This window comes from Paucidesulfovibrio gracilis DSM 16080, assembly GCF_900167125.1.
Lineage (GTDB): Bacteria > Desulfobacterota > Desulfovibrionia > Desulfovibrionales > Desulfovibrionaceae > Paucidesulfovibrio > Paucidesulfovibrio gracilis.
This window is the reverse complement of record NZ_FUYC01000010.1, coordinates 1-83,898: the sequence shown is the minus strand read 5'-3', so window position 1 is coordinate 83,898 and position 83,898 is coordinate 1. Positions and strand designations below refer to the sequence as shown.

75 protein-coding genes are annotated in these 83,898 nt (G+C 60.8%); 47 read left to right on the top strand and 28 right to left on the bottom strand.

Translation table 11 applies throughout. From position 1 onward, the window contains the following. Window positions 1-259: 259 nt before the first annotated feature. Both B5D49_RS10585 and B5D49_RS10580 read right to left on the bottom strand, forming a co-directional pair. Window positions 260-1,192 carry a PP-loop family protein gene (locus tag B5D49_RS10585; protein WP_078717668.1) on the bottom strand — a complete coding sequence of 311 codons (933 nt, stop codon included), beginning with the start codon at window positions 1,190-1,192 and terminating at the stop codon, window positions 260-262. 25 nt (window positions 1,193-1,217) lie between these two features. Beyond that, window positions 1,218-1,415, bottom strand: coding sequence for a hypothetical protein (locus B5D49_RS10580; protein WP_078717667.1), 198 nt, complete (start codon window positions 1,413-1,415; stop codon window positions 1,218-1,220). A 249-nt stretch (window positions 1,416-1,664) separates the two neighbouring features. Here B5D49_RS10580 and B5D49_RS10575 point away from each other — a divergent pair, with 249 nt between their 5' ends. The 5 genes from B5D49_RS10575 (at window position 1,665) to B5D49_RS10555 (ending at window position 5,819) form a co-directional block, all read left to right on the top strand. After that, window positions 1,665-2,039, top strand: a complete 375-nt coding sequence (locus B5D49_RS10575) for a response regulator (RefSeq protein ID WP_078717666.1) — start codon at window positions 1,665-1,667, stop codon at window positions 2,037-2,039. Window positions 2,040-2,276: 237 nt separating this feature from the next. After that, entirely contained in the window at window positions 2,277-2,948 is a 672-nt protein-coding gene (locus tag B5D49_RS10570) for a site-2 protease family protein (protein ID WP_078717665.1), read from the top strand. 26 nt (window positions 2,949-2,974) lie between these two features. Further along, window positions 2,975-3,973 carry a tryptophan--tRNA ligase gene (trpS, locus tag B5D49_RS10565; RefSeq protein ID WP_078717664.1) on the top strand — a complete coding sequence of 333 codons (999 nt, stop codon included), beginning with the start codon at window positions 2,975-2,977 and terminating at the stop codon, window positions 3,971-3,973. Window positions 3,974-4,083: 110 nt separating this feature from the next. Next, a complete protein-coding gene (locus B5D49_RS10560; RefSeq protein WP_078717663.1) occupies window positions 4,084-4,509 on the top strand; it encodes an FKBP-type peptidyl-prolyl cis-trans isomerase in 426 nt (141 codons plus the stop codon). Between the two features lie 131 nt (window positions 4,510-4,640). Next, window positions 4,641-5,819 carry a pyridoxal phosphate-dependent aminotransferase gene (locus B5D49_RS10555; RefSeq protein ID WP_078717662.1) on the top strand — a complete coding sequence of 393 codons (1,179 nt, stop codon included), beginning with the start codon at window positions 4,641-4,643 and terminating at the stop codon, window positions 5,817-5,819. A 107-nt stretch (window positions 5,820-5,926) separates the two neighbouring features. On the opposite strand, the gene B5D49_RS10550 is transcribed toward B5D49_RS10555, so the two are convergent. The 3 genes from B5D49_RS10550 to B5D49_RS10540 form a co-directional block, all read right to left on the bottom strand. Beyond that, entirely contained in the window at window positions 5,927-6,214 is a 288-nt protein-coding gene (locus B5D49_RS10550; protein WP_078717661.1) for a late competence development ComFB family protein, read from the bottom strand. A gap of 395 nt (window positions 6,215-6,609) precedes the next feature. Next, window positions 6,610-7,200: a hypothetical protein gene (locus B5D49_RS10545; RefSeq protein WP_078717660.1), complete on the bottom strand. Its 591-nt coding sequence runs from the start codon at window positions 7,198-7,200 to the stop codon at window positions 6,610-6,612. A gap of 193 nt (window positions 7,201-7,393) precedes the next feature. Then, window positions 7,394-7,720, bottom strand: coding sequence for a FeoA family protein (locus B5D49_RS10540; protein WP_234990697.1), 327 nt, complete (start codon window positions 7,718-7,720; stop codon window positions 7,394-7,396). A 196-nt stretch (window positions 7,721-7,916) separates the two neighbouring features. On the opposite strand from B5D49_RS10540, the gene B5D49_RS10535 reads away from it, so the two are divergent. The 3 genes from B5D49_RS10535 to B5D49_RS10525 all read left to right on the top strand — a co-directional run bounded on the left by B5D49_RS10535 (window position 7,917) and on the right by B5D49_RS10525 (window position 13,594). Beyond that, the gene (locus tag B5D49_RS10535; RefSeq protein WP_078717659.1) at window positions 7,917-8,162 is read left to right on the top strand and encodes a FeoA family protein; all 246 of its coding nucleotides are present in this window, start codon (window positions 7,917-7,919) and stop codon (window positions 8,160-8,162) included. Next, on the top strand, window positions 8,155-10,329 hold the full coding sequence (gene feoB / locus B5D49_RS10530; RefSeq protein WP_078717658.1) for a ferrous iron transport protein B: 2,175 nt from the start codon (window positions 8,155-8,157) through the stop codon (window positions 10,327-10,329). Before B5D49_RS10535 ends, feoB begins: the two co-directional genes overlap by 8 nt. 130 nt (window positions 10,330-10,459) lie before the next feature. After that, window positions 10,460-13,594, top strand: coding sequence for a UvrD-helicase domain-containing protein (locus B5D49_RS10525; RefSeq protein WP_078717657.1), 3,135 nt, complete (start codon window positions 10,460-10,462; stop codon window positions 13,592-13,594). Between the two features lie 121 nt (window positions 13,595-13,715). Here B5D49_RS10525 and B5D49_RS14965 read toward each other — a convergent pair whose 3' ends face one another. Continuing rightward, window positions 13,716-13,865 carry a hypothetical protein gene (locus B5D49_RS14965; protein WP_200806795.1) on the bottom strand — a complete coding sequence of 50 codons (150 nt, stop codon included), beginning with the start codon at window positions 13,863-13,865 and terminating at the stop codon, window positions 13,716-13,718. Window positions 13,866-13,921: 56 nt separating this feature from the next. Between B5D49_RS14965 and cbiR the strand changes: the two genes are divergently transcribed. The 4 genes from cbiR to polA all read left to right on the top strand — a co-directional run bounded on the left by cbiR (window position 13,922) and on the right by polA (window position 19,112). Beyond that, the gene (gene cbiR / locus B5D49_RS10520; protein ID WP_078717656.1) at window positions 13,922-14,830 is read left to right on the top strand and encodes a cobamide remodeling phosphodiesterase CbiR; all 909 of its coding nucleotides are present in this window, start codon (window positions 13,922-13,924) and stop codon (window positions 14,828-14,830) included. Next, on the top strand, window positions 14,827-15,336 hold the full coding sequence (locus B5D49_RS10515) for a bifunctional adenosylcobinamide kinase/adenosylcobinamide-phosphate guanylyltransferase (protein ID WP_078717655.1): 510 nt from the start codon (window positions 14,827-14,829) through the stop codon (window positions 15,334-15,336). The genes cbiR and B5D49_RS10515 overlap by 4 nt, the downstream gene beginning before the upstream one ends. A 1-nt stretch (window position 15,337) precedes the next feature. Then, window positions 15,338-16,336, top strand: coding sequence for a DHH family phosphoesterase (locus tag B5D49_RS10510; RefSeq protein WP_078717654.1), 999 nt, complete (start codon window positions 15,338-15,340; stop codon window positions 16,334-16,336). A 121-nt stretch (window positions 16,337-16,457) separates the two neighbouring features. Beyond that, window positions 16,458-19,112 carry a DNA polymerase I gene (gene polA / locus B5D49_RS10505; protein WP_078717653.1) on the top strand — a complete coding sequence of 885 codons (2,655 nt, stop codon included), beginning with the start codon at window positions 16,458-16,460 and terminating at the stop codon, window positions 19,110-19,112. Between the two features lie 108 nt (window positions 19,113-19,220). Here polA and B5D49_RS10500 read toward each other — a convergent pair whose 3' ends face one another. Next, window positions 19,221-19,865 (bottom strand): LysE family translocator, encoded by a 645-nt coding sequence (locus B5D49_RS10500; RefSeq protein ID WP_078717652.1) that lies wholly within the window; start codon window positions 19,863-19,865, stop codon window positions 19,221-19,223. A 306-nt stretch (window positions 19,866-20,171) separates the two neighbouring features. Here B5D49_RS10500 and cbiM point away from each other — a divergent pair, with 306 nt between their 5' ends. The 3 genes from cbiM (at window position 20,172) to B5D49_RS10485 (ending at window position 21,519) form a co-directional block, all read left to right on the top strand. Then, the gene (gene cbiM / locus B5D49_RS10495) at window positions 20,172-20,792 is read left to right on the top strand and encodes a cobalt transporter CbiM (protein ID WP_078717651.1); all 621 of its coding nucleotides are present in this window, start codon (window positions 20,172-20,174) and stop codon (window positions 20,790-20,792) included. Window positions 20,793-20,812: 20 nt separating this feature from the next. Next, on the top strand, window positions 20,813-21,151 hold the full coding sequence (locus tag B5D49_RS10490) for a hypothetical protein (RefSeq protein ID WP_078717650.1): 339 nt from the start codon (window positions 20,813-20,815) through the stop codon (window positions 21,149-21,151). A 92-nt stretch (window positions 21,152-21,243) separates the two neighbouring features. Beyond that, complete coding sequence (locus tag B5D49_RS10485; protein WP_078717649.1) at window positions 21,244-21,519, top strand: hypothetical protein; 276 nt, start codon at window positions 21,244-21,246, stop codon at window positions 21,517-21,519. A gap of 190 nt (window positions 21,520-21,709) precedes the next feature. Here the strand turns inward: B5D49_RS10485 and B5D49_RS10480 are convergent, their stop codons facing one another. Then, window positions 21,710-22,147 (bottom strand): hypothetical protein, encoded by a 438-nt coding sequence (locus tag B5D49_RS10480; RefSeq protein ID WP_078717648.1) that lies wholly within the window; start codon window positions 22,145-22,147, stop codon window positions 21,710-21,712. A gap of 305 nt (window positions 22,148-22,452) precedes the next feature. Here B5D49_RS10480 and B5D49_RS10475 point away from each other — a divergent pair, with 305 nt between their 5' ends. From B5D49_RS10475 to B5D49_RS10460, 4 genes are all read left to right on the top strand, one after another. Beyond that, window positions 22,453-22,812 (top strand): ArsR/SmtB family transcription factor, encoded by a 360-nt coding sequence (locus tag B5D49_RS10475; protein WP_078717647.1) that lies wholly within the window; start codon window positions 22,453-22,455, stop codon window positions 22,810-22,812. 206 nt (window positions 22,813-23,018) lie between these two features. Next, the gene (locus B5D49_RS10470; protein ID WP_078717646.1) at window positions 23,019-24,089 is read left to right on the top strand and encodes an SO_0444 family Cu/Zn efflux transporter; all 1,071 of its coding nucleotides are present in this window, start codon (window positions 23,019-23,021) and stop codon (window positions 24,087-24,089) included. Then, window positions 24,086-24,313, top strand: coding sequence for a FeoB-associated Cys-rich membrane protein (locus B5D49_RS10465; RefSeq protein WP_078717645.1), 228 nt, complete (start codon window positions 24,086-24,088; stop codon window positions 24,311-24,313). The genes B5D49_RS10470 and B5D49_RS10465 overlap by 4 nt, the downstream gene beginning before the upstream one ends. Before the next feature lie 130 nt (window positions 24,314-24,443). Then, window positions 24,444-24,683 (top strand): hypothetical protein, encoded by a 240-nt coding sequence (locus tag B5D49_RS10460; RefSeq protein ID WP_078717644.1) that lies wholly within the window; start codon window positions 24,444-24,446, stop codon window positions 24,681-24,683. 180 nt (window positions 24,684-24,863) lie between these two features. Here the strand turns inward: B5D49_RS10460 and B5D49_RS10455 are convergent, their stop codons facing one another. Continuing rightward, a complete protein-coding gene (locus B5D49_RS10455) occupies window positions 24,864-25,136 on the bottom strand; it encodes a DUF2325 domain-containing protein (protein ID WP_078717643.1) in 273 nt (90 codons plus the stop codon). Window positions 25,137-25,332: 196 nt separating this feature from the next. Here B5D49_RS10455 and B5D49_RS10450 point away from each other — a divergent pair, with 196 nt between their 5' ends. The 6 genes from B5D49_RS10450 (at window position 25,333) to B5D49_RS10425 (ending at window position 31,422) form a co-directional block, all read left to right on the top strand. Then, entirely contained in the window at window positions 25,333-25,722 is a 390-nt protein-coding gene (locus B5D49_RS10450; RefSeq protein ID WP_078717642.1) for a secondary thiamine-phosphate synthase enzyme YjbQ, read from the top strand. A 14-nt stretch (window positions 25,723-25,736) separates the two neighbouring features. Further along, window positions 25,737-27,560, top strand: coding sequence for a biotin/lipoyl-containing protein (locus B5D49_RS10445; RefSeq protein WP_200806794.1), 1,824 nt, complete (start codon window positions 25,737-25,739; stop codon window positions 27,558-27,560). Further along, window positions 27,557-27,910 carry an OadG family transporter subunit gene (locus B5D49_RS10440; protein WP_078717640.1) on the top strand — a complete coding sequence of 118 codons (354 nt, stop codon included), beginning with the start codon at window positions 27,557-27,559 and terminating at the stop codon, window positions 27,908-27,910. The genes B5D49_RS10445 and B5D49_RS10440 overlap by 4 nt, the downstream gene beginning before the upstream one ends. Before the next feature lies 1 nt (window position 27,911). After that, a complete protein-coding gene (locus B5D49_RS10435; RefSeq protein ID WP_078717639.1) occupies window positions 27,912-29,039 on the top strand; it encodes a sodium ion-translocating decarboxylase subunit beta in 1,128 nt (375 codons plus the stop codon). A 67-nt stretch (window positions 29,040-29,106) separates the two neighbouring features. Then, window positions 29,107-30,837 (top strand): phosphoenolpyruvate carboxykinase (ATP), encoded by a 1,731-nt coding sequence (locus B5D49_RS10430; RefSeq protein ID WP_078717638.1) that lies wholly within the window; start codon window positions 29,107-29,109, stop codon window positions 30,835-30,837. 210 nt (window positions 30,838-31,047) lie between these two features. Next, complete coding sequence (locus tag B5D49_RS10425; protein ID WP_078717637.1) at window positions 31,048-31,422, top strand: response regulator; 375 nt, start codon at window positions 31,048-31,050, stop codon at window positions 31,420-31,422. 189 nt (window positions 31,423-31,611) lie between these two features. Here B5D49_RS10425 and B5D49_RS10420 read toward each other — a convergent pair whose 3' ends face one another. After that, window positions 31,612-32,478: a transporter substrate-binding domain-containing protein gene (locus tag B5D49_RS10420; protein WP_078717636.1), complete on the bottom strand. Its 867-nt coding sequence runs from the start codon at window positions 32,476-32,478 to the stop codon at window positions 31,612-31,614. Between the two features lie 179 nt (window positions 32,479-32,657). Here B5D49_RS10420 and B5D49_RS10415 point away from each other — a divergent pair, with 179 nt between their 5' ends. Continuing rightward, a complete protein-coding gene (locus B5D49_RS10415) occupies window positions 32,658-34,286 on the top strand; it encodes a DEAD/DEAH box helicase (RefSeq protein WP_078717635.1) in 1,629 nt (542 codons plus the stop codon). Window positions 34,287-34,374: 88 nt separating this feature from the next. Here B5D49_RS10415 and B5D49_RS10410 read toward each other — a convergent pair whose 3' ends face one another. The 6 genes from B5D49_RS10410 to B5D49_RS10385 all read right to left on the bottom strand — a co-directional run bounded on the left by B5D49_RS10410 (window position 34,375) and on the right by B5D49_RS10385 (window position 43,629). Then, window positions 34,375-36,780 (bottom strand): tetratricopeptide repeat protein, encoded by a 2,406-nt coding sequence (locus tag B5D49_RS10410; RefSeq protein WP_144019421.1) that lies wholly within the window; start codon window positions 36,778-36,780, stop codon window positions 34,375-34,377. Between the two features lie 41 nt (window positions 36,781-36,821). Beyond that, a complete protein-coding gene (locus B5D49_RS10405) occupies window positions 36,822-38,240 on the bottom strand; it encodes a sugar transferase (protein WP_078717633.1) in 1,419 nt (472 codons plus the stop codon). A 14-nt stretch (window positions 38,241-38,254) separates the two neighbouring features. Then, window positions 38,255-39,787 (bottom strand): VPLPA-CTERM-specific exosortase XrtD, encoded by a 1,533-nt coding sequence (gene xrtD, locus B5D49_RS10400; RefSeq protein WP_078717632.1) that lies wholly within the window; start codon window positions 39,785-39,787, stop codon window positions 38,255-38,257. A gap of 122 nt (window positions 39,788-39,909) precedes the next feature. Then, window positions 39,910-41,592 carry an adenylyl-sulfate kinase gene (cysC, locus tag B5D49_RS10395; protein WP_078717631.1) on the bottom strand — a complete coding sequence of 561 codons (1,683 nt, stop codon included), beginning with the start codon at window positions 41,590-41,592 and terminating at the stop codon, window positions 39,910-39,912. 251 nt (window positions 41,593-41,843) lie between these two features. Next, window positions 41,844-43,007, bottom strand: a complete 1,164-nt coding sequence (locus B5D49_RS10390) for a hypothetical protein (RefSeq protein ID WP_078717630.1) — start codon at window positions 43,005-43,007, stop codon at window positions 41,844-41,846. A gap of 19 nt (window positions 43,008-43,026) precedes the next feature. Then, window positions 43,027-43,629, bottom strand: coding sequence for a polysaccharide biosynthesis/export family protein (locus B5D49_RS10385; protein WP_078717629.1), 603 nt, complete (start codon window positions 43,627-43,629; stop codon window positions 43,027-43,029). A gap of 584 nt (window positions 43,630-44,213) precedes the next feature. Between B5D49_RS10385 and B5D49_RS10375 the strand changes: the two genes are divergently transcribed. From B5D49_RS10375 to B5D49_RS10330, 10 genes are all read left to right on the top strand, one after another. Next, entirely contained in the window at window positions 44,214-45,956 is a 1,743-nt protein-coding gene (locus B5D49_RS10375; RefSeq protein ID WP_078717627.1) for a GumC family protein, read from the top strand. Between the two features lie 72 nt (window positions 45,957-46,028). Further along, entirely contained in the window at window positions 46,029-46,784 is a 756-nt protein-coding gene (locus tag B5D49_RS10370) for a polysaccharide biosynthesis tyrosine autokinase (RefSeq protein ID WP_078717626.1), read from the top strand. Between the two features lie 18 nt (window positions 46,785-46,802). Further along, window positions 46,803-47,780, top strand: coding sequence for an ExeA family protein (locus B5D49_RS10365; protein ID WP_078717625.1), 978 nt, complete (start codon window positions 46,803-46,805; stop codon window positions 47,778-47,780). Between the two features lie 4 nt (window positions 47,781-47,784). Continuing rightward, window positions 47,785-49,287: an O-antigen ligase family protein gene (locus B5D49_RS10360; RefSeq protein ID WP_078717624.1), complete on the top strand. Its 1,503-nt coding sequence runs from the start codon at window positions 47,785-47,787 to the stop codon at window positions 49,285-49,287. A gap of 63 nt (window positions 49,288-49,350) precedes the next feature. Then, window positions 49,351-50,634 (top strand): glycosyltransferase family 4 protein, encoded by a 1,284-nt coding sequence (locus tag B5D49_RS10355; RefSeq protein WP_078717623.1) that lies wholly within the window; start codon window positions 49,351-49,353, stop codon window positions 50,632-50,634. Continuing rightward, window positions 50,631-51,785: a glycosyltransferase family 4 protein gene (locus B5D49_RS10350; protein ID WP_159447200.1), complete on the top strand. Its 1,155-nt coding sequence runs from the start codon at window positions 50,631-50,633 to the stop codon at window positions 51,783-51,785. Before B5D49_RS10355 ends, B5D49_RS10350 begins: the two co-directional genes overlap by 4 nt. Next, window positions 51,782-52,705 (top strand): sulfotransferase family protein, encoded by a 924-nt coding sequence (locus tag B5D49_RS10345; RefSeq protein ID WP_078717621.1) that lies wholly within the window; start codon window positions 51,782-51,784, stop codon window positions 52,703-52,705. Before B5D49_RS10350 ends, B5D49_RS10345 begins: the two co-directional genes overlap by 4 nt. Continuing rightward, window positions 52,702-54,204 (top strand): lipopolysaccharide biosynthesis protein, encoded by a 1,503-nt coding sequence (locus tag B5D49_RS10340; RefSeq protein WP_078717620.1) that lies wholly within the window; start codon window positions 52,702-52,704, stop codon window positions 54,202-54,204. The genes B5D49_RS10345 and B5D49_RS10340 overlap by 4 nt, the downstream gene beginning before the upstream one ends. Continuing rightward, a complete protein-coding gene (locus B5D49_RS10335) occupies window positions 54,201-55,136 on the top strand; it encodes a sulfotransferase (protein ID WP_078717619.1) in 936 nt (311 codons plus the stop codon). Before B5D49_RS10340 ends, B5D49_RS10335 begins: the two co-directional genes overlap by 4 nt. Continuing rightward, on the top strand, window positions 55,136-57,604 hold the full coding sequence (locus B5D49_RS10330) for a glycosyl hydrolase family 28-related protein (RefSeq protein ID WP_078717618.1): 2,469 nt from the start codon (window positions 55,136-55,138) through the stop codon (window positions 57,602-57,604). Before B5D49_RS10335 ends, B5D49_RS10330 begins: the two co-directional genes overlap by 1 nt. Before the next feature lie 7 nt (window positions 57,605-57,611). Here B5D49_RS10330 and B5D49_RS10325 read toward each other — a convergent pair whose 3' ends face one another. From B5D49_RS10325 to B5D49_RS10310, 4 genes are all read right to left on the bottom strand, one after another. Continuing rightward, entirely contained in the window at window positions 57,612-58,649 is a 1,038-nt protein-coding gene (locus tag B5D49_RS10325) for a GHMP family kinase ATP-binding protein (protein ID WP_078717617.1), read from the bottom strand. A gap of 61 nt (window positions 58,650-58,710) precedes the next feature. Further along, a complete protein-coding gene (gene gmhB / locus B5D49_RS10320; RefSeq protein ID WP_078717616.1) occupies window positions 58,711-59,910 on the bottom strand; it encodes a D-glycero-beta-D-manno-heptose 1,7-bisphosphate 7-phosphatase in 1,200 nt (399 codons plus the stop codon). A gap of 16 nt (window positions 59,911-59,926) precedes the next feature. After that, a complete protein-coding gene (locus B5D49_RS10315; RefSeq protein ID WP_078717615.1) occupies window positions 59,927-60,751 on the bottom strand; it encodes a WecB/TagA/CpsF family glycosyltransferase in 825 nt (274 codons plus the stop codon). Then, complete coding sequence (locus tag B5D49_RS10310; RefSeq protein ID WP_200806793.1) at window positions 60,735-61,835, bottom strand: glycosyltransferase; 1,101 nt, start codon at window positions 61,833-61,835, stop codon at window positions 60,735-60,737. The genes B5D49_RS10315 and B5D49_RS10310 overlap by 17 nt, the downstream gene beginning before the upstream one ends. A 149-nt stretch (window positions 61,836-61,984) precedes the next feature. Between B5D49_RS10310 and B5D49_RS10305 the strand changes: the two genes are divergently transcribed. The 3 genes from B5D49_RS10305 to B5D49_RS10295 all read left to right on the top strand — a co-directional run bounded on the left by B5D49_RS10305 (window position 61,985) and on the right by B5D49_RS10295 (window position 64,629). Beyond that, complete coding sequence (locus B5D49_RS10305; RefSeq protein ID WP_234990684.1) at window positions 61,985-62,443, top strand: DnaJ family domain-containing protein; 459 nt, start codon at window positions 61,985-61,987, stop codon at window positions 62,441-62,443. A gap of 197 nt (window positions 62,444-62,640) precedes the next feature. Continuing rightward, window positions 62,641-63,675, top strand: coding sequence for an exopolyphosphatase (locus B5D49_RS10300; RefSeq protein ID WP_200806792.1), 1,035 nt, complete (start codon window positions 62,641-62,643; stop codon window positions 63,673-63,675). 75 nt (window positions 63,676-63,750) lie between these two features. Next, on the top strand, window positions 63,751-64,629 hold the full coding sequence (locus B5D49_RS10295) for a DMT family transporter (RefSeq protein ID WP_078717614.1): 879 nt from the start codon (window positions 63,751-63,753) through the stop codon (window positions 64,627-64,629). Window positions 64,630-64,721: 92 nt separating this feature from the next. Here B5D49_RS10295 and nhaB read toward each other — a convergent pair whose 3' ends face one another. From nhaB to B5D49_RS10280, 3 genes are all read right to left on the bottom strand, one after another. Further along, the gene (nhaB, locus tag B5D49_RS10290; RefSeq protein ID WP_078717613.1) at window positions 64,722-66,344 is read right to left on the bottom strand and encodes a sodium/proton antiporter NhaB; all 1,623 of its coding nucleotides are present in this window, start codon (window positions 66,342-66,344) and stop codon (window positions 64,722-64,724) included. Between the two features lie 164 nt (window positions 66,345-66,508). Beyond that, entirely contained in the window at window positions 66,509-68,308 is a 1,800-nt protein-coding gene (locus B5D49_RS10285) for an SLC13 family permease (RefSeq protein ID WP_078717612.1), read from the bottom strand. Window positions 68,309-68,350: 42 nt separating this feature from the next. Beyond that, window positions 68,351-68,944, bottom strand: coding sequence for a universal stress protein (locus B5D49_RS10280; protein ID WP_234990683.1), 594 nt, complete (start codon window positions 68,942-68,944; stop codon window positions 68,351-68,353). A gap of 539 nt (window positions 68,945-69,483) precedes the next feature. On the opposite strand from B5D49_RS10280, the gene B5D49_RS10275 reads away from it, so the two are divergent. Continuing rightward, window positions 69,484-71,565, top strand: coding sequence for a S16 family serine protease (locus tag B5D49_RS10275; protein ID WP_078717611.1), 2,082 nt, complete (start codon window positions 69,484-69,486; stop codon window positions 71,563-71,565). Here B5D49_RS10275 and B5D49_RS10270 read toward each other — a convergent pair. Continuing rightward, entirely contained in the window at window positions 71,543-72,874 is a 1,332-nt protein-coding gene (locus B5D49_RS10270) for a sigma-54-dependent transcriptional regulator (protein ID WP_078717610.1), read from the bottom strand. The genes B5D49_RS10275 and B5D49_RS10270 overlap by 23 nt on opposite strands. Next, window positions 72,871-74,283, bottom strand: coding sequence for a sensor histidine kinase (locus B5D49_RS10265; protein WP_078717609.1), 1,413 nt, complete (start codon window positions 74,281-74,283; stop codon window positions 72,871-72,873). Before B5D49_RS10265 ends, B5D49_RS10270 begins: the two co-directional genes overlap by 4 nt. A 418-nt stretch (window positions 74,284-74,701) precedes the next feature. On the opposite strand from B5D49_RS10265, the gene B5D49_RS10260 reads away from it, so the two are divergent. The 5 genes from B5D49_RS10260 (at window position 74,702) to B5D49_RS10240 (ending at window position 78,528) form a co-directional block, all read left to right on the top strand. Next, complete coding sequence (locus tag B5D49_RS10260) at window positions 74,702-75,538, top strand: basic amino acid ABC transporter substrate-binding protein (protein ID WP_234990682.1); 837 nt, start codon at window positions 74,702-74,704, stop codon at window positions 75,536-75,538. An 89-nt stretch (window positions 75,539-75,627) separates the two neighbouring features. Further along, a complete protein-coding gene (locus B5D49_RS10255) occupies window positions 75,628-76,458 on the top strand; it encodes an amino acid ABC transporter permease (RefSeq protein WP_078717608.1) in 831 nt (276 codons plus the stop codon). Continuing rightward, a complete protein-coding gene (locus B5D49_RS10250; protein ID WP_078717607.1) occupies window positions 76,445-77,185 on the top strand; it encodes an amino acid ABC transporter ATP-binding protein in 741 nt (246 codons plus the stop codon). Before B5D49_RS10255 ends, B5D49_RS10250 begins: the two co-directional genes overlap by 14 nt. Window positions 77,186-77,325: 140 nt before the next feature. Beyond that, window positions 77,326-77,751 (top strand): amphi-Trp domain-containing protein, encoded by a 426-nt coding sequence (locus B5D49_RS10245; RefSeq protein ID WP_078717606.1) that lies wholly within the window; start codon window positions 77,326-77,328, stop codon window positions 77,749-77,751. 30 nt (window positions 77,752-77,781) lie between these two features. Beyond that, the gene (locus tag B5D49_RS10240) at window positions 77,782-78,528 is read left to right on the top strand and encodes a glycosyltransferase family 2 protein (RefSeq protein ID WP_078717605.1); all 747 of its coding nucleotides are present in this window, start codon (window positions 77,782-77,784) and stop codon (window positions 78,526-78,528) included. A 189-nt stretch (window positions 78,529-78,717) separates the two neighbouring features. Here the strand turns inward: B5D49_RS10240 and B5D49_RS10235 are convergent, their stop codons facing one another. Then, window positions 78,718-79,419 carry a Bax inhibitor-1/YccA family protein gene (locus tag B5D49_RS10235; RefSeq protein WP_144019418.1) on the bottom strand — a complete coding sequence of 234 codons (702 nt, stop codon included), beginning with the start codon at window positions 79,417-79,419 and terminating at the stop codon, window positions 78,718-78,720. A gap of 484 nt (window positions 79,420-79,903) precedes the next feature. Between B5D49_RS10235 and B5D49_RS10230 the strand changes: the two genes are divergently transcribed. Together B5D49_RS10230 and B5D49_RS10225 are read left to right on the top strand one after the other, a co-directional pair. Then, on the top strand, window positions 79,904-80,398 hold the full coding sequence (locus B5D49_RS10230) for a rubrerythrin family protein (protein ID WP_078717604.1): 495 nt from the start codon (window positions 79,904-79,906) through the stop codon (window positions 80,396-80,398). A 333-nt stretch (window positions 80,399-80,731) separates the two neighbouring features. Beyond that, window positions 80,732-81,178 (top strand): YccF domain-containing protein, encoded by a 447-nt coding sequence (locus B5D49_RS10225; protein WP_078717603.1) that lies wholly within the window; start codon window positions 80,732-80,734, stop codon window positions 81,176-81,178. 80 nt (window positions 81,179-81,258) lie between these two features. On the opposite strand, the gene B5D49_RS10220 is transcribed toward B5D49_RS10225, so the two are convergent. Together B5D49_RS10220 and B5D49_RS10215 are read right to left on the bottom strand one after the other, a co-directional pair. Beyond that, on the bottom strand, window positions 81,259-82,182 hold the full coding sequence (locus B5D49_RS10220) for a calcium/sodium antiporter (protein WP_078717602.1): 924 nt from the start codon (window positions 82,180-82,182) through the stop codon (window positions 81,259-81,261). Between the two features lie 99 nt (window positions 82,183-82,281). Next, window positions 82,282-83,364: a tRNA(5-methylaminomethyl-2-thiouridylate) methyltransferase gene (locus B5D49_RS10215; protein ID WP_078717601.1), complete on the bottom strand. Its 1,083-nt coding sequence runs from the start codon at window positions 83,362-83,364 to the stop codon at window positions 82,282-82,284. Between the last annotated feature and the right edge of the window lie 534 nt (window positions 83,365-83,898).

Genomic DNA, 83,898 nt, shown 5'->3' with positions numbered 1-83,898 from the left:
GATCTCATGTTGCCGCGATTTCCGGGATGGCTCCGCCCTCCCGAAACTCGCGGCAACGGTGCGCCCCCAAAAGCAAAGGAACGGCCGGAGCCGTTCCTTTGCTTTTGGGGAGGGGAAAATGGGGGGATAAAACAAAACAAAAAAACGATACCCGCGACAGGCCGCAGGCCTGGAGCAAGGGAAAGTCTTTGGAAAGGGGGTCCAGGGGGAAGAACCTTTCTTCAGAAAGGTTTTCCCCCTGGTCGCCGAAGGCCAGCAGCTACGCTTCGTCTTTCCCCTGTTCCTGGCAGACCTTGTCAGCGAGCATATCCCGCACCCGGCAGACTCCGCAGCGTTCCGAGGAGGTGGGGGATCCGCAGCATTCACAGGGGCGCAGCGTTGCGCCGAATTCCTTATCTATGGAAGCGAACGCGGGCTTGGCGTTTTTGAGAAACTTGTCATAAAAACCGAATTTTTGTCCGGGGCTTCGGTGCTCCAGGTCAGCCCAGAGCAATTTATGCCCGGTGAAGCTGGCACCGGAGGAAAAGGGGCAGGGGTCGGAATGGATTTCAATCCCTTTGAGAAAGGCATAGTTGGCGGTTTCAAACTCACTGAGCCGGAATAACGGCTTGACTTTTCGGGCGAACCCTTCGGTTTCCGGGAGCATGGGACCCTGATCCGAAAGATAGGCCGTATCCCACCGCAGGGTATTGGCAAAAAGGCGGGCCACCTCGTCATCGAGGTTATGCCCGGTAGCCAGGACGTTGAATCCTTCGTCACGGGCAACTTTATTGAAGTAATGCCGCTTGACCTTACCGCAAACAGAGCAGACCGGACGTTTGATATATTTTTTTACCAGGGGCATGGGCAACCCCTCGGCCTCCATTTCCACCACGCGCAAGGGGAACCCGTGTTTTTCGCAAAAGGCCTCCACCTTGGCCCGGGCCGCACGGGACGATTCCCCGATGCCCAGATCAATATGCAGCCCCGTAACGTCGTATTCCATACGTCCTAATTCCAGCATCAGGGCGAGGGAGTCCTTTCCGCCGGAAAGGGCCACCAGGATGCGATCCTGCCGCGTAAAGAGTTTTTGCCGCCGGATGGCGGTTTCCACTTGTCGGCGGAAAAAAAGCAAAAAACAGGGTTCGCAGAAGGCGGCGTTGTGGCTGGGCAGCCCTACCACGGCTTGTTCGCGGCAGCGTTTGCACTTCATATGACGACTCCTTGCGGGATGTGGCTCAGCCCGCGGAAATGACTTTTTTTACAATGATGCGGTCACCGTGATGGAGCCTGCGGTCCGCAGTGAGCAGTTGCCCCTCGCGGATGATCAAAGCCTGGGTGGACCGCAATTGCAAGCGGTTGAGCAGCTGCAACACGGTGTTGAGTTTTCCGAACTCAAGGATTTCGTTTTCGGGCTGGACTTCCACGGTGATCATGTCCACTCCTTGCCGTCCCGGTGAGCCGTGGGCGGCGTGCCGGGTTATAATATTGATATGCCGTCAGACCGGGTTTGGGGCAACTCTCAACAGAATTCCCCTGTGGGACGGGGGGATGTGGCACGGCGGTCTGCCGGCGTCAAGCCGAGAATTTCGTGAAACGAAACGCGAAATCGAGTCTCACCGTATTGCCCCCTCATTCGTATTCCGGTAGTAGCCAAAGTAGGGAGTTAATCGCACGGAGGTCCCATGGCAAGGCCCAAAATTCTCGTCGTGGACGACGAAACGCATATCCGCATGCTTTACCAAGAAGAATTGGAGACCGAGGGGTACGCGGTCGCCACTTCGGACGGCAGCGAGGATATTTTGGAAGTCCTCGGGCGCACGTCGCCGGATATCGTGGTCCTGGACATCAAACTCGGTCAGCAGCGTTCCGGCCTGGATCTGCTGCAGGAAATCCGAAGCAAGGAGCAAACCCTGCCCGTTATCCTCAGTACGGCGTACGACAGCTTTCAGCACGACCTCAAGTCCATTGCCGCGGATTATTATGTAGTCAAATCCGTGGATCTGACCGAGCTGAAGGACAAGGTCCGTTCCGCGCTGGAAAAGGCCGACGCGGTCTGACCGGATCCTTGCGAAAAAAATGTGCGAGGGAGTCGCAAGCCGGCTCACGGCAAAAGCCGTGATCGTCATGCTGTTGCGTCATGTTTCGGGCGCCTGACAACCACGTAACAGCGGGCGGTACGGGCTGATCTGCGGCTTAAGGCCCATGAACGCCTTTTCTGTTTCCGAAAACCGCCCGTGCAGGCTCCTCCTTTTTCCTTGCCCCGGGGGGAGGTTCATGCTAGCGCCAAAGCGCATATGATGGATTCTTCCCTGACGCAATACGCCCTACAGATCGTCATCATCGCCCTGCCGCTGCTGCTGGCCCTCACGTTCCACGAAGTGGCGCACGGCATGGTGGCCTACCGCCTGGGCGACCCCACGGCAAAACTGCACGGACGCCTGACGCTCAACCCGCTCAAGCATCTGGACCCCCTCGGAACCCTGATCTTTTTCATCGCCAGGGTGGGATGGGCCAAGCCCGTCCCCGTGAATCCGGGCTATTTTAAAAATCCACGCAAAGGCATGCTCCTGGTGGCCCTGGCCGGACCGCTCGCCAACTTCGCCCTGGCCCTGGGTTTTGCCGCCCTGTTCCATATCTTCGCATCCATCGACGTACCCGGCCGGGAAAGCCTGCTTTTCAAAGTGCTGTATCCCACAGTGCTGATCTGCCAGGCCGGGGTATTCGTGAATCTGATCCTCGGCATTTTCAACCTGCTGCCCATTCCACCCCTGGATGGCAGCAACATTCTGGCAGGCATCCTGCCCCGTGCCGTGGCCGCCAAATATATGTCGCTCGCACGCTACGGCGTGTTTCTGATACTCGGCCTGGTGGTTCTCGGCCACCTGTTCAATGTTTCCATTCTTGGCAGTGTGCTGCTGCCCCCCGTGACCGCCGCAGGCAAGCTCCTGGGCGTCCCGCTGTACTGAGTTTCACCTCCAACCCCGCAAAAGCCATGACCAACACAAGAAAACGCATTGTTTCGGGAATGCGGCCCACCGGACCGCTGCATTTGGGCCATTACTTCGGCGTGCTCGTCAACTGGGTCAAGCTCCAGGAGGAGTTCGACTGCTTTTTCTTCGTGGCGGACTGGCATGCCCTCACCAGCGAATACGCAGACCCGTCCCGCATCAAGGACTTTGTGCCCGGACTCGTCATGGACTGGGTTGCCGCCGGTCTGGACGAAAACAAGTGTGTGATTTATCAGCAGTCCGCCGTAAAGGAAATCGCGGAGCTGCACCTGCTACTCTCCATGAGCACGCCCCTGGGCTGGCTGGAACGCTGCCCCACCTACAAGGAGCAAAAGCAGCAAATTTCCCAAAAAGATTTGAACACTTACGGATTCCTGGGCTATCCCGTGCTCATGAGTTCGGACATCCTCATGTACCGCCCCGAGGCTGTACCCGTCGGGCAGGACCAATTGCCGCACCTGGAGCTGTGCCGCGAGATCGCCCGCCGCTTCAACCACATCGCGGGCCAGGACTTCCTGACCGAACCCAAGGATCTGCTCACCCCGGACGCCAAGCTCCCGGGCCTGGACGGACGCAAGATGAGCAAAAGCTACGGCAACTCCATCGGCCTGGGCGAATCCATGGAAACCATCCGCCCCAAGGTCATGGGCATGCTCACGGATGAAAACCGCAAGCGCAAGGCTGATCCCGGCGACCCGGCCATCTGCAATCTCTTCCCTTACCACAAGCTCATGACCGACGCGGAGACCTGCGCGGAAATCGAAGCGGGCTGTCGCGACGCCTCTTGGGGTTGTGTGGATTGTAAGAAAAAGCTCGTGGAATCCATGGACGGCTTTCTCACGCCCCTGCACGACCGCCGCCGCCAAATTGAAAATGATCCGGAACGGCTGCGGGCCATCATTGAAAGCGGCAACGCCAAAGCGCGTGAAGCCGCGGTCAAGACCATGGAACAAGTGCGCGAGCTGATCCATTTCAATTTCTAGAAACGAATGATTCCGGGGGGTTCTTTGCGTAAAGAGACCCCCTTTTTTTCATCCACAGGCCGTGTTAGGCTCGTTTCTTTCAAACAACGCCAAAAAACCAAGGAGCCAGCATGGCCAAGGCAAAGCAAGGCGACAAAGTCAAAGTCCACTACACCGGCACGCTTGAGGACGGATCGCAGTTCGATTCCTCCGAGGGCCGCGAACCTCTGGAGTTCGTGCTCGGGCAAGGCATGGTCATCGAGGGCTTTGAAAAGGCCGTGACCGGCATGGAGCCGGGCGAATCCACCTCCGTGGCCATCCCCCCGGCAGAAGCTTACGGCGACCGCAACGAAGACCTCATCTTCCGCGTGGACCGCTCCCAGATGCCGCCGGACCTCAGCCCCGAAGAGGGCATGGTTCTGGAAGTGCAGACCGAACACGGCCCGGCCCAACTGACTGTCGTGGAACTCGAGGAAGAAGTGGTCACCCTGGACGGTAACCCGCCCCTGGCTGGCAAGACCCTGAACTTCGAGCTGAGCCTCGTGGAAATCGGCTGACACGCCGTGCCGGCATGACCCGAAAAACACAACAGCTGCCTCAGCGCAGCCAGTGAAAAACCGCCCCGCCTGCCCCATACCGGCAGTCGGGGCGGTTGTGCGTTTGTCCATTCAGATACGGAGACTCCCCCATGCAAGACACCGACTGCCCCCATGTTTCCTCCCGCTGCAACGAAATGACTTCCTTCCTGGTCATGGACATCCTGGAAGCCGCCCAACGCCTGGAGCGCCAGGGGAAAAACATTATTCACATGGAGATCGGCGAACCCGATTTCGATACGCCCGAATGCGTCAAGGAAGCGGCTTGCCGCGCCCTGGCGGACAACAAGACCCACTACACCCATTCGCTGGGCATCCCGGAATTGCGCGAGGCCGTCTGCGAACACTACCTGGACCAGTATGGCGTGGAGGTGCATCCCGACCAGATCATCGTGACCCAGGGAACCTCCCCGGCCATGTTCGTGCTTTTTTCCAGCCTGCTGGAACGCGGCGACAAGGTCGTGGTCTCGGACCCCTGTTACGCCTGCTATTCCAACTTTATCCGCTTCCCCGGCGGAGAGCCGCTCCCGGTGCGCGTGCGTGAGGACGACGCTTTCCAATACCGGCCCGAGGCCATTGCCCATTGCCTGGAGCAACACCCCAAGGCCATCATGCTCAATTCCCCGTCCAACCCAACAGGAACACTGCTTTCCGCCGAACGCATGCGCGCCATCGCGGAAATGGGCCGCGGGGACGGTCCCTGGTTGGTATCCGATGAGATCTATCACGGACTGGTCTATGAAGGCCGCGAACACTCCATCCTGGAATTCACGGACAAGGCCTTTGTGTTCAACGGCTTTTCCAAGCTCTACGCCATGACCGGCTGGCGGCTGGGATATCTCATTGCGCCCAAGGCGTTTATCCGGCCCATGCAGAAGCTGTGTCAAAATTTCTTCATCTCGGCCAATGCCCCGGCCCAATGGGGCGGGGTGGCGGCCCTGCGCGAAGCCGGGCAGGACGTGCAGGAAATGAAGGCCCGCTATGACCGGCGCCGAAAATACATGCTCCAGCGACTGCGCGGCATGGGCCTGCGCATTGACAACGAACCCACCGGCGCTTTCTATATCCTGGTGGACTTCAACCACTTGTCCGGCGATTCACTGGCACTGGCCTACGATATGCTCGAAAAGGCGCACATCGGCGTAACCCCAGGCATCGACTTCGGACCTGGTGCCGAAGGCTACCTGCGGTTCTCCTACGCCACCAGCCTGGAAAACATCACCGAAGGCATGGACCGCCTGGAACGCTATCTGGCAGAGCATCAAAAATAACACGCCCAAAAAAAAGGGAAGATTCGCGGTCAGGCCGTGAATCTTCCCTTTTCCACCGGATGAAGTCTCTTTGTTGTCCAACAGAAAAAACCCCGGCCACCATTCCGTCAAGGTCGGGTGGGATTATCCCGCACGGTCTGAATGGCGTTACCCAGCTCCCAAAGAACGTCCTCGTCTGCCAGACGGTTGGAAATCTGGATCGTTTCCCGCTGCCGGTACTGAGGCGGCAGTCGATTCAAGGTCAACGCAAAGATATCCTGAATATCCAGGGAAGTGGGTACATAACCGGGGTACTCGGCAAGCGCATGGGGAAGCAACTCCACCACCCGCGCTTCGTTGGAATTCCTGATGTCATCCAACCTGGCCTTTTGCAACAACGTCTTCAAATCCGACACACTCGGCTCCTTTGGCCGTTGAAGTCATCCGCCACGGCCCCTTTCTGGAGAACATGCCTATATCCCGGCGGATTGGCGGTCCTTGGCCCGGTACACCCTGAGAACAACGGACTCCCGGTACTCAGCGGATCCGGGTACCGGCTCCAAACCAAAACACGCCCACCCGGTCAGCATACCCCAATGCGTGACCAAGGAAAAGCGTGACCCGTGGCTGGTGCCTGCACTACGCAACGCCGAGAGGGATACGCGGCCGTTGAAAACGTGAAGACCGCAGACCGTTCAAAAAGGGGGCGAGTGCCGGGCGCGAAACCACAGCAAGGCGACGCCTACGCCCTGTACGCGACGATTCGAGACCTTTGGCACACCGCAGCAATCACGCGTTGTTCAACAGCCTGCTAAACCTGCATGTTCACGCCGCCGAACAACTGCAGCCCGGCTTCGGCGTTCATCATGCCGCCCCCGGAAAACCAGCCCATGTTGCCGTTTTCCTCGGCCCACCAGGACATGGCCTGAGCCTGCATCTGCTGACGAAACTGCGTAGGGGAGAGTGTTTTCTCCGCAGCACCGCTCAACTTGGAAAGACTCACGATCTTGGCGAAGGCCTCGCGCATTTCCGGCGTTTCTTCAAAATAACGGTCAATAATTTCCTTGTCCGGGTGCTCCGGGTCCACCGTGACCTTGTCCGTGGCCGCGTCATAGCTGAGGGTGAAATCCCGCTCCGTATCCACCCCCAGAGCGCCCAGCTCCTCTTTGGCGATGGACTCGAACTCCTCGCGCAGCTTGTCGCGGTAGTCCATCACATCCTGAAAGGACAGCTTGGAACCGCTTTTCGGCACGCCTTCCAGGATCTTGTCGATCTGCTCGCGAAGTTCCCGGGTGTTCAGACTCGCCACATCGCGGCCGGAACCACTTTTCGTCCCGTTCAGGCCGAAGCCGGTGTTGTAAACCCCGTAGCCGGTATTGGAATTGATGGTCAATGCGCACATAGTTTCACTCCTGATTGGTGCCGAAGCACAACGATCAGGAAAACTTATGCACCCACCGTGCCAACAATGTCGTGAAAAGACGGCGACGTCGGCAAGCCACGAACGCCGGAGATTCATGCGCGGGAAAAACTACAGGTCAATGTCCCCACAGCATGAAAAACCGCCACAGAGACGGCCTCGCGTCAAAAAACCATCACGCATCGTCGTCCTCAATGCGCACCTCCACACCTGGGCAGGCACCGCCGCACCCATCGGGACAATCCCTGGCCGGGCAGCCATCCACCGGGCAGACCAGAATCTTGGTGGCAAGTCCATGCCCGATGGTCAGGTTGGCTCCGCGCACACGCAGACGGCAAGGGCCGCCCGGGGCGGACATCACTTCCAGCTCGGTTCCGGGCGTCAGCCCCAGGGCGTACAGCCGGGAACGCGCCCCCCGGCACTGGGCCAGATCCTTGACACGCACCTTCGTACCCTGCGGGAACCGGCACAACGGTTGACTTTTCATGTTGACTTCAGACATAGGTTGCCCCCTTCCTCATTGAGAACGAAAGTCAATACCCCCTTGTTCCCCCACCGTCAAGGAAGACAATGCCCCTGGACAAGATCGCACTTCCCGGGCAAAACCAGCCCACACCAAGTCCACTTTTTGGTTGACAATGATTTTCAATGTCAATATCAAAACGCTGCAACGACACGTTACCTTTGAGGAGAAGATAATGTCCCAAACCATTGGATTGCGAAAACTCAACGTCGACCAGTCCGCCGTCATCCATAGCGTCCGCGCCCAGGGGGATCTGGGCAGGCGCATCCGTGAGATGGGCCTGATTCCCGGCACCCAGGTCGTGGTCACGGGCCGCGCCCCCCTGCGTGACCCCGTGGCACTGCGGCTCAACGGCTTTACCCTGACCCTGCGCAACAACGAGGCCGACCACATCATCGTGGAGGTGCCGGACCATGGCTGATACCTTTACCATGGCCCTCACGGGCAACCCCAACTCCGGCAAGACCACCAGCTTCAACGCCCTGACAGGCTCCCGACAGCATGTGGGCAACTATCCCGGCGTGACCGTGGACTGCAAAGAGGGCTTTTTCCGGCACGAGGGCCGCTCCATCCGCGTGGTGGACCTGCCCGGCACCTACTCGCTCACCGCGTACACGGCCGAAGAAATTTCCGCCCGCGACTTTTTGCTCGGCCAGCGTCCCGACGCCGTGGTGGACGTGCTCGACGCCAACACCCTGGAGCGCAGCCTGTACCTGGCCGTACAACTGCTGGAAATGGGCGCGCCCCTGGTGCTCTCCCTGAACATGATGGACGAGGTGCGCAAAAAGGACATGCAGATCAACACGGCGCTGCTGTCCGAACTCATCGGCTGCCCGGTCATCGAAACCGTGGCCCGCACCGGCGAGGGCCGCGACGCCATGATCAACGCGGCGCTATCCCAGGCAGACGACCAGCGCGAATGGAAGCCCCTGCGGATTTCCTACAGCGCGGACATGGACGAAGCCTTGCTGGAAATGGAGGATTTGATCAATGCGGCCGGATTCCTCACGGACCGTTTCCCGGCACGCTGGTTGGCGCTGAAATATCTGGAAGGCGACGAGCAAATCCGCGTGGAGGGACGCAAGGCCGGAGAGCTTTCCAACTCCCTCGAAGCCATTGCGGATCGAGTGGAACAGCATTGCCGCAAGACGCTGAATACCGACCCCGAGGCCGTGATCGCGGACTACCGCTACGGGTTCATCGCCTCGCTGATGAAAAAAGGCGTTGTGCGACGCGGAACGTCCCAGACCCGCATCGAAATTTCCGACAAGGTGGACCGCGTGGTCACCAGCGCCCTGTTCGGCCCGGCCCTGATGCTTTTCGTGCTCTATGCCATGTTCCAGATCACCTTCACCCTGGGCGAGGTTCCCATGGGCTGGGTGGAGACCATGTTCGGCTGGCTCAGCTCAACCGCCTCGACCCTGCTGCCCGACGGACTGCTCAAATCCCTGGTGGTTTCCGGCATCATTGACGGGGTGGGCGGGGTGCTCGGCTTTGTACCGCTCATCGTGATCATGTTCCTGATGCTCTCCTTCCTGGAGGATCTGGGATACATGGCACGCATGGCCTACATGCTGGACCGCGTCTTCAAGGCCTTTGGTCTGCACGGCTGCTCAGTCATGCCCTTCATCATCTCCGGCGGCATCCCCGGCGGCTGCGCGGTTCCCGGCGTTATGGCCGCGCGCACCCTGCGCAGTCCCAAAGAACGGTTGGCCACCATTCTCACGGCCCCGTTCATGGTCTGCGGGGCCAAGGTTCCCGTTTTCATCCTGCTGGTGGCGGCCTTCTTCCCCCAATCCGCAGGAAACGCCATGTTCTGGATCACCCTGGTGGGCTGGGCCGCAGCCCTGCTCGTGGCGAAACTCCTTCGCTCCACCGTGCTCCAGGGCGAACCGACACCTTTCCTCATGGAACTGCCGCCTTACCGCATGCCCACCCTGCGCGGCGTGCTGCTGCACACCTGGGAACGCGCCTGGCAATACATCAAAAAGGCCGGTACCGTCATCCTGGGCATTTCCGTCCTGTTCTGGGCGGCCATGACCTTCCCGGCCCTTCCCGAGCATGACGCGGCCCAATTCGACGCCCAGCGGACCGAAATCCAGGGGCAACTGGACCAGGCCACAACGCCCGAACGGATTGCAGCCCTGGAAGCCCAGCTCGCAGAAGTGGACAACGTCCAAGGCGAGGCGGCCCTGAAATATTCGGTGGCCGGACGCGTCGGCTCGGCCCTGGAAGGGCTGACCAGGCTTGCGGGATTTGACTGGCGCGTGAACATCGCCCTCATCGGCGGCATCGCGGCCAAGGAGGTCATCGTCTCCACCATGGGCACGGCCTATTCCCTCGGAGAGGTGGACCCCGATGACGCGGCTCCGCTCTCGGAGCGCTTGGCCAGGGATCCGGCCTTTACCACGGCCACGGCGGTTTCGTTGATCATCTTCATTCTGCTCTACGCCCCCTGCTTCGTGACCGTGGTGGCCATGGCCAAAGAGGCTTCCTGGGGCTGGGCCGCCTTTGCCGTCACCTTCAACACGGTTCTGGCCTTTATCCTGGCCAGCGCCGCGTACCAGATCCTCTCCGGATTGAGCTGACCATCCCACACCTGAGACAACAGCCTCTCCACCCCGGTTTTCCCGGCGGTGGGGGGGCTTTTTTTTCCTGGAATCTCCATTTTTTCAGGACGTGCTTGCATTCTCGCAGACGAGGGAATATCTTGCGCGGATGGATCGCTTTACCGCTGATTTGCACATCCATTCCCGGTTTTCGCGCGCCACAAGCAAGAACCTGAATATCCGAGGTCTTGCGGCCTGGGCGCGGGTCAAGGGGCTGGATGTTCTCGGTACCGGGGACTTCACCCATCCCGAATGGGTCGCCGAAATGCAGGAACAGCTCCGGGAAGACGGACGCGGCCTGTATGTACTCAAACATCCCGAGGGCATCGGCGAACAAGTGCCCGGCCTGGAACAGGATCCCGGCGGCGTAACCCGGTTCATGCTTCAGACGGAAATCAGCTCCATCTACAAGCGCGGCGGCCAGGTACGCAAAATCCACAACCTGGTCTACATGCCCAGTCTGGAAGCGGTGCTGCGCTTTAACGAACGACTCGCCCAGGTGGGCAACCTCGCTTCGGACGGCCGTCCCATCCTGGGGCTGGACTCCCGCGACCTGTTGGAAATGGTGCTGGAAGCCGATCCCATGGCCTTTCTCGTACCCGCCCACATCTGGACGCCCTGGTTCGCCCTGTTCGGCTCCAAGTCCGGCTTCAACACCGTGGAAGAGTGCTACGGCGACCTGAGCCGACACATCTTTGCCATGGAGACCGGCCTCTCCTCGGACCCGGAAATGAACTGGACCTGGAGCGCGCTGGACCGCTACCGCATGATCTCCAATTCCGACGCCCACTCCGGCGAAAAGCTGGGCCGCGAGTGCAACGTCTTTCAAGGCGAAATCTCCTATGAAGGCATTTACCGCGCCCTGCGCGGAGAAGGCCTGGGACACAAATTTCTCGGCACCGTGGAGTTCTTCCCGGAAGAGGGCAAATACCACATGGACGGCCACCGCAAGTGCGGCGTGGTCATGGACCCGCAGGAAACCGCCATGCGCGGCGGAATCTGCCCCGTGTGCGGCAAGCCCGTGACCCGCGGGGTGCTGGCACGCATCGCGGATCTGGCCGACCGGAACGAACCGCAACGCCCCAAGGGGCAGCCCGGTTTCGTTTCCCTGGTGCCGCTCAAGGAGCTGCTCAGCGAAGTCGTGGGCGTGGGACCGAACTCCAAAAAGGTCCACAAGCGCTACCTGGAACTCATGCGCGCCTTTGGCTCGGAATTGTCCGTGCTGCGCCGGACCCCGCTGGAAGATCTACGCCGCATGGACCCGCTCCTGGCCGAAGGTGTCGGCCGCATGCGTGAGGGCCAGGTCATGCGCAAACCCGGCTTTGACGGTGAATACGGCGTGATCTCCGTATTCACCCCCCAGGAACGGGACCGCATTAAAAACGGCCTGTTCCTTCCGGCCTCGCCCGATGCCGACCAGGAGCACCCGGCTCCCGCCGAGCCGGCACCGGTGGACACGACCCAGGCCACGCCCATGGCCGTGCGCGTTGCGGACGAAGCCAAACGCATTCATTATAACACGGCCCAGCGCAAAGCCATCAACGCCGGTCCCGGTCCTGTGCTCGTGGTGGCCGGACCCGGTACAGGCAAAACGCAAACCCTTATGGGACGCATCACCCGCCTGCTCGAAGCCGGGCAGCCGCCCCGACGCATTCTGGTGCTCACCTTCACCCGCCGGGCCGCCGTGGAACTGCGTGAACGCCTCCAGCACACCCTGGGCCTGGACGAAGACGCCCCCCTGCCCCAGGCCGGAACCCTGCATGCCATGGCCTTTGAATACTGGCGGCATGCCTATGGTGAAGAACCCGTTGTCATTGACGAAAATGCGGCCAAAAGCATCTTTGCGGAAGTGAACCCGGAACTGACGGGCCGCGACCTGGATCAGGCCTGGAAGCGGTACAACCTGGCCAGGGAAACCCTGGACGCTCCGGATCCCGACCTTGCCGACCCCGTGGCCCGCTACACCCAGCAAAAAGCCTCCTGGAATTTGGCCGACTACACGGACCTGCTCGATTTTTTGCTGGAACAAACTCAGGGCGAAGCCTTTGAACGCATCCACCACCATGTACTGGTGGATGAGGTTCAGGATCTCTCCCCCCTGCAGATTAAACTGGTGACCTCGCTCTGCCACAAGGACGGCACCGGCTTTTTCGCCATCGGCGACCCCTGCCAGTCCATCTACGGCTTTCGCGGTGCCGCCGGCAACGCCGAGGAACTGCTCCGCCAACGCTGGTCCAAAATCAAAACCATCACCCTCAAGGACAACTACCGCTCCGGCCAACGCATCCTGGATGCGGCCCACAGCCTGTTTCCGGATCAGCCACGTCTGCGGGCACACCAGGACGTGGACACGGCCCTGCACATTTTTCATGCGCCGGACGGCCGCCGCGAGGCCGCCTGGATCAGCGACCGCGTCAAACGGCTCATGGGCGCCACAAGCCACAGCCTCACCGACTCCGGCGCACAAGGGCGCTACGCCCCGGGCGACATCGCCGTGCTGGTGCGCTTCCGCGGGCTGATCCCGGTCATCGAAAACGCGCTCAAGCGGTACGGCATTCCCTGCGCCACCCCGGAGACCTCGGCCTTCTGGCATGAACCACGCGTGGCCGACATCCTCTGTGCGGCAGGCCGCATTCTCGGCCTGTCCTGCAACAATGGCGCGGAAGCGGACAATTGCCTGGAATTTCCTGAACGCGCCCTGGCCGGCGGACCCGACGCCTTACGCGCCCACCTGGAGCAAACCAACGGATATGATGAGTTTTTCTGGAAAAGCAAACCCTACCGCCAGTTGCAGCAGGCCTATGAACGACGTGGCGGCTGGGCCGGGCTGATCAACTGGGTCCATCTGCAAAGCGACCTGGAAACCGTGCGGCTTTCCGCGGAAAAGGTGCAGGTCATGACGCTGCACGCCTCCAAAGGACTTGAATTCGAAGTGGTTTTCCTACCCGCCCTGGAGGAGGGAATTCTCCCCTTTGCCGGAACCGACATGCTCACGGGCAAGGCCGAGGCCAAAAGCTCCTTTGTCTCGGACACGGCCGAAGAAAAACGACTGCTCTACGTAGGCATGACCCGCGCCCGGCGGGAATTGTATCTTAGCCACGCCAAACAACGACAGCTTTTCGGACGGTCCCTCAAACCAAGCATGTCCCGCTTTCTCAAGCCCATTCCCGAAGACTTGCTGACCCACTCGGTCCTCACGGCGCGAAAGGTGCGCAAGGAACGCCAAATCAGTCTGCTTGACTGACCGGCCCTCCCTATGCAACCCCACGCGTTCCAACGGTTCGCCGTCAAAATAGACTCCGGTCGCCGAGCAACATAGCAATGCCCCATGTTCCCATGCAGCAAGACCACATTTCTTTCCGCCACTACCGGGAAAGCAAAAAACGATACACATGCCGCTCCCATGCGGAACAAAGTCGCCGGGCCGGGCCACATCGGATCCCGAAACGGCGCAACCTGCAAAACAGATGCAGGGGATTGAGCGCATGTTGCAGACGGTCGCGCAGACTGTTCATGCCGTGCCTCCTCGGATCCCTCGTTCAGGAACCTTCAACCACAAAATGCATACGCCATGCCCAAGAATCATAATCACGAAAATCAAGCCGCCTGCACCAACGGCGGGAAACCTTTTCCCTTCCGAATCGCCGCGCCGAGCTGGCTGCATCCCGGCCCGGTGTCGGAAAACTGCGCCTGGATCGCGGACAACCTGGCCCATACCGTGGACGAGGTGGCACTCATGTTTCTGGAAACCGAATCCTGCCTAGCCTACAGCCGGGAAGAGCTGCTGCCGCCCTGGCTCCAGGCGCCGTCCCTGCCTGCGGACGAGCTGCCGGAAACCGGTTCAGCCTTTACGGACGATGAACTGGCGGCGCTCACAGCCGCCGAAGCTGACGAGGACTCCGTCCCCAAGCCGGACCTTTCCTTTCACGTGCACCTTCCCCTGGACCTGCCCTGGGACCAGGGATTCAATACGGCGTGGCGCAAAATCGAAGCCTTGATCCAAAAAGCCGAACCCATGCATCCGCGTCGCTATGTGCTGCATCCGCCGCCGCAAGGCGTCTCCCTGCGCATGCTCGCGGGCCAGTTTGCGGCCGCCGGAGTCAAACCCCGGCGCGTGCTCCTGGAAAACATCCAGGGCTGCGACCTTTCGGAAATCTGGCCCGAAGTTTTGGACAGCGGGTTCGGTGCCTGCGTGGATCTGGGACACATCCTGCTCTACAGCCAGTTCCCCATGCTTGCTCTGCCCGGCCTGGGCGAACGCGTGGACATGCTGCATCTGAGCGCGCCGGACCCGTTCCGACCCGGTCGGCACCTGCCCCTCTCCCACCTGGACGACAACGGCCGCCTGCTGTTGCGCTCCATGCTCGACGCCCTGACCCCGGGGGCCACCGTTGTCCTGGAGGTCTTTGACGCGGACGGATTCCAGGAGTCCCTGGAAACCCTGTGGGAGCTGGTTCCGCCGAAGGATTCCCGGTCATGATCAGCCTGGTGCTGGGCGGCAATAAATCCGGCAAATCCGCCTTTGCTCTGGACCTGCTGGAGAACTCCCCGGCACCGGCGCTTTTCATGCCCACGGGCAAAGCCATGGACCTGGCTTTTCGCCAGCAAATCCTGAAACACAAGCGGGAACGCGGAGTCGCGCTCCCCGTGGCGGAATCCGGCCCCGACTTGCCACATGCCCTGCGAACCTTTACACAGGGGTATGGCTCGGTGCTGGTGGACAGCCTTGACTTCTGGCTCTTTTCCTGTAACCCGGATGATTCGGAGGATTGGGAAACCGATCCCTTCGTGGAACTGCTGCGGGACTGGGACGGACCCGATCTTATCCTGGTGTCCTGCGAAATCGGTCTCGGCCCCCTACCCGCCGGCAGGGAGGCCCGCTTTTTTGTCCGGCGGCTGGGCGCTCTGAACCAGGCGATCGCCCGCATCGCAACCCAGGTCTACCTGGTCAGCGCGGGGTTGCCCCTGACGCTGAAAAAAGGATGATATGGCCCTCTTTCGACAGCTCGACGAACAAATGGAACGGATGCTCTCCCTGTTCAACAAGGACGAGCGCTGGCTCATCGTCATCAATGCGGACCCGGATGCCCTGGGGTCGGCCATGGCCCTGCGACGGATCATGACCCGCAAGGTGCAGGACGTGGCCATCGGCCAGATCAACGAGGTCAAACGGCCCGACAACCTGGCCATGATCCGCTACCTCCGCATCCCCACACGCAAGATCATTCCCAACCTGGCCGCCCAGTACGACCGCTTCGCCCTGGTGGATTCCCAGCCCCACCACCATCCCACATTCGAGGAATACGAATTCAGCCTGGTCATCGACCACCACCCCATCGTCAAGGAAAATCCCACCGAGGCACCCTACGTGGACATCCGGCCCAAATACGGAGCCACCTGCACCATGCTCACGGAGTACCTCTACAACCTCAAGATCCGGCCCGCCAAGCTCCTGGCCAGCGCCCTGATGTACGGCATCAAAACCGACACCAGCGACTGGGAACGGGATTTCATCGACGCGGACGTGGCCGCCTTCAAATATCTCTCCAAATTTTCGGACCGCTCGCTCATCAACCGCATTGCGCGCAGTGAATTCCACCTGGACTGGCTGCGGTTCTTTTCCCGCGCCTTCTACAACCTGCGGCGCGTGGGCACGGGCGGCCTCTTCGCCCACATGGGCAAGGTGGAAAACGCCGACATCCTGGTCATCGTGGCCGACTTCTTCACCCGTGTGCATGGCGCGGCCTGGGTGGTCATCTCCGGCGTGGCCGACGACCACCTCGTGGGTATTTTCCGTGGGGACGGCATCCGCCGCGACATGGGAAAATTCGCCAACCAGCTCATGGGAGACCGAGGCTCCGCCGGAGGACACAAAGGCGCGGCCCGGGGAGAAGTTCCCCTGGAAGCCCTGAACAACGAAGATCCCGAACTCTACATGCTCAAGAAACTGGGCCAGGGAAAACGCAAGATGTTCAAGCGGCTCTGATCCGCCGCTGTTCAAGCCCTATTTCCCGCCCTGTTCGAACGCATGGCCGCCCGGACCGGGTTTCGGCGCGCCCGGACGCCTTGCCCCTTGCCACCCCGCCCGCCTCGGGCTAGGTTGCCGCATGAGCATCAAAGAACGATTCCCCGACGGCCCGGAACCCCTGTACCTCGTGGACGGAACCAGCTTCCTGTACCGCGGCTTCTACGCCTACCCGGACCTGCAACGCTCCGACGGCATGCCCACCAACGCCATCTTCATCGTGCTGCGCATCCTGCTGCGCATCCTGCGGGAAGAGCGCCCCAAATATCTCGGCTTCATCATGGATGGAAAAGGTCCGACCTTCCGGCACGAACTGTTCGAGCCGTACAAGGCGCAACGCCCCCGCATGCCCGAAGACATGGCCGTGCAGATCGACCCGCTGCGCGAGGCCGTGCAGCTCATGGGCCTGCACCTGCTGGTTTCCGAAGGCGTGGAGGCCGACGACTGCATCGCGTCCCTGGCCGCCCGCCACAAAGAGGAACGGCCCGTGGTCATCGTGGGATCGGACAAAGACCTCAAGCAATGCCTGGACGAACAGGTCGTGCTGTGGGATCCGGCCGGAAAACGGGAAAAAGTCACCACGCTGGACATTTTTTGTGAAGAAACCGGCCTGACTCCGGCCCAATGGCCGGACTTCCAGGCGCTCACCGGAGACAGCTCCGACAACATCCCAGGCATCCCGGGCGTGGGACCGAAAACCGCGGAAAAAATCATGGCCCAGGCCGCCACTCTGGAGGATCTGCGCGACGGCGGAGCGGAACGACTGCCCGACAAACTGCGCGCCAAGGTCACGGAACACATGGAAAAGGTCTTCCTTTACCGCGAACTGACCCGCATGCGCACGGACTGCTGCGAGGAACACGGGCTGGAACAGCTCAGGGTCCAGCCGCTGCACACGGATGACCTGTTCGACTTCCTCACCACCTTTGAATTCCGCTCCCTGGCTCGGGATTTGCGGAGCATGGTCCCGGAAGCCCCCACAGCGGCGGAACCTGTTGCCGCGGCCACGGGCCAGGCCAGTCTGTTCGGCACGGCTGCCCCGGTCCCGTCGGTGCCGCCTTTGACGCTGCACAAGGCTGAACAGCCGGACCAGCTCCCGAATCCGGACGACGCCCTGGTGGGACTGGTCAGCATGGACAATGGCTTGCGAATTGCCGTGCAAAGCCGGGAGGAAATCGGATCCGAACAGCAATACACCGGTTCCCTGCCGGAACTCATCGACTACCTGGCCAGGGCGCGGACCGTGGTTTGCCCGGACGTCCATGACCTGCTGCGTTCCGATGCCGCGTGGGACGCGCTGCCCCTGGAGCGCTGGTTCGACCTCTCCCTGGCCGCCTACCTGCTGAACCCGGAAGAACGGAACTATTCCTGGGACCGACTGCACCAAAGCCTGTTCCAAAGCGATCCCGACGACCCCGAAGGGCATGAACCCGCAGACCTGCACCCCGATGCCCAGGCCGGAGCCGCCCTGCTCTATCTGGAACGGGTCCGGCCCAAGCTGCACGCCGCCAACCTGGAAACCCTGCTGCGCGACGTGGAGCTGCCGCTCCTGCCTGTGCTGGCCGCCATGGAACGCCAGGGCATCCACCTGGATAAGCAGGCATTCCGCGCCTTTTTGGACGAAGTACAAGAACGCATCGACGAACTGACCAAGGAAATTCACGAGTTGGCCGGAGAAAACTTCAATATCCGCTCCAGCCAGCAAATGGCGGTGGTGCTCTTCGACAAGCTGGGACTCAAACCCGCAGGCAAGACGCCGGGCGGCGCACTGTCCACGGCCAACCAGGTGCTGGAAAAAATCCGGTCCGCCCACCCCATCGTGGAGGCGATCCTGCAATTTCGCATGCTGGAAAAGCTGCGTTCCACCTACCTCGCTCCGCTGCCCCGACTCATGGACGACAACGGCCGCCTGCACACCCATTTCAACCTCACGGCCACGGCCACGGGGCGGCTCTCCAGTTCCGGTCCCAACCTGCAAAACATCCCCATTCGCGGACCACAGGGCAAACGCATGCGCGCCTGCTTCACCGCAACACCGGGAAATCTGCTGGCCGCGGCCGACTATTCGCAGATCGAACTCCGGGTGCTGGCGCATTTTTCCCAGGATCCAGCCCTGCTGGACGCCTTTGCCCAGGACGAGGACATCCATTCCCGCACCGCGGCACTGCTCTTTGATAAAGACTCCCCCCAGGCCGTCAGCGGTGAGGAACGCCGATCCGCCAAGACCATCAACTTCGGGCTGATCTACGGCATGGGACCGCAACGGCTGGCCCGCGAACTCCAGGTGCCGCTGTCCGAGGCCAAGTCCTTCATTGAACGGTATTTCGAACGGCTGGCCACGCTGAAGGCCTTTTACGACACCATTGTGGAAGATGCCGCCACCCACGGCTACGTGACCACCCTGGCTGGTCGCCGCCGCCTGCTGCCCGGGCTGCATTCCCGCAATCAGCAAATGGTTTCCCAGGCCAAACGGCAGGCCGTGAACACCGTGATTCAAGGATCGGCCGCGGACGTGATCAAGCTGGCCATGCTTGCGGCGCACCAGGACACGGTGCTCCAGGAGTTGAACGCGCCCCTGATCCTTCAGGTGCATGACGAACTGCTGCTGGAGGCGTCGGAATCCGTGGCCTTGCAGGCCGGGGAACGTTTGGTGGAGATCATGCAGAACGTGACCGAACTGCGCGTTCCCCTGCGGGTGGATATGGGTGTGGGACACAACTGGGCCGAGGCGCACTAACACCACACCGGTCAGCTCCGCTCAACGCGCCCCTACGCAATGCCCCCGGAACACGGCAATTCGCCATGCTCCGGGGGCATTCGCCGGGCAGCGGGAGTCCACGGTCCGTTATTCGGAATCCATGGCCAGCCGGACCCCGAGTCCCACCAATGCGAACCCGCACACCGCGTCCAACCCGCGACGCACCGCAGGCCGCGCCAATTGCGCCCGGGCCAGATCCACGCCCCAGGAAATGAACATCAACCAGACCAACCCCATGAGCCAGTGAATACCCGCCAAAAGGATGGATTTGGTCACCACCGGATCCTGCGGCCCGATGAACTGGGGCAGGAACGCCAGATAAAATACCACCACCTTGGGATTGAGCACGTTGCACAAAAAACCCTCGAACAGGCGACGGCGGGTGGAAACGCCCGGTTCCGGCCCGGCTGCGCCCCCGGCCACTTGAATCTTGCCCGCACCGCGAAACGCATCACGCAATGCCTGGAAGCCCAGCCAGACGATATAGGCGGCCCCGGCCCATTTCACGGCGTGGTACAGTTCCGCCGAGTGCATCAAAATCAAGGAAAGCCCGAGCGCGGACAACAGCGCGTGCACAAACAGGCCGGTGCAGATGCCCAGCCCGGTGATCATCCCTTCCCGACTGCCGCCGCGGATGGCGTTGCGCAACACAAGGATGGTGTCGTTGCCGGGCGTCACCGTAAGCACCAGGGCCACGGAGGCGAAAGCCACGGTATTGGCGTCAAAAAGCATGCATTCTCCTGAAAGGCGGATAAAAGCGCGGCCAGCGCAGCCGCATCAAAAGGCGCAAGCCCCGATGCGTCGTCCCTGTGGGGGCGACCCGAACGCCTCTTCCGGCCTTATCCCGCCATTGTTAAACAGCTTGTATCCTCGCCGTTCCGACTCTTTCCCAAAGATACAGGAAACAAATCGGAGCGGAGTATGCCTCCGACAACCCTGGTTGTCCAGTGAAACAGCGTAGCACACTTTTGCATTCCTTGACACTATAGCCCAAAAACCATACCTTCGGCGCACATCGTCAAACAAGGGGAAACACGCATGCACATTGCCGAAGGCGTCCTGCCCTGGCCCATTCTGGTGGCCGGGGGCGCGCTCACCGCCCTGGGAACGGCCGTGGGACTGCGGCGCGTGGATTATGACAAAATCATGAGCGTGGCCATGCTCTCAGCGGCGTTTTTCGTCGGCTCCCTGGTGCATGTACCGGTCATGGGCAGCAGCGCCCACCTCGTGTTGGGCGGCTTGCTCGGCATCGTCCTGGGCTGGGCCGCCTTTCCCGCCATACTCGTGGCGCTACTCCTCCAGGCCGTGCTGTTCCAGTTCGGCGGCCTGACCACTCTCGGCGTGAATACCTTTAATATGGCGGCTCCGGCCGTGCTCTGCCACTATATTTTCCGCCCCCTGCTGGAAAGCCGCAGCCCCAAACAGCGCAACATCGCTGCCTTTGCGTTCGGCTTTCTTGCCCTGTTGTTCTCGGCCCTGCTCACGGCCGGTTCCCTGGCCCTGACGGAAGGATTCCTGGTGGCGGCCGTGGCGCTGCTGGCCAGCCATGTGGCCGTGATGGTGATCGAAGGCTTTGTGACCATGTTCGCGTTCGGCTTTCTCGCCCGGGTCAAGCCCGAGGTGCTGGAGGCTGGCGGCGTGCGCCCCCAAACATCCTGAACCTGAGGAGGTATCGCTCCATGTCCGTTCGTACTGCTTATCCCGCGCTCCTCGCGGCCCTGGTGTTGCTCCTGGGATGCGCGCTTCCTGCCCAGGCCCACCGGGTCAAAATCTTCGCCTACACGGACGGGGAAACCATCTATACGGAAAGCTCGTTCAGCCAGTCGTCCCCGGCCAAAGGAGCGGCCATCACCGTGACCGACGCCCGGGGGGAAACCGTTCACCAAGGCTACACCGACGACGACGGCAAGCACGATTTTCCGATCCCTGCCAATGCCCAGGGCGACCTGACCATCACCGTGGACGCGGGCGAAGGCCACCAGAACCAATGGGTGCTTACCGAGGCGGAGTACCGCTGACAGCCAGGGTCTTGACTTCTTCAGCGGTCAGCCGACCAACCGCCGACCCGTGGCTGAAACCTTCAACGGCTCAAGACACCACCGGAGAGATCATGCGAACACTGCTTTCCTGCCTCGCGGCCCTGCTTTTCATAGGCGCGGTTCTGACCGGCCCGACCCAGGCCGCCACCCTGGATGACGAAGACCTGCAACGCATCGAACGCCTCGTGGATAAAAGCGTGGCCAAACGCCTAGCTCCGGTGCAACGTTCCCTGGCCATGATGCGCGATCAGGGCGTGACCCCCACGGAAGTGGCCGGAGGCATCGGCTACATCGTTGGCATCGGTGGTCTGCTGGCCTATGCCGCGAGCCGTCGCCGCAGGGACTAGCGGGCCGTTCTTCCCCCTGGTGCCTGCAACACCGTCCGGTCGCTGCCGTAGTTTCCGTCGGTGCATGCGCACCTGACATTTGCCCCATTCCCCCAGCAACACATTTCATCCGCCCCAAAAACGCAACCCCCCTCGGCCGTTCGGCAAAGGGGGGTCGTATCGGCGTTGGTCGCCGCATGTCAGCGTCCCGCTACATGGTCTGCACCATCAGCTTGGGACCGTTGCGGAAAAGCACTTCCATCTTGTTCGGCGGCACCAGCTTCTGAACCACGCCCACCCCGAACTTGGGATGGTCAATGAGACCGCCCACCACGGCGGACCCTTCCGAACCGAACGGCTTGGCGGAACCCATGTCCTTTCCGTTCAGAGCGTTTTCCCAATCCTGCACCTGTTCGGCGGCGTTCTTCAGCGCCTTGACAGTCTTGGCCACGGCACGGGAACCGCGAGGACGTTTGGCCGTGGTCTTCTTGGCTTTGGGGTGCTTGTGCAAACTTCCGCAGGTCTTGCACTGCACCTTGACGATTTCTCCGCCGTCCATGGCCACGACAACGTGCATGCGCACGTCCTTGCACCGATTGCATTTGGACTCGATGGCGTCGCCCGCCTGATATGTTTTTTCCACGGTCATCGGTTATCCCCATTATAGATAGGTATTGCAAAAAAAAGCAGGGACCACGTCCCCGCGACAGATAACAAAAAAGCCTGCCCGGGCCGAATCCGCGTCCGCGTCGGACAAAACGCCACACCGTGCGGCAAGCCGCACGGCAAAGGCTCCGTCAGAGCGACGTGGCAGCGGATCTTTCAACAGTCGGACAGGGGGTGTCGGCCCTGTGGCTGAACACGAAGGCGAACCATATCCGCTTCGTCCCGGTGAGGCAACCCCCCCTTGACAATGTCAGCACAGATGAGCAAGTATTCATACGAGAGGTCGCCATGAAGAAACCAAACGATGTCTGCACCGTCAATTGCGTCCACGCCCAGGCCGTGGCAGCGGCGCAGCGCGAAATGCTCCCGGAAAAGGAAGTCATCGGCCTTGCCGAACTCTTTAAAATTTTGGGAGATCCGACGCGGGTTCGTATTTTGCGCGCACTTTTCCCCGGGGAACTTTGCGTCTGCGACCTGGCCACGCTGCTGGGTATGAGTCCTTCCGCCGTGTCCCACCAGTTGCGTGTGCTGCGCGCTGCCCGCCTTGTGCGCTACCGCAAGCAGGGAAAGGTGGTGTTCTACTGTCTGGACGACGATCATGTCCGTGCCTTGATTGCCGAAGGACTGGACCATGTACGGCATGGATGATTTTTTTATGTCCGCATATCTGAACACATGATCATGCGTAGCGTCGAAAAATTCCTTGGGCGCTGCAACAAACAGCGGCCCAAAACGGAGACGAAGACAATGTACCTCACCCTGAACCGACAGTCCGACGCTGCGCCCAGATCAGCGCGTTTGACCACAAAACGGTTCCGCTTCGCTCGGGTGCGGTGTGGAAAAGGAGATTCACCATGGAACTGATCGTCGCCATCCTGGCCGCCTCCTGGGACGTATTTCTTGAATCCGCGCCCTATATGCTTTTTGGATTCCTGGCAGCGGGCATGCTCAAGGCTTTTTTACCAGGGGATCTGGTGGCCAGACACCTGGGCGGTTCCCGCATTTTCGGAGTGTTCAAGGCCTCGCTGCTGGGCGCCCCCATTCCGCTGTGCAGCTGCGGAGTGGCACCGGCCGCTGCCGGACTCCGCCGCCAGGGTGCCGGCAAGGGGTCTACCGCAGCCTTTCTTATCTCCACCCCGGAAACCGGTGTGGACTCTCTTGCCATCACCTGGGCATTGCTCGACCCGGTCATGACCGTGCTGCGCCCCCTGGCCGCCCTGCTCACTGCGACCCTGGCAGGATTGGGCGTCAATCTCCTGGACCGCGACCAAACCGTACCCCAAAAGCCACCAGCTCCCCAATGCTCGGACGGATGTTGCTCCGGTTCCTGCCAAACAGATCGCCCCGGTCTCATGCAACGCTTCCGGGACGGGCTGGAATTCGCCTTCACCGATCTGCTGCCCGACATCGGCGGTTGGTTCGTGCTTGGCGTGCTCCTCGCCGGAGCGCTTACCGCCCTGCTGCCCCAGGGCATCATCGAGCAATACCTCGGTGACGGCCTGCTGCCGCTGCTCGCGGCCTTGGTCGTGGCGGCACCGCTCTACGTCTGCGCCACCTCTTCCACCCCCATTGTGGCGGCTTTGGCCCTCAAGGGACTGTCCCCGGGCGCGGCCCTGGTCTTTCTTTTGGCCGGTCCCGCCACCAACCTGGCCTCCTTTGCCATGGTTTCAAAAATCATCGGCAAGAAGGCCGCCCTCATCTACCTTGCCGCCATCCTGATCAGCTCCCTGCTGCTGGGGTTGGCCGTGAATGAACTGTACGCCGCTCTCGGGCTTTCCGTAACGGATTGGGCCCAGGCCATCAGCCACGAATCCCACGGACCGGTTCACTGGACCGCCGCCCTGATTCTTGGTGTCCTCCTGATCCGGCCCATCCTGCGGCACTGCAAAAATTCCCATACACACACCACAGGAGAATCCTCATGAGCTTCGACACCATCGCCGTTATCGTCATCGTGGCCGCGGCCGCCCTCTATCTGTTGCGCCGTGCCGTCCGCAACGCCAAAAACGATTCCACAGGATGCGGATGCTCGGGGGGCTGCGGCGGATGCCCCAGCGCCCAGCCCGGGCTTTCCCCCTACGATGCGAAAGACGACTCCCGGTCCGATTGCAGGAGCTGCCCCTCAGCAAAGGACGATGCTCCACATTAGGTCTGCTGCCCGTTGCAATGGCCCGGACCGGCACCCCCGGGCCGTTGCGGACTAAGCCTGTTCGCAACCGACCAGAAGCAGGGTATGCCTCTGCGGAACAGACAACACGAACGCGCAGTGAGGATACGCCATGGATTGGAACGATCTGTTCGGTTTGGGACTGGTGCTCGGGCTGGTGCTGCTCTTCATCATAACCAAACACTTCAACGACAAGGATCGCGGAGAGGACGTCCCCTTTGGGTGCGGGTGCGGTGATGATGCACAGGCTCCCGACTCCGGGTGCGCCGGATGCCCGGTGGCCAAGCGCGCTCAGGGTAACTGCCCTGCCGCAAAACCCGCCTCGCCCGCCGATTCGGAAAAACACTCCTGAACCGAACCGCTGCCGAGCCGGGGGAAGAGCGCTGCCGATCCCGGAGACCGACACCGCAAAAAAAAGGTTCCACTCCACACGCAACCACGTTGCGAAGGAAGTGGAACCTTTTCGGCAATGCCTCGGATTGCCGTACCGAATCAGTTCATCAAAAAGAAGCAGGGTGTTGCAAAAAAATAATCACGCCTGCAACGCTTTGCGCAGGGTGGAGATCCCACAGGAGTGCAGCATCTTCACGGGAATATTGTTCGCCTTGGCGTGGGCGGTAACTTCCTTGCGGGCCTTGTGGGAGACCTTGTTGGTGAACACAATCACCAGACCGCAACTACCGATCTGGTTCGCGAACTTGTTCTCCTTGCCGGTAAATACCTTGAGTTTGACACCGCCGCGCTTGGCCGTATCAATGTATTCCCTTTTCAATCGGTCCATTCCGCCAATCAAAGCCGCGCACATATCCGCCTCCATCAGGTTAAATCGTTTAATGGTTCCCCTTGTCGTGACTATTTGATAATGAAAATCATCCTCACTGTCAACCCATTGGTTGCCCAATCTTCAGCCCTTATGTACAAAGAAAAAACCGTGGCGGTTCATACGGCATCGTGGGCCGCGCGGGGCACAAGCCAACACAACCACCGGAACGTCCCGACAAATGGACAGACTCTTGGTCGATACCTCCTCCAGGGAGCAAATGGTCAATATTACCACCCCGACGCAGGGGTTGGTATCTCAACGTGGTTGGCATGACGGAGTGCTCACGTTGTTTTGTCCCCACACCAGCGCCGCCGTGGTGCTCTCCGAAGGCAACGATCCCGCCGTGGGAACCGACCTGCTGCGCAATCTTTCGCGACTGCTCCCCAGAGACGCAGGCTATATCCACCCTGGCAATCCCGACGCTCACCTCAAATCCATCATGGTGGGCCAAAGCGTGCAGATACTCGTGGAGCAGGGGTGCCTGCTGCTGGGATCCTGGCAGGGGGTCTTCTTCTGTGAATTCGACGGGCCGCGCCCGCGCGAAGTCTGGGTCAAGTTCAAGGCTTGAGGGAGGAGCGCATCGTGGGCAGGAAACGTATCCGATTCATGTGTACCGCATTTCGCGACGGGTTCCAGTCCGTGTACGGTGCGCGGGTCCGCACGAACGACTTCCTGCCTGCGGTTCGCGCTGCTGCCGAAGCGGGCATCGACTGGTTCGAGGCCGGTGGGGGCGCACGATTCCAGGCGCTGTATTTCTATTGCAATGAAGATGCGTTCAACATGATGGACGCGTTCCGCGAGGCCGCAGGCCCGGACGCGGACCTCCAGACCCTGGCCCGGGGCGTGAACGTGGTAGGGCTGGAATCCCAATCCTCGGACGTCATCGACCTGCACGCCAAGCTCTTTGCCCGGCACGGCATCACGTCCATCCGCAATTTCGACGCCCTCAACGATGTGGACAACCTGGACTATTCCGGCCGCTGCATTCATAACCACGGCCTGCGCCACCAGATCAGCATAAGCATGATGGAACTGCCCCCGGGCAGCAAGGGCGCGCACGACCCCGACTTTTACGAGATGGTTCTGCGCCGTATCCTGGATGCGGACATCCCGTTTGACTCGGTTTGCTTCAAGGATGCCTCCGGCACGTCCACCCCGGCCAAGGTGCACGAGACCATCAAACGCGCCCGGGCCATGCTCCCGTCCGAGACCAATCTGCATTTTCACACCCACGAGACCGCGGGCATTTCCATTGCCTGCTACCTAGCCGCCATCGAAGCAGGCGCGGACAGCGTGGATCTCTCCCTGTCCCCGGTTTCCGGCGGCACCTGCCAGCCCGATGTGGTCACGCTCTGGCACGCCCTGCGCGGCAAACCGTATGATCTGGGCGTGGACATCGACAAGATTCTGGAGACCGAGGAAATCTTCCGCGACTGCATGAGCGCCTACTTCCTGCCGCCCGAGGCCACCAGCGTGGAACCGACCCTGCCCTTCAGCCCCATGCCCGGCGGCGCGCTCACCGCCAATACGCAAATGCTCCGCGACAACGGCATCATGCACAAGTATCCGGAAATCATCGCGGCCATGGGCGAGGTGGTGCGCCGGGGCGGATTCGGTACGTCCGTGACCCCGGTCTCGCAATTCTATTTCCAACAAGCCTTCAACAACGTCATGTTCGGTCCCTGGACCCGCATTGCCGACGGCTTCGGCAAGATGGTCCTGGGCTATTTCGGACGCACGCCCGTGCCGCCCGATCCCGAGGTGGTCCGTCTGGCCGCGTCCCAACTCAATCTGGAACCCACGGACCAAACGCCCCGGGAGCTGAACGACGCCGACCCGTCCAAAGGACTGGAGGCAGCCCGGAAACGACTACAGGCCGCCCACATTGCCGAAACAGAGGAAAATCTCTTCATCGCGGCAACCTGCAAGGAAAAAGGCATCGCATTCCTCAACGGCCGGGCCAAACTCGGCATCCGTTGGAAAAAGGACATGCAGGAACAACCCGCGACCGCAAACCGCGACTTTGGCCGCTACCAGGTGCGGATCAATGGCACCGCCCACGATGTAACCGTGCAAAAAGGCCGGTTCACCGTGGACGGGGTGGAGTTCGATGTCTCGGTTGCGGACGGGCCGTCCCGTTCCTCGGATACGGAACCACGCCGCTCCGCCGGGGATTCCTCCTCCGGGCTGGCTGTTTCCGCCCCCATGCCCGGCACCGTGGTGCGCGTGGACGCCAAGGTGGGCGACTCCGTGGTCAAGGATCAGCCCCTGGTGGTGCTGGAAGCCATGAAAATGGAAGTGGAGGTTCGTTCCCCGGCGGCTGGCCGACTGGCCGGACTTGCCGTGGATCTGGGCGGACAGGTGGCCGAAGGGGACGAGCTGGCCCGCGTGGAGCCGATGCAATGACCGTTGCCGCCGCATCATTGACCCCGACGGGCTGGAACGCCGTTCTGGACGCCGGCGGGCCGCTCCTGGCCATCACGGGAATGGCCGTGGTCTTTTTTGCTCTGGTGAGCATCAGTTTGTTCATCACGATCCTTCCCCGGGCGCTCCGGCTCTGGGACCGGCTCCTGCCGGAAACACCCCGGAAAACGTCCCACCCCGAACCGCAGCCCCGCGTGCAGGTAGCCCGAACCGGCTCGGCCCCTGCGGGTGAAACCCTGGCCGCCCTGGCTGCCGCGGCCGTGCTCCGCCACGACCCTTCCGTCGCCCGTCACCTGGGCATGACCACCAATAAACGAACTGCGGAGAACTAGCATGGACGTGCTGGCCGCATTTCTCTCGTCCACCGGCTTTGCCGGACTCACCTGGGGCAATGCGGTCATGATCGTCGCGGGCTGCCTGTTCATGGGCCTGGCCATTGTCAAGGATTATGAACCGCTCCTGCTGTTGCCCATCGGATTCGGCATTGTGGTGGGCAACATCCCTTCGCCCGGGGGCATGCCTCTTTCGGTCTATGATCCCGGTTCCGTGCTTTCCTACATCTATTACGGCGTGCGCGAGGGCATTTTTCCGCCGTTGATCTTTCTGGGCATCGGCGCCATGACCGATTTTTCCACCATGCTCTCCAGCCCCAAACTGGTGCTGCTGGGCGCGGCGGCCCAGGCAGGCATTTTCCTGACCCTGCTGGGCGCCCTCTGGTTGGGCTTTCCCGCGTCCGAGGCGGGCAGCATCGCCATCATCGGCGGGGCGGACGGTCCCACGGCCATTTTTCTTTCCGCCAAACTGGCTCCCCACCTGCTCGGGGCCATTGCCATTTCCGCCTATTCGTACATGGCCCTGGTTCCGGTATTGCAACCGCCGGTCATGCGGCTGCTGACCACAAAAGCGGAACGACGCATCCGCATGCGCCCTCCTCGGACGGTTTCCAAACGGGAAAAAATTCTCTTCCCCATCGGCGGCTTTCTGATCACCGCGCTTATCGCTCCGGGAGCCATCCCACTCATGGGCATGCTGTTTTTCGGCAACCTGCTCAAGGAGAGCCTGGTTACGGAACGCCTGGCAGCCACGGCGCGCACGGCCCTGGTGGACGTGGTCACCATCCTGCTGGGCTTTTCCGTAGGCGCGAGCACCCAGGCCAAAACATTTCTCACGCCGCAAAGCCTGCTTATTTTCGGGCTGGGAGCGGCGTCCTTTGTGGTGGCCACGGCCGCCGGCGTACTGTTCGCCAAAACCATGAACCTGTTTCTCAAAGAAAAAATCAATCCCCTGGTGGGGGCGGCAGGCGTTTCCGCTGTGCCGGATTCGGCCCGCGTGGTGGAATCTGTAGGGCGGGACGACGATCCGTCCAACCACCTGCTGATGCACGCCATGGCCCCCAACGTGGCCGGAGTGGTGGGATCGGCGGTGGCCGCCGGGATACTGTGGTCAGTGCTGGCAAAATAGGCTATGTGACTCCGCACATGGTTACGGAGTCGTAACAATAGAGAGAGGACCGGAAAGGAGCGGACGAATGTCGAGTCAATCCAGTTACGAATTCTACAAAGACAACATCAAGGAACTGCCCCCCCTGCGGACCATCGCGGATACCCTGGTGCTGGATCACAAGATCCGCACTGTAACCCCGGCCGAAGCCTATGAGCTGGCCCGCAAACAGTGGGACGTGCAGGAAACGGATCTGGAAATATACCCCCCGGCCGCGCAACGGCTAGGCCTGCCCAAGGGCGCCAAGGTGCTCAACAACGTACACGGCAAAATCATCGGCCGCACAGCCAAGGCACGCCGCTTTTGGCATGCGCTGAATGATCCGGAACGTCGCAAGGTCTCGGGCGACCTGATGGAAGCCATTTCGGATCTGCAACGCCGCCCCCTGATCAAAGCCCACGCCATCATCGGTCTGGACCGCGACCTGATGATCAAGGCCACCATCGTGGGTACCGAGGACGACGCCGCCAACATCTTCAACTGGCTGGTAAACTTCACCCCCTACGAAGAGCTGGCCGAGCAGTACGAGCAAAGCCCCAAGCTGCCCATCCAGGACATCATCGTCATCGCAGACAATGAATGGCGCAACAACGATCCGTTCTACCACAATCAGGGCTTCCCCCAACTCGCCCTCGTGGACGTGAACGCCAACGTGATCTTCAACTTCGGCATGCGCTACTTTGGCGAACGCAAAAAGGGTACCCTTACGCTGGCCTGGACCTCGGGCATGCGCCTGGGCATGGCGGCTTGTCACGGCGGCATCAAGGAAATCGATTTCAGCGGCTGCGAAGACCACGCCTGCAAAGGGCTGGGCAAACGCTCCATCGCCTTCTTCGGTCTCTCCGGTACGGGAAAAAGCTCCCACACCAACTCGTCCAACAACGGCGGCACCATGCCCAAGGGCTTTGACAAAGTGGTGCTGCACGACGACGCCTTCCAGATCGACATCAAAGAAAAAATCTGCCGCGTCTGGGAACCCACGCTGTTCGACAAGACCGACTCCCGGCCCATCGGCCATCCGGACTGGGACTACGTCATTTCCGTCATGAACCACGGCCAGATCATGGTGGACGGCAAAAACCTGCCCGTGGGCCAGGACTTGCGTAACGGCAACGGCCGCTGCCTGCTGGACCGCTCCCTGCTGGGCAAATACGTGAACCGTTGCAGCTTCCCCTCCACGCTTTGCTGGCTCACCAAAGACACCACCATGCCCCCGCTGATGCGGTTCTCGGACGTGCAGCTCGCCGTGGCCATGGGTGCATCCCTGATGACAAGGCGCAACGTGGCGGAAAACGTCTCCGAGGAAGAACTGAAAAAGCTGGTATTCGTGCCGTATGCCAACCCGTTCCGGGTCTATGAACTGTGGAAGGACGTGGAAGCCTTTACCGACGTATTTGAAAACGGCGCTTCCGGCTACATGTTCAACTCCAGCGGATTCTGGAAGACTTCGGCCGAAGACGTGACCGCCATTCCCCTGCAAAGTTCCCTGACCCTCCAGACCGCCATCCTCACGGACCAGCTGGAGTGGGAGGACTGGCCGCTGCTCGCCGGAGCGCAAATCCCCACCAAGGAAAGTGTGGACAAACTCCTGCCCGGTTTCTACGACCGCTATGATCATCGCAACGTGGATAACTACGAGCAATATCTTGAAACCCTGCGCGACCGCATCAATCAGCGCCGGGAATTCATCGAGAATTCGGACCTGCAGGACAAACCCGAACTCCTGGATAAGCTCCTGCGATCCTTGCAAACTTCATAGCCGTTCCGCGGAAGGGACACCAAGGGCGATTCCATATTTTCGAACCATGCGCCGCAGGAAATAATGCAAATCAAAACGCCACGAACGGACGTATGTATTGCATTGCAACGCGCCGCAACACCTCTTGGCAATCGCCCAGCCTGAAAGCGGAAATATTGCTCCATGCGGGGTCTTTGTGGTATACACCAATGTATACCCCGGAGGCTCCGCATGAAGCGTATTCTGATTGCCGAGGATGACCGCATTTCCCAACGGCTCGCGAAAACCGTCGTGGAATCCCTCGGATACGCCGCCTTTGTCAGTCCCAACGGCAAACATGCCTACGACGCCCTCAAGGCGGAAAACGGTTTCGATCTTCTCATCACCGACATCATGATGCCGGAAATGGATGGACGACAGCTCATTCAAACCCTGCGCGGCGATTCAGAACTTCGCGACCTGCCCGTCATCATCATGTCCGCGGTGGTGGGCATCGGGGACATCGCCTCCCTGCTCCAGCTCGGCGCCTCCCGTTTTCTGGCCAAACCCCTGGTGCAGGAGGATCTGGAAGAAAGCATCGCCCGTTGCCTCAATCTGGACAATTGACCCACGGCCGACCGTGTCTGAACGCGCTCTCTACCACACAACGCTCCCCAATCGCCTCCCACGCAGCTCAATCAATGCAGCCGCACAGCAAAACACGACAGCTCCCCCACGGTACACACCGTTGAAGAGCTGCTTTTTTTCACTCCGCACTGATCCGGCGGCCCCGCGAGCCAAGCAAGGCAACGTGCCTCAATGCTCCATATACGGTCCCATGATCTGGTCCCAGGCCGCATCAAAATCCGCAAGCATCGACGGCGGCACATCCTTGCGGCAAATCGCCTTGAGTCGTCCATTTTTCCGCAATCTCTGCAGCGCAGCCTCCAGGCGGGGCATGACAGCACGGCCCCAATGGCTGCGGGTGCAAGCCGTATGCCCGGTCTGCCAGGTTCGCGCCTCCACCAGCGGCACCAGCTCCAACGCCTCTTCCAAGCCCTGGGTACGGATCACGTACCAGGCTTGGTCCGGGCTAAGCACCATGTAGGCAACCCGGCCGGAAACCAACAGTCGCAGAGGACGCTCCAGCGTACCCAACTCATACATATTAATGATGTTTTCTTCATCTGCACATTTATCGAAAATCCTATCCACTTCCGGACCGTAGCTCATGTCCGCGATCCGGCCGGTTATCAACGTGTGATCCGCCAACAACTCCCGCAACGAAACATGCCCCTCTTCATTTTTCCAGGCATCCAGGCCGCCGCGTAGAGTCACGGCCACAAACGGTCCGGTAATGCGGGAAGGAGAGGAAAACAGCAGAACCTTCTCCCGCTCGGGACGACGGAACACCCCGGCCATGCAGTAGCGATCTCCCCGTGTCGCTCCCAACAAGGCACGCGACAATGGCGCTTCCACCGCCACATGCTCATATTCGGCCAGCTCCCGTTCCAACTCGCGTTGCAACGCGATAAGGCTGCCCGAAAGCTTGCCGTGCTCCTGCACCACAATGTGCGGAGGGAAGGAGACATAAGACCAGTACACGGGTTCCCCGGCCCAGGCCGGGACAGCGGAAAACCCCACCAGCAAAACCAGCAGTAAGGGATACAAACGGCTGCGCACGGCAACTCCTTACATTTCGAATAGCATGGTATTCCAATTCATTGATGCCTTTGCCCCACACGTCTGTCAAGGACAGGTTGACCTGAATCGCCTCGGCTTGTATCGATTGCATGCGTCCGGTATAGTGATGGGCCGTATGCGCCTTTCCCAACTGGGCGCTCCTCCAACCAACAAGCGACATGACAAGATCAAAATATATCCAACGAGAGTCTGAAGGCCCGGCGGAAGTCTCCCCCGAAGAGGCACTGCCCGAAATTTCCTTTGACCAACTTCCCGAGGCCATGCGCGCCGCCTGTGAACGCGCCGGCTGGGACCGGCTCATGCCCGTCCAGTCCAAGTCCATCCCCTACATGCTCCAACGGCGCGACACCATGGTGCAGGCCCGCACCGGGAGCGGAAAAACAGGCGCCTTTGTCCTGCCGCTCATCGAGCGCATCGACCCGGAAAAAAACCATTGCCAAGCCCTGGTTCTCTTGCCCACTCGCGAGCTGGCCAAGCAGGTTGCCCACGAAGCGGAAATGCTCTCCGGCGGCACACTGCGCACGGTGGCCGTCTACGGCGGCGTGGGCTACGGCGAGCAAATCGAAGGCTTCAAGCAAGGCGCCCATCTGGTGGTGGGCACTCCGGGCCGCGTCCTGGACCATCTGATCAAGGGGTCTCTCTCCCTGGACCACCTGGAAACACTGATCTTTGACGAAGCCGATCGAATGCTTTCCATCGGTTTTTACCCGGACATGAAACAGGTCCAGCGGCACCTGCCCCACCGGCGCATCAACTCGCTGATGTTCTCGGCCACGTTCCCGCCCCTGGTGCTCCGGCTGGCCGAGGAATTCCTCCAGGACCAACTTTTCATCAGTCTTTCCGGCAAGCAGGTCCACGTGGCCGAAGTGAACCACGTGTATTATGAAATGCCGGCCATGGGCAAAGACCGCGCCCTCATGCGCATCATCGAGGTGGAAAACCCTGCCTCGGCCATTATCTTTTGCAATACCAAGGCCAACTGCCACTACATTTCCGAAGTGCTCCGCCAGTTCGGTTACGACGCGGACGCGCTCTCCTCGGACCTGAGCCAGGCCAAACGGGAAAAAATTCTCAGCCGGGTCCGTTCCGGAACCCTGCGTTTTCTCGTGGCCACGGACGTGGCCGCCCGGGGCATCGATATTCCCGACCTCTCCCACGTGGTGCTCTACGAACCGCCGGAAGACCATGAATCCTACATCCATCGGGCCGGACGCACGGGCCGGGCCGGAGCCGCAGGGGAAGTGCTCTCGCTGGTGGACGTAATCCAAAAGCTCGAACTCAAGCGCATTGCCACACAGTACAGCATTGAATTGGAAAAACGTCCCCTGCCCGACGACGAGGACGTTCGCGCCGTGCTGGCGCAGCGGGCCACCACCCTGCTGGAAACCAAGGTTCGCTCCCTGCTGCCCATTTCCCGCGAACGTATGAGCCGGTTCCTGCCATTGGCCAAAGAACTGGCCGCCACCGAAGACGGTCCCGCTATCATCGCCACCCTGCTGGACGAATTTTATCACGAAAATGTCCATGCCCGGAACTTTCCCGCTCCGGAACGCCAGGATGAGGGCCGCAAGGCCCGTGGCGCCCAGCGTCGCAAGCCCGGTGGACCACGCGGCGGGAAAAAAGGCTCGCCTCGGGATGGCCGCCCCGACGACAGACCGCCCAGGAAGGAAACCCCGGCCACGGGCCAGAACGCCGCAACCGGCGACCAGCCCGCCAAGAAAAAACGGCGTCGCCGCCGCAAGAAAAAGCCTTCGGGAGATGGCGGATCGCAAGGACAGTCGTCCTAATCCCCCCACTCAACCAAGCAAACCGCCCCCGCACGGTCATTCCGTGCGGGGGCGGTTGTTTTTCCTGTATGGCCGTGCAAGCCGAACGCTAGGAGCCGAGCCGCTCCAACAGCGCCTTGGCCTGCGCTGCGGTCGCTCCGTCCGGATCCACTTCCAGGGAACGTTCCGCATAGCCCCGGGCCTGTTCGATGTTGCCCAACGCCGAATGCACCTCGGCCAGATGGTAGAGCACCGCCGGATGATCACTCTTCATGTCCAAAGCACGCATCAGGGTGGAAAGCGCCTGCTGCGGATCCCCGCTCTTGTGGTAGACCCAGCCGAGCGTGTCCAGCGCCTCAGGGGTGCCGCGCCGTGCAGCACGCAGAGCCAGTTCCAGGGCGTCGGTCAACTTGTTCTGGTCCGTGGAGTGTTCGGCATAGAGGTAGGCGAGATTGTTCTGCGCGGGCGTAAAGTCAGGCCGTTCCTCCAAGACCTGTCGGTACAGCGCCTCGGCTTCCGCCATGTCGCCCCGTTCCTGCAACATCATGGCCAATACAAAGGCGCTGCCCGCGTCCCCGGGTTGCTTTTCCAGGGCTTCGCGGAAGCGCTTTTCCGCCAGATCGGTCCGGCCCGCGGCCAGATACATGCCCCCGATGCGCGGATAGGGATTGAATTCGGGGTTGGCCTGTCCGCCTTCCATAAAGAGCTGTTCGGCACGGTCGAAATTCCCCCGGGCCGCTTCAATGCGCGCCATGAGCTGATACGCTCCCGCACCGTCCAGGGTCTGCTTCAGGCCGGACGAAAAGTCCAATGCTCCGGCAACATCGCCCTTGGCCAGGTACGCGGCCACAACCGCTTCCGCAGCCATAAAGTTCGCCGGGTCGGCATCATGCAGCGCCCGGAAATATTCCAGCGCCTTATCATAGCGTCCGCGGTTCATTTCCAGCTGGCCGATCTTGAAGGCACCGAATCCCGCAGTACGTGGATTGTCCAACAATTTGCGATATTCGATCTCGGCCGCACCGGGCTTGCCCTGGAACACAAACACGTCGCCAATGGCACTTTGGATCGCGGGGTTGTCCGGTTCCTGCTTCAAGGCGTTGCGCAGTTGGGCCAGGGCTTCACCATAACGCTTTTCCGCCAGGAACAGACTCACCAGCGCGCGCCGCGCCGGAGCATAGCCCCGATCCTGGTCCAGAGCCTGTTCCAACGCCTGACGCGCCAGCCCGGGCTGATCCGCGGCCAGATGCGCCTGGGCCATGAGGCTATAGACAGGCAGACTGTCCGGCTGGTCGCGCAGCACCTCGCGATAAAGGCTCACGGCTTTTTCGTGATCCCCGCGGGCCATGGCAATACGCGCCTGGAGCACCTTGGCTTCCAAATCCTTGGGCTGGAGCAGGAAAATTTCGTCCAGCACGGATTGCGCACGGTCGTAATCCAAGCGGGAAATGTGAATGTCGGCCAAAGCCCGCCGGGCCGCCAGCGCGGTTTCATCGGGCAGGGACTCCGCACGTTCCTCTTCGGACGGGAGCGGACCAGCCAAATCCCGAGCCTGCTCCACAGCCTCATCCAACCGCCCTTCGCGCCGCAGCAGGTCGATGAAGGCCAGCCGAAGCTGTCCGTCGTCCTCCACCGCCTGGATTCCATCCAGCAGCGCCTGCTCTTCGGCCGCCGTATCCTTGCGCGCACGGTACATACCCGCAAGAGTCAAACGATGCGAAGCCTCGTCGGGGAATGCCTGCACCAAATCCCGGGCCACGGAAACAGCGTCGTCCATGCGCCCGGCTTTGAGATAAAAATCACCGAGCAACCGGCGCATTTCCGCACCCTCGGTTTCCTTCGCCGCCAATGCCTCATACACCTTGCCCGCTTCGTCCATGCGGTTCATGCGGGTCAGGGTGCCGCCCAGCTGGAGATGCAGGTTTCGACTTTCCGGCAATCGCTGCAATGCTTCGCGCAAAATTCGCACGGATTCGTCATTCTCCCCGGCCTGGAGACGCAGCAGGGCCAAAAACGCCCAGGCATCTTCCATCTCAGGCGCTTGTTCCAAAAGCGCCTCGGCCTTGGTCACGGCCGCGTCCATTTCGCCCCGGCGGGACAACGTCACCGCGGCGAGCAACGCGGCTTCGGCATTCTCCGGCTCCTGCGCCAGCACCTCGTCCACCAATCGCTGGGCCGCGTCCAGATCGTTGTTCATGAGGTTCAACCGGGCCAATTCCACCCGGGCCTCCTGTAAGGTCGGATCCTTTTCAACGGCATGCAGGAAATTGTTGAACGCGCCGCGCCAGTTTTCGAGTTTCATATTTATGCGCCCCAGGAGCAATTCGCCGGCAGCGAATTCCTCGTCTACCTTGATGGCGTTGCGAGCCTGCACACGGGCCTCGCTGTAGCGCTCCTGTTCATACAGCTGCCTGGCGCTATCGTAGAATTCATCCCGACGCTCTTCGGGACTGCCGCATCCCGCCACCACTGCCAGCAACACGGCCATGGCCGCCAACACCACGATATTCCGCATGTTCCCTTTGCTTCCCTTGGGCTTGCGTGAAAAAAACAACCCTACAGCGCGCCCTTGCGCCGCAGAACCACGAAAAGCGTTTTCCAGATGATGAAAAGATCGTCCAAAAAACGCCAATTGTCGATATATTGCAGGTCCAGACGGACCACTTCATCAAAATCGTTGATCTTGTTCCGGCCGGAAATCTGCCAAAGCCCCGTGATTCCTGGCTTCATGCTCATACGGCGATAATGCCAATCCTCGTACCGCTCCACCTCATCCAGAGTGGGCGGCCGCGTACCCACCACGCTCATCTCCCGACGGAGCACGTTCATGAACTGGGGCAGCTCGTCCAGGGAGGTGCGCCGCAGGAACGCCCCCACCCGCGTGATGCGGGGGTCGTGCTCCAGCTTGAACATCTGCCCGTCCTTGCCGCCCATGAGATTGCCCTGCCGGAGTTCAGCCTTGCGCGCCTCCGCATCGACATACATGCTCCGAAATTTATACATCTGAAAAATGCGCCGGTTCTGCCCCACCCGGGGCTGGCGAAAAAGCACCGGTCCCGGCGAATCCCATTTAATGGCCAACGCCACAAACGGATAGACCAGCACAAAAAGGCAAAATCCCACAATGCCAACCAAGTAGTCCACCACTGTTTTATAAAACAGTCCGCTGGCATTGATGCGCACCGCGTTCCAGGACAGCGTGGGAATGCCCTGAATGCGTTCCACGGAAAGGGGCATGGGATCTTGCGGATCATACATGGACGGCACCACGCGATAGGAAAGCCCGAGCCGTCGGCACTCCTCGATCATGGGAGCCAGATTCCCATCGCGAGGCAACACGAAAACCACCTCGTCCACGCTGTGCGACCGAACCACCGCGTCAAAATCCGCCACCACGCCTAAATCCGGCACGTCATAGCAGGCATTGGCCGCGTGCGGATCCGGTTTCAGACAGCCCACCACCTCATGCCCCCAGCTGCGCTGCTGCCCCAAGGCCTGCACCATGGCCTGGGCGCGTTCGTCCGACCCCACCACCAGCACCTGTCGGCGGTTGAAGCCCCGTCTGGCCCGACGATCCATATAGACATCAAGCAGGGCGCGGGCCACGAAGAGCGACACGTACAGCAACGCCGCGTAGATGAGCAGAAAAAGCCGGCCGATGTCGTCGTACTTGAGGGCAAACAACGCCACGAACAGGGCGGCGAAATCCACGGTCACCACCACGGCCAGCCGCCAGGCCAGGTTGAACAGGGAGCCGGGCCGCCGGTCGCTGTACAGCCCCATACGACCGATCATGAAGGAATTCACAAACATGAGAAACAAAATGATGCCCACCAGGGCCGAACCGTCCGCCCGCCAGAGGTAGCCGCTGACCAGCCAGCGCAGGTAGGCCGCCAGATACCCGCAGGCAATGACGACCGCCCCCTCCACGAGGATCATGAACGAAATAACGATATGCACCTGTTGGGCGAACACGCGGCTATACTCCCTCAACGTCCCGGCAGATAGGGTCGCAACTCGCGGAACAAATCCGCAGTAAATCGGTCCAGCAACTCTTGGCCCTGCTCGGGCGACTGGTGGGGTTGGAGATACAATTCCACCCGGATCAACGCTCCGTCCGACCGGCCCATGCGCAGAGAGTCCACAACCAGCCAGAGCTTGTTCAGCCATTCACTGGTGATGACCCGGCCCCGCTGCTGGAACCAAAAGTTTGAAATAACCGTGGCCCCCGGCTTTTGGAGCAGCAGCCGCACCACGGGGAATCCCCGGCCGTTTTCGGGCGCCGGGGGCAGGGTCCGTCGGGAAACCAGATCCCAGCCGCCGCCCAGCAAACAGGACGTCGGCGCATGCGCCGTGTGCTCCGTGGTCTGCCGTGCATAGTATGAAACCATGAGATGCAGCCCGTTGCCGGTGTGCTCGTTGCGGTAATTGGCGGTCACGTAGTCGTCGGCCCAGAGTTGATCCAGGATCTCCTGCTCCAGATAAAAGCGCTTTCCCTGCCAGTCTCCCACGCGCAGCGGGAAGGTGGCGAAGGTTTCACGCGGGGGCGCACTCTGCCGATGCAGCAACAGCTCTCCGGCACCCGCGGCCGCCAGCAGGATCATACCGCCCACCAACAACCGTGGCCACACGTTCGGATGCATATGGCAGAAGCGCGCTCCCGGCTCCGTTTGCCGGAGCCGACCATCACGGCTGTCGGGCCGGAGCAGCACGCTGGCCACCCCAAGCAGGCCGATGGAAACCATGTAGACCAGCCAACCGGAAAAATCGTGCAAAAATCCCTGCCCAAACTCGGGGGAGACATAGGCCACCAGAACGCCGGTCATGGCAATGCGCAAGGCATTGGCGAGGATGGTCACAGGCACGGCCAAAACCGTCAGCAGTGCGCGTTTCCACAATTGGGAATGGAAAAACCAGCCCAGTACCAGCCCCATGAGAACGGCGGGCATGAGATACCGCAGTCCGCTGCACGCATCCACCACCTGCAGCTTGGTCACGCCCATGTCGATGATGTTCCCGTCCGCAAAGGCCGGGATGCGCAGCAACTCCAAAAAACGGACGGAAAGCTCCGTGGAAAGCAGGCGCAGGCGAAAAGTGAGCAGCCGGTTGATGAAGGCGGGCAGGGGGACGGCAAAGGCCAACACCAGCAGGGGAAACCAGATCCGCCGCAGGATGGCGAATCCACCGGCCGCGGCGAGCAGGGCGGCCACGGCAAGCCACATGCCTCCGTAGACCAGGGTTTCCAACGAGCCGAGCACACCGGTCAAAAAAAATACGGCCAGTACCAGATGCAGCACAGGCGAAGCCAATGGGCTGCCGGACGGACAGAGCGGGAAATACCGATCCCGCCCCTGGTAGAGCATATACAGAAAAATCGGCGGCACAAGCCAACAATAGGAATTATCCTCGCCACCCCAACGCCAAATCAGGCCGGACAGATGCGGGCCGAACAGCACGGCCGCGCACACGAACCAGAACCCCAACGCCAGCAGCAGCGGTCGATAGGCACGCAGTTTTTCCATTCACTCTGCATATCTGATTTTGTTCGGCAAGACCAGTCGGGCGTGCAGGCAATGAAATCCAAGCCCAACACGGCCAAAGGCAAAGCATGAGCGTGTTCGCGGCACACCGGCAGGGCATCCGCTCAACGCACGTATCCCTTTTGCTCCAGCAACAGCAAAATCTTGCGCGCCGCATCCTCAGGGGCAAGGCCCGCCGTGTCCAGGGCCAAATCCGCATGCTGCGGCGGCTCGAACGGGTCGTCCACGCCGGTGACGCCCTTTTTCAACCCGGCCTTGGCCTTGGCGTACAGCCCCTTGCGGTCCCGGGCCTCGCAGGTGGCCAGTGAGGTGGAGACATGCACCTCCACATAGCCGCCGTACTGGGAAATCAATTCCCGATTGGCCCGGCGCGCCTCTTCATAGGGAGCAATGGGCGCGCAGATGGCGATGCCCCGATTCTTGACGATTTCCGAGGCCACAAAGCCGATGCGGGTGACGTTGAGCACGCGGTGCTCCCGGCTGAACCCCAGTTCGCTGGAAAGATTGCGGCGCACGATGTCCCCGTCGAGAAGCGTTACCGGACGGGTACCCTGCTCCATGAACCGGACGTACAGAATTTTCGCCAAAGTGGATTTGCCCGCGCCGGAAAGCCCGGTAAAAAAAACGCACAGCCCCTGCTCGTGGCGTGGGGGATGGGCGCGCCGCATCTCGTCCAACACCTCGGGAAAGGTGAACCAGGAGGGGATTTCCCGGCCATGCTCCAACAGGATATCCAGCTCCTCGGACGTGGGCGGCGTTTCCACCTCGTCCAATGAGGTATCCTGCGCCGGAACAAAGCATTTTTTGCGGGAATGGAACCGCAACGCATCCGAAGGGACCGGCTCCACCCCGGATTCCGGGGCATATTTTTCCAACAGGTCAAACACGGCGCCCGGCGCGTAGGCCCGGCCACCGTTGAGCGGACGCGGTTCTCCCTGGTCCGGCTCCACGAGAAAATGCGTGCATCCGCAGGAACGCAGAGTCAGCGCCTGAAAAAGCGCTTCACGCGGTCCCGCCCCGCGGCAGGCCAGGGGCAGCAGCCCCAATTCGGCCAAGCCTTCGGGCAGATGCTCGTAAAAGGCACGATGACACCGAACCTTGTGGAAGTGGTCCGCATCCACCAAAAACGGCTGGTCCGCGGCAGGCAGCAACAACAGCCCCGCGTCCGCCCGACGCGCCGCACGCAGCAGGATTTCCCGGTCCACGCGATGCAAGGCGCCGTGTGGATGCGCCCCGAGCACCCTGGCCCAGCCCTGCCGCTGCATCACAGCCCGCCATTCCTCGGGCGAACGGCGCAGGTCCATGGAATCGTGGTGCATGGGCAAGTGCAATCCCAGGATCGTTCCGCCCGCGTACCAAGCGCCGGTTTCTTCAAAAAAACGCCGGACCCCGGCATGAACCGAGGCATCGTCCGTACCGAATACGGCCCGGGCTTCGGCCCGTTTGTCCGGCTGCCACAAATCCTCCACCTCAAGCACAGCCAGGGGAAAACCTTCCTGGTCGTTGAGCACCAGGCGGCCTCCCGGCTCCAGCTTTTCTGCCAACGTCGCGGAAAAATCCAGACACACGGGCAAAGGAATCAGGGAGCCGTCAGGCAGATGCATGCTTTCCAGCACACTCTGGTACTGTGTTTGGTTCATGTAGCCGGAGAGCGGGGCAAAAGCGCCCTGCATGAGCAATTCCAGATCGCAAAGCGCCCGGCGCCCCAAATTCAGATACGGCAGTTGCGGCAGAGCAGCACGCAGTTCGCGCACTTCGGCATCAGGAAGTAAGACAGATGACGGCATGGGGATCCCCCGGGGTTGCTGATCCGGTAACGTGCCAACAGGCGTGGCTTCGGCACTTCGATAGCAGGCTCCCCCTTGCCAGGCAAGCGTGCTCAAGCGTACCGCACGGCCGGCAATGTCATTGGACACCGGCAGGGGAAAAACGTTCCATTCTTTCCACGAAAAACGTTCCAGCCTACGGATTGGGAATCTCCGCCAAGGCCGGAACGTTTCGCGGCAACCGCCACGGCGGGGCTGCCCTCAGCCCTCTGCTACCATTCGTCGGGCATCTGCCAACGAATGCCCATGAACACCTTGTTGCGGTCGTAACTTGTATCGGCCTTGCGATCCTCCACAAGCTCGTAGCTGTATCCCACTTCCCAGGTCCAATGCTCATCCAGGGCATATTCATAGGTGGGGCGCAAGCGATAGTACACGGAATCGCGGTCCCGGATGGTGCCGTCGGACTGGGCCAGGGTCATGAGCGCCTCAAACCGCAGATGGCTGCGCTCGGAGAGCAGATATTTTTCCCAAAGGCGGAACCGGTCGCGGGTCAGGGTTTCACCGCTCAGGCCCACGGTGTTGTCGCGGGAATATTCCACGTATCCATCGGAACGGGGATAATCCCACGCCAGGCGCGTGGATCCGATATATCCGTCACCGTCTTTGTCTACTTGCAACGCGGGCCGATCCACCTGGGTGTTGCTGCGCACGTATCCACCGGTAAAGCTCCAGGTCCAGATCTCGTCGATGTCGTATTCAAACCCGGCGGTAAGGGACTGATCGGTATACTCGCCGTCCCCGTCCGCGTATTCGTTGTCATACAAGGTGCCGCCCACGCCCAAACGGGTGCGGAACCGTTCGGTCCAGATGTAGGTCCAGTCCGCGCTGTAATTGTGCACATCGTAGTCCACGAACTCGTCACGGTCATACATCGTGGTTCCGAACCCGTAGTTCAGGCCCACGAGGTTGCGCTCGGTGACCACAAACTCCAGACGGGTGGAACCGTTGAAACGGCGACGCCCGGTCTTACGCGTGGTCTCGGCCAGCTCCTCGGCCACCTTGTTGATGGTGTAGTCGGTTTCGTAGGAGCCGTTCACATCCAGGCGCACCCGCTCATGCAGCTGATTGCGGGAGGAAAGGGAATAGTCCTGCTCGGTGCGGTCCAGGTTGTCATTGTCGTGCAACCGATACAGAGACACGGAGGCCTCAAGGCGGTTCTTGCTCCGCTCGGTGTTCACATCCACTTGCAGGGCGGGACGCAACCGGTGTTCCACGTCCCCGTCCTTGGTATTGTTCAGGTTGTCGTCATATTGGATACGGTAGCCAACTTTGGGCGTGACGATGACCTGAGCGCTCTGGGCCAGGGCCGATCCGGCGACCATACCCAGCGCTGCCAACAGGATCGTCAACGAGGTCAGAACGCGAAATTGCACGACAAAACTCCTTTCGTTATTACGGCACCACAATGGTATCGTTGGGCCGGAGCAGCACGTTCTGGTACATATCCGAACCCAGGGAAACATCGGTGTAGTCGTATTCGTAGACCTTTTGCTCGGGACCGATGCCACGCACCAGCAGTATGTTGGCGTCGTCGGCAAAGGGGTTGAACCCACCCGCCAAGGCCAGCGCCTGGGTCACGGTCATGGGATGCGGCATGAGATAGACCCCGGGCCGATTCACCTTGCCGATGACGTAGACCTTGGGACTGTTGATCTCCACGATCATCACGCTCACGGGAGTATCCGAAAGGAATTTGGCGTAACGGCGGTCCACCTCGCTACGGATGTCCTCCACGGTCCGCCCCTGGCAGAGCACCTCGCCCACGAGCGGCAGGGAGACATATCCGTCGGGCCGAACCATGACCTGACGGGTCAACGATTCATCCCCCCAGACAAACACTTCCAACACATCCTCGGCGCCGACATGGTAGCCGCCAGGGGCCACGGTCTCGAACATCCGCCGCAGATCCTCGGAATCCCCGGCCTGGGCGGACGGTCCCATGACGGCCCCGCCAAGACTTACGACACACAGCAAAAGCAACACGATGCGTTTCATACTTCCTCCTGGTCCTTGCACTTTTGGGCATGGGGCCGCCGTCGGAACGACGCATCGTCCGGGCGCAAGCCTTGCCGCCGGATGGAGGGAAGCAATTTACGTGCCTACTTTTCCAACACAAGATATCTACAGAATCTCTAAAACCGCTTTACACGATAGACGGATATGTATATTAGATGATTATGGGTAAAATACGGACTGCATTTTTTGCCCAGACACAGGAACACCCTCTCCCCACAGTACGTAAGCTCACCTTTTTCCTGTTTCCTGTTTTTATGGAACGCCTTTTGCTAAGGCATCACGGGGTGAAAGGCTGGCCATTGGTTCGTGTTGAAATCACACAAGAACTGAGGTGCTTCCTGAAACAAGCCACTTAACTTTCAGGGAAAATCCGTAAAGGCCACATTTGACTGCAACCCCAAGGTGCCGCCGATCGCGTTGCCAGAATTTTGACAGAAGCCCGGATTCTCCATGCCAGAAGCAAGGAAACCTGAGGCTGGTGCCAGGAAACGATCGGAATCATTATACCAAAATAATGGTTCCCAGAACAAAGCCGGAACCGCATTCCGGCGCGGGGTGGGAGTATGGAATTTCAAAACGATCTGCAATTTTACCTGCGCGTGTTCAAGCGCAGAAAATGGCAATGCCTTGTACCGGCGGTGGGGGCCATGGTCATCTGTGCCATGCTCGCGCTTTTTCTGCCGTCCATCTACCGCTCGCAAGGGCTGATCCTCATTGAAACGCAGGACATCCCCGAAGACCTGGTGCAGACCACGGTCACCGGACTCATCGAGGAACGGCTCGAAGCCCTGAACCGGACCATGCTCAGCCGCTCCCGCCTGGTGGACATCATCGAGCAGTTCGACCTCTACTCCGCGGAGCGCGGACGGCAGTCCATGAGCGAAATCATCGCCAAGATGCGCGACAACATCCAGGTGGAAATGGTCACCACCGAGGTGCACGACGCCGAACGCGCCCGTTCGGGTACCGCCACCTACGCCTTCACGCTCTCCTTTGACGGGAAAAACCCGGACAAAGTGCTCCAGGTTACCAACCGGCTTGTGTCCCTGTACCTGGAAGCCAACATCAAAAGCCGCGAGCACCAGACCCGCTCGGCCTTTGAGTACCTGGAGGGCCGCCTGGAAAACCTGGACGCCCAAATTTCCGACGTGGAACGCCGCATCGGTGAATTCAAGGAAGAAAACAAATTCTACCTTCCCGAGCTGATGCCCGTGAACATCCGCCTGCTGGACAGGGTGGAGGGCAACCTGCGCTTCAAGGAAGACGACCTGGAAAAAAACCTCACCAAGCAGCAATACTGGACCGGGGAGCTGGCGGCCAAGCCCCAGTATATCCAGGTCCGCACCACGGGGGGCCAGCGTCTGATCACCCCGGAAGAAGAACTGGACCGCATGCGGCGTGACCTGGTGGCGCTCAAAGCCACCAAGTCCGCGGACCACCCCGACGTGATCACCCTGCAAAAACAAGTGGACGCCCTGGAAGAACAGGTCAAATACCGGCAGGACATGGAAGAATATTCCACCGAGCTGGAACAAAAGGAAAACGAACTGGCCATGCTCCTGAAGACCTATACGCCCGAGCATCCGGACGTACGCCGTCTCCAGGCCGAGGTGGACCAGCTCCACGCGGACATCGACTCCCTTTCCGAGCGATTCCTGATCAAGCCCAAACACAAGGAAATGGAGCTGAACCCCCAGTGGGTCCAGGCCAAAAACGAACTGGAAAGCACCAAGATCAACGTTGCGCGCCTGCGCCGCGATGTCGAGGGACTCCTGGAACAACGCGAGGAAATCCAGCACCGCATCGACACCGCTCCCCAGGTGGAAGTGCAGTACAACATCCTGGTTTCCGAACTGGATACCCTGACCACGGAACGGGACGAGCTGCTCAAGCGCATGCTGGCCGCCAAGGAATCCAAGGGACTGGAAGAATCCGGCCTGGGCGAACAATTCACCCTGGTGGATCCGCCCGTGCTGCCGGATAAGCCCCACAGCCCGAACCGCCCCCTGCTCTTTGCCCTGGGATTTGTGCTCTCCCTGACCCTGGGAGCGGGCATCGGCTTCACCGGCCACCTGCTGGACCGCACCGTGCATGATGCGGATGAGTTGAGCGCGATCACGGGAATGCCCGTGCTGGCCGTCATCCCCGTCCTGGGCGAGGGACCGGCGCTGACGAGAATGCAGACCTTCCGAAAACGATTGCTGCCGGTCATCATCCTGGCCGCGGCCGCGGGGCTGCTGCTCTTCCACTTCCTTGTGGAACCGCTGCACCTGCTCGTTATGCGTTTGGTCCAGAACCTCTTCTAGCCGGACGGCGGAAGCGCGAACGACCGCCGGACCCAAACGGGTTCGAGGCGGCACGATCTCTGAGAGGACGATATGAACAAACTCGCCAAGGCCATGTTAAAGGCCGTTGAAACCGATACGCTGCAACCAGCAAGCCGCACCGGAAAACGGGGCGGCAGCTCCAAAACCGTCAAGCTGAACAAGGCGCACATGGCCAGGAACATGGTCATCGGCGGCATCAGCGACCCGGCCGTGCTGGACCACTACAACCTGTTGCGCACCCAGGTGCTGCAACGCACACGCGGCGAAAACAAGAACGTGATCATGGTCACCTCGGCCATGCCGGGCGAAGGCTCGTCGCTCACGGCCGTGAACCTAGCCATCAGCATCGCCCGGGAGTTGAACCGCTTCTCCCTGCTGGTGGATACCCACCTGCGCAATCCCGTGGTGGACAAATACTTCGGCATCTCCACCAAACGCGGACTCTCCGACTATCTCATGGACGATGCGCCCATCTCCGATCTGATGGTCCGCACAGACCTGGACAAGCTGGCCCTGCTTCCGGTGGGACGCACCATCGCGGGTTCCACCGAGATTCTCGGCTCCCCGAAAATGCGCACCCTCGTGCAGGAGATGAAAGACCGCTACCCGGACCGCTACGTGATCTTCAACTGCCCGCCGCTGCTCCGCGTACCGGACGCTCTGGTCTTTTCCTCCTACGTGGACCAGATTCTCCTGGTGGTGGAGGCGGGCCGGACCACCACGCGACAAATCACCCACGCCCTGGACCTGCTCGAACGAGACAAGGTGCTGGGCACGGTCCTGAACAAGGCCCGGGAAACCGTGTAGCCAAGGACGGGCAAGACCATGTACAATCAATTTTTCGGATTCGAGGAAAAGCCCTTCGCCCTTGCGGCCAGTCCCAAGTACCTCTACCTGGGTAAAAGCCACAAGGCTGCGCTGACCTTCCTCAAGTACGGTCTGGTGGACCGCAGCGGCCTGATCCTCATGTCCGGGGAAGTGGGCGCGGGCAAGACCACCCTCAGCCGGTATCTGCTGGACAAACTCCGGCAGGTCAACGCCCTGGAAGTCATCGAGATTCCCAACACCACCCTGGTGGAAGACTCTCTGGTAAACTCCATCCTTCAGGAATTGGGCGTCCGCCTGGAAGGAGGCGAAACAGCCGCCACCCAGGTGCGCATCCTCAACGAGTACCTGCTGCGGCAGCAACGGCGCGACAAGCGCGTCCTCCTGGTGCTGGACGAGGCCCAAAGCCTGCCGGACCGGACCCTTGAGGAAGTCCGCATGATCTCCAACCTCCAGTCCGGGGAGGACATCCTCCTGCAAATCCTGCTCATCGGACAAAACGAACTGCGTCGGCGCATCATGGAGCCGAGCAAGACCTATCTGGCCCAACGCATCGCCGTTTCCTGCCACCTGGCCTCGCTCCGCCCCGAGGAAGCCCGGCCCTACATCGAGCACCGCCTTTCCGTGGCCGGACATCCCAAGCCCTCGTCCCTGTTCTCGGACGATGCCGTGGAAGCCATCCATTCGGCTTCGGGCGGCGTCCCCCGGGTCATGAACATTCTCTGCAACCTCTCCTTGATCTACGCCTTTGCCGACGCCAAATCCTCCATTGACGGGCACATCGCCCAGGAAATCATCCGGGATAAGGCCAAGGACGGCATTTTGCTGACCTCCTCGGGCAAGCTCATGGGACCGGAACAGCCCGCCCCGAGCGCGGAAGTGGAGGCATTGCGGAACAGGATCGACCGGCTGGAACAGGCCGTGCGCCACCTCACACGGCAACTCTCGCGGCAAAAGGCCGTGGCCGGGCAGGTCTGAGTCCATGCCCGTCCGCACCGGCACCCCCCCGGCGTTCCCGCGGCAACCTGGCGCGGCCGCCCCCCGCAGAACCCTGACCATCCGCCGGGTGGTCACGGTCTATGTGGGCGTGGTGCTGGCGATTCTCACGGGCTTTTTGTACGCCGGATTCGGCCTGGACGGATTCCGCGACAACATCCTCACGGTGGCGCTGCTTTACGGCTGCATCGGCCTGTTCACCCTGGTGGTCAACCCGGCGGCCGTGCTGGGCGTGATCTTTGCGTTCTTTCCCTTTTCCTATCAAATCTTCAAGGTTGAAGTAGGCATCATCACCTTCAACCCCTATTCCGCGGGTCTCTTGCTCTTTGCCGGCATTGCCGTGCTGCGGCTGATTTTTCAGCGCGCCCGGCTCAAGCTGACCCTCACGGACCTTTTTCTTGCCGGGGTCTGCGTAGTCTATTTCATCGGCACCCTGCGCAGTCCGGACGTGGTGGACAGCGGCTTTCTAGCCTTCAACTTCCTGTTCCAGCCCGTGGTGGCCTACTATGTGCTGCGGGTCATGATCACCAATGAAGAGGAATACCGTTCCCTGCTGCGCTACATGGTGCTCGGCATGCTCGGATTCGCGGTCATGGCCGTGGCCTTCTGGCTGCAAACCGGGCAACGGGCCATTCCCCTGGGAACCCCGGCCATCAGTACCGCCACGCTCATGGCCTTCGGCGCGTGCCTGGTCATGGGCAGCGACGTGGTGCCGCGCAAGCTGCGCATCCCCCTGGCCCTGCTCTGCGTGGCCGCCATGTTCCTGACCTTTTCCCGCGTATTCCTGGTACTCTCGGTGCTCACGCCCTTCTGCTACCTGCTGATCAAGAAGGGCAAGGCCATCACGCTGTTCGTGGCCTTTTTCGGCGCCTCCCTGCTGGCCACTTTCATGCTGATCATCTACGCCCAGTTCATCGAGCCGGACCAGACCATTTTCACGGCTGAGGAATACCGCACGGAGCAGCGGCTCACCAACGTGGAAAACTGGAAGGACGCACTTTACGGCCGCGTGGCCCAGTTCCAATCCGGCCTGAGTAATTTTTTGGAACACCCCTTCCTGGGCCTGGGACTGTATCGCGGTCCCCAGGTCATCACCCAGCACAACTTCCACGTGGAATGGCTGGAATACAGCGGAGTGGTGGGCTACGCGCTCTATCTGTTTTTTCTCCTCAGCCACGCCGCCCGCATGAACCGATTCGCCCCCCTGGACCATCCCATCCGCTGGCAGCTTCTGGCCACCCTGCTCGTGCTCAACAACTGCCTCTTCAACGGCATCATGCACGGATTCATGCCCCATGTCGTGTTCATTTGCATGGGACTCAGCGAGGCCCGCTCACGGTTTCCGCATCTCCGGGAGCAAGCGGCATCCGAACGTGCCGAAGAATCCCGAAGTCCTGGCCCGAAGCCCGAACCGCTTTCCACGCCGGACCGCTTCGTCGTGCAGAAGGAAACCGGCGAGGAATTATACCGCCGCTATTTTTCATCCTGATCCGCGCCCACGGCTTGCCAAGGGCGGCGGCCCTCCGTATGACCGTGGTGGAGTCAACCAACCATGAGCAACATCGGTGTGTTACACAGTCCAAATTCCCAATCCGATCCGCAAACGCCCTTGCGGGGTCTTTTTTTGGCGCCGGACCGCCATCCGCCCGACCGCGTGGATGTTTCCATCCTTTTTTTTCAGGAAATAGCAGCCCGCGGGCAACGCATCGACTATCTGCTCCAATCCGCCATCCCCGAGACACGGCACCGAATCATTCCCCTGGAGCAGGATGCGGGACGGGTTTTCCTAGCTCCCACCAATCCGGGAACCAGTTTTTTTTCCCGTCTGCACAAACGGCTCATGGATCTGCGCAATGACCTGCGCGTATTCGGGCTGGCCCGCAAAAACCGCTACGACTACATCCAGGTTCGTGACAAATTCCTCAGTGGACTGGCCGGACTGCTGGCGGCCCGACTGACCCGCACGCGCTTTTTTTTCTGGATGTCCTACCCCATGCCGGACGACGACCTGGAAAAAGTCCGGCAGGGCGGAGCGCGTTACCCCTTGCTCTACGCCATCCGAGGCCGGTTCAACGGCTTTTTGCTCTACAAGGTGCTCCTGCCCGCCGCGGATCACGCCTTTGTGCAAAGCGAACAAATGAAACGCGACCTCACGGCCAAAGGCATTGATCCGGCCAAAATGACGCCCGTGCCCATGGGCGTGGCCGATGCCGCCATCCCCGCCGATCCCGGCCAGGAGGAGATGGACCCCGATTGCGTGGCCTATCTCGGCTCCCTGTCGCGCGTCCGGCGCATGGACATGGTCATCCGGGCCATGGCCGAACTGGTGCACCGCCGTCCCGCCACCCGCCTGCTGCTCGTGGGCGAAGGGGACGTTCCCGAAGACCGAAAATATCTTGAAAAATTAGCTCACGAACTGGGAATTTCCGAACATTGCGAATTCACAGGTTTTCTTCCCTTGGAGCAAGCCTGGGCCAGAATACGTTCCGCCTCGGTCTGTCTCTCGCCCTTTTATCCCCTGCCGCTCCTGCTCTCCACCTCCCCCACCAAGCTGGTGGAATACATGGCTCTGGCCCGGCCCGTGGTGGCCACGGACCACCCGGAACAACGTCTGGTGCTGGAGCAAAGCGGTGCCGGGCTTTGCACGCCCTTTGAACCGGAACCCTTTGCCCGGGCCGTGCAAACCCTGCTGGACGATCCGAACCGCGCCAGGGAAATGGGCCGCAAGGGACGGGAATGGATGGTGAACAATCGGGTCTATTCGCGCATCGCGGACCGGCTCCAACAGGTCTATGAACAGCAATGCCGCACCGAATCGGCAGGGGGCAAGGCATGAAATTCGCCTACGTGAAATCCGGCAACACCCTTAAGGAGTATGCGGCACACCGTGACCCGACCCACCCCGGGCAAAGCGGACCCGAGGGGTATCTTCCCCAACTGCTGAGCGTGCTGGACCAGGTTCCCGGACTGCTGATCTCCACGGGGGAACCGCCCGAGGCCGCCGCCCAACCGGGTGCTCCGCTCCATCTGCGCGGCGTGGGCGGGGCAGGCAGTGTGCGGCGGGCCTGCCGTATCTTCACGGCCCTGCTGCGCGAGCGACCCGATGTCATCATTTGCGGCGAACCCTCCCTGGCCCTGGCTGCCTCCACCCTGGCCGCCACCCTGCTGCGCGCCACCTTGATTTTTTCCAGCCACAACGACCTGGAAGCCCGCCGTCCCACGGCCCGCCAACGCCTCCAGGCCCGGCTGAACGCGTTTTGCCTGCGCCGGGCCGCAGCCTGCGTATGCCACGGTCCCTTTCTGACGGACCAGCTGGCCCGCATTCGCGGAGGACAACAGGGGCTGTTCCCGTTCGACCGGGGAACCCAGTTGCCGGACCAATGCGCCGCCCCGGACCCGGACGGTCCGCGCAACGTGCTCTACCTGGGCCGCGTAGAGACGGACAAAGGCGCCTTTGACCTGCTGGAGGCCATGACCCCCCTGCTACGCGACCTGGAGCAGCCACGGCTCGTCTATGTAGGCGGAGGCGGCGGTCTGGCCGACCTGGAAGCCGAGATTCGCAAACGCGGTCTCACGGACCGCGTCACCCTGGCCGGACACGCGCCTCACCGCGACGTGGCCCGCTACCTGGCCCAGGCCTGGGTAACGGCCACCCCCACCCGCACCAGTTTCCCGGAAGGCCGTTGCATGACGGCCGTGGAATCTCTGGATTGCGGCGTTCCCGTGGTGGCACCCCGCTTCGGTCCCTTTGCCTTTTTCATCCGCCACGAGGAAGCCGGGCTGCTCCACGAACCGGACAGCGTGACCGACCTGCGGCGGCAGTTGGAACGGGTGCTTTTGGATGCGGACCTGCGCGAACGGCTCTCGAAAACCGCGCTGCAAACCCGCGCCCAGCGCACCGGCCCGGACGATTTCCCCTCGGCCCTGGCCAAGGCGCTGCGCTTCGCGGGTTTTGCGCTCAAGGACAACACAAAGGACAACGCATGAGCCGGACCAATTATTTCGCGGTATCCTTGGCGCGACGCAAATGGGAACGGCTGCGCTGGGTGCTGGCCCAGGCCCGGCGCGATCTAAGTAACGACATTTCCTGGCAACTGGGCGGCAAACGCCACTTTGCCCAAACGTGGCAACAAACCGCCACGGCCCACACCTGGGTGTTCATTGTGGGCTGCAACAACTCCGGCACCAGCCTGCTCAACGCCCTGTTCGCCAAAAGCGGGCTGGTCTCCACCATGCGGGAGGAAGGCCAATACAATACCCGCGCGCTGCTGCGCATGCCCCTGCGCGGACACGAACGGGTCTGGACCGAAGTATTGGACCGCCTGGAAGCGGACGCCGCCGAACTTCCCCAACGCATGCCCCGGCTGCTGCACGATTGGATGCGCTTTTTCACGCGGCCCCTGCATCCCGTGCTGGTGGAAAAAACTCCGCCCAACATGGCGCGAATGCCCGCACTGGACCAACTGCTCGACTGCCGGTTCATCGCCCTGGTGCGCGACGGATTCGCGGTCTGCGAAGGCATCCGGCGCAAGGCAGGCAAGGATCTGGAGCGTGCGGCCCGCCATTGGGACGCATCCTGCCGCCTGCTCTTGCAGCATCAAACACAGGTCAAACACCTGCACATCGTGCGGTACGAAGACCTGACCGGCCAGCCGGAACAGACCTTGGCAAAACTGGCCGACTTTCTGGAACTCCCGCCGCAACCGCTCCAGGCCGCCAGCCGGGAAAAATTCAACGTTGGCCGCACCGTGGCCGGAACCGGCGCCGAAAACATCACAGACTACAACGCCCCCAGCCTCCAACGGCTTTCCGACCAGGACCGTGAAACCATCCTCCGCCACGCTGGAGACATGCTGCATCATTTCGGCTACCTGCCCGAGCGGAAAACCGATACGGACCAACCATGAGCGCCTCCCCGGCCAAGGCTCCCGGTTTTCTGCGCTCCGTGCTCACCCTCCTGGGCGGCAACGTGCTGGCCCAAGCCGTGAACGTGGGCAGCATCCCCATCATCACCCGGCTGTTCGCGCCGAGCGCCTATGGGGAATTCGCCCTGGCCTTTTCCTGCATCACGGTGCTGGCCGCGCTTTCCCACCTACGCTACAACGTACCCATCATGCTGCCCGAGGCGGAAGAGGACGCCGACGCCCTGACCCTGCTCACCCTGGGCCTGGTCACGGTCTTCAGCCTGCTGCTGGGCATCGTGGTCCTGAGTACGCCTGAACCTCTGCGCGATCTATTGGGATTCCAGTCCACGGCCACCATCCTGCTGCTGCCGCCGGGCTGTCTGTTCTGCGGTTTTTTCCTCACGCTCCAGGTACGCAACCTGCGGCACAAGGGTTTCCACCGCCAGGCCACGGCCCAGGTCGTGGGCGCGGTGGGGAGCCGGAGCGCGGTGATCCTCTGTGGACTGGCGGGCTGGGCCGCCCCGCCCGTGCTGGCGTCCATGAAACCCGCCAGTGATTTTTTGGTGGCCCTGGTGCTGGCCGGAGATCCCCGGCGCGGCTTACGATACGGCGTATTCACACGGGAATCCGTGCGCCGCATCCCGGCCATGGCCAAACGCTACGCCCAGTTCCCCAAATATTGCGGCACGGACCTGGTGCTTTCCCTGAACATGGAGCTGCCCACATTTCTGCTGGCCCTGCACTACGACCCCGTGCGCGTAGGGCTATACAATCTGGCCGTGCGTGTGCTCAAGCAACCCGGCATCGTGGTGGGAACCGCCATCGGCAAGAGTTTTTTCCAGCATACCGCCCAGGAACGCCGTCGAGGACGGGACATCCATGCCTTTGCCCTGCGCGTGCTCGAGGTGAACCTCACGCTCTATCTTTTTCCGGCCGTGCTGCTCTGGGCCTTTGCCCCGGACCTGTTCGGCTTCGTGTTCGGTCCAGAATGGGCCGAGGCCGGGGTGTTTGTGCGCATTCTCCTGCCCGTGTTCCTGCTCACCTTCACGGCCCTGTTCACCGGCACCCTGCTGGACACCCTGGGCTTGCAACGCGAACGTTTTCTCTTCAGCCTGCTGCAAATCACCGTAACCGCCGCGGGCTTCACCCTGGGCGCGGCACTGGACCCGTCGGACAACGCCCACGCCGCCCTGATGGGGCTTTCCGCCGGGAGCAGCCTGACCCTGGCCGTGCGCATGGTCTGGGTCATGGGCAAGGCCGGGGTCCGCGCTCCGGAACTGGCCCGCCGCATTCTGCCGCCCATCCTGGTCAGCGCCGTATTGGGCGCGGGCTTTTTCACGGTCCGGCATCTGCTCGCGGGGCACGCCCTGGCAACACCGGCGGAGATCGGACTTGCCGCGCTTCTCCTGGCCGGGTATCTTCTTCTTTTCCATGTCCTGCGCTTCCGCAAGCTCCTGGCGCAGGCCCGTGAACCATCGAAGCCTTCCGAGGAGTCCGCATGAACGCATCCGTCACCCTGCACATCGGTCTGCACAAAACCGGCACCGCCTCCCTGCAAAAGCTGGTCTTCCCCCGATGTGAAAGCCTGCGCTTTCTTTGCACGGACACCCCGGAATTCGTGCCCTTCCAGCGGTACGCCGGATTCAGCGACCCGATTTATTTTGATCCGAATAAAGCGCGGACAATGATCGATTCCCTCCTGGACACCCGTCGTCCCAACCTGATCAGCAATGAAGGCTTTTCCGGTCCCCTGCACGCCGGGGAACTGGAATTCGGCCTGGACCACCGGGACGCGGTGCTGCGCAATCTTTCCGCCGCCTTTCCGGAAGCCAGGGTCATTCTCACCCTGCGCCGCCAGGACCGGCTGGCCCGCAGCTTCTACCGGCAATATGTACGCAGCGGCGGCACCCGCCGGGCGGACCGCTACTTCGGCTATGCCAAAGGGACCACGGCCCAACCCCTGGTCAGCCGAAACCGTTTCCGCTTCCTGCCCTATGTCCGGCGGGTGGAGGAACTGTTTCCCCAAGGACTGCTCCTGCTCACCCATGAGGCAATGGTCCGCGACCCGGTCCACTACCTCGGGCGCATGTCCGACTTTCTCGGCGTCTCCCTGCCGGATCTGCCCCCGCGTAAGCTGAATCTTTCCCGCCTGGGACCATTCGGCATGGAATGCACCAGGATCATGAATCATTTTTTCCGCAGCTACCTGAATCCCGCAGGCATCCTTCCCGGCCTGCCCATGCGCCGCAACAACCGCCTGGAACTGGTCAGCCCCGTGGCCCTGATCCACGACCGCTGGCCCCGCCCTTACCGCGGCAATGACCCCGGACTCTCCGGCCGCCTGGCCGCACGCATCCTGGAAGAAATGCGGGAGGACAACCAGCGTCTGGATGAGGAATATGACCTGAACCTCAAGGAGTACGGGTACTATTGATGCGTAAAAGGCAGTTGGGAACCGTTGTTCGGCTCGCGCCGCTTCTGGCGGCCCTGGCGTTTCTTCTGGCCACCGGAGATATCTTGTCTCCACGGACGTGCCATGCCGACGCCGTCCACATGCCCCCCGGCGTGCGGCTCATGCCCACGGTGCGCGCCCCGTTTCAGGACGGTCCCCTGGCCCTGGACGCTCCGGTTTCCGACTTCCAACCGGAGCTGACCCGCCTGGGATATCTGGACGTGACCTTGCCGCCCTTCCTTGCGGACCCCACAGGAAAAACCGACACCACCAAGGCACTGCAACGCGCCATCGACCATGCCCGGGATCACCAGCTGGTCTGCTTTTTCCCGTCGGGCATCTACCGTATTTCGGACACTCTGGAAGCCACCCAGCAATACTATCAGCGCAGCAACGGCCAGATCATGGGCGCGCGGTTCTTCCCCTGCGTTCTCCAGGGCAGCGCGGACGGTCCCAGACCTGTCATCGAGCTGGCGCCCTTTTCCCCGGGATTCGACCGGGCCGCGGATCCCAAACCCATGCTCCACTTCCGGGCGCGCAAACGCACCCGCCACGGGGTGGTACCCAACCAATTTTCCTCCAACATCAACTTCAACCAGATGTTGCGCGGCATCGACATACGCGTCGGCCGGGGCAACGGCGGAGCCATCGGCATCCAGCACGGCGGCGCCCAGGGTTCCGGCGTACAGGACTGCACCATCGACGTTCGCAACGGCTTCATCGGCATGCGGGAAGCCTCGGGCGCGGGAGGCGGACAATACGGCATCACCGTACTGGGAGGCAAAATCGGCCTGGACTTCGGCCTTTCCGAACCGGTTCCCACCCTGGTGGGAACACGGCTGATCGGCCAGGAACGGCACGCCCTGGTCTACTCCGGCATGAACACCCTGGTGGCGGCCGGCCTGGAAATCGAAAGCAACGCCCGTGGCCCGCTGATCCGTAGCAAGGCCGTGCGCTGGGGACCGCAGGCCGGTCCCATGAGCATCGTTGACGCGGCCATCCGCATGCCCAAAGGCGGCACCGCCATTGAAGCGGCCCGGCCATTGTATCTCAAGGATGTGACCATTGAAGGCGCCTCCGTGCCGGTATTGCATCCGGACGGCGTGGCCTTTCCCGAGGCCGCGGCCGGTCGGCTGACCATCCGGGAATACGCCCGAGGCGTGCTGCATCCTCCCTTCACCATGAAGGAGCGCGATATGGATCCGGCCACCAACCCCGTGGTGCGCCTGCAAAACCCGGTGTATCTGCCCACACTCGCCGCACTCCAAAACGAGACGCCGCAAGCGTCCCGCCAGAGCGTCCGGGACCGGATTGCCCTGCCCGCATCCCTGGCCGCCGAAGCCTATGCCCCGCCCCGGGACTACCGCGCACTGCTGGCCTCGCGCCAGGCCGAAATCCAGCCGCCCGTGCAACACAAGCAAGGTCCGGGACTGGTCTCGGGATCAGTCATGGACCGCGACCTGGTGGCCGAACACCTTTGGCCTCCCCGCGTTCCACCTCTTGAAATCCCCGGCATTGCCAACGTGTTGGACTACGGCGCCAAGGGCGACGGCCGCACCGACGACACCGCGGCCATCCAACAGGCCATCGACGAACACCCGGATGTTTTTCTGCCCAAAGGCTATTTCCGCCTCACCCGCCCTCTGCGCCTGCGCCCGGACACGCGCCTCCTGGGCGTATCCAAAAATCTTTCCTTTCTTTGTGTGACGGGCAACGAACCCGGCATCGTGAGCACCACCGGTCCCAAGGCCATGGTGGTGACCGCGGACGCCACCCAAACAAGCACGGAAATCGAAAACGTGGGATTCTACCTGCCTGTGGAAGCGGATCGCGTGGCGGCCCTGTCCTGGCGATGCGGCGGTCAGAGCCTGCTCAAGGATATCCTCATCTTCCACCATTCCCTCAAAGGCTTTGACGTAAACGTGAAACGCTTTCCGCAACGGGAGCAGCCCCTGCTCCTGGTGGAAGGACACGGCGGCGGAGCCATCTACAACTACTACCACGAAGACCACATCGGGCAGGGTCCGGGTTATCGACACCTGCTCGTGCGCGACACGCCCGGTCCGCTGCGCTTCTACCAACTGGACATCGAGCACGCCAAAGGCTCCTGGCAAAGCGAAATCCGCCACGCCGGAACCGTGGAAATTTACGGATTAAAAGGGGAAGGACACATGCCCGTGCTCCGGGCAGAAGACGTGCGAAAGCTGGCGCTCTACGGCACCGGAGGCAATGCCGCGGCCAAGCCCGGAACCGTGCTGCTCTCTTTTGAAAACGTGGACAGCCTGACCCTGGCCAACGTTAACTTCTGGCCCCGGCTCACAGCCAACGTGTTCCTGGGCAGCCGGGGCTACCATCCTAAGGATTGGTCTGTATTCCGGGACGTGGCGCCGGACGGCACCGTGCGGCAAAGCCCGCCCCAGGCCATGCCCACGCTCTATCGCCGTCCCTGAACGCCCCCTACGGCTCGTCCCGCCGCCAGGTGAGCAAGCCGTGGTCCACGAATCGGTATTCCGCCAGCCGCACGTCGTGAGATGCCAAGGCGTCGAGCACCGCGTACCGGCTCACCCCCGGGCAGTAGAGCATCATAAATCCGCCGCCGCCCGCGCCGGAAATCTTGCCGCCCAACGCCCCGGCCGCAAAAGCGTCGTCAAAGATGCGGTCAAGCCGGGGATTGCTGATGATATCCGAACTCTGTTTCTTGCTTTCCCAACCCTGGCGAAGCACCCGGCCGAATCCGTTCAGATCCCCGGTGAGCACGTGCTTTTTTATCTCCGTTGCCACGCGCTTGACCCCGTGCAGGGCTTCCAGCCGCGCCGGGTCGTTCTCCTGCACAAATCGTTTCTGATCCTCGATGATGGTGGCGGAGTCGCGGCTCACGGACGTATAGAGCAGCAGCAGGTTGTGCTCCAGTTCGCTGACGATCTCCTGCCGCACGCGCAACGGGTTCACCAGCGTGGAACCTTCGCGGTGAAATTCCATGAAGTTGAATCCGCCGAACGTGGCCGCGAACTGATCCTGTTTGCCCCCGGCCAGCCCCAGGTCCACGCGCTCGATGTCATAGGCCAGTTCCGCAATTTCATACGGTCCCAACGGTAGTTGCAGCCACTCGCAAAACGCTCCCACAATGGCCACCACCAACGTGGAGGACGAACCCAGCCCGGATCCGGGAGGCGCGTCCACGGCCGTGGTCAGCCGAAAGGACAACGGGCGCTTGGCAAAGTCGCGCACCATGCGGTTGTAGACCCCGGCCAACAGGCGTTGGCCTTCACCGGGTTCCACGCGTTCGGCCGCGGCATACCGAAACCGCCTGCCCCGGTCCATGCTCTGGAATTCCACGGTACCATCGTCCAGGGGTTCGACGGTGGCGTGGGCAAAGCGGGAAATGGTGGTGTTGATGATGGCGCCGCCAAACCGGGACGAATAGTCCACAATGTCGGTGCCGCCGCCGCCCAGCCCGAGACGCAGAGGCGCTTTGGCGCGGATGTACGTGGGCATGGTTCCTCCTTGGTTATCTGGAGATGCGTCCGCTACGCTCCGAGGCTCCGCGGGCTGGCTGTCAGGCAAGCACCTCGCGCACGCTGTCCAGCAGGCTCTGGGATTCCGGGTCGTAGAGCGCGGCACGGGATAACCCGGCCCGCTTTGCAGCCTGCACGTCCTTGGGCGAATCCCCGATCATGGCGCTATGCAGGGGATCAATATTCCATTCCTCCATGGCGCGCAAAAGCATTCCCGGTTCGGGCTTGCGGCAGGAGCAGCGCCGGAGATACTCTTCCCGGGCCTCGCTCGGATGATGCGGGCAATGGTACACCGCGTCGAAATGCGCGCCATGGCGCAGAAGCTCCCGGTTGACCCACGCCATGAGCGCCTGGAATTCCTCCAGCCCGTAATACCCCCGGCCAATGCCCGACTGGTTGGTGACCACCACCACGAGCATACCCCGATCATTGGCATATTTCACGGCTTCGCGCGCGTCCCGGCACCACTCCCACTGCTCCCGGGAGTGCACGTACCCGTGGTCCACGTTGAGCACGCCGTCCCGGTCCAGAAACAACGCGGGTTTGCGTCGCCAGGCCGGAACGTCCTGTCTGGCCCGTTCCAACTCCTCGGGAATCCCAATATCAATAAAAAAACCATCGTACGGCACTGCTCCAAGCCGGGACCGGGCAGCCAAGGCCGGAAAAAGATCATGCTCCAGGGAAGCGGGACCATCGGGCAACGCTTCCACAATTTCGCGGTTCAACACATACACCCCGCCATTGATCCACCCGGACCCGCTACGCCCCTTTTCCGCAAAGGAGACCACCTTGCCGTGGCGGGTCTGCACCGCCCCGAACCGGGCCACGTCCGGCACGCGCCGCAAGGCCAGGGCCGCTCCGCCGTTGGCATGCAGTGCCAGATCCGGATAGTTGACGTCGAACAGGCTGTCCGCGTTGAGCACAAAAAAAGATTCCTGCAACAAGGGCAAACAGTTGCGTAATCCACCCCCCGTCCCCAGCGCCGAGGGTTCGCGCACGAAGCGCACCCGGGTGCCGGGAACAGGCCGGGACCGCATGGCCTGCTCCAGCCGATCCGCCAAATGGCCGCAGGACACCACCACATCGCGAATTCCGTGCCGGGCCAGATTCCAGACCATATGCATGACAAACGGCTCACCGCCCACGTCCAGCGCGGGCTTGGGCAGCTCCCGGGCCAATTCGCCCAGCCGGGTTCCCCGGCCCCCGGCCAGCAACACCGCTTGCGTGACGATATCGCTCATTATATCCTTTCCCGCCTCATTGTTCGGTTTCCGTTTGCGAGCGCCCATTGCGGAGCCGCCGCCGTTCCCGCAGGATCATGGCCGGGAACGCCACGGCATCCCGGGCATAGCGGCGCACCAGCCGCCGGGGCTGGGAAAGCATGCGGTGCAGCCATTCCAGAGCCAGAACGCGCATCCAGCGCGGCGCACGGCGTTGCTCCCCGGCTAAAAAATCAATGGTGGCCCCGGCGCACACCGCCAACTTCACGTTCAAACGCGGCGCATGGGCATGAATCCAAATTTCCTGCTTGGGCGCGCCAAGCCCCAGAATCAACAGATCCGCGCCCGAGGCGTTGACCTTACGCACCAGACGTTCATTCTCCGCCGGATCCAGATGAAAACCAAACGGGGGGCTGTCCACGTCCACCACCCGTGTGCCGGGATAGCGTGCATGGATGCGCTCTGCCGCCCGGACCGCCACGCCCGGAGCCGCGCCCAGCAAAAATACCCGCAAAGAATCCGCGGGATCGGCCGCCGCAAACAAGGCCGGAATCAAATCGCTGCCCGTGACCCGTTCCGGCAGGGCTTGTCCCAAAATCCGGGAGGCCCAGACCACGGGATTGCCGTCCGCGGGCACCAGGTCCGCAGCCTGATACGCGGCCAACAGCTGGGGATTCGTCCCGGCCTGCACCGTGGTATCCACATTGGTGGGGGCCACATAGCGCGCTCCTTTGCCGGTCCGGGGCGCACGCAGCCAGGTCCGGCACAGCTCCAGGGTCTGCACACGGTCCAGGTTGGCCAGGGGCAGGCCGAACAGATTCACGGTCGGGACGGAAACAGATTCTTCAGGCTTGGAGCACATGGTCGTATACCTCGGCCACACGGCGGGCCATGACGCGTTCTGAAAAATGTTCGGCATGCCGCTCCAGGGCGGCCCGCCCCATGCGCTCGCGCAAATCCCGATCCCGGGCCAGCCGGACCAATTCCCGGGCCAGCGCCTGGGCATTTCCGGGCGGCACCAGCAGGGCTTCCCGCTCATGACGCGCTGCCTCGGGAACGCCTTCCACGTCGGACACCACGCCGGGCAATCCGGCGGCCATGGCCTCCAACAACACCATGGGCATGCCCTCGCCATACAGACTGGGCAGGGTAAAAATATCCATGTGCGTCAATTCCGACGGCACATCGCTTTGAAAGCCCCGCCATTCCACGGCATCCTCCAGACCCAAACGGACGCAGCGTTCCCGGATCATGGACTCGTATTCCGGAGTCTCGAACCGTCCCACGGCCCGCAACGTGGCGCGCACGCCCGACTCCCGAACCAGGGCCAGAGCATCCAGCAGACATTCCAGCCCCTTGCGCGGGCGAAACAAAGCCACTACCCCCAGGACCGGATCATCCGCATCCCGAACCGCACCAGGCCGGGGATGCCGAGGTACGCCGTTAGGAACCACCACGATGCGCCGTTGGGGAATGCCCCAGGACGCGGCCCAATGTCCCAGACTTTCGGATACCGCGATGAACCGCCGTGTCCCGCTCACGCTGATACGTTCGGCCACGGCATTGATCCAGTTGCGAAGCGGGGTTTGCGTGTCCCGCGAGGTAGGGCTGTGGATATGGTGCACCCGGGGCAGACCGGTCCGCACGGCGGTCGCCGCGCCGAGCATGGCGCTGCGGGGCGTGTGGGTATGCAGCAAACGCGCATCCAGCCGCCGGGCCAGTTCGGCCACACGCCGCGAACCGCGCAGATCAAACCGCGACCCCATGGGTACCTCGTGGACAAGCTCTTTGGGACAAAAACAGCGCTCCCGAAACAACACCGGCTTGACGCAGGCAAAATGCACCTCATACCCAAACTCGGGCAGAGCCATGGCCAGATGGTCCTGAACCCGCTCGGCCCCGGCATAATGCTCGCCATTCACCAAATGCAGAACTCGAATACGCATGCTTGATCCACCGCTGAATTGATGTGCCGCGGGCAGTTGTTCCAAGGCGGGCCGGGGATCGATGCTCCCGACATCGGCCGCCGCCCGGCATCCTCCCCGAATATGACACCATTTGCGTCCTTCGTCGAGTCCGGGCCGCTCCTGGGCCGATGCTTCCGCTTTACACCCGCGCCGGGGCGCAGTATCCTGCCGCCATGTTGGAAGCCTTTCATCTCCTGGCCGAAGAGCGCATCCGCAAGGCTCAAAAGGACGGTCAGTTCGACAACCTCGAAGGCGCGGGCCGCCCCCTGGAACTGGAAGACGACTCCATGATCCCCCCTGATCTGCGCATGGCCTACAAAATCCTGAAAAACGCGGATTGCCTGCCCCCGGAAATGGAAGAACAAAAAGAAATCCAACGCGCCCTGGATCTGCTCGACGACATGCAGGACGAACAAGAGCGCTACCGTCAAATTCAAAAACTCAATCTGCTGGTTTCCAACCTCAACGCACGTCGAGGCCGGGACATGAGCCTGGAACGTTCGGATCCGTATTATCAGCGGCTTGTGGAGCACATCTCCGTCCGCCCCCGCGTCGGGGACGCCCAGGACAAACACACCACAGAATAATTCTCCCGCCATTGCCATACCCCGTGTTTTGGCCTATTCTTGGCAGGCTCTCCGCCGTCAGGTTCGTCCTCCTTCTCCAGGACGGCCCGAACCCGTCGGCTGGGGATCCGTGGCCGCACCAATGCCAGGAGGGGCATCACGCGGCCCTTATGCCGGGGTATGCCCACACTCCGGCATGCCAAGGGAGGATGGACACCATGCGACTCGTGACCCGTGCCGACTTTGACGGCCTGGCCTGCGCTGTGCTGCTCTCGCAGGCCGGTCTCATGGACGACCTGCTTTTCGTCCACCCCAAGGACGTGCGGGACGGTCGGCATTCCGCCGATTCCAACGACATGGTCTGCGGCGTGCCGCATATTCCCGGCTGCGGCTACTGGTTCAACCATCACAGCTCGGAAATTTCCAGCCTGCCTGACGCCCCTTCCTTTCAAGGTGCCGTGCAACCGGCTCCAAGCTGCGCCCGACTGCTCTGGGACCATCTCGGCGGCGAGGACCGCTTCGGGAGCGTCACCGGTGAAATGCTCCGCTACGTGGACAAAGTGGAATCCGGCGACCTGAATCTCACCGAAATATTGCACCCCGGAGGATGGGTGCTGCTGGGCTTTCTCCTGGATCCCTGCACCGGTCTGGCAGGCGGGAAAGGATTCTCCACGCCTCACGCCCAATGCCTGGAAACACTCGTGCATCTCGTCGGGTCCATACCCGTTGCGGAAATTCTGCAACAGCGCGACATGGCCCAACGCGTGAAGCGGTATTTTGCGTCCGAAGCATCCTTCCGGGCCATGCTGCTGCAAAAAATCGTGGTCCGCGAAAACGTGCTCATATTGGATGCACGGGCGCTTGACGATCCTCCTCCCGGCAATCGCTTCACCATGTATTCCCTGTACCCGGAATGCGACGCCTCCATTGAGGTGCGGCGTGCTGCGGACCAAAACGAAACCGTCATCACCGTGAGCCACTCCATCCTGAACCGCACCTGCGTCACGGATGTCGGGAAACTCATGCTCGGCTTCGGCGGCTGGGGCCACCCGCGCACAGGCACCTGCCATGTGCCGGAACCTCGGACAGAAGACATGCTGGAAACGCTCCTGCAAGAGCTACGTGCAACACAGCCGCCCCCCTCCCCAGACGAGGAGCCGGACTCCGCCGCACAGCGGACAGCCAAGAGACGCACCGCCCGCGCCAAGCACAAAAACACTGCCGCGCCATCGGCCGAGAGCGCCCGGACCTGATACCGAATCCTCTTTCCAAAGCGGGTGGGCTTCTGCTATGTGGCTCCTTCACCCAATCCCCCGCCGAGGAGCCGCATGAATACCTCCACCGTCAAATCCGACCTGCTTTTGCTGACCACCGCCCTGATCTGGGGAACCGCCTTTGTGTTCCAAAAAACCGGCATGGACCACCTCGGCCCTTTTGCCTTCAACGGCATCCGCTTTGTGCTCGGCTCTCTGGCTCTGACCCCCCTGACCCTGATTTCCCTGCGGCGATCCGCTCCCGTGGAATACAAACCCACGCCCGGCCTCACCACCTACCTCAAAGGCGGCATGCTGGCCGGGGGCGCGCTGTTCGGCGGCGCCGCGCTCCAGCAGGTGGGCATCGTCACCACCACGGCGGCCAATGCCGGATTCATCACCGGACTGTACGTGATCCTGACCCCGCTCATGGGCCTGTTCTTCAGGCAACGGCCCGGCTGGGGTACCTGGGTGGGCGGGGTGCTCGCCGTGGCCGGACTCTACCTGCTCTCCGTGCACGGCAGCATGTCCATCTCGCAGGGCGATCTCTACGTACTGGTGGGAGCGTTTTTCTGGACTGCGCACATGCTGGTCATCGGCTGGCTGGCACCCAAGATGAATCCCATCGCCCTGGCCCAGGCCCAATTCATGGTCTGCGGCCTGCTCAGCATGGCTGTGGCCCTGCCCCTGGAAGAGATTCCTTTGGAAGGCATCCTGGGCGCGGCAGACGCCCTGCTCTATTGTGGATTGATGTCCACCGGCGTGGCCTACACTCTCCAGGTGGTGGCCCAGCAAGAGGCCGACCCCGCGCACGCCTCCATCATCCTCAGCCTGGAAGCCGTGTTCGCGGCCGTGGCGGGCTGGTTTCTGCTCAGCGAGGTGCTCGGCCTGCGCGAAATTTCCGGCTGCGCGCTCATGCTCTGCGGCATGATCCTCTCCCAGCTGCGTCCCTGACCAAAACCGGACGTTTTCCGGCCACGCACCCAAAGAAACGGCTCCCGAATTTCTCGGGGAGCCGTTTTTTCTTCATTACAGCAGCCTGCCCGCTATAGGAAGGCGTACACTGCGGCCAGTCCGGTCAGGGACATGGTGATGGTGTAGGGCAACGCCAGCATGACCATTCTGCCGTAGGAAAGGCGGATCACCGGCGCAAGCGCACTCGTCAGCAAAAAGAGGAACGCGGCCTGCCCGTTCGGGGTGGCCACGGACGGGATGTTGGTTCCCGTATTGATGGCCACGGCCAGCTTATCGAAATGCTCCATGGTCTCACGGACCACAGGAGCCACGTTGTGCGGCAGGGTAGCCAGCACGTCGGCCCGGGCCACATGCGGATCCGTAAGCTTACTCATCAGTTCCTGACCGGACATGCCGATGCCCTGAATGGAACCGAGCAGATGAATAAAGTGCAGCTTGGTTTCCGAGATGTAGACCGTGGCCACGAACACATTGTCCGAAATGGACGACAACAGACCATTGGCCACGTAGTAGGCCGCCAACTGGTCCTGCCCGCTGAGGCTCAGTACATATTCGATGATCGGAGCAAACAATTCCTGGGAATGAATAACCGCCACGATGGAAAAAAACACCACCAAAAGAGCGGTAAAGGGCAGAGCTTCCTCAAAAGCGTGGCCCAGCCGACTTTCCTCCACAATGCCGGTAAAGGCCGTCAGCAAAATAATCACGGAAAGACCGATCAGGCCCACCGCCGCCAAATGCAGAGCCAGAGCCGCAATGAGCCAGCAGCCCACACACATCTGGATGATCAGCTTGAGCTTCCCTCTTTGCCCCTGCTCTTCCTCCATCTTAACGGCGGTTTCCAGCAGAAAGGAACGGATGTTTCCCGGCATTTGATATCCGTAGCCAAAGACATGGAACTGTTCCACGGCCAGGCAGGTCAGCAGTCCTACCCCCAGTACAGGCAGGGTCACGGGCATGGCGTGCAAAAAAAACGGGATGAAATGCCAGCCCATTTCGCCCCCCACCAACAGGTTCTGCGGTTCGCCCACCAGGGTACAGACCCCGCCGAGGGCCGTACCCACCGCGCCGTGCATCATCAGGTTGCGCAAAAAACCGCGAAACGCCAGCAACTCTTCCCGGTCCATGTCCTTGACCGCATCATCGGACCGGAGGTCATGCACATCGTCGTTGCTTCTGCCGGAAATAAACCGATGGTAGACGTTGTAAAACCCATACGCCACGGCCATGATCACCGCTGTCACGGTCAAGGCGTCGAGAAACGCGGAAAGAAACGCTCCAGCCAAACAAAACATCAAGGAAATAGCTTTTTTGGAGCGGACTCGAACCAGGATACGGGTAAAGGTGAACTGCAAAAAATCCTTCATGAAATAAATACCCGCCACCATGAAGATCAGCAGGAGAATGACCTCAAAATTTTTGAGCGCTTCATGGTACACGGTTTCGGTCGAGGTCATGCCCATGATGACCGCTTCGATAGCCAGCAACCCTCCGGCAGGCAGAGGATAACACTTCAACGCCATGGCCAGCGTGAAGATGAACTCGGCGATGAGCGCCCAGCCCGCGACAAAGGTTCCCGCCGTCAGCACCAGAATCGGGTTGACCACCAGGAAACAAAGCAGCGTAAGCTTGTACCAGCCGGGGGCGTTGCCCAAAAACGTTTGTGCAAACAGTCTAGCCAGCGGTGTTTTCATTGTGTTCTCCTTGAACGCAAACAAGACGCAAGCCCTGCCGGGGCGGGAGATCCCGCCACGCACGGGGCGTCGCATCCAGAAAGAGTGAATCTCGTAATCTGTTGGAGACGGTGTCCTTGATATCGAAAAGGGATGCCGGAGAGACCCGGCACCCCGCCACGGTTTTAGTAGAACAGCATCAGTGCGGCGATCATGACGACCATGTAGATTACGGTCATGCCGACGCCGCTCCGCACATAGTCAATGGTCCGATACCCTCCGGGACGCATGATCAGCGCGTTGACCTGGTGGGTGGGCAATACAAAGGTGTTGGACGCGGCCACGGCCACAGTCAAGGCGGCCACCCGCGGATCCACTCCGGCCCCCAGGGCCATGTTCATGGACAGCGGAACCAGTAAAACCGTCGCGCCCACGTTGGAGGCCACCAGGGTGAAGAAGGAGGTCAGGATGCCAATGACCGTAAGCAGAACCACGGGGGTCGGTGTCCCCAGGGTCGCCATGATGGAATCCGCAATATATTTTGCGGCTCCGGTGTTCTCAAAGGCCATGCCCAGGGGAATGAGTCCGCCGAGCAGAAACACGGTCATCCAGTCCACGGACTGATAGGCCTCGTCAATGGTAAGGACTCTGGTCAGCACCATGCCCAACGCGCCCGTGAGCAACGCAATGGAAAGCTGGATGTGAAAGCCGAGGATCAGCGCCAGGGAAACCGCCAGCCAAAGCAAGGCCAGCTTGGCTTTCTCCGTGCGCAACAGCTCACCCTTGACCTCTTCGGTGAAAACCAGGTCGGGCAGTCCCTTGATCATGTGGAACACTTCCCAGCGACCATGCAGCAGCAGAGCGTCACCGGCCTCGATGACGATGTCGCTCAACCCGCTGACAAAAATCTTGTCCCCACGGAAAATAGCCAGAGGGGAAACCTGGAACCGTTCGCGGATGCGAAGTTCGGCAAGGGTTTTGCCCATGAACTCGGACCGGGGAGTGACGATACCCTCCAGGATTCCCGCGTTGTTCGGCGACATGGCTTCGGCAAAGGTGGTCAGCTCAGGTTGCATCGCCCAGCCAAGATCATTGGCCATGTGTTCGACAAACTCCTCTGGCCCGACCATCACGAGATGGTCGCCAGGGCGGATGACCTCATCCGGTGAAGGAGCGAATATCTGCGTCTGGCCGTTATCGCGGGAAAGGGCCACCAGGGTGCAGAAATAAATGGGGCGCAGATCCAAGGACCGCAATGAGGCATCGTTCTTCCAACCCGCGGGTACATGCAGCTCGTAGAGCGAGCCGATATTATCGTAAGTAGCCGTAAGGACGGAAGACATGGGACCGGAGCTTTCCTCCTCGGAACGGGTGGGAAGAATGAACCGGCCGAAGAGAATGAAATAAACCAGTGCGGCTCCAATCAGCAGCAGGCCGATCGGAGTGACGCTGAACAAGCCGAAAGACTCGTACTTGGTGCCTCCGACCACCATCAGATCGTTGAGCAAAATCAACGGACTGGAGCCGACCAAGGTCAGACACCCGCCGATGATGGCGCAGAACCCCATGGGCATGAGCAGCCGTCCGACCGGAACGCCGGTCTGGTTGCCGATCCGCTTGGCCGCAGGCAAAAAGAGCGCGGCCGCGCCGATGTTCTGCATAAATCCGGATATGACGGCCACGGTTCCGGAGATCAAGGTCATGATCCGAGATTCGCTTTTCCCGGCGAACCGCAGGATGACTCGGGCCATGGTGTTCATCACGCCGGTCTTATCCAACCCCGCGCCGATGATGATGACCGCGATAATGGACACGACCGCGTTGCTGGATAGGCCGCTGATGGCTTCCTGTGGGGTTACCAACCCGAGCAGGGGCAGGATGACCATCATGATGATGCCGACCACGTCCACGCGAACCCATTCGAAGATGAACAACAGCACAGCAAGAGCGAGCACGGCAATTACCGTTATAATTTCAGGCGTCATAGTATATCCTTCAGGCATGTTTGCGACGTTGCCGGCGCATTGCTATTTGGCCTGCAACGTCGCTCGCGTGTAGACGGGAATGGTGCTCCGGCTCTGGCAGACGGCTGCGGAATCGTCCATGACGTAGCGGAACGGTTCCTTCTCATGCAGTTGGGCCACCACAGTACCCTCTTTGCCCTGCCGTACTTCGTGGCTGAAGTTCAGTCCCGCATCCGATGCCTTGCAGGAAAAATACTCAATATTCTTTCTCGCTTCATCGGAAAACGCTGCAAAATCCCGCCCGGACTCGTCCAGGTTCAACGCCACAAGGGAGCTGCGGGTTTTGCTCGCCATGGAGATGGCATAATCGGCAATGCCGCGTGAGAAGCTCCGCCCACGGCACACAACGAGAATTTTGCACTCAGGCTGATCACAGCGAACGGCTTCGGTGGTCAGGGGCGCTTCGGTGACCATTTCCTTGCGGTTCCGGCCAAACCGTTTGAAAAATGTCTTCATCGAATGTTCTCCCGATTTCTCAATGAGGTAGGCTTCGCGACAGACAACCCATGCCCCCACGTGACAAGTGTTGCAATGCTTCATGGATGCAGCATCGTAATACGTATCCACCGCTTTTTTCACTCCACTGAAGAGGGTCATGCGTCACTCCTTAGCGCTAAAGGTTGGAGATGTTGCCTCTTGCTGCCAGGAGTTAATCAAGACGCATGCCAAAACGTAACAGCATCTTAACCTACTGATAAAACATAAAGAAAACGACACGCCCCACAAAAATGTCCCTCCAAACGATGCATTTTGCAACACCGCTGTTCTAATCGGTCTTCAAACGGCAACACCAGCGCGGCTCCGTGGCCACGACTCCATGTTGCACATTGCAACGTCCTGCAACAAAGAACAACGCAACATGCCCTGCCGGAAAGCATTCACCCTGCCTGCGGACACGGAATGCGCCCCCGCAAAGGCTCTTTTTCCACGGCCCGATCCCGACGGGAAAAAGGATTCCGCAGTTCGCAACGTGTTCTTTCATTGCCCAAAGTGTCCCAATCCAACGCGAGAGAAGTTCGCGTTGCGATCTGCAACCTTAACAACCTCTTGACGGCGTGGTATGTTGGAATTCCGTGCTGCTGCGGCCGCTGCCCCGCCATGAACCGGGCAGTCATCACTGTTGGAGGCAAACACCTATGCTGGGATGGTTCGGCAAAAAGCAATCGCAACCGCCTGCCGGGACGAGGCAGGAACGATCTAAAAAACCGAAGGAAGTTCCTAAAACGGTTACCCCTTCCGCACACGACTCACTCCGGGAGCGTGTCGAGTCTGCGGGACTCCCTACCGAACCGCTCGAAGCGGCACTGGCCGAATGCGACAGACTCGACGCCATGGACCCGGCCTCTCCGGAATACTCCATCAGTTGGAACTATTTGGAGTACATCCTCTCACTGCCCTGGGACAAAACCACCCGCGACGACCTGGACATCCTCCGCGCCGAAGAAGTGCTCAACGCCCGCCACCACGGACTTCAACGGGTTAAGGACCGCATTCTGGAATTCTTGGCGGTAAAAAGTCTTCGGGGCGTTCACACACCGCGCATTCTCCTCGTGGACGACGAACAAATCGCCAGGGAAAATCTGAGCATCGTTTTCGAAGCGGACGGGTACGAGGTGCAAGCCGTGGGCAACGGGCTTGAAGCCGTGGCCGCCATGGAAAAGAAACCGGCCGACGTCGTTGTTTCCGACCTCAAGATGGAAGGAATGGACGGTATGGAGCTGTTGCAGGTTTTGCGGCAGCGCTGGCCGGACACCAAGGTGATCATGCTCACCGGCTACGCCACTGTGAAGACCGCGGTGGCCGCCATGCGCCGGGGAGCGGACCAATACCTCGGCAAACCCGTGAACCTGACCAAACTGCGGCAATACGTATCCGACCTCTATAAGCAAAGCTTGCGGGCGCAACATCTGCATGGCCCGGTGCTTTGTTTCACCGGTCCCCCGGGCTTAGGCAAAACCTCCATAGGCAAGGCCATTGCTGAAGCCATGGGCCGGAAGTTCTTCCGCCTCTCCCTGGCGGGTCTGCGCGACGAAGCCGAATTGCGCGGCCATCGAAGAACCTATGTCGGAGCCATGCCAGGCCGCATTCTGCAAGGCATTCGCAAGGTGCAGTCCAAAAACCCGGTCATCCTGCTGGACGAGGTGGACAAGGCGATTCAGAACTTCCAGGGCGATGCCACGGCCGTGCTCCTGGAGATGCTCGACCCTGAACAGAACCACGCGTTTGTGGACAACTACATGGGGTTGCCCTTTGACCTCTCCGGCGTGCTGTTCATCTGTACGGCCAACACGGTGGAACGGCTGCCCGCTCCGCTCCGGGACCGGCTCGAAGTCATCGAGTTTTCCAGCTACACCCCTCAGGAAAAGCGCTACATCGCCGCCAACCATCTGGTCCCTGACCAACTCGCCCAGCATGGGCTGGACGACCGATTGGTCACGCTTTCCCCGGCGGCTGTGGAACTGATCGTGGGTGGATACACCCGCGAGGCAGGGCTGCGCGGACTGCGGCAACAACTGGCTTCCCTGTGCCGCAAGCTGGCCAGGCGCGTACTGACCAACGGCAAGGATCAAGCCGTGTCCGTTGATGTGGACACCGTGGTTCAACTCCTGGGACCGCCGCCTTTTGCGGCTACGGCGGCACAGGCCAATCCCAAGGTGGGTCTGGCCACCAGTCTGGTCTGGACCGAAAATGGCGGGGAGATAATTTTTGTGGAAGCGGCGGCCATGCACGGCAACAAGCAGCTCTTCCTGACCGGCTCTCTGGGAGAGATACTGCGCGAATCCGCCCAGACCGCCTTGAGCTACATCCGTAGCCATGCCCGGGAATATGCGATTGATCCGATTTTTTACAGCACCGCCGACATCCACGTCCACATTCCGGCCGGAGCCGTGTCCAAAGAGGGACCGTCTGCGGGCATGGCTATCACGCTTGCCCTGCTTTCATTGCTCACCGGACGCCCCGCTCGCCAGGACGTGGCCTCCACGGGCGAGCTTTCCCTGCTGGGCGAGGTGCTCCCCGTGGGCGGCATCCGTGAAAAACTCATGGCCGCACAGGTCTCCGGGCTTTCCGTGGTAATCTTGCCCCAGGGCTGCGCCCCCCGGGTGCAAAGCTTGGGAAAAGACGTGGTGGGAAACTTGGATATCCGCTTTGTTTCCACAATAAACGAAGCCGCCGACATCGCCCTGTGCGACACGGCTATTCCAGACCGAACCGCTTGATCTTCCGCCAAAGAGACACCCTGTCGATACCGAGGACGCGGGCCGCCTGCGTCTTGTTGCCACCGGAAGCGGCCAGCACCTTGCGGATGTGCGCTTTTTCCACACCTTCCAGAGTGGAAAATGACGCCTCGGTCCGGGCGTTGCCGATCTCCACCGGCAACAAATCCGGGGTAAAGGACGGCCCCTGGCCCAGAGCCAAAGCGCGCTGCACCAGGTTCTCCAATTCCCGCACATTACCCGGAAAGGGATAACGCATCAAAATGTCCAGCGTATCCTGGGCAATGGAACGCACGGTTTGCCCGGGCTGGCGGTGCTTTTCCAAAAAATGACCAATGAGGATCGGGATATCCTCACGATGTTCCCGCAGGGGCGGCGCCTGGAGCGTGACCACATTAAGCCGGTAGTAGAGATCCTGGCGAAAGGTGCCGCGTTCCACCAATTCGCGCAGGTCGCAGTTGGTGGCCGCCACGACACGGATGTCCACCGGAATTTCCTTTACCCCGCCCACGCGCAAAAAATTGCGTTCCTGGAGCACCCGAAGCAGCTTGACCTGCATGGTTAGCTCCAGCTCGCCGATTTCATCGAAAAAAACCGTCCCACCGTCCGCGGCCTCAAGAATGCCTTTTTGCCCCCGGTTCGCCCCGGTAAAGGCTTCCTTTTCATGTCCAAACAGCTCCTTGTCCATCAGCTCCGCCGTAAACGTGCCGCAATTAATGGCCATGAACCGCTCGTCAGCGCGCCGACTGAGCTGATGGATGCCCTGGGCGATGAGTTCCTTCCCCGTGCCGGTCTCGCCCTGAATAAGTACATTGCAATTCATCTGGGCCAGTTGCCGCACCGTGTCTTTAAGCCTGATCAGTGGTTCACTCTGCCCCACCAGGGGAAAGTCGGATTTGCCTTCGGCAACCAGCTTACGCAGCCGCAGCACCTCCACGGAAAGGGCGCGTTGTTCCAGGGCGCGCTCCACCTGAAGCCGCAATTCATCGAGCTTGATCGGTTTGGCGATGTAGGAGTGAGCGCCTTTTTGCATGGCCTCCACTGCATTGGCCACGGTGGCATACCCGGTGACCATAATGACCATCACCGCGGGAAAACGCTCCCGCACCCGCTTGAGTAGTTCCATACCGCTCATGCCCGGCAACATCAGGTCGGTAACAACAAGCTCGTACTCCTGCTGTTCCAGCTCGCGGAGTCCTTCCTCGGCCGAGACCATAGCCGTGACCCGATGCCCGGCGCTGGTCAAAACGTGGGTCAGGTTCTCACGGGCGATGCGCTCGTCCTCGATGACCAGGATGGACGCGTCCATCATGCCGCGTCCTCCGCAGCCAAAGGCAGCTTGATGTAAAAAGTCGTCCCCTGGTTCGGCATGGATTCAACCCGAATGGTTCCGCCGTGCTTTTCCACAATGCCGTAGACGATGAACAGTCCTAGCCCTGTTCCCTGGCCCACTTCCTTGGTCGAAAAAAACGGATCGAAAATCCGCTGCAGGGTGTCCGGCGACATTCCCTCTCCAGTGTCCGAAATCACGATGACCTCATGCCCGTTTTCCGGGTAGGTCTTGATGTCGATGACGCCTTCCTCACCGCCGATGGCCTGGGTGGCATTGATGAGCAGGTTGATGAACGCCTCCTGCAACCGCTGCCGGTCCACCAATAGAGTCACGTTGCCGGGAAGGTCCAGATTCACCGTGATTTTCGGACCAATCTGGCTTGAAACAAGCCGCACCGCGCTCTCCACCACCGAGGCGATGGGATAGGGGGCAGGAGAAAAATCCTTATGCCGTGAAAATTCCAGCAGCCCTTTGACGATGTCCCTGGCTCGCACGGTCTCCTGGGTGATGTTGCCGAGCATCTTGTCCGAAAAATCGCTCTGTCCGGCTGTTTCCTCCGCAAGAATCTGGGCCGAGGTGGAAATATTGTTCAGTGGGTTGTTGAGCTGATGGGCGATACCGGAAGCCAGCGTACCGATGGAGGATAATTTTTGCGCCTGCACGAGCTGGGTTTGCCGCTTTTTGAGTTCTTCGACCATGGAATTCAAGGCCACGAAGACCTGCTGAATCTCGTCATGCCCGTTCCTGACCGTAAGCGGCACAAACGTTCCCTGAGCAATGCGGCGGGTGGCGTCCTGCACCCGGCGCAACGGTCCCAGGATGCTCTTGGAAACAAAAATCACCAGTGCGAACACCACCATGGCAACGACGCCCATGGAGACGATCAGGGTCATGCGTAATTTGTGATTGATCCGCAGCACGCTCTCGCGCTCAAACTCGGCAATGGCCCGGGAATGCTCCACCAACTGCTGGCCCGCCTCACGCAGCGCCTGGACGGGCGGAGCGTTTTCCCCGGGCATCCCGTCCATTTCGGCCAGCGCAGCCAGCAGCTCGCCGTACCGGACGATTCCCTGTTCGAGCGCCTCGCGGTGGTTCATCCCCCTGGCCCGGCCGATCTCCTGAAACAGGGCGTCGAGCGCGGTTTCGGCCTCCTGCAGATTTTTCTTTCCTTCAAAGAAAAAGGATCGGTCCCGGTAGAGAAAAAAGTTTTTTTCCTCACGCCGGATTTCCAAAATCAAATTGCGCAGATCGTCGGCCCGCTCAACGAGAACGATTTCCTGCTGCAACTGATTGATGTTGGAGAGGGACAGAAGTCCGATGCCACCGAACGCCAACGTGAAAATTGCGATCCCGATGACAATGGTCTGCCGGAGATTGAGTCTACCCATGCGATTCTCTCAAAGCCTTTTATGGAGAGCTAGACCCTATGCCCCGGCGAAAAAAAACGCAAGACGGCCAGGAGTTCCACGCACCCCGCCATGCGGGACGGCCCGGTTTGTCTTGGCTTCAACAACCCGCTATCCTCATGCGGTAAACTGATTTTTCTTCCGACCCATCTTCACCTTCCTAGGCACTTCGCCCCCTTGTGAACAGAATTTACCCCTTCTACTCTGAATACCATTCAGTTATGACCCGTCGAACCCTACCCTTTTTGCAAAAATGAATGAAAAAAATTGACAACTTGCGCCTGATATACCATAACCCCCATACGAATCGGACAACGACGATTCGACCGAACCAAACATTGCGGCCAATCAACGCGGACCGGATCGGTCCGCTGCAGACCGATAGAAATGGAGGGACCAGATGAGACACGGCTTGAAATTGTTTGTGGTCATGGCGGCGCTGGCCGTCCTGTTCGCCCTTGGCTGCGGCCAGGCGGAACAGAAAAAGGCCGAGGAAAGCGCCCCCGCGCAGGAGCAGACCGCGGAAACCACCGTTGAGCAGGCTGCCGAGGAAGCCCCGGCCATGCCGGAAATCGTCTTTGCTTCGGACTGCACTTGGCCGCCCATGGAATTCCTGGATGCGGACAAGAACATCATCGGCTTCTGCCCCGAGCTGGTCAAAGCCATGGGCGAGGTCGGCGGCTTCACCCCGGTGATCAAAAACACGGCCTGGGACGGCATCTTTGCCGGATTGGCCGCGGGTAAGTACGACGTGATCGCCTCTTCGGTCTCCATCACTGAAGAACGCAAGGCCAAGATGGACTTTTCCGATCCCTACTTTGAGGTCAAGCAGGGCGTGCTCGTGCAAAAGGATTCCGGCATCGACTCGGTGGAAGACCTGAGCGGCAAATCCATTGGCGCGCAGATCGGCACCACCGGCTATTTTGCCGCGGGCAGCATCGAAGGCGCCGAGGCCAAGAGCTATGACGAAGTGGGCCTGGCCGTGGAAGACCTCTTCAACGGACGCATCGACGCGGCCATCTGCGACGATTCCGTGGCCTACGACTACGCCTTGCAGAACGAGCGGTACAAGGAACAGCTGAGCCTGGCCTTCATCATCGACACCGACAAGAAGGAATACCTCGGCTTTGCCGTACAAAAAGGCGACGCCCAGACCGTGCAGATCCTCAACGAGGCGCTGGCCAAGGTCAAGGCCTCCGGCAAGTACGACGAAATCTACGCCAAGTGGTTCGAGTAAGCCGCACGGCACATTTGCGAACACCCCCGGGGCCGCGTTTCTGCGCGGCCCCGGCCCGTTCCTGAAGCGCTCCTCAAAGGCACTCTCTCATGAAAGAACAAAAGAACGTCAAGATCGACATCGGCGACGGCGCGGCCATCCCGCATGACAAAGACCGGGGGCTGTTCAACGCCTGGTGGATTTCCCTGATCGGCGCGGTGAGCATCATCCTCTACCTCGCCATCAGCAAACCGGACCCATACTTCAAGATTCTCAAATTCGTGCCCGACGGTGTACTCGTCACCTTTGAGGTGACCATTCTGTCCATCATCGGTGCGCTGATCCTCGGTCTGTTCACCGGGTTGGGCCGACTCTCCCGCATCCGCCCCATCAACCTCATCGCCTCCACCTATGTGGAAGTGGTGCGGGGCATTCCCCTGCTGGTGCAGCTCTTTTACATCTACTTCGCCCTGGGCCAGCTCTTTCGGGAACTTCCCGAGACCAACGCGGTCTTCATCTTTCTGAAAAACATGCCGCCCCTGGTGGCCGCGGTCATGGCCATGAGCATCTGTTACGGCGCCTACATGGGCGAGGTGTTTCGCGCAGGCATCGAATCCATCGACAAAGGCCAGACCGAAGCCTCCCGCTCCCTGGGGTTCAACCGCTCGCAGACCATGCGCTACGTGATCCTGCCCCAGGCCTGGCGGACCATCCTTCCCCCCGTGGGCAACGAGTTCATCGCCCTGCTCAAGGACAGCTCACTGGTGTCGATTCTGGCCGTGGCCGACCTCTTGCGGCGTGGACGTGAATTTGCCAGTGTCTCCTTCAACTATTTTGAAGCGTACACCATGGTCGCCCTGGTGTATTTGCTGATCACGCTGATCCTTTCCAAGGCCGTCAGCCACATGGAATCGAGGTTGAATTACTATGTCCAAGACTGATGCCATCATCGACATCCAAAACGTATCCAAATTCTTCGGGGAACTGCGCGCCCTGGACGACGTTTCCCTGAGCGTTGGCTCGGGGCAAAAATTCGTGATCATCGGGCCGTCCGGTTCGGGCAAGAGCACCCTGCTGCGCTCCATCAACCGACTGGAGGACATCGACCAGGGCAGCATCCTGATCGACGGCAAGGACATCATGGACCCGAAGAACAACATCAATCGGATCCGCATGGAATTGGGCATGGTCTTCCAGAACTTCAACCTGTTTCCGCACAAAACCGTGCTGGACAACCTGACCATGGCCCCCATCAAACTGAAGGGACTTTCCAAAAAAGATGCCGAAGAAATCGGCATGGAGCTGCTGCACAAGGTCGGCATCCAGGACAAGGCCGGCGTGTTCCCGGCCATGCTCTCGGGCGGCCAGCAGCAACGCGTGGCCATTGCCCGCGCCCTGGCCATGAATCCCAAGATCATGCTCTTTGACGAACCCACGTCGGCCCTGGACCCGGAAATGATCGGCGAGGTGCTCGACGTCATGGTGGCCCTGGCCAAGGAAGGGATGACCATGGTGGTGGTCACGCACGAGATGGGCTTTGCCCGCGAAGTGGCGGACCAGATCGTGTTCATGGACCACGGAAAAATTCTGGAGCAAGGCACACCTGGGCACTTTTTTGAAAGCCCCGAGCACCCGCGCCTGCAACAGTTCCTGGAGCAGATCCTCTAACCCCCGACGGCCGAACACCGCTTTTTCCCACCGGATAGCCCGGAAACCAAGGTTTCCGGGCTGTTTGTATGAGTTGACCTGTGACGGGAAATGTGTTCCGAATCAGGAATCCCAGGTGTGAACCCGAGTTGGAGATTGCCATGAATATGAAGGATGCGGCCCGCACGGCCAGGGAAAAATCCGCGGAACTGATGGACCGCTTTCGCTCCACGGGCAGCCACATGCTGCACGAGGAAAAAATCTATTTCGAGACCCTGGACGATCCCGAGATGGTCAAGGCGCTGCTTCTGCATGTTGTGGAGGGCATCGACCAGGGCCGAGTGATTCTGGCCAATGAAGAAGAGGAAATGGTCCTTTACCCCGGCAGTCTGCTTAAGCTGGCCATCAAAGGGAAACGCACCCAAAGCACCAGCAAAATAAAACTTTCCATCTCCTGGTCCAGACTGGACGAGGATCGCTACACCCTGGACGACGAACCTGGCGCGGTACAGCCCAAGGAAGCCGTGGACACCCCGGCGGACACTCTGGAGACGGAAGCCCCGGACAAACCAGGCAATACCGATTAGCCCGGCGGAACCAACGCCCTGCGACACTGCATGCCCAAAACCGTTTCCATCGTTGTTCCGAGCTACAACCACGCCCCCTACGTGGAAGCCTGCCTGGACTCGCTCTATTTTCAGGATTATCCCGATCTGGAGCTGATCGTGGTGGACGACCGCTCGGACGACGGTTCCCACGAGATCATCACCCAATGGGTCGCCCGGGCCACGTCCGGCCTGCCGCCCTATACGCGCCCCGGCCGCAGCATCCGCTACGAACGCAACCCCGTGAACCTGGGATCCACCCGCAATTATAACAAGGGGTTTACCATGGCCACGGGCGAGTACTGCTCGTTCATGGCCTCGGACGACATGGCCCATCCGCAATGGCTCTCCACTCTGGCCCGCCCCCTGGACCAGGACCAAGCCGACTTCGTCTATGCCGACATGTTCATCATCGACGACGCCCACCGGATTTTGCGCGAGTTCAAACTCCCGGACTACAGCTTCAAACGGTGCTTCTGCGACTGGTATCTCTGCGGCGTGGCCACCCTGTACCGCCGTTCCCTGCACGAACGCTTTGGCTTGTATGACGAAACATCCAATGCGGACGACCACGAATGCTATCTGCGGTTCGCCCTCAACGGCGCGCGGTTCCTGCACATTCCCCAGACATTATACAGCGCGCGCAGCCACGACCAGCGGCAGGTGGGCCTGCATGAACCAAAACAATTCAGCAAGCTGCTGAACGCCTCCCGCGAGCTGACGCGCCTGGCCCGCGCCCGTTCACACACGCTATCCTGACCGACTTCGCCTGCGACGCTTCATCCCCACAACACGTTCCCGCTTCCAGCGCGGGTATGCGGCCTTGGCCCCCCAAAGGCGTCCCCATCTCTCCCCAAAAAAAAGACGCTGCCCGCCCAAAAAAGGCAACGCAGCGTCCTGATCGCGTCAACGGCAAGGCGTTGACCACGTTCTATGCAAAACGAATGGTTAGTCCCGGGCCACGCCCATGAAGCGGAGCAGGAACAGGAACAAGTTGATGAAGTCCAGGTAGAGCTTGAGCGCGCCGAGGATGGTCATCTTGCGAATCGCAGCATCGCCACCGCCGGACGCGGTATCACCCATGACCTTGAGCTGCTGGGTGTCGTAGGCGGTGAGGCCCAGGAACACCAGTACCCCGATGCCGGAAATCACGAAGCCCATGGTGGCGCTGCCCAGGAAGATGTTCACCACCGAGGCGAGCACGATACCGATAAGCCCCATGAACAGCAGGCTGCCCCAGGAGGTCAGATCCTTTTTGGTCAGCAGGCCGTAGGCGCTCATGGCACCGAACATGCCGGCCGTAACCACGAAGGTGGCGGCAATGGACTGCTGGGTGTAGACCAGCAGGATGGGGGAGAGGGTCAGGCCGTTGAGGGCGCTGTAGCCCAGGAAGGACGCCATGGCCGTGGTCGGGGACATCTTGCGGATGCCCATGGACAGGAAAAAGACCAGGCCCAGTTCGGCCAGAATCAAAAAGAGCATCGAGTTGACGGCGAACTGGAGAAGCGGCTGGATGTTCACCGTGGCCCAGGCCACGCCCGCGGTAAGCAGCATTCCGCCGCTCATCCAGCCGTACACGCCGCGCAGGAACTCGTTGACCACTTCCGCCCGGGGGCGGGAGGCGCTGGTGGGCATTCCATACTGCATCATCGTCGTAATCCTCCTACGGAAGGTTGTCATCGGATACATAGGTTCGCCCCAAGCCCGAGCGCCACGAAAACCATTTTCGTGTCCAAGCGCTGCAAGGGGCGGGAGGCTCCCGGTCATGCCGCAAGGCGCGGCCCGGATGCGGGAGCGGAAGATAGGCGATCCGTCAGCAATCTTCGCTCGTGTCAAATTAAGTCCTTTAATCGCACCTGGCAAGGGGAATCAACCTAACAAGAATGATTACTATTTGCTTGACAAGCTTCCTTGATCATGTTTTCTTTTTTTCACGCAAGGACAACCTTTCCTTGGTTGAAAACCACACTACCCTGTTTGGATATCCCACAGGAACGCCTTTGTCCCATAGAAAACCGTTTCCTCTCCTCCCTCGCCGTGTACCTCGTACGGCAATGGTGCAACGGATCATACAATACGACCACGTACGAGCGTTCGGCAACAGACACAACCAAAGTATAAAAGGAGCTAGCTCATGAGTAAGACGATTGAAAATCTGAAGACCGCCTTTGCCGGTGAATCCCAGGCCAACCGCAAGTATCTTGCCTTTGCGGAAAAAGCAGACAACGAGGGTCTGCCCCAGGTGGCCAAGCTCTTCCGCGCTGCCGCAGCCGCCGAAACCATCCACGCCCATACGCATCTGCGTCTCATGAAGGGCATCGGCAGCACGGCCGAGAACCTCAAGGAGGCCATCTCCGGGGAAAGCTATGAATTTCAATCCATGTACCCGGAAATGATCAAGGACGCCGGAGAGGAAGGCGAACGCGCCGTGGAGCGCTACTTTGGATTCGCCAATGAAGCGGAAAAAATCCATGCGGACCTGTACACCGAAGCCGCTGAAAAAATGGACCAGCTCGAAGAAGCGGATTACTATGTCTGCTCTGTGTGCGGCCACACCCTGGCGGGCGAGCCTGAGGGCAAGTGTCCCATCTGCGGGGCCGCGGCCAAGGCCTACTTCAAGGTGGACTAGTTCCCCGCCGCTCCTGTCGCCTGATGCAGCGCCCCGGTTCGCCGGGGCGTTTTTTTTGCGGTCCGTTCGGTGCCGTCGCAATCTTGACCACCAGGGTGTTGGGAACATCAACCGTCTCCTTCGGCTTTTTGTACCCCCCCCGTTGCTGGTCCAGTTCTCCGTACCCCCTTCTCAGGGCCGCCGCCTGCGGTCAAAGACAATCATGCGGTCACGACTGCGAGCAAGGCGCGAAAAAACATTACGGCCGACGAACGCTTTCTGTACACGAGGATTTGATGTATTTGAGGCAACGCAGCGATAGAGTGTTGTTCAACAGCTTGTTAAGGAGGCGAAGTGAGTTTCATTGGCAACCTGATCTGGATTCTGTTCGGCGGTCTATTCATGTCCTTGGGCTGGCTGTTGTCGGCCCTGCTCATGCTCATCACCATCGTGGGCATCCCCTGGGCGCGCTCCTGCGTCACTCTGGCCCACTTCTCCCTGGTTCCCTTTGGCAAGACAGTGGTCCTGCGGCGTGACCTCATGGGCCGGGACGACCTGGGTACCGGCAATCTGGGCCTTGTGGGAAATATCATCTGGTTTGTACTGGCGGGCATCTGGCTGGCCATCGGCCATGTGCTTTCCGCCATTGTCACGGCCATCACCATCATCGGCATTCCCTTTGCCTGGCAGCACCTCAAGCTGGCGCGGGTGGCGTTGGCCCCGGTGGGCAAAAGCGTGGTCACCACCAGGGAGGCCCAGATGCTGTCGGAAAAGTTGGGACGCCCGGTGAGCCTGATCTAAGCCCGTCCCTAGCAAAAAAAAGAGGGCCGAACACGGCCCTCCCTTTTCCTGCCCTACCCGGCCATACCTTACCTGAAGGATTACCCGATAAAGTCCTTGCCCCAACGCACCAAGTTGATGGCGATAAGCAGCGCTCCTTCCCAGCGGCGCACCCGCCAGCCCGTGCGGATGAGCACCAACACCAAAAAGACCATGCCCACCAGAAGCATGAGTCCGGGCAGCGCCTGCTCGGAAACACGCAACGGGCGAAGCACGCAGGTCAGGCCCAGCACTCCGGCGAAATTGAAGAAATCCGATCCGATCAGGTTACCCAGGAGCATGTCGTTCCGCCCTTTGAGCGATGCGGCCAAGCAGGTCACCAGCTCGGGCAGGGACGTGCCTGCGGCCACGATAGTCACACCGATGACCCAGGAACTGACTCCCAGGGAGGTGGCAATGCTCGACGCGGACTCCACCATGAAATCCCCGCCCAGGGCAATGGCCAGAAACCCGGCCAGCAGCACGGGATAGTCATACCAACGGGCCTTGCGCGCCACGTCGTCATCCTCCACCACCAGCGGACTGCCCCGAAAAAACAGGTACACCAGATAGGTCACCAGAATGCCCAGCAGAACAAACCCGGCAATACGTCCCAGATTACCGGTAAGGGCCAGGGACAAAATCAGGACCGTGGTGCCGAAAAGCAGTCCACCGTCGCGCCAAAGCAGCGTGGGATTGGTGCGGATGGGCTTGATCATGGCCATCAGTCCCAGGATGAATCCCAGGTTAAAGATGTTGGATCCCACCACGTTGGAGAGGGAGATGTCTTCCAGCCCCTTGAACGCAGCGGTTCCCGTGACCAGGAATTCGGGCGCGGACGTGCCCATGGCCACGATGGTCAGGCCGATAACCAGCTCGGAAATATTCAGCGTCCGGGCAATGGCCGAGGCCGAATTCACAATCCAGTTGGCACCGAACCAAAGCAGGACCACGGCCAACATGAAAAAGATAATGTCGTGCGTCATATGTCTGGGAACTATGCCTGATATAAGGCCTCAGGACAATGGCGTATCAGAAGTGCGTGGGAGCGCTCCGGGAGTCCGGCTCCCGGGATGAAAGCCCGACTATTCGCGGCCCGCATCCTGAGCGCGGCCCGATCGGGCTTCGCTTTGTTCGATCTTCCATTCCTTGAGTCCGTCCGTACCCGGCTCGCTCCAGGCAAGCGCCGTGTCGCGGCTCGGATGTACGCGGACCTCCGCCACCTGGTCCCTGTGCCGTACGGCAACGCCCACCATGCCGCCCGAACGAACGGCCTTGGGAGAATACGAAGCCATGAGCGCTGCCGCGTCGCGTACGGTTTCCGGGGACCACGCACCATCCCGGAGGGGCCGCCCCAAGGCCAGGGGACTGGGAAAGCCTTGCACGTCGAACACGTAATCTCCGACCCGGGCCAGCTCCTGCAGACGCTCGTTGTCGTCCTGATGTCGGCCCACACTCAACCAATGCGACCCGGCCCAAAACTGGCGGCCAAGATTGGCCAGCTGGAAATCCGTATGCTCCGGTGCCGCGTGATACCGAAGCACGTGGTAGAAACGCCCGGCAGACTCGGACTCCGTGAGCAGGCACCCGCCGCCCGGCGTGGGAATCTCCGGCAGGGCATACACATTGCGGGCCAGCTCCAGCTGCTCCTTGCGCCCCCGTCCGCCAATGCGCAGCAGCCGGGAACGGTCCACCAGCCCGCTCTCTTCCATGGGGGTCGGATCCAGCTTGCGCGCACTCAAGGGACGCAGCAGCATATCCGCCACACCCGCCCGCTTACGGATCAGGTTCAACGTGTCGCGTCGCTGGGACATGGGGCGTTGGCCCACCACCTCGCCGGAGATGAGAAACCGCGCACCATAGGCGGGGAGCAATTCCTTGGCATAGGAAAGCATTTCGATCTTGCAATCCACACAAGGATTCACCAGCTTGCCGTACCCGTTGGGCGGATCCAGCAACATGCGGGTGAAGCGTTCGGAAATATCCACGGCCGTCAGTTCCAGACCGTATATACGGCTCCAGTGCTCCAGTTGATCCGGCTTGCCGAAAAACGGAGACACAAAGTGCAATCCCAGAACCCGGAGACCCTGATCCTGCACAACCCTGGCCGCCAGGACCGAGTCCAGGCCGCCGGAAAACAACGCGAGAGCATCATACTGCATTTGCATGGCCGGGGCTTCATACGTGAGCGGCCTGCGGAGCGCAAGCCAAAGGCAGCGAGCGAAACGAACGACCCGCAGGAACCAGAAAGCTGTTCTTACCGCACGTTCCTTCGGTTACGTGGGGGGAAACGAAAACACCCAAATGGCCCGCCGCGCCCATGGTATCCCGAATACCCTCAATGTCCGTCGGCTTGCATGAATAAACCGCCCTGCCAATCCGGTAGGGCGGTTGTCTATTTCTCGTTTTCCTGTTTGCGGGATGGGGAGCGGAGGAACCAAGCGAGAATGGGAAGAGCGACACCTCCAGCAAGGACTACATATGCAACCCAGTCGTAAACGGGAATCCCCTTAAAGGAGTCTCCTTCTGAAGTGAGATTCACAGTACTTGCAGCAATCAGCGCCGCGCTTAAGGCAATTTCCGGTAGCTTGATTCTCATTTCTTTTCTCTTTTAATGAAGCAATTCCTTTCCGCCCATGCCCATCACGCCAATAGAGACCAGTGTAATCCCCATGATGATCTCTGCTGGCTTAATCCTTATT

Coding starts and splice junctions, on each gene's coding strand:
- B5D49_RS10575 (WP_078717666.1), top strand. CDS start 1,665: ATGGCAAGGCCCAAAATTCTCGTCGTGGACGACGAAACGCATATCCGC.
- B5D49_RS10300 (WP_200806792.1), top strand. CDS start 62,641: ATGCGACTCGTGACCCGTGCCGACTTTGACGGCCTGGCCTGCGCTGTG.
- B5D49_RS10270 (WP_078717610.1), bottom strand. CDS start 72,874: ATGATGGACGCGTCCATCCTGGTCATCGAGGACGAGCGCATCGCCCGT.
- feoB (WP_078717658.1), top strand. CDS start 8,155: ATGGCTGATACCTTTACCATGGCCCTCACGGGCAACCCCAACTCCGGC.
- B5D49_RS10455 (WP_078717643.1), bottom strand. CDS start 25,136: ATGTGCGCGGCTTTGATTGGCGGAATGGACCGATTGAAAAGGGAATAC.
- B5D49_RS14965 (WP_200806795.1), bottom strand. CDS start 13,865: ATGAACAGTCTGCGCGACCGTCTGCAACATGCGCTCAATCCCCTGCAT.
- trpS (WP_078717664.1), top strand. CDS start 2,975: ATGACCAACACAAGAAAACGCATTGTTTCGGGAATGCGGCCCACCGGA.
- nhaB (WP_078717613.1), bottom strand. CDS start 66,344: ATGAAAACACCGCTGGCTAGACTGTTTGCACAAACGTTTTTGGGCAAC.
- B5D49_RS10480 (WP_078717648.1), bottom strand. CDS start 22,147: ATGACCGTGGAAAAAACATATCAGGCGGGCGACGCCATCGAGTCCAAA.
- B5D49_RS10315 (WP_078717615.1), bottom strand. CDS start 60,751: ATGTGCTCCAAGCCTGAAGAATCTGTTTCCGTCCCGACCGTGAATCTG.
- B5D49_RS10580 (WP_078717667.1), bottom strand. CDS start 1,415: ATGATCACCGTGGAAGTCCAGCCCGAAAACGAAATCCTTGAGTTCGGA.
- B5D49_RS10280 (WP_234990683.1), bottom strand. CDS start 68,944: ATGACCCTCTTCAGTGGAGTGAAAAAAGCGGTGGATACGTATTACGAT.
- B5D49_RS10545 (WP_078717660.1), bottom strand. CDS start 7,200: ATGTGCGCATTGACCATCAATTCCAATACCGGCTACGGGGTTTACAAC.
- B5D49_RS10510 (WP_078717654.1), top strand. CDS start 15,338: ATGGCCCTCTTTCGACAGCTCGACGAACAAATGGAACGGATGCTCTCC.
- B5D49_RS10540 (WP_234990697.1), bottom strand. CDS start 7,720: ATGTCTGAAGTCAACATGAAAAGTCAACCGTTGTGCCGGTTCCCGCAG.
- B5D49_RS10500 (WP_078717652.1), bottom strand. CDS start 19,865: ATGCTTTTTGACGCCAATACCGTGGCTTTCGCCTCCGTGGCCCTGGTG.
- B5D49_RS10585 (WP_078717668.1), bottom strand. CDS start 1,192: ATGAAGTGCAAACGCTGCCGCGAACAAGCCGTGGTAGGGCTGCCCAGC.
- B5D49_RS10350 (WP_159447200.1), top strand. CDS start 50,631: ATGAAATTCGCCTACGTGAAATCCGGCAACACCCTTAAGGAGTATGCG.
- B5D49_RS10410 (WP_144019421.1), bottom strand. CDS start 36,780: ATGCGGAATATCGTGGTGTTGGCGGCCATGGCCGTGTTGCTGGCAGTG.
- B5D49_RS10215 (WP_078717601.1), bottom strand. CDS start 83,364: ATGCAAATGCAGTATGATGCTCTCGCGTTGTTTTCCGGCGGCCTGGAC.
- xrtD (WP_078717632.1), bottom strand. CDS start 39,787: ATGGAAAAACTGCGTGCCTATCGACCGCTGCTGCTGGCGTTGGGGTTC.
- B5D49_RS10365 (WP_078717625.1), top strand. CDS start 46,803: ATGTACAATCAATTTTTCGGATTCGAGGAAAAGCCCTTCGCCCTTGCG.
- B5D49_RS10345 (WP_078717621.1), top strand. CDS start 51,782: ATGAGCCGGACCAATTATTTCGCGGTATCCTTGGCGCGACGCAAATGG.
- B5D49_RS10245 (WP_078717606.1), top strand. CDS start 77,326: ATGAATATGAAGGATGCGGCCCGCACGGCCAGGGAAAAATCCGCGGAA.
- B5D49_RS10335 (WP_078717619.1), top strand. CDS start 54,201: ATGAACGCATCCGTCACCCTGCACATCGGTCTGCACAAAACCGGCACC.
- B5D49_RS10370 (WP_078717626.1), top strand. CDS start 46,029: ATGAACAAACTCGCCAAGGCCATGTTAAAGGCCGTTGAAACCGATACG.
- B5D49_RS10475 (WP_078717647.1), top strand. CDS start 22,453: ATGAAGAAACCAAACGATGTCTGCACCGTCAATTGCGTCCACGCCCAG.
- B5D49_RS10515 (WP_078717655.1), top strand. CDS start 14,827: ATGATCAGCCTGGTGCTGGGCGGCAATAAATCCGGCAAATCCGCCTTT.
- B5D49_RS10340 (WP_078717620.1), top strand. CDS start 52,702: ATGAGCGCCTCCCCGGCCAAGGCTCCCGGTTTTCTGCGCTCCGTGCTC.
- B5D49_RS10425 (WP_078717637.1), top strand. CDS start 31,048: ATGAAGCGTATTCTGATTGCCGAGGATGACCGCATTTCCCAACGGCTC.
- B5D49_RS10440 (WP_078717640.1), top strand. CDS start 27,557: ATGACCGTTGCCGCCGCATCATTGACCCCGACGGGCTGGAACGCCGTT.
- B5D49_RS10260 (WP_234990682.1), top strand. CDS start 74,702: ATGAGACACGGCTTGAAATTGTTTGTGGTCATGGCGGCGCTGGCCGTC.
- cysC (WP_078717631.1), bottom strand. CDS start 41,592: ATGCCGTCATCTGTCTTACTTCCTGATGCCGAAGTGCGCGAACTGCGT.
- B5D49_RS10360 (WP_078717624.1), top strand. CDS start 47,785: ATGCCCGTCCGCACCGGCACCCCCCCGGCGTTCCCGCGGCAACCTGGC.
- B5D49_RS10325 (WP_078717617.1), bottom strand. CDS start 58,649: ATGCCCACGTACATCCGCGCCAAAGCGCCTCTGCGTCTCGGGCTGGGC.
- B5D49_RS10570 (WP_078717665.1), top strand. CDS start 2,277: ATGATGGATTCTTCCCTGACGCAATACGCCCTACAGATCGTCATCATC.
- B5D49_RS10250 (WP_078717607.1), top strand. CDS start 76,445: ATGTCCAAGACTGATGCCATCATCGACATCCAAAACGTATCCAAATTC.
- B5D49_RS10265 (WP_078717609.1), bottom strand. CDS start 74,283: ATGGGTAGACTCAATCTCCGGCAGACCATTGTCATCGGGATCGCAATT.
- B5D49_RS10415 (WP_078717635.1), top strand. CDS start 32,658: ATGACAAGATCAAAATATATCCAACGAGAGTCTGAAGGCCCGGCGGAA.
- B5D49_RS10485 (WP_078717649.1), top strand. CDS start 21,244: ATGCGAACACTGCTTTCCTGCCTCGCGGCCCTGCTTTTCATAGGCGCG.
- B5D49_RS10295 (WP_078717614.1), top strand. CDS start 63,751: ATGAATACCTCCACCGTCAAATCCGACCTGCTTTTGCTGACCACCGCC.
- polA (WP_078717653.1), top strand. CDS start 16,458: ATGAGCATCAAAGAACGATTCCCCGACGGCCCGGAACCCCTGTACCTC.
- B5D49_RS10330 (WP_078717618.1), top strand. CDS start 55,136: ATGCGTAAAAGGCAGTTGGGAACCGTTGTTCGGCTCGCGCCGCTTCTG.
- B5D49_RS10470 (WP_078717646.1), top strand. CDS start 23,019: ATGGAACTGATCGTCGCCATCCTGGCCGCCTCCTGGGACGTATTTCTT.
- B5D49_RS10555 (WP_078717662.1), top strand. CDS start 4,641: ATGCAAGACACCGACTGCCCCCATGTTTCCTCCCGCTGCAACGAAATG.
- B5D49_RS10275 (WP_078717611.1), top strand. CDS start 69,484: ATGCTGGGATGGTTCGGCAAAAAGCAATCGCAACCGCCTGCCGGGACG.
- B5D49_RS10385 (WP_078717629.1), bottom strand. CDS start 43,629: ATGAAACGCATCGTGTTGCTTTTGCTGTGTGTCGTAAGTCTTGGCGGG.
- B5D49_RS10285 (WP_078717612.1), bottom strand. CDS start 68,308: ATGACGCCTGAAATTATAACGGTAATTGCCGTGCTCGCTCTTGCTGTG.
- B5D49_RS10560 (WP_078717663.1), top strand. CDS start 4,084: ATGGCCAAGGCAAAGCAAGGCGACAAAGTCAAAGTCCACTACACCGGC.
- B5D49_RS10305 (WP_234990684.1), top strand. CDS start 61,985: ATGCTTCCGCTTTACACCCGCGCCGGGGCGCAGTATCCTGCCGCCATG.
- B5D49_RS10220 (WP_078717602.1), bottom strand. CDS start 82,182: ATGACGCACGACATTATCTTTTTCATGTTGGCCGTGGTCCTGCTTTGG.
- B5D49_RS10460 (WP_078717644.1), top strand. CDS start 24,444: ATGGATTGGAACGATCTGTTCGGTTTGGGACTGGTGCTCGGGCTGGTG.
- B5D49_RS10465 (WP_078717645.1), top strand. CDS start 24,086: ATGAGCTTCGACACCATCGCCGTTATCGTCATCGTGGCCGCGGCCGCC.
- B5D49_RS10355 (WP_078717623.1), top strand. CDS start 49,351: ATGAGCAACATCGGTGTGTTACACAGTCCAAATTCCCAATCCGATCCG.
- B5D49_RS10435 (WP_078717639.1), top strand. CDS start 27,912: ATGGACGTGCTGGCCGCATTTCTCTCGTCCACCGGCTTTGCCGGACTC.
- cbiR (WP_078717656.1), top strand. CDS start 13,922: ATGCCCAAGAATCATAATCACGAAAATCAAGCCGCCTGCACCAACGGC.
- B5D49_RS10255 (WP_078717608.1), top strand. CDS start 75,628: ATGAAAGAACAAAAGAACGTCAAGATCGACATCGGCGACGGCGCGGCC.
- B5D49_RS10310 (WP_200806793.1), bottom strand. CDS start 61,835: ATGCGTATTCGAGTTCTGCATTTGGTGAATGGCGAGCATTATGCCGGG.
- gmhB (WP_078717616.1), bottom strand. CDS start 59,910: ATGAGCGATATCGTCACGCAAGCGGTGTTGCTGGCCGGGGGCCGGGGA.
- B5D49_RS10535 (WP_078717659.1), top strand. CDS start 7,917: ATGTCCCAAACCATTGGATTGCGAAAACTCAACGTCGACCAGTCCGCC.
- B5D49_RS10430 (WP_078717638.1), top strand. CDS start 29,107: ATGTCGAGTCAATCCAGTTACGAATTCTACAAAGACAACATCAAGGAA.
- B5D49_RS10375 (WP_078717627.1), top strand. CDS start 44,214: ATGGAATTTCAAAACGATCTGCAATTTTACCTGCGCGTGTTCAAGCGC.
- B5D49_RS10230 (WP_078717604.1), top strand. CDS start 79,904: ATGAGTAAGACGATTGAAAATCTGAAGACCGCCTTTGCCGGTGAATCC.
- B5D49_RS10235 (WP_144019418.1), bottom strand. CDS start 79,419: ATGATGCAGTATGGAATGCCCACCAGCGCCTCCCGCCCCCGGGCGGAA.
- B5D49_RS10240 (WP_078717605.1), top strand. CDS start 77,782: ATGCCCAAAACCGTTTCCATCGTTGTTCCGAGCTACAACCACGCCCCC.
- B5D49_RS10450 (WP_078717642.1), top strand. CDS start 25,333: ATGGACAGACTCTTGGTCGATACCTCCTCCAGGGAGCAAATGGTCAAT.
- B5D49_RS10525 (WP_078717657.1), top strand. CDS start 10,460: ATGGATCGCTTTACCGCTGATTTGCACATCCATTCCCGGTTTTCGCGC.
- cbiM (WP_078717651.1), top strand. CDS start 20,172: ATGCACATTGCCGAAGGCGTCCTGCCCTGGCCCATTCTGGTGGCCGGG.
- B5D49_RS10490 (WP_078717650.1), top strand. CDS start 20,813: ATGTCCGTTCGTACTGCTTATCCCGCGCTCCTCGCGGCCCTGGTGTTG.